We start from the raw sequence: 110,450 nt of genomic DNA, 5'->3' as shown, positions 1-110,450 counted from the left end.
GGAAGAAGTCCAGCAGGCTCGTCGTCACGATCGCGGTGCGCACCGCGCGACCGACCGCGACACCCACGCCCGCCGGGCCGCCGCTGGCCCGGTAGCCGTAGTAGCAGTGGGTCAGGATGATCACCACGGCGAACACGAGCACCTTGCCGAACGACCAGAGCACGTCGACCGGTGGTAGGAACAGGTTGAAGTAGTGGTCGTAGGTGCCCGCGGACTGCCCGTAGAACTCGACCGTGATCAACCTCGCCGCCAGGTACGAGGTCAGCAGGCCGATCACGTACAGCGGGATGATCGCGATGAACCCGGCGATGATCCGCGTGGTCACCAGGAACGGCAGGCTGGGGATGCCCATGACCTCCAGCGCGTCGATCTCCTCGGAGATCCGCATCGCGCCCAGCTGCGCGGTGAAGCCGGAGCCGACGGTCGCGCTCAGCGCCAGGCCCGCGACCAGCGGCGCGATCTCGCGGGTGTTGAAGTACGCGGACACGAAGCCCGCGAACGCCGACGTGCCGATCTGGTTCAGCGCGGTGAAGCCCTGGAGGCCGACGACCGTGCCGGTGAACACCGACAGGCCGACCATCACGCCGATCGTGCCGCCGATGACGGCCAGCGCGCCCGACCCGAAGCTCACCTCGGCCAGCAGCCGCAGCGTCTCGCGCAGGTAGCGGGTCAGCGTGCGCGGCGTCCAGCACAGCGCGCGGATGTAGAACCACAGCTGGTCGCCGAACGTGTCCAGCACGCTCAACGGCGCGTTCGCGGCCTTGCGGAACCGGTCGTTCATCGCGGCCATCTCAGCTCCCCTTCGCCGGGACGACCTGGAGGTAGATCGTGGTGAGCACGAAGTTCACGAAGAACAGCAGCAGGAACGTGATGACGACGGCCTGGTTGACCGCGTCGCCGACGCCCTTCGGCCCGCCCGCCGGGTTCAGCCCGCGGTAGGCGGCCACGATGCCCGCGATGAACCCGAAGATCAGCGCCTTGATCTCGGAGATCCACAGGTCGGGCAGTTGCGCCAGGGCGCTGAAGCTGGCCAGGTAGGCGCCGGGCGTGCCGTCCTGGAGGATCACGTTGAAGAAGTAGCCGCCCATCACGCCGACCACGCTGACCATGCCGTTGAGCAGCACGGACACCAGCATCGCGGCCAGCACGCGCGGCACGACCAGGCGCTGGATCGGCGAGACGCCCAGCACCTCCATGGCGTCGATCTCCTCGCGGATCTTGCGCGAACCGAGGTCCGCGCAGATCGCCGAGCCGCCCGCGCCCGCGATGAGCAGCGCCGTCACGATCGGGCTGGCCTGCTGGATGATCGCCAGCACGCTCGCCGCGCCGGTGAACGACTGCGCGCCGATCTGCCGGGTCAGCGAGCCGATCTGCAACGCGATGACCGCGCCGAACGGGATCGACACCAGCGCCGTGGGCAGCACCGTCACGCTCACCACGAACCAGCACTGCTGGATGAACTCCCGCAGCTGGAACGGGCGGCGGAACGTGTTGCGCACGACGTCGATGCCGAGCGCGAACATGCGCCCGGTCTCGCGCAGCGCCCCCACGCCGGGGAACGTCGCCGGTGAGCTCACAGCACGCCCCCCTGCCGCGGCCGCGGACTGGGCGCGCTCGGGGTGGCGGTGATCGGGCCCGTGCGGTCGCCCGCGCCCGCCATCACCCGGTAGTGCCGGCGCTCGTCGGGCGTGAGGCTGTTGATGATGCTCTGCTGCGCCTGCGCCGGCAGCGTGTGCAGGATGCTCATCACGCGGTCCTTGCGCCGCCGCACCGCGCCGCGCGGCGGGAGGCCGGGCGTCGGTTCCAGCTGCGGCACGACACCGCGCACGTCCTCGTCCGGCGAGCCGTCCGAGTGGCCCGCGTCCCGGTGCGCCAGCTCGGCGGCCATCGTGGCCTGGTCCTTCTCCTCCGACATGCCGATCGGGCCGATGCGGCGGCCGTTGAGGAACTGCTCGACCACCGGCTCGTCGCTGGTCAGCAGCACCTCACGGGGGCCGAACATGACCAGCTCGCGGCGGAACAGCATGCCGAGGTTGTCCGGGACCGTGCGGGCCACCGTGATGTTGTGCGTGACGATCAGGATGGTCGCGTCGATCTGCGAGTTCAGGTCGATCAGCAACTGGCTGAGGTAGGCCGTGCGGACCGGGTCGAGGCCGGAGTCCGGCTCGTCGCACAGGATGATCTCGGGGTCCAGCACGAGCGCGCGGGCCAGGCCCGCCCGCTTGCGCATGCCGCCGGAGATCTCGCCGGGGAGCTTCTTCTCCGCGCCGACGAGGCCGACCATCTCCATCTTCTCCAGCACGATCCGCCGGACCTCGGCCTCGGTCTTGCGGGTGTGCTCGCGCAGCGGGAAGGCGACGTTGTCGAAGAGGTTCATCGAGCCGAACAGCGCGCCGTCCTGGAACAGCACGCCGAACAGCTTCCGGATCTCGTAGAGCTTGTGCTCGGAGCAGCGGACCAGGTCGACGCCGTTGATGACGATCCGGCCCTGCTCCGGTTTCAGCAGCCCCACCAGGGACTTCAGGAAGACCGACTTGCCCGTGCCCGACGGTCCGAGCATGACGCTGACCTCACCCGGCGGGAGGGTGAGCGTGACGTCCCGCCAGATGGTCTGCTTGCCGAAGGACTTGGTCAGGCCCTCGACGACCACCTCGACGCCCATCGCACCTCCAGGTCAGCGGCCGGCTTCGCCCGACGCCGGACAGGCCGGCGTCATACCGGTGCAACGAGGCCGCCGCGTCGTGGTTACTCACCAGTTGGGTTAACGCGGTTTCGGATGGGTAACGGTGTGAGCAGGCTCATCCCGCGCCCTCCGCCCGATGGTGGGGCACCCGGCCCGAGGTGGTCAAGATCACCGGCCCCGGACAGCACGAAGGCGGGCACCCGGTTCGGGTGCCCGCCTTCGCGAGGTGTGGAGCTAGATCACTTGAGCGAGATCTTGGCGCCGGCAGCCTCGAGCTTCTCCTTGGCGGCGTCGGCGACGTCCTTCGCCACGTTCTCCAGCAGCGGCTTCGGAGCGGACTCGACCAGCTCCTTGGCCTCCTTCAGGCCCAGGCCCGAGACGACCTCGCGGACGACCTTGATGACCTGGATCTTCTTGTCGCCGGCGCCCTCGAGGACGACGGTGAACTCGTCCTTCTCCTCCTCGGCGGGGGCGGCCGGGCCGGCGGGGCCGGCCTGCGCGACGGCGACCGGAGCGGCGGCGGTGACCTCGAAGGTGGTCTCGAACTCCTTCACGAAGGCCGAGAGCTCCAGGAGGGTCATCTCCTTGAACGCGTCGAGCAGCTCGTCGGTGCTGAGCTTCGCCATGATGGCGGTCCTTTCTCTTTCAACGCCCGAACTGCGGCCGGGACGCGGAGTTTCTGGGTGTGATCAGCTTTCGGCCGGAGCGTCGGCCTCGGCGGCGGCAGGCGCCTCCGCGGCCTTCTTCTCCTGCAGGGCAGCAGCCAGGCGAGCGACCTGGGAGGCGGGGGCCTGGAACAGACCCGCGGCCTTGGCCAGGTTGCCCTTCATCGCGCCCGCCAGCTTGGCGAGCAGCACCTCACGGGTCTCGAGGTCCGCGATGGCGGTGACCTCGTCGACCGAGAGGGGGCGGCCGTCCATGTAGCCGCCCTTGATGACCAGGGCCTTGTTGTCCTTCGCGAAGTCACGCAGGGCCTTGGCCGCGTCGACCGGCTCGCCTTCGACGAAGGCGATGGCGGTCGGGCCGACGAGCAGGGCCTCGAGCCCCTGCACGCCCGCGTCCTCGGCGGCACGCTTGACCAGCGTGTTCTTCGCAACGGTGTACGTGGTGCCCGCGCCGAGAGCGCGACGCAGCGTGGTGAGCTGCGCCATGGAGAGGCCGCGGTACTCGGTCACGACAGCGGCCGAGCTTCCACGGAACTTGTCCGTGAGCTCGGCGACGGCCGAAACCTTGCTGGGCTTCGCCATGATCGCCTCCTCTCTGGGCTGGTGACGCGCCGGTCGAGCCGAGAGGGCCGCGCAAAGCAAAAACGCCCCTGCGCAGCAGCACGGGGCGTCACGAGCGTGCGAACACGCTCAAGTCTTCCTCGTTCTCCTGCGCGGGCCGCCCGCTTCGCGGGACCTTCGTTCCCCGTCACGTGGACAGGGATGACCAGCGGTCTTTGGTGAACCGTCGCCCAGCCTACGGGACGTGTCCCCACCGCTCCAAATCGGCATGATGTGACGCGTGACCGAAGAGCCGCCGCGGAACCCCCCGCCACCGGACATCGACCCGGAACAGCTCCGGCAGTTCCAGGAGTTCCAACGGTTCCAGGAGTTCCAGCGCTTCCAGCAGGCCCAGGGCGCCACCCCGCCACCGGGCCTGCCCCCGGGCTCCGCCCCACCACCGGGCCTCCCACCGGGCTCGATCCCCCCACCGGGCCTGCCCCCGGGCTCCACCCCGCCTCCCGGCCTCCCACCCGGCTATCCCCCACCGGGCTACCTCCCACCCGCCACCCCACCCCGCAAACCGCTGTGGAAGGTCCTGCTGCACAGCAAGCTCTTCCGCCGCCTGGTGTACCTGGTCGTGGTCCTGCTGGTGCTGTCGTACTTCTACGAGCAGTACTTCGGCGGCGACGACCCGGGCGGCGTGGCGGTCGACAGCGGCGGCGTGGAGAACAACGTCATCGCGCCGCCCACCCCGTACGGCATCACGGGCACGGTCGGCCAGTTCTACAAGCACGTGGGCACCGGCGACGGCAACCAGGCGTGCCTGTACTTCAAGGACGACGGGCCGAAGAAGGCGTTCGCGGAAGCCTTCGGCGCGTCCGACTGCGCGGCCGCGGTGGCGAAGTTGAAGGGGCAGGTCACCGACGTGAGCACCTACCGGCAGCTCGGCTTCCCCACCACGATGGTCACCCCGCCGGCGTCCGGCTCGGTCGAGGTCAGCTCGTGCGCGCTGGTCGTGCGCAGCGGCCCGAAGCTGGGCAAGTTCGTGCTGACCAAGCAGACCAGCGGCGCGTGGGCGATCACCGGCTACGAGGCCGAGCCGTCCTGCCCCTGAACGGCGAAGCGCCCCTCGGCGGGAGGCCGAGGGGCGCTTCGGGGTGCTTCGGACGGGTCGTCGTCAGACGGTGGCCTCGTCGGAGAGCAGGTTGCGGGTGCGGTTCGGGTCGACCGGGATGCCGGGGCCCATCGTGGTCGAGACCGTGATCTTCTTCAGGTACCGACCCTTGGCCGCGGACGGCTTCGCGCGCAGGATCTCGTCCAGCGCGGCGGCGTAGTTCTCGACCAGCTTCTCCGGGTCGAACGACACCTTGCCGATCACGAGGTGCAGGTTGGCCTGCTTGTCGACGCGGAAGTTGATCTTACCGCCCTTGATGTCCGCGACGGCCTTGGTGACGTCGGGCGTCACAGTGCCGGTCTTCGGGTTCGGCATCAGGCCGCGCGGGCCGAGGATGCGGGCGATGCGACCGACCTTCGCCATCTGGTCGGGCGTGGCGATCGCGGCGTCGAACTCGAGCCAGCCGCCCTGGATGCGCTCGATCAGGTCCTCGGAGCCGACCGCGTCGGCGCCGGCGGCCTCGGCCTCGGCGGCCTTGTCACCGGTCGCGAAGACGATCACGCGGGCGGTCTTGCCCGTACCGTGCGGCAGGTTCACGGTGCCGCGGACCATCTGGTCGGCCTTGCGGGGGTCGACGCCGAGCCGGATGGCGACCTCGACGGTCGCGTCCAGCTTCACCTTGGAAGTCTCCTTGGCGAGCTTGGCTGCCTCCAGCGGCGAGTAGAGCCGCTCACGGTCAACCAGCTCAGCAGCGTTCTTGTACGCCTTGCTGCGCTTCATGCTTCTGTCCTTAAAGTGGATCAGTTGTGGTGACGAGCCAGCGCTCGGCTCTCCCACGACTACGAAAGAGAAAAGGTCAGCCTTCGACGGTGATGCCCATGGAGCGGGCGGTGCCGGCGATGATCTTCGCCGCCTGGTCCACGTCGTTGGCGTTGAGGTCGACCATCTTGGACTGCGCGATCTCGCGCACCTGGTCCATGGTCACCTTGGCGACCTTGAGGCGGTGCGGCTCGCCCGAGCCCTTCTCCACACCGGCGGCCTTGAGCAGCAGCTTCGCGGCCGGCGGGGTCTTGAGCTTGAAGTCGAACGAGCGGTCTTCGTACACGGAGATCTCGACCGGCACCACGGTGCCGCGCTGCGACTCGGTCGCGGCGTTGTACTGCTTGCAGAACTCCATGATGTTGACGCCGTGCTGGCCCAGCGCGGGACCCACGGGCGGCGCGGGGTTCGCGGCCCCGGCCTTGATCTGCAGCTTGATGATCGCTGCGAGCTTCTTCTTCTTGGGAGGCATCTCGGTTCCTTTATTGCGGTGTCCGCGCGCGGCCCTGCCAGCCGCAGCGTGGCTGCCGGCTCCCGCCCGTCAGGAGGGGAGCCGGAGTCTTGTTGTCCTGGTCAGATCTTGGAGACCTGGCTGAACGACAGCTCGACCGGGGTCTCGCGACCGAAGATCGACACCAGGACCTTCAGCTTCTGGCCGTCCGCGTTGACCTCGCTGATCGTCGCGGGCAGCGTGGCGAACGGGCCGTCCATGACGGTGACCGACTCGCCGACCTCGAAGTCCACCTCGACGGTCGACTTCGCGGGCGCGGCGGTGCTCTTCTTGCCGGCGGCGGGCTTCTGCTCGACCTGGGGCAGCAGGAACTTCAGCACCTCGTCGATGGTCAGCGGCGACGGCTTGGACGTCGCGCCGACGAAACCCGTCACACCCGGCGTGTTGCGCACCGCGCTCCACGACGCGTCGTTGAGCTCCATGCGGACCAGGATGTAGCCGGGCAGCACCTTGCGCTGCACCTGCTTGCGCTGGCCGTTCTTGATCTCGGTGACCTCCTCGGTCGGCACCTCGACCTGGAAGATGTAGTCCTCCATGTCGAGGGTCTGGATGCGCGTCTCGAGGTTCGTCTTGACCTTGTTCTCGTAACCGGCGTACGAGTGCACGACGTACCAGTCGCCGGGCGCGCGCCGCAGTGCTTCGCGCATCTCCTCGGCGGGGTCCGCGGGCTCGGCGTCGATGTCCACGACGGCGGCCTCGACGTCACCACCGGACTCGATGTCGCCACCGGACTCGACGTCACCGCCCGACTCGACGTCGTCGGACTCGCTCTCGGTGTCGTCGTCGTCCGACTCGACGTCGCCGCCGGACTCGGCCTCGACGGTGGCGGACTCCTCGGTGTCCTCCGACGCCTCCGCCTGCTCGACGTCCTCGACGCCACCGTCGAAGTCCTGCTCGTCGGTCAGGTCGTTCAGCTCCTGGGCGTCAACGCCGCCGTTCTCGGAGGTCACTGTGGGTCTCGCTTCCTCTCATGCATCACATGTCCGCCGCCACCCGGGGCGGCAGGTGATCGGCTCAGCCGAACACCCTGAACATGCCCCAGGCGAAGGCCGAATCCAGGCCGAACACCAACGCCACCATGAAGGCCACGAAGACCAACACGACTCCGGTGTAGGTGATCATCTGCTTGCGCGTCGGCCAGATGACCTTCCGCAGCTCGCTGACCACCTCGCGGACGTACCGGACGATCCGGGCGAAGAAACCGACCCGGGTCTTCTCCGCTTCCGCCCGCGAGCGCGTGGCGCGGCCCTTCTTGGCCTCCTCGGCGTCGGAGTCGGCCTCGGCCGCCTTCTTCGCCTCCACGGAGTCCTTGCGGCCCGCCGGACGCGCGGAACCACGGCGCTCGCGCCGCGCTGCGGCGGTAACCGGCCGGGACGCGCCCTCGCGCTCTTCCGGCTGGTCCTGCTCGCGGCCCTCGCTCATGCCGTCCTCCGCTCACCATCGCGCTTCGACGCAGGGGCGACAGGACTTGAACCTGCAACCTGCGGTTTTGGAGACCGCTGCTCTGCCAGTTGAGCTACACCCCTTTGGGACCCGAACGACTACCGGATCCCCTGGCTGGAGACGTCCCGCACCCTCCTCACGTGGCCCGTGAGGCAGCGACTGGACGTTCCAAGACCGGAAGCATACGGCACCAGGTGCCCCTCCTTCCAACTGGCCCGGTCAGAGGGGGTGCCGGCGGCTTACCCGGTTGTGCGATCTGCCACGATTGGCGGCATGGGCACGCCTGAGACGACCACCGGGACCAGTACCTCCGAGCACCCGCGGATCTCCAAGCGGATCGGCGACATCGCCGAGTCCGCCACCCTCGCGGTCGACGCGAAGGCGAAGGCGCTCAAGGCGGCGGGCCGACCGGTGATCGGCTTCGGCGCGGGCGAACCGGACTTCCCGACCCCTGACGCCATCGTAGCCGCAGCTCAGGCGGCGTGCGCGGACCCGAAGAACCACCGCTACACCCCCGCCGCCGGGCTGCCGGAGCTGCGGGAAGCCGTAGCCGCGAAGACCAAGCGCGACTCGGGCTACGAGGTCACCGCCGCGCAGGTGCTGATCACCAACGGCGGCAAGCAGGCCGTGTACCAGGCGTTCGCCACCGTGGTGGACCCGGGCGACGAGGTGCTGCTCCCCGCGCCGTACTGGACCACCTACCCCGAGGCGATCACGCTCGCGGGCGGCGTCCCGGTGCAGGTCACGGCGGACGAGTCGACCGACTACCTGGTGACGGTGGAGCAGCTGGAGGCGGCGCGCACCCCGAAGTCCAAGGTGCTGCTGCTGTGCTCGCCGTCCAACCCGACCGGCTCGGTCTACACCCGCGAGCAGATCACCGCGATCGGCGAGTGGGCGCTGGAGCACGGCCTGTGGGTCATCACGGACGAGATCTACGAGCACCTGGTGTACGACGGCGCCGAGTCGGTGTCGCTGCCGGTGGCCGTGCCCGCGATGGCGGACCGCACGATCGTGCTCAACGGCGTGGCCAAGACCTACGCGATGACCGGCTGGCGGGTCGGCTGGCTGATCGGCCCCACCGACGTGGTGAAGGCCGCCGCGAACCTCCAGTCGCACCTGACCTCGAACGTCGCCAACGTGTCGCAGCGGGCGGCGCTGGAGGCGGTGTCCGGGCCGCTGGACGCGGCGCACGAGATGCGCGAGGCGTTCGACCGCCGTCGGCGCACGATCGTCGACCTGCTGTCGGCGATCCCCGGCGTGCAGTGCCCGACCCCGAAGGGCGCGTTCTACGTGTACCCGTCGGTGAAGGCGTTGATCGGCAAGCGGCTGCGCGGCACGACGATCACCGACACGGTGCAGCTCGCGGCGCTGATCCTGGAGCACGCCGAGGTGGCCGTGGTGCCCGGTGAGGCGTTCGGCACGCCCGGCTACCTGCGGCTGTCGTACGCGCTCGGTGACGACGACCTGAAGACCGGCGTGACCCGCATGGCCGAGCTGCTCGCCGAGGTCGAGTAGCACACAGATTCGACGTCCCGACCGCGGAAGGCACCCCGATGGGGTGCCTTCCGTCGTAGTGAGACTCATTCGCATCACCCGGTGTAACTGTGATGTGTACCACCGGGCCGGAGTGGAGGAGTCATGGCGGACGCGCAGCGCAACGCCCCCGGCACCACGGGCCTCGTGCTCGGGGTGCTGGGCCTGGTGTTCGGCCTCATCCCGGCCGCCGGCCTGGTCGCTTGGCCCCTGGTCGTCGTCGGGCTGGTACTCGGTGTGCTCGGCGTGGTCAGGACCCGTCGCGGCGAGGGTGGCAACAAGGGCGTCGCCGTGGCCGCCGTGGCGCTGTCCGCGCTCGGGCTGGCCGTCTGCGTCGCGTGGGTGGCGCTGTTCGGCCGGGCCGCCTCCGACGCCGAGAACGCGCTGGAAGATCTGCGCGCGCAGACCGGCAGCAGCGCCGAGCTGGTCTACGAGGTGACCGGCGACGCGGCCGAGGCCACGATCAGCCACGCCACCTCCTCGTCCGTCGAGCACGAGATCGCCCGCCCGCCGTGGACCAAGGGGTTCACCGTCAAGGGCGGGTTCCGCGGCGGCACGCTGGACGTCACGGCCGGCCCGGGCGGCGGCACGATCACATGTCGGATCACGGTCGACGGCGTGGAGCACCGGACCGCGACCGCATCCGGTCCGCACGCGTTCGCGAGCTGCTCGGGCTAACCATGCGTAACCCCTTTGGGTGACTGGTGTAACCGTCGGTAGAACTACCCCGATGGTCCATTCAGTCCGACCACCCGGCACCCGAGGAGCCCAAGCCCATGACGGAGTCCGCCCCACCCGAGCGCCCGGCACGCAAGTGGCTCGTCATCACGGCCTCGGTGGCGCTCGTCGTGGGCGCGCTGGCGCTCGTGCTGTGGACCGCGGCGCCCGAACCGCCGGTGCGGATCGTCTACCAGGTCACCGGCACCGCGGCGCGGGCCACCGTCACCTACTCGACGTTCCACGGCGCTGAGACGCGCCAGGAGGAGCTGACGGGGCTCCCCTGGAGGCTGGAGATGGTGGCCACCGGCGAGCCCGAGCACGGCGTGCTGACCGTCACGATCGGGCCCGACGGCGGCGAGGTGGCGTGCGAGGTGCGGGTGGCCGAGGTCGAGCGGCGCTCGGCCACGGCCACCGGCGCGCGCACCAGCGCGTTGTGCGACTTCTAGGCGGGCGGTTCCCGGGCGAGGTCCTAGGCCGGCAGGCGGACCAGCGCCGACGCGCCGCCGAGCACGGACTTGCCCTCGAAGGTGGCCGTCAGGTTGACCTTGACCGTGCCGTCGTCCAGCACCTTGGTCACCTTCGCGGTGACCTCCACCAGCGCGCCCTTGTCGTCGTCGGGCACCGGCACGGGCCGGCCGAACCGCACGCCGTACTGCACGACGGCGCCGGGGTCGCCCGCCCACTCGGTGACGATCCGGGCGGCCATGCCCATGGTGAGCATCCCGTGCGCGATCACGCCGGGCAGACCGACCTCGCGGGCGAAGCGCTCGTTCCAGTGGATCGGGTTGAAGTCGCCCGACGCGCCCGCGTACCGGACCAGGTCGGCGCGCGTGATGCGCAGCGACAGCGGCGGCAGCTCGTCGCCGACGGAGACCTCCGAGATGCGGATCACGCGTCCTCCCCCCGCACCACGAGCGTGCACCGGCCGGTGGTGACGGGCTCGCCGTCCTCCGTGCTCAGCTCGGCCCTGATCGACAGCATGTCGTTGCCCATGCGCGCGGTGATGCCGTCCACGTGCAGCACGGTGGTGAGCCGGTCGCCCGCCACGACGGGGCGGTGGTGGACGAACGTCTGGTCGCCGTGCACCACGCGGCTGTAGTCCAGTCCCAGCTCGGGGTCGTCCACCAGCACGTCGTTCGCCTTCAGCGACACGATGATCGCGAACGTGGGCGGCGCGATGACGTCGCGGTACCCGGCCGCGCGGGCGGCTTCGGGATCCCGGTGCAGCGGGCTCGCCTCGCCGACGGCGTCGGCGAACTCGCGGATCTTCTCGCGGCCCACCTCGTAAGGCGGCGACGGCGGGTAGGAACGTCCGACGAACGACTGGTCGAGAGGCACCCGAGGAGGTTATACGCGGGGCAGGTCACACGCGACGAGGCCCGCCCCGGATCCCGGGACGGGCCTCGCACGTGCGGTCTGGCTACCGGCTCAGCGGGTTTCCTTGTGAGCGCGGTGGGTCTTGCAGTTCGGGCAGAACTTCTTGATCTCCAGGCGGTCCGGGTCGTTGCGCCGGTTCTTCCTGGTGATGTAGTTCCGGTGCTTGCACTCCTCGCACGCGAGGGTGATCTTCGGGCGTACGTCGGTTGCAGCCACGGTCCTTGCCTTCCTAGAGCTCGTGTGCCCCGACCCGACCGGGCGCCCAGTGCGGGCTTACCGCCTGGCGGGGATCCTGCTGAGTAGCGGTGGCCGGACTTGAACCGGCGACACAGCGATTATGAGCCGCTTGCTCTACCAACTGAGCTACACCGCTTTACACAACACGGCCGCGATGCTCGTGCACCGCGGCCAGTTGTTGAGCCCCTTTACGGAATCGAACCGTAGACCTTCTCCTTACCATGGAGACGCTCTGCCGACTGAGCTAAAGGGGCTTGCTCTTGCGGAGCCAAGAGAACTCTACAACAGGCGTGCCGCAGAAAGGAAATCGGGGGCCCCTCCTAGTGGACCAAGGTGAGCACCGTCTCATCGCGGGCACCCCTGACCTGCACGGTCCGCGCCCGCAGCCAAGCCTCGAAGCGGTCCTCCGACAGCGGCCGGGAGATCAGGTAGCCCTGCGCCACGTCGCAGCCCATGCCGACGAGCTGGTCGCGCGCGGCGTCGTCCTCCACGCCCTCGGCGACGACCGTGAGGCCCAGCGAGTGGCCCAGCTCCACGATCGAGCGGACCACCGCCATGTCGCCCAGGTCGGTGCCCATGCCGAGCACGAAGCTCTTGTCGATCTTCACCTCGTCCACCGGGAGCTGCCGCAGGTACGCCAGCGACGAGTAGCCGGTGCCGAAGTCGTCCACGGCCAGCACGACGCCCATCTGGTGCAGCCGCCGCAGCACGGGCAGCGCGCGTTCGGGGTCGGCCATCACGCCGGACTCGGTCAGCTCGAACGTCAGCAGCTCCGGCGGCACGTCGTGGCGCTTCAACGCCGCCGCCACGCGGTCCGGGAACTCCTCGTCGGCCAGCGTCCGCACGGACAGGTTCACCGCGATGGACATGCGCAGCCCGCGGTCGACCCACAGCCGCACCCGCGCCAGCGCGGTGTCCATGACGAAGTCCGTGAGCACGTCCACCAGCCCGGTGGCCTCGACCGCGGGCACGAACTCATCCGGGTCGACGCGGCCGAACTCGGGGTGCTTCCAGCGCACCAGCGCCTCCGCGCCGACCACCTGGCGGCTCGGCAGCGCGACCTTCGGCTGGTAGTGCACGGAGATCTGGCCGGTCTCCACCGCCGACCGGAACTGGGTCACCAGCTGGAAGCGGCGCAGGAAGATCTGGCCCATGCTCGGCGCGTACTGGCGCAGCGGCTCGTTGTCGCTGGTCGCCCGGACGGCCACGTCGGCGCGTTGCAGCAGCGCGTCCGGGTCCGGGTCCTCGATCTCGCAGTCGGCGGTGGTGGCCCAGCCGACGACCGCGCCCGCCTCGACGGTGAGCCGGTCGACCGGGTAGGGCACAGACAGCGCGGCACGCAGCCGTTCGGCGATCTCCTGGATCTGCTCGGCCTGCCGGTCCAGCAGCAGCGCGGCGAACGCGCCGCCCTCCAACCGGGCCAGCGGCACCTCGGGCCCGAGCTCGTCGCGCAGGCGGCGGCCGGCGGCGACCACCATCCGGTTGCCCCACGCCTGGCCGAGCGCGTCGGACACGGTGGACAGCACGGTGAGGTCGACGCGGACCACGACGGACGCGTCCGCCTCGCGCATCGGCTCGGTGGCGGCCTCGCGGAAGCCGGGCCGGTTGAGCAGGCCGGTCAACGGGTCGTGGTAGGCGTCGTGGCGCAGCCGGGCCAGCAGGCGCCGGTTGTCCACCGCGGTGGACAGGTGGCTGGCCAGCGTGCGCAGGAGCTGGATGTCGGCCTTGCCGAAGCCGCGCCACCGGCTGAGCCGGTCGTGCACCTCGACCGCGCCGAGCAGCTGGGTCGCCCCGCGCAGCGGCACGACCAGCGCTTCCTGCGCGTCCCGGCGGACCAGCGCCTCGGAGACCTCTTCGCCCGCGTCCACGATGCGGAAGTACCGCACCTGGGCGCCGGGCAGCTGGAGCATGGCGTCCTCGCGCAGCACCCGCGGGTCGTCGCGGCGCATGCCCGGCGGCAGCGGCTCGCCCGCGACCAGCGTGCGCATCGGGGTCTGCGGGTCGGTGCGCAGCCGCAGCACGACCCGGTTGGCGTTGAGCTGCTCGCGGATGCGCTCGGCGATGAGCTGCCAGTCGTCGTCCTCGCCGCAGCCGTCGTCCTCCTCCGGCGCGGCGCCGCGCGGCCCGGTGGCGTGGCGGCCGGAGCGGGCCACCCGCAGCGAGACCTCGCTGAGCGCCTCCAGGTCGCGCTGCTCGCGCAGCAGGCCGGAGTAGGCCAGGTAGATCGCGGTGATGCCGAGGAAGACCAGGCCGATCAGCAGGCCGCCCCACGGCGCCTTGTCGGCGATCTCGTAGCCGGCGAGGCCCGCGGAGGTGTTGAGCAGGGCGACCACGAGCGTCTGGAGCACCAGGCGCAGGCTCGGCGCGACCCGCATGCCCTTGCCCATGATCCGCAACGCGGTCAGGCCGAGCACGCTGGCCAGCAGCGGCACCGCGATCGTGCCGACGAACGCGCCCGCCCAGAACGGGCCCTCCGCGCCCAGGAACCGCTTGACCAGCTCGGCGACCGCGAAGGCCACCGAGATCTCCATGAACATCAGGCCCGCGTTGTAGACGGCGCGGTCGAGTACGCGGCGGCCGAGCAGCGTGCCGACGCCCGCGACCACGTGCGCGGCGAGCACGATCTCGAACGGCGCGACCAGCAGGCCGAGCACGAGCGGGATCTCGGTGAACGAGATGGTCCAGGCCACCCCGCTGCGCACGTCGACGTTGATGGCGAGCTGCTCGGCCAGCAGGAAGCCGATCACCAGCAGCGGGCCGGTCCACCACAGGTCGACGTCGGGCGGTGTGTCGGGCAGCCAGGAGCCGACGAGGAACGCGGACAGCGCGCCCGCGACGAGGAGCAGGACCGCGAACACGCTGAACGCGCGGTTCGTGGACCGGGTCGGCGCGCTGGGCGCCGTGGCCGACGCGTGGTCGGACATCCAGCCTCCTCGTCGGCCGTCGTCGCGGCGGGCCGGGTCGCGGCCTGCGGGCTCCGGGCGTGACTGAGGGGTCCCGAACACCGACCAGGACCCCTCCAAGGCTGCCAATGTACCCCGGTCGGGGGACGAAATGGCAGGTCGTGTAGCGGAATGCCACCAGAAGTAACAGCCCGGTTCACACGATCAGTCGACCTTGGATCACCGTCACGGCCTGCCCGGCGAGCCGCACCCGATCGCCGTCCAGAGTGGTCCGGACCAGCCCTCCGCGGGCCGACGCCTGCTCGGCCAGCAGGTTCGGCCGACTCAGCCGCGGCGACCACCAGGAGGCCAGCGTGCAGTGCGCGGAACCGGTTACGGAATCCTCCGGGACTCCGTAGGAGGGGTAGAAGCACCGGCTCACGACGTCCAGCCCCGGCCGGTCGCCGGGTGCGGTGACGATCACACCGCGGCCCGGCACCTCGGCCAGCGCGGCGAAGTCCGGGCGGAGGTCGCGGACCTCGTCCGCCGAGTCGGCTTCCACCAGCACGTCGGACACGGCCTGCGCGACGGCCTTCACCGTGACGCCCGGCAGGCCCGCGCGCAGCGGCGTGGTCACCTCGATCGGCTCCGCCGGGTCGGCCGGGAAGTCCATCTCCACCCAGCCGTTGTCGGCGGTGCAGGTGAGCACGCCACTGCGGGTGTCGAAGCTGCGGCCACCGCCCAGCACGTGCGCGGTGGCCAGGGTGGCGTGGCCGCACAGGTCCACCTCGACGACCGGCGTGAACCAGCGCAGCGGCAGCGGGTCCGGCCGGTCGACCCGCACGAACGCCGTCTCGGCGTGCTTCATCTCGGCGGCGACGGACTGCATCCACCCGTCGTCCACCGGCCCGTCCAGCAGCACCACGCCCGCCGGGTTGCCCGCGAACGCGCGGTCGGTGAACGCGTCGACCACGTAGAGCTCCACAGCGGCAATCTACGTCCGCAACCGGTTAGCTGGCAGGCGTGGACCCGTTGCTGCCCGACCTGGCCCCCGTCGACGACCCGTACTCGTTCTCCGAGCTGCCGGAGGACGACCTCAACGCCTCGTGGATCGCACTGCGCACGCACTCGCTGCACTGGCACCCCGGGGCGGACCTGGAGGACCTGCTGCGCCGGTGGCCGCTGACCGGCGAGGGCGACCCCGAGACGGCCGCGATGGTGACCGTGCCCAGCCGGGCCGTCGAGGCCGCGGACGTGCTGTCGCGGCACGGCTTCGCGCCGATGGTGGTGGTCGCGGCCCGGCTGCCCGGCCGCGGGCGCGCAGGCCGTTCGGCGGTGGCGATCCGGCCGCTGGCGCCGGAGGACGTGGACGTCGCCGTCGAGCTGCACCTGGAGACGATGCGGTTCGACAGCCGGTTCGGCATGGTCACCGCGCGGCCGTCCAGCGAGGCGCGGCTGCGCGAGCACGTCACGTCGCTGCTGGAGCGCCCCGAGCCGTGCGGGTGGCTGGCCGAGAGCGGCGGCGAGGCCGTCGGGTTCCTGTACTGCGACCTGCCGGGGCACTCGGACTGGATCGCCTCGCGGACGTCCGTGCGGCCGGTGGCCTACATCGGGCTGCTGGGCGTGCGGGCGGACTCGCGCGGCAAGGGCGTCGGCGCGGCGCTGGTCGACCACGCCCACTCGGTGCTGGACGGGGCGGGCGTCGGCGTGACGCTGCTGCACCACGCCCTGCCCAACCCCCTGTCTACGCCGTTCTGGTACTCCCACGGCTACCGGCCGCTGTGGACCACCTGGCAGCGGCGGCCCGCCCGCTAGACCTTCGCCAGCTCCCCGCGCTCCTGCCGCAGGCCGCCGCGGATCTCGTCCAGCACTTGGCGCGCCTGCGTGGCGGCCACGTGCTGCGCCGCGCCGCTGCCGATCGCGTCGCGCAGCGCCAGCCACACCGCGGCCTCGTCCTCGCGGACCGCGGTGAGCAGGTCGCGCTGCTCGGGGTAGGGGTGCAGGGCGATCCGGTCGGTGCAGGACTTCAACGTGGCCAGCGTCGCCCCGGGCACCTCACCGGTCAGCGCCACCCGGTCGAGCTTCGCGGGCAGGTCCACCGCCGCGAGCTCGGACAGCGACAGCGGACCGAAGTCGAGCACGGTGTTCAGGCCGTACTCCAGGTCGTCGGCGGCGTGGAGCAGTTCGCGCGAGTCGGCGCGCGGGGGCTCGGCTCGCCGCCCCGAGGACCGGACGACCAGGCCGAGGGCGACCCCGGTCGCGAGTGCGGCGAGGGCGATGAGGATTTCGCTCATGTGTTCCAGTCTCGACGCCCCCTCGGTCCCGCTCGGACCAACGGGCGACAACGGGTCGATCGGAGCGCCGGCCGGTCACGGGTAGTTCGGTTGGGCTGATCGGCTCAACCGGTCGGCGTGGCGACGTAGTCCGAACGGCGCAGGAGGGGACAGTGGGAGGCGGCCTCGTCCGCCTGAGTGAACTTGTCCGGCCGGGGTACTCGAAGTACAGGTCCAGACCTCCTACAAGGTGAGGGAAGCAGGCGGAAAGGATGGGCGAGGGGGTCGCCATGAACGTTGCGAGGGAGCTGTCCGGGCGGGCGAAAGCCATGCTCCGCGCCGTTGCCGCAGGTAGGGCTCAGCTGACCGGGGGACGCGAGCCGGACCTGTACGTGGACGGGTTGCCGTGCTGCGACCAGATGGTCACGCACGACCTGGTGCACGCGGGGCTGCTGCGGGCGCGGCGGGCGGTGGGTCTGGACGAACGCGCGGACGCCGAGCTGACGGAAGCGGGCCGAGCCGCCATCGCTTAACCCTCGAACAGGCGTTCGATATGGGTTATGCTGCACATGAGGCCGGCACGCAAGCGAGAGGAAGCGCTTGCGCGCCGGCCTCACCTACATCCGGTAACACCACCCCGACGCCGGACCCGACACCCGACTCGCCCCTCACGAACGGGGGTCCGGGGGCAGCGCCCTCCGGGCGGGGTCCGGGGGTCGCACCCCCGGAGGGCACAACGCAAAACCCCTGCTCGCGCTTTCCGCGAACAGGGGTCTGCGTTTCGTGTGGCGGGTAGAGGATTCGAACCTCTGTAGCTTTCGCGACGGATTTACAGTCCGCTCCCATTGGCCGCTCGGGCAACCCGCCCCGCCCCCGGTGGTGCCGGGTGCGGTGCAGACAATACATAAGCCCGTGGGGGGATGTGCAACCGGGTTCCCCGGTAGGCTTCCGGGCGGTTCCAGACCCACCTACGCGGAGGTACCGGGCACGTGGCAGACCCGTCGTTCGACGTGGTGAGCAAGGTCGACCGCCAGGAGGTCGACAACGCGCTCAACCAGGCCGCCAAGGAGCTGAGCACGCGGTTCGACTTCCGCGGCACGGGGACGCAGGTGTCCTGGGCGGGCGAGGAGGCGATCACGTTCCAGTCGGAGACCGAGGAGCGCTGCCGGGCCGCGATCGACGTCTTCCAGGAGAAGCTGGTCAAGCGCGGCATCTCGATGAAGGCGTTCGAGATCGGTGACCCGACCCTGTCGGGCAAGGTGTTCAAGGTGACCGGCAACGTGGTCCAGGGCATCTCCAGCGAGAAGGCCAAGGAGATCGCGAAGAAGGTCCGCGACGAGGGCCCCAAGGGCGTGCAGGCGCAGATCCAGGGCGACCAGCTGCGCATCTCGGGCAAGAAGAAGGACCACCTGCAGGACGTGATCGCCCTGCTCAAGAACTCCGACTTCGGCATCGCCCTCCAGTTCACCAACTACCGATGAAGGGCATCGTCCTCGCCGGGGGCAGCGGCACGCGGCTGCACCCGATCACGCAGGCGGTGTCGAAGCAGTTACTGCCGGTGTACGACAAGCCGATGGTGTACTACCCGCTGTCGGTGCTGATGCTGGCGGGCGTGCGGGAGATCCTGCTCATCTCCACGCCGGTGGACCTGCCGCTGTTCCGCCGCCTGCTCGGTGACGGCTCGCAGTTCGGCCTGGACATCTCCTACGCCGAGCAGGCTCACCCGAACGGGCTGGCCGAGGCGTTCGTCATCGGCGCGGACTTCATCGGCGACGACGACGTGTCGCTGGTCCTGGGCGACAACATCTTCTACGGGCAGGGCTTCTCCAAGGTCCTCCAGCACCAGGCCACGTCGCTGGACGGCTGCGTGCTGTTCGGCTACCCGGTGAAGGACCCGGAGCGGTACGGCGTCGGCGAGGTCGACGCGGGCGGCAGGCTGGTCTCCATCGAGGAGAAGCCGGCGCGGCCGAAGTCGAACAAGGCCATCACCGGCCTGTACTTCTACGACAACGAGGTCGTGTCGATCGCCAAGGGCCTCGAGCCGTCGCCGCGCGGCGAGCTGGAGATCACCGACGTCAACCTGACCTACCTGCGCCAGGGTCGGGCGCAGCTGGTGGACCTGGGCCGCGGTTTCGCGTGGTTGGACACCGGCACGCACGACTCGATGCTGGAGGCGGGCCAGTTCGTGCAGGTGCTGGAGCACCGGCAGGGCGTGCGCATCGCGTGCCTGGAGGAGATCGCGCTGCGGATGGGGTTCATCAGCCCCGACGAGTGCTACGCGCTGGGCGAGAAGCTGGCGAAGTCCGGCTACGGCCAGTACGTGATGAACGTCGCACGGGAAGTCCGCTAGGGCGTCCGGCGGGCCAGCTCCTCGAGCCGCCGCACGCGGTCGGCGATCGGCGGGTGGGTGGAGAACAGCCTGGCCAGGTTCTCCCCCGCCCGGAACGGGCTGGCGATCATCAGGTGCGACTGGGCGACCACGGCCGGTTCGGGCGCCAGCGGCGCGGCCCGCGTGCCGAGGTCGATCCTGCGCAGCGCCGAGGCCAGCGCCAGCGGGTCACCGGTCAGCTCCGCGCCCGACTCGTCCGCCTGGTACTCGCGGGACCGGCTGACGGCCAGCTGCACGATCGCGGCCGCGACGGGCCCGAGCACGGCGATGAGCAGCAGCGCGAACGGGTTGGGCCGGTCCTCGTCGCCCTCACCGCCGCCGAAGACGCTCGCGAAGATCGCGAGGTTCGCCAGTGCGCTGACCGCGCTGGCCAGCGCCCCGGCCACGCACGAGATGAGGATGTCGCGGTTGTAGACGTGCGACAGCTCGTGCCCGAGGACGGCGCGCAGCTCCCGCTCGTCGAGCAGGTCGAGGATGCCGGTCGTGCAGCAGACGGCCGCGTTGCGCGGGTTGCGGCCGGTGGCGAAGGCGTTCGGCGCGATGGTGGGGCTCAGGTACAGGCGCGGCATGGGCTGGCGCGCGGTCATGGCCAGCTCGCGGACGATCCGGTACAGCGCGGGCTGCTCCACCTCGGACACCGGCCGGGCGCGCATGGCGCGCAGCGCGAGCTTGTCGGAGTTGAAGTAGGCGTAGGCGTTCACGGCGAGCGCCAGCAGCAGGCCGACCAGCAGGGCGGTGCGCCCGAACAGCGAGCTGATCGCCACGATCAGCCCGCTCATGGCAGCGAGCAGCAACGCGGTCTTCAACGCGTTGAAGTGCTTGTGCACGCTTCGCCTCCGGGTGTGCCTACGTCCCCTCCCTCAACGCGCCCGGTCGGCGCGTGGTTCCGGTACCGGGGCGTGCCGGGCGTGTGGCGGTGGTCTCCGGGGCCGGTTCGGCGCCCGCGTCCAGCGGCGGTGGCGGCGGCACGTGCGTGACCCAGGTGGCCAGCACGTCGCGTTCGTGGACGAGTTCGGCGACCGCGCCCTCGCCGTCCGGGCCGCCCGTGCCGGGGTAGGAGAAGTCCGGCGCCCAGTGCAGGGCGTCGAACGGGCACGCCTCGACGCAGATGCCGCAGTACAGGCACTGGCCGTAGTCGATGGCGAACCGGTCGAGCACGTTGCGCGCACGGGGCCGGGCCGAGCCGGGCTGCTGCTCGACCTCGGTGTGCGAGTCGATGTGGATGCACCAGTCGGGGCACTCGCGGGCGCAGATCATGCACACCGTGCAGTTGGCCTCCAGCAGCGCGATGACGCCGCGGGTGCGCGGGGGCAGGTCAGTCACGGATGTCCTCCTCGGAGCGCTCGTAGCGCGGTCCCCACGACGGGTCGGGGACGCCGGGCGGCGCGGTGCGCCTGCGGCTGGGCGCGGACGTGCCGTCCTCGCCCGGTTCGAGCCGGCCGGGCCACGGGCGCACGACCCGGGACGCCAGCACGAAGTCCTTGCGCAGCGGGTGGCCGCTGAAGCTGTCGGGCAGCAGCAGGTGCGCCGGTTCGCCGTCGGCGAGGGTGATGCCGAACATCTCCGCCGCTTCGCGCTCGTGCCACGCCGCGCCCGCCCACAGCCCGGCCACGCTGGGCAGGGCGTCGTCCGGTCCGAGCTCGGTGCGCAGCAGCAGGCCGTCCTTGGTGACCGGGTCGAGCACGTGCAGCAGCACGGCGTGCCGCTGCCCGGCCGCGCCGGGACGGCCCGCGTCCTCGACGCCGAGCCAGTCGAACTGCGCGCAGCCCAGCTCCTCGCGGGCGTGGCGGGCGGCGTCGAGCCACGCGTGCAGCGGCACGTGCGCGGTCGTCTGGCCGAACGCCGTCGTGACCCGGGCGTCGGGGACGCGGTCGGGGATGCGGGAGGCCGGTGCCTGCGACGCGGCGCTCACGACACCATCCGGTGCAGCGCGGCGAGGCCGTCGAGCAGGGCCTCGGGGCGGGGCGGGCAGCCCGGCACGGCGACGTGCACCGGCAGCGCCTGGTCGATGCCCTTGGTGACGCTGTAGGAGTCCCAGTACGGGCCGCCGGTGTTGCTGCACGCGCCGACCGAGATCACGTAACGGGGTTCCGGCATCTCCTGGTAGGTCGCGATCACCGCGGGCAACATGGCGTCGGTGACCGTGCCGGAGACGACGAGCACGTGTGCCTCGCCCGCCGCGTGCACCGGGTCGACCCCCAGGGCTTCGAGCTGGTCCGGGCGGTGGCCCTCCAGCGCGGCCATCACCTCGACGCCGCAGCAGGCCAGGCCGAGGTCGAGCACGGTGACCCGGTACGTCGTGCCCCAGTCCAAGGTGGAAACCGTCACGCGGGTGAGGTTAATACGTGGGGGCCCGTCGGGCTGCTGCCCGGCGGGCCCCCAACCCCCCAATACCCCCCTGATTGCTCCCACGTGAACAAGCACCTGGTTGCGGCAGAAGTCTCTTACGGATCGCGTATACCTGTCCAGGGAAATCCATCAAGATCTTCGGATAATTTCAGCACGAACTGTGGTCAAGTTCAGTACAACTAATCGGTAGAACATCACGCCCCGACCCGAGAGGCCCTGCATGTCCACCTCGGCCCAACTGCTCCTGCCCGCCGGCAACCAGCTCAGCAGGCTCCTGCACACCTCGCCGCTGCTGCTGGACACCACGTTGGACCAGCTCAGGACGCTGATCACGGTGTACGAGACGCGGTCGGCGCTGCGCGCGGCGCGGGTCCTCGGCCGGGAGCAGTCCAGCGTGCAGAAGCAGATCGACACGCTCAACCGCAACTTCAAGTCGTTGTGCGGCGAGCCGCTGGTCGTCAAGCAGGGCCGAGGAAAAGACGTGCTGATCACACCGACCGGCGAGGCGTTGGTTGAATTGGCACGGACCACGTTGAGCGAGTGGCTGGATTCGATTCACGAGTGCCGGCGCAAGCTCGGCACCACCGTCACCGTCGGCACGACGCGGTTCATGCTCGACTCGCTGGCCAAGGCGTGGCACCACGTGGCGGACGACTTCCGCCGCCGCGACGTGGAGCTGAAGGTCGTGCACATCCGCACGAAGGACATCTGGAAGAGCCTGGAGTCCAAGGAGGTCGACATCGTGTGCGGCAGCGTGGTCACGCACGCGGGCCGCAACAGCGGCGTCGAGGACTTCGACGTGATCGAGTGGCGGCGCGGCGGGTTGGCGCTGCTCACGAACCTGCCGGAGAGCAAGCTGGGCACGAGCGTCGGCACCGGGGAGTTGCCGAAGCTGCCGCTGGTGGTGCCCGGCGAGGGGTTGATCGCGGAGTTCCTGCGCGGCTGGTTCGGCCTGGACTACCGGAACGAGCTGGACATCGCGGCCGAGATCGACGAGATCCAGTACGGCATGTCGTTGCTGCGGTCCGGGCTCGTCGAGGGCTGCATGATCGTCACGTCGGGCCTGGGCGTGGTGGCGGCGAACAACGAGCTGCGCGAGGGGTCGGGCCTGCGGGTGGTCGAGCTGACCAACGACCGCAAGCCGCAGCTGGAGCGGCTGGTCGGGGTCTTCGCCCGCAAGGAGGAGCGGGCGAAGTTCCCGGCCGACCACCCGTTGAACCTGCTGTGGGCGGCGTTCCAGCGCGAGGTGTCGGACTAGCGGTCCCGGCCTAGCGCGCCGGGTCCGCCGGGCGTTCCTCGCGGCGCCGTTGGGCCTGGCGCACCAGCCACTCCAGTCCGGTCATCGGCTTGGGGACCTCAGGCTTCTGCCGTTCCACGGGCTCCTCCTGCTCCTGTTGCGGTTGGGGCGACGGACGCTGGGCGTCGAGGTCGTTCATGGCGCGCTCCCTACCTTGGTCGACAGCGAGTGCCGTCGATCGGAGCACCGACGGGGGTCCGTCCGCTAGGGCGATCAGCCCTATGGGTGACGACGGCGGCTCAGCGCCGACCGGTGGCGAAGGCGTCGCCGTAGCGCTCGGCGTAGCGGGTGGGCGTCTCGCCGAACATGGCGGCGAAGTCGCGGACGAAGTGCGGTTGGTCGGCGTAGCCGAGGTCCGCCGCCAGGGCCGCCCAGTCGATCTCACCGCCCGCCGCCATGCGCTCGGTCACCTCGTGCAGCCGGTACCGGCGGATCACCCACTTCGGGCCCACGCCGACGTGCTCGGCGAACAGGCGCTGGAGCCGCCGGACGCTGCCGCCCGCCTCGCGGGCCAGCACGTCGACCCGCGTGATCGAGGGGTCCTCGACGATCCGGTCGACGAGCTCCACCGCCTGCCGGGCCTTCGGGTCGGGCTCGGGCAGGTTGCGCCGGAGCATCGCCTCCACGCTGCCGAGGTCGGCGTGGGCGGGCAGGTGGTCGAAGACCGCGGCGGCGGGGACGGTCCGGTCGGTGAGCGACTGGACCGGCGCGCCGAGGAACGGCCGGAACGCGCCGGGGCGGAACGCGACGCCGAACACCCGGCCGGCGCCGTCGAGCTCCTTGGCCACGTGGCCGCTGGACACGCCGGTGACCAGCGCGTCGCCGCCCTGGAACGCCAGGTGGACGTTCGGGTACGGCACGATCAGCTGGCGGTAGGGCCGCTCGTAGCGCCACTCCACCACCCAGTACCGCGCCACGTGCCCGGCCAGGTCGGGCGACGGCCGGTGGAACTCGTGGCGCTGGTGCCGCCGCCACTCCAGTTCGCGCTCGTCCCTCGTCACGCGGCGAGCGTATGTCGCCTTTGTTCAATACACCCGCGAAGTCCCGTCCCTACAGTGCCCGCATGTCCCGTGAGCAATTGATCGACCATGCCGTGGCGACCGCGTTGGAGGTCCTCGGGAACGTCAAACCGGACCAGCTGGACGCGCCGACGCCGTGCACCGAATTCGACGTCCGCGCGCTCCTGAACCACCTGCTGTTCTGGGGTCCGTCGCTGAACGCGGCCGGGCGCAAGGAGTCCTCGGCGCTGCCCGCGGCCACCGAGGCGGAAGCGGACCTGACCGCGGGTGACTGGGAAGCGGATCTGACGGCCGTGCTGCGGGACCGGGTCGGCGCGTGGCGCGAGCCGTCGGCCTGGGAGGGCACGACGACGCTGGGCGGCCCGCAGGAGATGCCGGCCGCGATGATCGGCGCGATGGTGCTGGGTGAGACCGTCGTGCACACGTGGGACCTGGCGCGCGCGACCGGGCAGACGCCGTCGTGGGACGCGGAGCTGCTGGCATTCCTGCACGCCGACCTGCTCCAGACCGCGCAGATGGGGCGTGACATGGGCATCTACGGTCCGGAGGTGCCCGTGCCCGCGGACGCGCCCCTGATCGACCGGGTCGTCGGCCTCACCGGCCGCACGCCGTAGCGGCTCGCGCCGGCCGGACGATCCACGCCCGCTATCGGGAATGCCGATAGCGGGCGTTGTCGTGTCGTTCGTCGGCGCCGTGACGTGCGGCAGCACGGGTTGTTCGTCGGGGAAGGCGTCAGCGATCAGCTCAGCACCCATCCCACGTCAGGACGGCACGAGTGAGTGTTCCCGAGACCGCCCACCTGGATCCCGACACGCCCAACATCGCCCGCATCTACGACTACTACCTCGGCGGGGTGTTCAACCTTCCGGCCGACCGCGAGCGCGCGGACGTCATCAAGTCCGTGCTGCCGGGCATGGAGATGCTCGCCCGGTTCAACCGCGGCTTCCTGCGCCGCTCGGTGGCGTTCATGGTGGCGCGGGGGATCGACCAGTTCCTCGACCTGGGCTCCGGCCTGCCCACCGCGGGCAACACGCACGAGGTCGCCCAGGCGCTCGACCCGCGCGCCAAGGTCGTCTACGTGGACCACGAGCCGGTCGCCGTCGCGCTCGGCAGGCGCATCCTGCGCGACAGCCCGAACGCGGTGATGGTCGAGGCCGACGCCCGCCGGGTGGACGCGCTGTTCGCCCATCCCGCCGTGCGGGACGTGCTCGACCTGGACCGGCCGCTGGGGATCATGATGACCGGCGTGATGGTGTTCGTGGGCGACCACGAGGACCCGGTGGGGCTGATGAAGGCGTACCGGGACGTGTGCGCGCCGGGCAGCCACATCGCGCTGTCCCAGCTCACCGACGAGCGGGCGGACCCGGAGACCAAGCTCCAGGTCCACGCCATGGTCGAGGCTTACCAGGGCGTGATCGAACAGCTCCACGTCCGCGACCGGGCGGGTGTCGAGGCCCTGTTCGACGGGATGACCCTGGTTAAACCGGGCGTGACCCCGATGCCCGAGTGGCGGCCCCACCCGGACACCGACATCCCCACCGGCAGCCCCGCCCTCCACCTCGGCTACGCCGCCGTGGGCCGGGTGGACTGACCACCCCCGGCACGCGCCGGCCGGCCCTGCTCGGCACCGGCCGGCGCTCGGGGTGCTCTCAGTCGCGCAGTTCCATCGTGCAGCACTTCGGGCCGCCGCCGGACTTGCGCAGTTCCGAGATGTTCACGAAGACCGGGTCGAAGCCGCGGCGGGCGAGCTGGTCGGCCAGGGCGGTCGCCTCGACCGGCAGGACGACGTGGCGGCCGTCGCAGACGGCGTTCAGGCCCAGGCAGGCGGCGTCCTCCTCGGTCGCGATGACGGCGTCCGGGAACAGGCGGCGCAGCACGCGTTGGCTGCCCGGGGAGAAGGCGTCCGGGTAGTAGGCGATCAGGTCGTCGGCGAGGACGAACAGCGCCACGTCCAGGTGGTAGTAGCGGGGGTCCGTGAGCTGGAGCGAGATCACCGGGACGCCCAGGACCTCCTGCGCCTCGGAGTGGGCCAGCGGGTCCGTGCGGAAGCCCGTGCCGGCCAGCAGGTACCTGCCGGTCCAGGTGAAGTCGCCCTCGGCCTCGTTGGTGCGCTCGGGCATGACGACGTCGCGGTAGCCGTTGGCCAGGAACCAGCGGCGGAAGTGGTCGGCTTCGGCGGCGCGCTGGGGCGCCCGGAAGCGGGAGCCCAGGACCTGGCCGTCGATCACGGTGCCGGAGTTGGCCGAGAACACCATGTCCGGCAGGCCCGGCTGGGGGTCGATGGTCTCGACCCTGTGCCCCAGCCGCTCGTAGGTCTCCTTCAGGGCCGTCCACTGCTCCATCGCCAGCGACGTGCTGATCGGCTGCGTGGGGTCCATCCACGGGTTGATCGCGTACTCCACGGTGAAGTACGCGGGCGGGCACATCAGGTACCGACGGGTGGTCGGCACGCGCACCTGCGCGGCGGGCGTGGCGACGTCGAGCACGATCGGCTCGTCACCGGGGCCCGCGAAGGAAACCGAGGTCATGGATCGAAATGTAGATTGCCCTTCGACCCTCGAACAACGCCGCGATATTGCGTCTTCTAGGGCAGAATGTTGCGTGTGGACACGATCGACCAGCGAATCATTTCACGCCTGATGGCCAACGCCCGGTCCAGCTACGCCGACATCGGCAAGGAGGTGGGCCTGTCCGCGCCCGCGGTGAAGCGGCGGGTGGACAAGCTGCTGGACACGGGCGTGCTGCGCGGCTTCACGGCCGTCGTCGACCCCGAGCAGCTCGGCTGGGGCACGGAGGCGTTCGTCGAGGTGCACTGCCGCGGCAACGTCGCGCCGCACGACATCCAGCAGCGCCTGGAGACGATGCCCGAGGTGCGCGCCGCCTACACCGTCTCCGGCGCGGCGGACGCGATCGTGCACCTGCGCGCGGCCAACATCCACCACCTGGAGACCGCGCTGGAACGGCTGCGCGCCGTCGAGATCATCGACCGCACGGTCTCGACCGTCGTGCTGTCCCGCCTCCTGGACCGACCACCGGCCCCCTAGAGTCGCCCGCATGGCCGAAGTGCTCCTGCAACGCTCCGACCGCGTGGCGGTCATCACCGTGCACGACCCCGAACGCCGCAACGCGCTGACGCTCGACCTGTCCGACCAGCTCGTGGCCGCCGTCCGGACCTGCGAGGACGACACCGACGTCCACGCCGTCGTCGTCACGGGCGCGCCACCGGCGTTCTGCGCGGGCGCGGACCTCACGGCGCTGGGCGAAGCACGGGAGGAGGGCCTGCGGCGCATCTACGCCGGGTTCCTCGCGGTGGCCCGCTGCACGCTGCCCACCATCGCCGCGGTCGGCGGCGCGGCGGTCGGCGCGGGGCTCAACCTGGCGCTGGCCTGCGACGTTCGCCTGGTGAACGCGAACGCGAGGTTCGACGCGCGGTTCCTCCAGCTGGGCATCCACCCCGGCGGCGGGATGACGTGGATGCTCCAGCGGCTGGTCGGACCCCAGACGGCGACCGCCATGACGCTGTTCGGCCAGGTTTTGGGCGCGGACGCGGCGGTATCCCACGGGCTGGCCTGGTCACGCGTCGACGGCGGGCAGGACGAGCTCGTCGCCGCCGCGGTCGAGTTCGCGCGCCCTTCGGCCGAAGCTTCGCGCGAACTGGTGCGCACCACCAAGGCGTCCATGCGCACGACCGCGACCCTGGACGACCACGCCCAAGCGGTGGACACCGAGCTGGTGCCCCAGGTCGCCTCGATCGCGACCCCGGAGTTCCAGGCCAGGCTGGCGGAGATGAAGGCCAGGATCAGCGGTCGCCGGTGACCTGGACAGACCGCGCGGCTACCTGTAACTTTGAGTAACAGTTACCGGCCAGTACTACTCGATTCATGCCCAGTTGACGCCCCGCGCACCAGGTGGGACGAACCGTCCCGCAGAGTGGTACAGGAGAAACCGGCACCCAGTCGGGCACGACTACCCTCGCGGAGGGGCACGGGGGCAGCAGCCCCCAGGCGGTTGTGAGGAAAGGGATCGGCGTAGGACATGACTACCGACGTTGGTAACGGCGCCGCGCCAGGTGGCTCGCCTGAGCAGACCTCGCCTGGGCAGACCGGGCCCGGGAACACTGCTCCCGGGGGGAACGTGCCCGGGGGGAACGTGCCCGCGGGGAACGGCGCGGTCCGCAAGCTCGACCGCGTGGTGATCCGCTTCGCCGGCGACTCCGGCGACGGCATGCAGCTCACGGGTGACCGCTTCACCTCGGAAGCCGCCGCGTTCGGCAACGACCTCGCCACCCAGCCGAACTTCCCGGCCGAGATCCGGGCGCCACAGGGCACGCTCCCGGGCGTCTCCAGCTTCCAGCTGCACTTCGCCGACTACGACATCCTCACCCCCGGCGACCGCCCCGACGTGCTGGTGGCGATGAACCCGGCGGCGCTCAAGGCGAACATCGACGACCTGCCCAAGGGCGGGATCCTGATCGTCAACACCGACGAGTTCACCAAGCGCAACCTGGTCAAGGTCGGCTACGCGGCCGACCCCCTCGAGGACAACACGCTCACCGAGACCTACCAGGTGCACAAGGTCGCGATGGCCACGCTGACCATCGGCGCGCTGGAGAACACCGGCCTGGGCAAGAAGGACGCGGAACGGGCGAAGAACATGTTCGCCCTCGGCCTGCTGTCCTGGATGTACCACCGGCCCACCGAGGGCACGGAGCGGTTCCTGCGCGAGAAGTTCGCCAAGAAGCCCGACATCGCCGAGGCCAACGTGCTGGCGTTCCGGGCGGGCTGGAACTACGGCGAGACGACCGAGTCGTTCGCGGTCACCTACGAGGTCGCGCCCGCCAAGCTCAACCAGGGCACCTACCGCCAGATCACCGGCAACACCGCGCTCGCCTACGGCATCGTGGCGGCCGGTCAGCAGTCCGGGCTGCCCGTGGTGCTGGGCACGTACCCGATCACGCCGGCGTCGGACATCCTGCACGAGCTGTCCAAGCACAAGAACTTCGGCATCACCACGTTGCAGGCCGAGGACGAGATCGCGGGCATCGGCGCGGCGCTGGGCGCCTCCTACGGCGGCGCGCTGGGCGTGACGTCGACGTCCGGCCCCGGTGTGGCGCTGAAGTCCGAGACCATCGGCCTGGCCGTGATGACCGAGCTGCCGCTGATCGTCATCGACGTGCAGCGCGGCGGCCCGTCCACCGGCCTGCCGACCAAGACCGAGCAGGCCGACCTGCTCCAGGCGATGTTCGGCCGCAACGGCGAGTCGCCGGTCGCGATCGTCGCGCCGCAGTCGCCCGCGGACTGCTTCGACGCCGCGCTGGAGGCCGCGCGCATCGCGCTGGTCTACCGCACGCCGGTGCTGCTGCTGTCCGACGGGGCGATCGCCAACGGCTCCGAGCCGTGGCTGATCCCCGACCTGTCCGAGCTGCCCGACCTGGGCGTGGAGTTCGCCACCGAGCCGAACTCGCCCGACGGCGAGTCGTTCTGGCCGTACCTGCGCGACCCGGAGACGCTGGCGCGGCCGTGGGCGGTGCCCGGCACGGCGGGTCTCCAGCACCGCATCGGCGGCCTGGAGAAGGCCGACGGCTCCGGCAACATCTCCTACGACCCGGCCAACCACGACCACATGGTGCGGCTGCGGCAGCGCAAGATCGACGGCATCGAGGTGCCCGACGTCGAGGTCGACGACCCGTCCGGCGAGGCGCGCGTGCTGGTCGTGGGCTGGGGCTCGTCCTACGGCCCGATCGGCGCGGCGGCGCGCCGGGTGCGCAAGCTGGGCATGCCGGTGGCGCACGCGCACCTGCGGCACCTCAACCCGTTCCCCAAGAACCTGGGCGAGGTCCTCGCCCGGTACGACCGGGTCGTCGTGCCGGAGATGAACCTCGGCCAGCTGGCGCTGCTGCTACGCGCCAAGTACCTGGTCGACGCGATCAGCTACACGAAGGTGCAGGGCCTGCCGTTCAAGGCCGAGGAGCTTCAGGACGTGCTCGCCGACGTGATCAAGGGAGTGTCCGAATGACGGCGACGGAACTGGGCCTGCCGACCGTTGGGGGTCTGGTCGGCGTGCCCACGGCGGACGAGCCGCAGAAGGCCAAGGACTACAAGTCGGACCAGGAGGTCCGCTGGTGCCCCGGCTGCGGCGACTACGTGGTGCTCAACGCCGTGCAGTCGTTCCTGCCCACGCTGGGGCTCAAGCGCGAGAACATCGTGTTCGTGTCCGGGATCGGCTGCTCTTCGCGGTTCCCGTACTACATGAACACCTACGGCATGCACTCCATCCACGGGCGCGCGCCGGCCATCGCGACCGGCCTGGCCGTGGCCCGGCCCGACCTGTCGGTGTGGGTCGTCACCGGTGACGGCGACGCGCTGTCCATCGGCGGCAACCACCTGATCCACACGCTGCGCCGCAACGTCAACCTGAAGATCCTGCTGTTCAACAACCGGATCTACGGCCTGACCAAGGGCCAGTACTCGCCGACGTCGGAAGAGGGCAAGGTCACCAAGTCCACGCCGCTGGGCTCGCTGGACCACCCGTTCAACCCGGTGTCGCTGGCGCTGGGCGCGGAGGCCACGTTCGTCGGTCGCGCGGTCGACTCGGACCGGGCGGGGCTCACCGAGGTGCTGCGGCAGGCCGCCGAGCACCGCGGGTCGGCGCTGGTGGAGATCTACCAGAACTGCCCGATCTTCAACGACGGCGCGTTCGACGTGCTGAAGGACTCCGACGAGGCCGCGCGCCGGATCATCAACGTGGTCGACGGGCAGCCCATCACGTTCGGCAACGGCGAGTACTCCGTGGTGCGGGCGGGCTTCGGCCTGGCCGTGGCGAAGTCGGCGGACGTCTCGCCGGAGGACGTCGTGGTGCACGACGCGTCGGACCTGAACCTGGCGTTCGCGCTGTCGCGGCTGTCGACGCAGGACTTGCAGCACACCGTGACCGGTGTGTTCCGCAACGTCGCGCGGACGACGTACGACGACGCGGCGCGGGCGCAGGTGGAGCAGGCCAAGGCCGCGAAGCCCGCGGACCTGCGGGCGCTGCTGCACGGCAAGGACACGTGGACCGTGACCGGCTGAGACCCGTCGCGTGAGAGGGCCCCTGTTCCGCCTCCCGGAACAGGGGCCCTCTTCGTGCGGGCGATCGCTTCGCAGCGGCCCTGGCTCGTCGTGCCCGCGTTACGGGGCCTGGCGGAAGCCCGCCTTCTCCGCGTCCGCGGTGGTGCGGAACCAGACGTCGGCGCGGGTCTCGCGGAAGTTCGCCGACTCGTTGGTGAAGTAGCGGCGGCCGGTCAGGGTCGCCTTGACCTGGAACTCCGGCGCCGGGGCCAGGCCGTCGGACTTCGGCAGCACCGAGCCGGGACCGAACGGCGAGCGCGGGTTGAAGCCCTCCTGCTGGCCCTGGAAGCGGGTGCTGCCGGGCGCGGGCCTGCCGCCCGTGCTCGGGCTGAACCCGACCGGGCGCGGGCGCACCGGGCGCGGCGGCGGTGGCGTGACCGGCTTCGGCGACGAGAGCGGCGCGGGGGGCGGCGTGCGCGGGGCGCCCGCCGGGCGGGTCGGGCGCTGCGGCAGGCCGGTCGGGTTCATCGGCACCGGGTTGCCCGCCAGCAGCTCGGGCGAGAGCGTCGGCACGAACGGCTGGTCGTTGCCGGACGACGACGGCGACGGGGCTGGGCGGCGCTGTTCGAGCTCCGGCACCTGCTCGTCGTCCTCCAGCGGCTCGAACAGGCTGCGCGGCCGGGCCGGCTCGTCCTTCTTCGGCTCCGCCTTGGGCTCGGGCTGGCGCGCGGGCAGGGGCTGGTCGGCCGACTGCGGGACGAACGTCGGCTCGAACGCCGGGGGCTCGGGCCGCGGCTCGGGCTCCGGCGTCACGACCTCCGGCCTCACGGCCTCCGGCGTCACGGCTTCCGGCTCGGCCGGTTCGGGCTCCGCCTCGCGGGTGGGCTCCGCCTCCGGCTCGGCCGGTCGGGGGTCGGCCACGGCGCGGATGATGTCGGTCTGCGGCCCCTCGTCCTCACGGGACTCCGCGGGCCGGGGCTCCGCGGGCGGGCGCGCCTCGTCCTGGCGGCCGTCCTGCTGCCGCGCCAGGTCGTTCAGGAACGCCTCGTCGCTGGACGTGGGCGCGGTGGCCGGCTCGCTGCGGGCCGACTCGACCTCCACCGGCGCGAAGTGGCCGGTCAGGTCGTGCTCGGGCCACACCTGCGGCTCGGGCTCCTCGGTCCCCCGCTGCTCGCCGTCCACCTCGGCGATCGCCTGCGCCAGCGCGGTGGCCGGGATGAGCGCCGTCGTCTCGGTCGAGCCGGGCCTGCGCTCGGGCTCGTCCTCCTCCTCGTGGCCGGCGGTGTCCACGTCCTCGTCGTAGACCTCCTTGACCGGCTCCTCGCGCCACACCTCGCGCGGCTGGAAGACCTCGACCTCCGGCGGCGCGGTCGGCTCCTCCTGGCGCGGCGCGACCTCCGCGACCGGGCCGGACGGCACCGCGGGCATCAGGTGCGTGGTCGCCTCGGCGGGCAGCTCCGGCTCGTCCTCGGGCTGGTGGGGCCGCGGGCGGGGCCTGGGCTCCAGCGTCTCGCGGGTGTCCGCGCCCGGCGCGAGGCGGTCGAACAGGCTGCGCGGCGGCTCGGCGTCCAGCTCGGGGAAGTCGTGCTGCTCCTCGAAGTCCGACAGCGGCCGGTGCTCGTCGTCCAGCTCCTCCAGCAGCGAGTCGCGCTGGTCGAGCTTCATGTTCGACACGTCGTAGCGGACCGGCTCGGGCGCGGCCTCGAACCGGGGGCGTTCGGCGGCGACCTCGTACCGCGCGGGTTCGGGGGTCAGCACGTCGTCGGCCAGCGAGCGCGACGCCTCGACGTGCCAGTTGTCGAACTCGTCGACCGCGTCGGCCTTGGACGCGGCGGAGGACGCGGACGAGCCGGACGCGGGGCGCGGCGACGTGAGGAGGCGTTCCTCCAGGTCCTCCAGCTCCTTCTTGGCCGGACGCACCAGGACGAACCAGGTGAGGGCCACGCCTGCCACGAAGGACAGCAGGCTCCACAGCCACACCTGCCCGAAGAGCGAACTCACGGGAGACCCTCCCACTGCTGCTTGTCACACACCCCGACACGCTCCGCTCCCGAGCCTTCACCCGGTTGGGGAAGCGGTGCAAAACTACCCTGACCGCCGGGTCCGGCGCGTGGGGCCGGCCGGACCTGGGACCAGGGTTCGATAGTAGGCCACTCGGAGCAACTGACCAGCCAAAACGGTCGGCGTAGAGTAGTCCGTGTGCCGCCGCTGACCAATGCCTCCAGTGCTGCGACAGATGTCAACCGCACGAACCGGGGGATCGCTTTCGGCGTCGGCGCCTACTTCCTGTGGGGCCTGGTGCCCGCGTACTGGCCGTTGTTGCAGCCGGCCGGGTCGGTGGAGATCCTGGCGCACCGGATCGCGTGGTCGCTGGTCGTGATGGCCGTCATCACCGCGGTGCTGGGCCGGTGGTCGGGCATCCGCCGGCTGTCGGCGCGCGGGTGGGCGATGGTGGCCGCCGCGTCCGTGCTCATCGCGGTCAACTGGGGCGTCTACATCCACGCGGTGAACACCTCGCACGTCGTCGAAGCCGCGCTCGGCTACTTCATGAACCCGCTGGTCAGCGTGCTGCTCGGGGTGTTCGTGCTGCGGGAGCGGCTGCGGTGGCCGCAGTACGTGGCGCTGGGCATCGCGGTGGCGGCCGTCGTGGTGCTGGCGGTGGACTACGGCCGGCTGCCGTGGATCTCGCTGGCGCTCGCGTGCTCGTTCGGGGTGTACGGGCTGCTGAAGAAGACCGTGCCGCTGGACGCGACGGGCAGCCTGACCGCGGAGAGCATCGTGCTCGCGCCGATCGCGGTCGGGTACCTGATCTGGCTCGGACCTGCGGGGACGTTCCACTCGGGCGGGTGGGGGCACGCGCTGTGGCTCGCGTCGGCGGGCCTGGTGACCGCCGTTCCGCTGATCCTGTTCGGGGCGGGTGCCCGGCTCGTGCCGCTGGTGACCATGGGGATGTTGCAGTACCTGGCTCCCGTGCTGCAGTTCGCGTGGGGCGTGTTCGTGATGCACGAGCCGATGCCCGCGTCCCGCTGGTTCGGCTTCGCCCTGGTCTGGCTGGCCCTGCTCGTCTTCACCGCGGACACCATCCACGCCCGCCGCCGCCTCCCCCTCCCTGACCTGACCTGACCCGCGAGTCGAACACTCAGGTCCCGAGTGTCGAACGCTCAGGACCCTTGAGTTCCACGCTCAGGCCCCCTGAGTTCCACGCTCAGGACGTGCCGAATGTGGAACTCAGGGGACCTGAACGTTCGACTCGCGGGACCTGAACGTTCGACTCGCGGGACCTGAACGTTCGACTCGCGGGACCTGGAGGTTCGACTCGCGGGTCAGTGGGAGCGGGTGACGACGTAGTCGCTGACGGATTCGAGGGCGTCGCGGGCCGTGCCGGCCGGGAGGACGCGCAGGGTGGCGCGGGCGCGGGCGGAGTAGTCGTCCAGGGTCGCGCGGGCCCGGCGGAGGCCGGAGGAGGCGCGCAGCAGCGACAGGGCCTCGTCGACCTCGGCGTCGTCGGCGATCGGGCCCGACAGCAGCCTGGCCAGGCGCGAGTCCGGCTCGTCCTCCAGCGCGTACAGCATGGGCAGCGTCTTCACGCCCTCGCGCAGGTCCGTGCCCGGCGTCTTGCCCGACTCCTCAGACGGCGACGCGATGTCGATGACGTCGTCGGAGATCTGGAACGCGGCCCCGATGACCTCGCCGTACGAGCGCAGCGCCTCCACCTGCTCCGGCGTCACGTCGGAGAACATCGCCCCGAACCGGGCGGCGGTGGCGATCAGCGAACCGGTCTTCTCCGCGATCGTGGTCAGGTAGTGCGAGACCGGGTCCTCGCCGGGCCGCGGGCCCATCGTCTCCCGCATCTGGCCGGTCACCAGCTCGGAGAACGTCTCCGCGATGATCCGCGCCGCACCCGTGCCCAGGTCCGCGACCAGCGCGGACGCGTGCGCGAACAGGTAGTCGCCGGTCAGGATCGCGATGCTGTTGTCCCACTTCGCGTTGGCCGACTCCGCGCCGCGGCGCATGGTGGCCTCGTCCATCACGTCGTCGTGGTACAGCGTGGCCAGGTGGGTCAGCTCGACGACCGCCGCCGCCTTGATCACGCTCTCCCGGTCCCACGTGCCGCCGAACTGGGCGGACAGGATGGTGAACAGCGGGCGGATGCGCTTCCCGCCCGCGCTCACCAGGTGCAGGGACGTCTCCATCACCGGGTGGAACTCGCTCTGCACGACCTTGTGCAGGAGCTCTTCCACCTCGGCCAGCCCGTCCTGAACCACCTCCGCGAGCACGGGGTCCGCAAACCGGAACCCCGTCCCCGCCCGCTCGCTACTGGTCACGGCTACAGAGCCTACGTACCACTAGAAGATGAACGTTCCGGCACCCGCCCAATCGAGGGCAAACGACGGGAAGACGCCGAGCACGAGCGTGATCGCCGCACCCAGCGTGATGGCCACGGTGGTGAACGCGCCGGGCACGCTCACGGTCGGGCCGTCCGGCGCGGGCTCGCTGAAGTACATCAGCACGATCACCCGCAGGTAGAAGAACGCCGCCACGGCCGAAGCCACCAGGGCGATCACGACCAGCGGCACCATGTCGGCCTCCACGGCCGCCGCGAACACCACGAACTTGCCGACGAAACCGCTGGTCAGCGGCAGGCCGGCGAGCGCGAGCAGCAGGAACGTGAACACGCCCGCGACCACCGGGGACCGCTTGGCCAACCCGGCCCACTGGGACAGGTGGGTGGCCTCGCCGTCGCCGTTGCGGACCAGGCTGACGATGCCGAACGCGGCGATCGTGGTGAAGCCGTAGGCCATCAGGTAGAACATCGTGCCGGACAGGCCCTGGTCGTTCAGCGAGATCGCGCCGATGAGCAGGAAGCCCGCGTGCGCGACCGACGAGTACGCGATCATCCGCTTCACGTCGGTCTGGGTGAGGCCGAGGACCGCGCCGATCACCATGGACACGATCGCCACGCCCCACAGGACGCCGTTCCACTCCCAGCTCGACCGCTCGAACGCGCCGTAGAGCACGCGCAGGATGCCGCCGAACGCGGCGACCTTCGTGCACGCCGCCATGAACGCCGTCACCGGCGTGGGCGAGCCCTGGTAGACGTCCGGGGTCCAGGCGTGGAACGGGCCGACGGACGCCTTGAACAGCAGGCCGACGACCAGCAGGCCGAAGCCCGCGTACAGCAGCGTGTCGGACCGGTCGGTGGCCGTGGTGGCGGTGGCGATGTCGGACAGCTTCACCGAGCCCGCGAAGCCGTACAGCAGGGCCACGCCGTACAGGAAGAACGCCGACGCGAACGCGCCGAGCAGGAAGTACTTCACCGCGGCCTCCTGCGACAGCAGGCGGCGACGGCGGGCCAGGCCGCACATCAGGTACAGCGGCAGCGACAGCACTTCCAGCGCGATGAACATGGTGAGCAGGTCGTTCGCCGCGACGAAGACCATCATCCCGCCGAGCGCGAACAGCGTCAGCGGGAACACCTCGGTCTGCATGCCGAAGCGGCTCGCCTGTGCCCTGGTCTGCACGGCCGTGGCCCCGGAGCCCGGGTACAGCTGCGAGCCCTGGCCCGGCAGGATCGAGGCGTCGGCGACGAACGCGCCGCCCGGCTCGACCGACCGGTCGGCGATGAGCAGCACCGCGCCCAGGCCGAGCAGCAGCAGCGTGCCCCACAGGAAGATCACCGGCCGGTCGACCGCGATGGTGCCCGCGAAGGTCAGCTTGCCCTGGTCGGGCGTGGCCTCCGCGGACGCGTACAGGGCCAGCCCGGCGCCCGCGGCGGCGAGCGTGAGCAGGACCAGCACCACCTGCGCCGCCCACCGCTGGGCCTTGGGCAGGAACGCCTCGAAGAGCACGCTGAGGCAGGCCGCGCCGAGCACGATCAGCAACGGTGCGACGGCCCCGTAGTCGATCTCCGGGGCTTGCAGCCGTTCCACGTTCTGCGAGAGGAACGTCGTCACGTCACTTGCCTTCCTGCGCGACCGGGTCGGCCACCCCGACCTCGCTGAGCGTCGCCCCGACGGACGGGGTGATCACGTCCAACACCGGCTTCGGGTAGAAGCCGAGCACCAAGATCAGTGCCACCAGCGGCGCGAGCACGGCCAGTTCGCGCTTGTTCAGGTCCGGCACCGACGCGCGCTCCGGGTCGACCGCCGCGCCGGGCCCGCCGACCGCGTCGATCAGCGCCGTGCCGCGCACGGGGCCCTGGAACACGCGCTGGTACAGCCACAGGACGTACAGCGCGGCCAGCACCATGCCGACGGCGGCCAGCACCGTGTAGACCGGCTCGTTCGGGTAGGAGCCGATGAGCACCAGGAACTCGCTGACGAACGAGTTGGTGCCCGGCAGCGCCAGCGACGAGAGACCGGCCACGAAGAACAGCCCGCCCAGCACCGGGGTCAGCTTGGCCATGCCGCCGTAGTCCTCGATCAGGCGCGACCCGCCGCGGGCCATCACCATGCCGACGACCAGGAACAGCATGCCGGTCGAGATGCCGTGGTTGACCATGTAGAGCACCGCGCCGGTGCCGGCCTGCGAGCTGAACGCGAAGATGCCCAGCGCGATGAAGCCGAAGTGCGCGATCGAGGTGTAGGCCACGAACCGCTTCATGTCGGACTGGCCGACGGCGAGCAGCGAGCCGTACAGGATGCCGACGACGGCCAGGACGAGCACCAGCGGCGCGAGCTCCTTGCTGGCCGCCGGGAACAGCGGCAGGCAGTAGCGCAGGAACCCGAACGTGCCGATCTTGTCCAGGATGCCGACCAGCAGCACGCCCGCGCCGACCGGCGCCTCGGCACCGGCGTCGGGCAGCCACGTGTGCAGCGGCACCAGCGGCGCCTTGATCGCGAAGGCCACGAAGAAGCCGAGGAACAGCCAGATCTGCGTGGACAGCGGCAGGTCGCGGGTCACCGTGACCAGCGTCGCCCAGTCGAACGTGCCGTGGCCGATCTTGTCCGCGCTGACCACGTACAGGCCGATCACCGAGGCCAGCATGATCAGGCCGCCGAGCAGCGAGTACAGGAAGAACTTCATCGCCGCGTACTGCCGGTTCGGCCCGCCGAAGCGGCCGATCAGGAAGTACATCGGGACCAGCACGGCCTCGAAGAACACGTAGAACACGAACACGTCGGTGGCGGCGAAGACGCCGACCATGCCGGTCTGCATGGCCAGCAGCAGCGCGAAGAACCCGCCCGCGCTGCGACCCTCGGGCAGCTTGTCCGCCCACGAGCCGCCGATGACGACCGGCACCAGGAACGCGATCAGCGCGATCATCACCAACGCGATGCCGTCCACGCCGAACGACAGGTGCACGCCGAAGGCCGGGATCCACTCGGCCGAGCTGGTCAACTGCAACCGCTCGCCACCCGGGTCGAACGCCGTCCACGCCAGCACCGCCAGCACCAGCTCGGCCAGCGAGAACGCCAGCGCGACCGTCTTGGCCAACCGGTCGTTGCCCCGCAGGAACGCCACCACCAGGCTGCCGACGAGCGGCAGCAGGAGCAGCGCGATCAGCGTCCAGCTCACGAGAACCTCACCATCAGCAGCGCGCCCAGGACGAAGACCGCACCCAGGAGCATGGAGAGCGCGTACGAGCGCACGAACCCGGTCTGCAGCCTGCGCAGCCGGCCCGAGCTACCGCCGAGCAGCGCCGCCGACCCGTTCACCAGGCCGTCGACGCCCTTGTTGTCCACGAACACCAGCGCGCGGGTGAGCCAGGTGCCCGGCCGCGCGAACAGCGCCTCGTTGAGCGCGTTGCCGTACAGGTCGGCACGCGCGGCGCGGACCGGGAACGAGACCCGGGCCGGCCGTTCCACCGGCTGCTCCCCGCGCAGGAAGAGCAGGAAGCCGAGCGCGGCGCCGAGCGCCGACAGGGCCAGCACCAGGATGTTCACCACGCCGTGGTCCAGCACGCCGTGCTGCTCCTGCAGCTCGCCCAGCGACGGCGTGAGCCAGCCCGCCAGGTTGTGGCCGGAGGAGAAGAACCAGCCCGCGCCGACCGAGCCGACCGCCAGCACGATCATCGGCAGCGTCATGCTGACCGGCGACTCGTGCGGGTGGTACTCGCGGCCGTCCGCGGAGCGCAGCTCGGTGTAGCGGGGCTTGCCCAGGAACACCAGGACGAACAGGCGGGTCATGTAGAACGCGGTCAGGCCCGCGCCCAGGGCGGCCACGCCGCCGAAGACCCAGCCGCGCCACCCCTCCATGCTGAACGCCGCCGCGATGATGGCGTCCTTGGAGAAGTAGCCGGACAGGAACGGGAAGCCGATGAGGGCCAGGTAGCCGAGCGTCCAGGTGACGAAGGTGATCGGCATCTTCTTCATCAGCCCGCCCATGCGGCGGATGTTGCCCTCGTCGTTCATGCCGTGCATGACCGAGCCGGCGCCGAGGAACAGCCCGGCCTTGAAGAAGCCGTGCGTGAGCAGGTGCATGATGCCCAGCGCGTAGCCGATGGGACCGAGGCCGACGGCCAGGATCATGTAGCCGATCTGGCTGACCGTCGAGTAGGCCAGCACCTTCTTGAAGTCGTCGTACGCGCAGCCGATGATGCAGCCGATCAGCAGCGTGACGCCGCCGATGATCATCACGACCAGGCGGCCGTCGGCCGACAGGTTGTAGATCGGGTTGGAGCGGGCGATCAGGTAGACGCCCGCGGTGACCATCGTGGCCGCGTGGATCAGGGCGGACACCGGGGTGGGGCCCGCCATCGCGTCGGGCAACCACGCCTGGAGCGGGAACTGGCCGGACTTGCCGCACGCGCCGAGCAGCAGCAGCAACGTGATGGCCAGCACCTCGGCCGACGAGAACTCGCCGACGCGGGCGAACACCTCGGTGTACTGGGTGGTGCCCAGCTCCTTGAACATGATGAAGATGGCGATCGCCAGGCCCAGGTCGCCGACCCGGTTCATCAGGAACGCCTTCTTGGCGGCCGACGCCGCTTCCGGCTTGTACTGGTACCAGCCGATGAGCAGGTAGGACGCCAGGCCGACGCCCTCCCAGCCGAAGTACAGCGTGACGAAGCCGTTGCCGAGCACCAGCAGCAGCATCGCGGCGACGAAGAGGTTCAGGTAGGCGAAGAACTTCCGCCGCCCGGCCTCGTGCGCCATGTAGCCGATCGAGTAGATGTGGATCAGCGACCCGACGCCGGTGATCAGCAGCACGAACGTCAGCGACAGCGGGTCCAGGCGCAGGCCGAACTCCACGTCGAGCGCGCCGACCGGGATCCAGTCGAACAGGTGCACCTCGGTGGTGCGCGCGTCCGGCGCGAGCGCGACCGTGTCGAGGAACAGCGCGACCCCGTACGCGAACGCGGCGATCACGGTGGCGCAGCCCAGCAGGTGGCCCCACTTGTCGGTGCGCTTGCCACCCACCAGCAGCACGAGCGCGCCGAAGGCCGGCAGGGCGAGCAACAACCAGGCGAGACTGCCGATCCCGCTGGCGGCAACAACGCCCGAAGACCCGCTCGCGGGGTCGAGCATCAGCACAGTCGTCACCGTCGACCTCTCAGTACTTCAGCAGGTTGGAATCGTCGACCGAGGCCGAGCGACGCGTCTTGAAGATCGCCATGATGATCGTCAGACCGACCACGACCTCGGCCGCCGCGACGACCATCACGAAGAACGCCATCACCTGGCCGTCCAGCCCGCCGTTGATGCGGGCGAACGTGACCAGGCTGAGGTTCACCGCGTTGAGCATCAGCTCCACGCACATGAACACCACGATGGCGTTGCGCCGCACCAGCACGCCGACCGCGCCGAGGCTGAACAGCAGCGCGGACAGCAGCAGGTAGTACGTAGGGGTCACGACGACTCTCCCTTGAGCGCGTGCGCGTCGGGCTGGTGCCCGGTGCCGGACACCTCCGCGACGTCGTCCTCGAGAGTTTCCCTCGCGGTCGTCTCGATCAGCTCGGACAGCGACTCCGCCGCCACCGAGCCGTCCGGCAGCAGGGCGGGCGTGGCCACCGAGTTGGCGGTGGCGAACACGCCTGGGCCGGGCAGCGAGCCGGGGCGGTCGCCGCGGAAGCGCTCCTCGACGAGCTGGCGCTGGGTCTTCTTGGCGTCCTTGCCGGTGCGCGAGGTGAACGCGAGCACCATGGCGCCGACCGCCGCGGTGATCAGCAGCGCCGACGTCAGCTCGAACGGGAACAGGTAGTCGGTGAACAGCGCCTCGCCGATGTTGGCGACGTTGCCGCCGTTCTGCGTGTTCTGCGCGGCCAGCCCGACCGGTTCCACGTCGGTCAGCGCGCGGGCGACCGAGGAGACCACGATGCCCGCGAAGCCGACGCCGATGACCGCGGCGGCGAGCCGCTGCCCGCGCAGCACCTCGACCACCGAGTCCGAGCTGTCCCGGCCGACCAGCATCAGCACGAACAGGAACAGCATCATGATCGCGCCGGTGTAGACGATGATCTGCACGAAGCCGAGGAACGGCGCCTGCTGGACCATGTAGAGCACACCGAGGCTGAGCATGGTGAGCACCAGCCACAGCGCCGAGTGCACGGCGTTGCGGGCGAAGAGCATGCCCAGCGCGCCGGCCAGGGCCAGCGGTCCGAGGATCCAGAACGCGACCGCCTCACCGGTGGTGACGGTGTCGACCACGCGCTGGACCTCGTCGGGCTGCTGGAGCAGGAACGAGAGGCTCACTTGCCCGCCTCCTCGGGCCCGGTCTCCACCAGCGCGCCCGCGGGCACGCCCGCCTCGCGGGCCAGCTTCGGCCCGTTCACGTAGTAGTCCTGCTCGTTCTCGCCCAGCCGCATCGGGTGCGGCGGCTGCTCCATGCCGGACAGCAGGGGCGCGAGCAGGTCCTCCTTGGTGAAGATCAGCTTCTGGCGGTTGTCGTCGGCCAGCTCGTACTCGTTGGTCATGGTGAGCGAGCGGGTCGGGCACGCCTCGATGCACAGGCCGCAGCCGATGCACCGCAGGTAGTTGATCTGGTAGTCCTTGCCGTAGCGCTCACCCGGGGAGTAGCGCTCCTCCTCGGTGTTGTCGCCGCCCTCGACGAAGATCGCGTCCGCCGGGCACGCCCATGCGCACAGCTCGCAGCCGACGCACTTCTCCAGCCCGTCCGGGTGCCGGTTGAGCTGGTGGCGGCCGTGGAACCGCGGCGCGGTGACCTTCTTGACCTCGGGGTACTCCTCGGTGACGACCTTCTTGAACATCGTGCCGAAGGTGACGCCGAAGCCCTTGACGGGATCAAACACGCCCATCGCTGGCCTCCTTGTGTGAAGCTGCGGGTACCGCTGCCGGTTCCTGCGTCTGGTCGTCGGCGCCGGGCAGCTCGGCCACCCGCACCTGGCGGCGCGGCGGCGCCTTGGGGACCTTGAGGTCCAGCGGCGGCACCGGGAAGCCGCCGCCGGTGACCGGCACGGCGTCCGGGTCGTGCGCTTCCCGCTTGTCCGGCAGCAGGAACGCGATCACGAGCACCACCGCGAGGAACGCGCCGATCACGATCAGCGCCGTGCTGGTGTCCAGGCCGCCCTCGGTCTCCCACTCCTGGCGCAGGTAGCGCGCGAACGCCACCGCGACGAACCACACCAGCGCGATCGGGACCAGGAACTTCCAGCCCAGCCGCATGAACTGGTCGTAGCGCAGGCGGGGCAGCGTGCCGCGCAGCCAGATGAACAGGAACAGGAAGCCCAGCGTCTTGATCACGAACCACAGCAGGCCGAACCAGCCGCTGTTGAGCACGTGGTCGTCGCCGACGAACGGGAACCGCCAGCCGCCCAGGAACAGGGTGGTGGCCAGCGCCGAGACGGTCACCATGTTGACGTACTCGGCGAGGAAGAACAGCGCGAACTTCAGCGAGCTGTACTCGGTGTGGAAGCCGCCGACCAGCTCCGACTCGGCCTCGGGGAGGTCGAACGGAGCGCGGTTGGTCTCGCCGACCATCGAGCACACGTAGATGAGGAAGCTGACCGGCAGCAGGTAGAAGTACCAGCCGTTGCTCTGCGCGTCGACGATGTCCGAGGTGGACAGCGAGTGCGAGTGCATGACGACGGCGATGATCGACAGGCCCATCGCGATCTCGTAGGAGATCACCTGCGCGGCCGAGCGCAGCGCGCCCAGCAGCGGGTACGGCGAGCCGGACGCCCAGCCCGACAGCACGATGCCGTACACGCCGAGCGAGGAGCAGGCCAGCACGACCAGCACGCCGACCGGCAGGTCGACCAGCTGGAGCGCGGTGCGCTCGCCGAAGATCGAGACCTCACCGCCGATCGGGATCACCGAGAAGGCGACGAACGCGGGGATCGTGGAGATCACCGGCGCCAGGAAGAACACCCACTTGTCCGCCAGGACCGGGCGGATGTCCTCCTTGAACGCGAGCTTGAGGCCGTCGGCGAGCGACTGGAGCCACCCGCCGGGGCCGACCCGGTTCGGCCCGGGGCGCTGCTGCATCCGGGCCACCACCTTGCGCTCCCAGTTGATCATGAACAGGGTCATGACCACCAGGAACGCGAAGATGGCGACGACCTTGACGATGATCAGCCAGAGCGGATCGTCGGCCAGGAGTTCTGCCGTGCTCATGCCATGCCTCCAGCGGGCGACGTGATCGTCTCAGCGGAGCCCGTGACCAATGGGGAGACGGCCACCACGGAGCCGTGGCCGGCGACGAGGTTGCGCCGCACCGTGACCGCACCCGAGTTGCCGGGCAGCCACACGACGCCGTCGGGCAGGTCGGCCGCCTCGACCGGCAGCACCACCTCGCCCCGATCGGTGGAGACGGTGATCTCGCCACCGAGTTCGACACCCAGGTACGCGGCGGTGGCGGTGGACAGCTTGGCCACCACCGGGCGCGCGGTGCCCGCCAGGTTCGGCTCGTCGTCCTGCAACGAGCCGTTGTCCAACAGCCTGCGCCAGGTCGCCAGCACGGCCTGACCGGCCTTGGGCTGGGTCAGCAGCGGTGTCGGCACGGTGGGCGGGGCCGCCGTGACGGTCGCCGAACCCAGGCGCGCGAGGTCGGCCGCCGCGGCGGCCGGGGTCTGCGTGAACAGGTCCGCGTCCATCTCCACGGCCAGCGTGTCGAGCACCCGGCCGTCCGGCAGCGCGCCGGTGCCCTCCAGCGTGGTGACGAAGGGGCGCGGGCGGCCCTCCCAGTTCAGGTAGGTGCCCGCCTTCTCCACCGCGGGGGCGACCGGGAGCACCACGTCGGCGTGCGCGGTGACCGCGCTGTGCCGCAGCTCCAGGCTGACCACGAAACCGGCGAACTCCAGCGCCCGCTCGGCCAGCCCCGGGTCCGGCAGGTCGAACGGGTCGACACCGCCGACCACCAGCGCGTCCAGCCCACCGCTCGCGGCGGCGGTGAGGATGCCCGCGGTGTCGCGGCCCGCCTTCGCGGGCAGCGCGCCCGCCGCCAAGCCCCACGCCTGCTCGACCTCGGCCCGCGCCGCCTCGTCGCCGACCAGGCGACCGCCCGGCAGCAGCGTCGGCAGCAGACCGGCCTCCAGCGCGCCCCGCTCACCGGCGCGGCGCGGGATCCAGGCGACCTTGGCGCCGGTCCGCTCGGCCAGCGCGGCGACCGCGGAGAACAGGCCCGGCACCTCGGCGGCGCGCTCGCCGACCAGGATCACCGAACCCGGCTTCGCCAGCTCCTCGACCACGTCGGCGGCGTGCTCGGGCAGCGCGTTGATCGCCGACGGCTCGCCGCCGGGCACGCACGCGAGCAGCACGCCGTTCGTCTTCTCCACCGCGGGCGTCGTGTACTGGCCCAGGTGGTAGACCTTCGTCCGGTTCTTGCGGGCCGCCTTGCGCAGCCGCAGGAACACGATCGGCGACTCCTCCTCCGGCTCGAACGCGACCAGCAGCGCGGCGGGCGCGGACTCGATGCCCGCGTACGTGACGCCGCCGTTGTCCGGGTTCGTGCCGAGGACGGCGCTGGTCAGGAACTCCAGCTCCTCCGCCGAGTGGGCGCGGGCGCGGAAGTCGACGTCGTTGGTGCGCAACGCGATCCGGGCGAACTTCGAGTACGCGTAGGCGTCCTCGACGGTGAGCCGGCCACCGGCCAGCACGCCGACGCCCTTGCCGTCCCGCGCCTTCGCCAGGCCCTCGGCGGCGTACTGCAACGCCTCGGTCCACGACGACTCGCGCAGCTCGCCGCTCTCCTCGTCGCGCACCAGCGGGCGGCGGATGCGGTCGGCGGCGGTGGCGTAGGTGAACGCGAAGCGGCCCTTGTCGCAGGTCCACTCCTCGTTGACCTGCGCGTCGTCGCCCGCCAGCCGGCGCTGCACCTTGCCGCGCCGCCAGTCGGTGCGCGTGGCGCAGCCCGACGAGCAGTGCTCGCACACGCCGGGCGTGGACACCAGGTCGAACGGCCGGGCGCGGAACCGGTACGCGGCGCTGGTCAGCGCGCCCACCGGGCAGATCTGGATGGTGTTGCCGGAGAAGTACGACTGGAACGGCTTCTCCTGCGCCACGCCGATCTGCTGCTGCGCGCCGCGCTCCAGCAGCTCGATGAACGGGTCGCCCGCGATCTGCGCGGAGAACCGCGTGCAGCGCTGGCACAGCACGCACCGCTCGCGGTCCAGCAGCACCTGCGTGGAGATCGGGATCGGCTTCGGGAACGTCCGCTTGTGCTCGTGGAACCGCGAGTCCGCGCGGCCGTGCGCCAGCGCCTGGTTCTGCAACGGGCACTCGCCGCCCTTGTCGCAGATCGGGCAGTCCAGCGGGTGGTTGATGAGCAGGAGCTCCATCACGCCCTGCTGCGCCTTGTCCGCCACCGGCGAGGTCAGCTGGGTCTTGACCACCATGCCGTCGGCGACGGTCATGGTGCAGGAGGCTTGCGGCTTCGGCATCGGCCGGCCGCCCATCTCCACCTCGACCAGGCACTGCCGGCAGGCGCCCGCGGGCTCCAGCAGCGGGTGGTCGCAGAAGCGCGGCACGACGATGCCCAGCCGCTCCGCGGTGCGGATCAGCAGCTCGCCCTTGGGCGCGACGACCTCCAGGCCGTCGATGACGAGCTTCACGTGGCCCTCGGGGACCACCAGCTCGGCCTTCTGTTCAGGCGCGATCGTCATGCGCTAGCTCCCGCCAGGACGGTGCCGGTCTGGTTCTTGGCCGAGTTCTGGTCGCACAGGGCCAGGAACTCGTGCTTGAAGTACTTGATGCCGCTGGTGATGGGGCTGACCGCGCCGTCGCCGAGCGCGCAGAACGAGCGGCCCAGGATGTTGTCGCAAACGTCCAGCAACGTGTCGATGTCACTCGCCGTGCCCTCGCCGCGCACCATCCGCTGGAGGATCTGCACGAGCCAGTAGGTGCCCTCGCGGCACGGCGTGCACTTGCCGCACGACTCGTGCTTGTAGAACTCGGTCCACTTCATGACCGCCCACGGCACGGACACCGTCTCGTTGAAGATCTGCAACGCGGTCGTGCCCAGCATCGACCCGGCCTCGGCCGCGCCCTCGAAGTCCAGCGGCACGTCCAGGTGGTCGGCGGTGAACAGCGGGGTGGACGAGCCGCCCGGCGTCCAGAACTTCAGCGGGATGCCGTCCTTCATGCCGCCCGCCAGGTCCAGCAGCTCGCGCAGCGTGATGCCCATCGGGGCCTCGTACTGGCCGGGCCGCTCCACGTGGCCGGACAGCGAGAAGATCTTCGGCCCCGGCGAGCGCTCGCGGCCCATGGTGCGGAACCAGTCCGCGCCGCCGTTGACGATGTAGGGCACGCTGGCGATCGTCTCGACGTTGTTCACCACGGTCGGCGAGGCGTACAGGCCGGCGGTCGCCGGGAACGGCGGCTTGAGCCGGGGCTGGCCGCGCTTGCCCTCCAGCGAGTCCAGCAGCGCCGTCTCCTCGCCGCAGATGTAGGCGCCCGCGCCCGCGTGCACGACCACGTCGAGGTCGAAGCCCGAGCCGAGGATGTCCTTGCCCAGGTAGCCCGCCTCGTACGCCTCGCGCACGGCCGCGTGCAGCCGGCGGATGACGTGCAGCACCTCGCCGCGCACGTAGATCGCGGCGAAGTTCGCCCGGATCGCGTACGAGGTGATGATGATGCCCTCGATCAGCGAGTGCGGGTCCGCCATCATCAGCGGGATGTCCTTGCAGGTGCCCGGCTCGCCCTCGTCGGCGTTGATGACGAGGTAGTGCGGCTTGCCGTCGTTCTGCGGGATGAAGCCCCACTTCATGCCGGTGGGGAAGCCCGCGCCGCCGCGGCCGCGCAGCCCGGAGTCCTTGCACTGCTGGATCAGCTGGTCCGGGTGGACCTTGAGCGCCTTGCGCAGCGCCGTGTACCCCTCCAGCTGCTCGTAGGTCTTCAGCGTCCACGAGCGCGGTGACAGCCAGCGCTTGGTGAGGACGGGAGTCAGCGTGTCGACCATGTCAGCTCTCCCCTACCTACTTCTTCTCCGGCAGCGGCGGGAACTCCGCGTTGTCCGGCATGGCCGGCGCGGTCCAGCCGCGTTCCGCGGCGATCTTGGCCCCGCGCACCGTCTCCGGCGCGGCCGACGGGCCGTCCAGGTCCGCGTCCCGGCCCTCGAAGAACCCGGCCAGCTGCAACTCGGCCTGGCGGAAGTCGGTCAGCGGCGCGCCCCGCGTCGGGTGGGGCTTCTCCCCCGCCTGCAAGGACTTCACCAGCTCCAGCGCGCCGTCGGGCGTCTGGTTGTCGAAGTACTCGTAGTTCACCTGGAGCACCGGGCCGAGGTCGCAGGCCGCCAGGCACTCGGCGTGCTCCAGCGTGATCGAGCCCGGCGTGCCCGGCTCGCCCGCGGTCTCCTCGTGGCCGACGCCCAGGTGGTCCTTGAGCTTGGCGTAGATGGCGTCACCGCCGAGCGCGGCGCACAGCGTGTTCGTGCAGACGCTCACCAGGTGCTCGCCGCACGGGCGGCGCTTGTACATGGTGTAGAACGTCGCGACCGCGCTGACCTCGGCGTTGGTCAGGTCGAGCTGGTCGGCGCAGAACGTGATGCCCGCCTGGCTGACGTAGCCCTCGACCGACTGCACCAGGTGCAGCATCGGCAGCAGCGCCGACCGGGCCTGCGGGTAGCGCGCGATGATCGCCTGCGCCCGGTCCACGACCGACTGGTCGAACACGGCGGTGTCGGCGACGCCCTCGGTCACCAGCCGCTGCGTCTCGACGGGGTCGAGCGCCGAAGCCTCGTAGACCTCTTCGGAAGTGCTCATCGGTCACAACCACCCATCACCGGGTCGATAGAGGCCACCGACGCGATGACGTCGGCGACCATGCCGCCCTCGCACATCGCGGGCATCGACTGGAGGTTCACGAAACTGGGTTCGCGCACGTGCACGCGCATCGGCCGGGTGCCGCCGTCGGAGACGATGTGGTAGCCCAGCTCGCCGCGCGGCGACTCGATCGGCACGTACACCTGGCCCGGCGGCACCGCGAAGCCCTCGGTCACCAGCTTGAAGTGGTGGATCAGGGACTCCATCGACTGGCCCATGATCTTGCGGACGTGCTCGAGCGAGTTGCCCATGCCGTCCGCCCCGATGGTCAGCTGCGCGGGCCACGCGATCTTGGCGTCCTCGACCATGACGGGGCCGGGCGTGAGGTTGTCCACGGCCTGCCGCACGATCTTGAGCGACTGGTGGATCTCCTCCAGCCGCATCTGGTAGCGGGCGAAGGAGTCGGCGGCGTTCGACGTGGGCACGTCGAACTCGTAGTTCTCGTAGCCGCTGTAGGGCTCGACCTTGCGCAGGTCCCACGGCAGGCCCGCGGAGCGCAGGATCGGGCCGGTGATGCCGAGCGCGAGGCACGCGTCCACCGGCAGGTAGCCGACGCCCGCGAGGCGGTTGCGCCAGATCGGCTGGCCGGTGAGCAGCTTGTCGTAGTCGGGCAGCCGGGAGTCCATCACCTTGATGAAGTCCTTGATCCGCTGCTCCGCGCCCTCGGGCAGGTCCTGCGCCAGGCCGCCGGGCCGGATGAACGCGTGGTTCATCCGCAGGCCGGTCAGGAACTCCAGCAGGTGCAGGACCTCTTCGCGCTCGCGGAAGCCCGCGGTCATGCCGGTCAGCGCGCCCAGCTCCATGCCGCCGGTGGCCAGCGCCACCAGGTGCGAGCTGATCCGGTTGAGCTCCATGAGCAGCACGCGGATCGTCTGCGCCCGCTGCGGGACGGTGACGCCGAGCAGCTTCTCGACCGCCATGCAGTACGCGGCCTCGTTGTGCAGCGGGGCCAGGTAGTCCATCCGCGTCACGAACGTGACGCCCTGGGTCCAGTTGCGGTACTCGACGTTCTTCTCGATGCCGGTGTGCAGGTAGCCGATGACGCTGCGGGCCTGGGTGACCGTCTCGCCCTCCAGCTCCAGCACCAGGCGCAGCACGCCGTGCGTGGAGGGGTGCTGCGGGCCCAGGTTCATGACGATGCGCTCGTCACCCGCGGCCTCGGCCAGCACCTCGTCCCAGTCGCCGCCGGTCACCGTGTAGACGGTGCCCTCGGTCGTCTCGCGGGAGCCCGCGTACGCGTCGGGGTTCGCCGTGGTGCGGTTGGCGTCGTGGGAGTCGCTGTCGCGGCCCGGGTCGCTGGTGTCGGTGCCCGTGGTCACGTCGGAAATACGCTCGGTCATGAGTAGGACCGCCTCTGGTCTGGCGGGGGGATCTCCGCGCCCTTGTACTCCACCGGGATGCCGCCGAGCGGGTAGTCCTTGCGCTGCGGGTGGCCGTCCCAGTCGTCCGGCATGAGGATCCGGGTGAGCCCCGGGTGGCCGTCGTAGACGATGCCGAACATGTCCCAGGCTTCGCGCTCCTGCCAGTCCGCGGTCGGGTAGACCGAGACGATGCTGGGGATGTGCGCGTCGTCCACGTCGACCGCGACCTCCAGCCGGATGCGCCGGCGGTAGGTCATCGACGTCAGGTGGTAGACCGAGTGCAGCCGCTGCGGCGCGTCCACGCCGTAGTCCACACCGGACACCGAGCTGCACAGCTCGAAGCGCAGGGCCGGGTCGTCGCGCAGGATGCGCGCCACGTCGACGAGCTGCTCGCGCCGCAGGAAGAACGTGATCTCGCCGCGGTCCACGGTGATCTGCTGCACCGTGTCGGCGGGCAGGCCGCGCTCCCGGATCGCGCCCAGCAGCTCGTCGGCGACCTCGTCGAACCAGCCGCCGTAGGGCCGCTCGGACGGCGCGGCGACGTGGGCGGGCAGCCGCAGGCCGCCGAAGCCGGAGGTGTCACCGGTGCCGGAGATGCCGAACATGCCCTGCCGGGCCTTGCCCGCCACCACGCCGCCGTGCGCGAGGTGCTCCTCGTGCTGGGCCTCGTTCATGCCGGCCGAGCTGAGCGCCTCGTCGTTGCCCGGGGTGCCGGCGCCGGGGGTCTTGGCGACCTCGCCCTTGGCGTTGTTGTCGCCCGCGCTGGTCTCATTTGGCATTGCCGCTCACTTCTTCGCAAAGCGCTGGGAGGACGGGATCAGGTCCGTGGTGCGGCCCGACTCGGCCAGCGCCGCGGCCCTGGTCGCACCCAGCGGCTCGTCCATGATCTTCGCGTGGATCTTGAGGATCGCGTCGATCAGCATCTCCGGCCGCGGCGGGCAGCCCGGCAGGTACATGTCGACCGGCACGACGTGGTCCACGCCCTGCACGACCGCGTAGTTGTTGAACATGCCGCCGCTGGAGGCGCACACGCCCATGGCGAGCACCCAGCGGGGCTCGGGCATCTGGTCGTAGATCTGCCGCAGCACCGGCGCCATCTTGTTGGTCACCCGGCCCGCGACGATCATCAGGTCGGCCTGGCGCGGCGAGGCGCGGAAGACCTCCATGCCGAACCGCGCGAGGTCGTAGCGCGGACCGCCGGTGGTCATCATCTCGATCGCGCAGCACGCCAGGCCGAACGTGGCGGGCCACAGCGAGGACTTGCGGGTCCAGTTGACCAGCTTCTCCACGCTGGCGAGCAGGATGCCGTTCGGGAGCTTCTCTTCGAGACCCACTTCGATCTTCCCCCTCAGTTCCAGTCGAGGCCGCCGCGACGCCACACGTAGGCGTACGCGAAGCCGACCGTCGCGACGAACAGTGCGATCTCCACCAGGCCGAACAGGCCGAGCCGGTCCGCGGAGACCGCGAATGGGTAGAGGAACACCATTTCGATGTCGAACAGGATGAACAGCATCGCCGTGAGGTAGTAGGCGACCGGCATGCGGCCACCGCCCACCACGGGTTGCGGCGACGGCTCGATGCCGCACTCGTAGGCGTCGAGCTTCGCGCGGTTGTAGCGACGGGGGCCGATGTACGGCGCGGCCGTCACCGAGAACAGCGCGAAGGCCCCGGCGAGGACGAACATCAATACGAGGGGGAGGTAAGGGTCCAGCACTCTCCGTCGTCCTTTCCTCGCGTCGCGGTGGTGGTGCACCGCCGACCGTTGCGCACCCTAAAGGGTGTTCTTGCGGCCTCCGGAGGTTAGGCGGGCCTAACAATCCGCAGGTCGCTTGTGAAACACTTCACAAGCCATCTCAGCCGGTTGTGAAGTGATTCACAAGACCTGAGGGCCAGTGTAGAACGTCACACACAGGCGTGACGAGCACCCCTGCCATAGGTCCTGACCTGCACTTTCACGGTGCAGATCAACAGTTGGTCCACCCAGCAGTGAACGGGACCACACGGGAAAACGAAACAGCGCCGTCCCGGAGGACGGCGCTGCAACGGTTAGCGGAGGGCGGTTAGGCCGTTGGGGCGAGTTTCGTGGCGGCCGTGATGATGCGGTCGAACGAGTCGCCGTCCTTGGGGTCGTAAAGACCCGCGAGGAGCTTCAGGACCAGCTTCATCAGCGTCTTGCGGGGCAGGCCGTACTTGGTCGCCGTGCGCATGACGGTGGGGTTGCCGATCAGCTTGCTGAAGACGTTGCCGAGCCGGTAGTAGCTGCCCAGGGCCTGCTCGATGCGCACCGGGTAGCCGTGCAGCGCGCGCTCGCGGCTCGCGCCCTGGCGGGCCAGCGCCTGCACCACCGTCTCGGCCGCGATCCGGGCCGACTCCATCGCGTACCCGATGCCCTCGCCGTTGAACGGGTTCACCATGCCGCCCGCGTCACCGACGAGCAGCAGGCCGTCGCGGTAGTGGGGCTTGCGGTTCAGGCCCATCGGCAGGGCCGCGCCGCCGATCTTGCCGGTGGCGTTCTCCTCGCGGAAGCCCCACTCCTCGGGGGTGCCGTCCAGCCAGCTCTTGAGCAGCGCGCGGTAGTCCGTGGTGCCGTATGCCTTGGAGGTGCTGAGGATGCCGAGGCCGACGTTCACCGTGCCGTCGCCCATGCCGAAGATCCAGCCGTAGCCGGGCAGCAGGACGTCGTTGGCGCGGTCCCACAGCTCCAGGTGCGACTCCAGGTAGTCGTCCTTGGTGCGCGGGCTGGCGTAGTAGCGGCGGACCGCGACGCCCATCGGCTTGGCGTCGTCCTTCTGGATGCCGACGCTGAGGGCGAGGCGGGCGCTGACGCCGTCGCAGGCCAGCACGATCGGGGCGCGGTAGGTGACCGGGGTCTTGTCCGGCCCCTGCTTGGCCTCCACGCCGACCACGCGGCCGTTCTCCACGACCGCGCCGGTGACGGTGGTCTGCTGGTGCATCCGCGCGCCCGCCGCGACGGCGGTGTTCGCCAGCATCTCGTCGAAGTCCTGCCTCGGGCGCACCAGGCCGTAGGGCGGGAACGTGGCCAGCTCGGGCCAGTCCAGCTCGAGCGTGACGCCGCCGCCGACCACGCGCAGGCCGCGGTTGTGCAGCCAGCCCGCTTCCTCGCGGGTGTCGATGCCGAGGTCGATGAGCTGCTTGACCCCGCGCGGGGTCAGGCCGTCACCGCACACCTTCTCGCGGGGGAAGGTGCTCTTCTCCAGCAGCACCACGTCCAGGCCCGCGCGTGCCAGGTAGGTGGCCGCGGTGGAGCCGGCCGGCCCCGCCCCGACCACGATCACCTCGGCGTCCTCGCCTGCCTTGCGGCGGCTGGGAGTCGTCATCCCCGCTCCTTGTGCCCGTGTTCACAAAGTCCGGGTCGAGTCTACTTGCGGGTTGCTGAGGGCTCCCGCTACTGGGGCTTGGTGCCCCGGTGCAGCGCGACCATCCCGCCGGTGAGGTTCATCCAGGCGACGTCCTCCCAGCCGGCGCGGGCCACGATCTCGCCCAGCGCGCGCTGGTCCGGCCAGGTGCGCATCGACTCGGCGAGGTAGGAGTACGCCTCCGGGTTGGACGACACGAACCGGGCGATCAGCGGCAGGATCCGCAGCAGGTAGCGCATGTAGACGAAGCGGAACGGGCGGAAGGTGGGCGTGGAGACCTCGCACACCACGAGCCGTCCGCCCGGCTTGACCACGCGGGCCATCTCGCGCAGGGCAGCCTCGGTGTCGTTGAAGTTGCGCAGGCCGAAGGACACCGTGACGGCGTCGAACGAGTTGTCGGCGAACGGCAGGCGCAGGGCGTCGGCGGCGACCTTGGGCACCGGCCGGTGCGCGCCGCCGAGCAGCATGCCGAGCGAGAAGTCGGCCGCCACGCACCACGCGCCGGAGGCCGCGTACTCCACGGTGGACACCGCCGTGCCGGCGGCGAGGTCGAGCACCTTCTCGCCGGGCTTGGCGTCCAGCACCCGCCTGCTCCACTCGCGCCAGCGCCGGTCGAACCCGAGCGTCATGACCGAGTTCGTCCGGTCGTAGCCCCGGGCCACGCCGTCGAACATCTCGGCGACCTCGCGGGGGTTCTTGTCCAGACCTGCACGCGCCATGCCGGAAGCCTAGGTGACGCCCCCACCCCCGGCATTCCCTCCCACCCCTCGTGAGTCGAACGCTGAGGACCCGCGTGTCGAACGCTCAGGTCCCGAGAGTCGAACGCTCACGCCTCGTGAGTCGAACGCTCAGGACCGGTGAGTTCAACGCTCGGGTCCGGCCCTGGGGTACCTGAACGGTGAACTCGGGGGTCCTGAGCGTTCGACTCACGGGACCTGGAGGTTCGACACGCGAGACCTGGAGGTTCGACTCACGGGGTGGCGCGGAGGGCGGTCAGCATGCCGGTGACGGCGGCTTGCCAGGGGTACTGCTCGGCGCGGGCCCGGGCGGCGGAGCGGCGGGTCGGTTCCGGGCGGTCCAGCAGGGCGGTCACGGCCCCCGCGAACGCCGGCGCGTGGTCGGGCACGGCGGCGCCGCAGCCGGGCTCGACGATCTCGCGGAGCGCGGAAGAGGCGGAGACGACGACGGGCGTGCCGGAGGCCAGCGCCTCCAAGGCCGCCAGGCCGAACGTCTCGTGCGGGCCCGGGGCCAGCGAGACGTCGGCGGTGGCCAGCAGGTCGGCGACATCCGTGCGCCGGTCGACGAAGCCGAGGAACGTCACCGGCAGCCCGGCGGCACGCCGTTCCAGCGCCTCGCGGCGCGGCCCGTCACCGGCGATCACCAGCCGCACGTCGTGCCCGGCCGCGTGCAGCTCCGCCGCCGTGTCGACGCTGCGCTCCACGTGCTTCTCCGGCGACAACCGCCCGCAGTGCACGAGCAGCGCGTCCGCGCCCCGCGCCAGCTCCGCCCGCAACGACCGGTCGTGCCGGGTCGGCGTGAACGTGCGCAGGTCCACCCCCAGCGGCACGCGGGCGACGTTGCGCGCCCCGATGCGCTCGAACTCCTCCAGCGCGAACTCCGTCGTGCACACCACCGTGTCGTAGGACGCCGCCATCCGCGCGTTCGCCCGGTCCGCGACCCGCCGGGCCAGCGGCACGGGCAGCAGGAACTGCTCCAGCAGCCGGTCCAGCCGCTCGTGCGAGATCACCACGCTCGGCACGCCCCGCGCCGCCGCCCACCGCCCCATCCCGCGCAACGTCAGCCGGTCCGACACCTCCAGCCGGTCCGGCGCCAGGTGGTCCAGCAACGCCCGCACGCGCCACGGGTCCACCGCCCGGTACCCGCCCGTGCCGGGGATGCGCGGCGCGGGCAGCGTCACCCGCCGCACGCCCGGCGACAGCTCCTCGTCGGCGTGCGCGGGCCCCGGCACGACGAGCGTGACCTGGTGCCCGTTCGCCGCGTAACCGCCGCCGAGGTGGTGCAACGCGGTGCGCAGCCCACCGGAGCGCGGCCCGTAGAAGTTGGCCAGCTGCACGATCCTCATGCGGCGCGCCGCTCCGGCACGTCCAGCACGGCCGCGTAGTGGCCGAGCAGCTCGTCGCACACCGCCGACCACGTCCGCCCGCGCACCCGGAGCCGCGCCGCCCGCCCGAACCGCCGGCGGCGCACCGGGTCGCCCAGCTCCACCACGGCCCGCCTGAGCTGCGCGTCGTCGGAGAACAGGTACCCGGTGCCCGGTCGCACCAGGTCGCGCGGCCCGCCCGCGTCCGGCGCGACGACCGGCACCCCGCTGGCCAACGCCTCCTGCACGGCCTGGCAGAACGTCTCGTGCGGGCCCGTGTGCACGAACACGTCCAGGCTCGCGTAGGCCGTCGCCAGGTCCGTGCCGCTCTTGAACCCGAGGAACGCCGCACCGGGCAGGTCCCGCCGCAACCGCGCCTCCTCCGGCCCCTCCCCGACCACGACCAGCCGCACGCCGGGCAGGTCCGCGAGCGCGGCGAGCCGGTCCACCCGCTTCTCCGGCGACAACCGGCCGACGTACCCGACCAGCAGCTCACCGGCCGGCGCGAGCGCGGCGCGCAGCGCGTCGTCCCGCCGGGACGGGTGGAACAGCTCCGCGTCCACACCACGTCCCCACCGGTGCACGCGCGGCACGCCGTGCTCCCGCAGCACGTCCACCGCCCAGGTGGACGGCGCGAGCGTGCGGTCGGCCTGGGCGTGCAGCCGGCGCGTCCACCGCCAGGCGGCGCGGGCGGTGAGTCCGAGGCCGTAGTGACCGGCGAACCCGGCGACGTCGGTCTGGTAGACCGCGACCGTCGGCACGCCCAGCCTGCGCGCCGCGGACAGCCCCCGCGCGCCCATCACGAACGGGCTGGCCAGGTGCACGACGTCCGGCTCGAAATCGGCCAGCGCGGTCAGCACCCGGCGCGTGGGCACGCCGACCGGCAGCGAGCTGATCCCGGGCAGGTCCACCGACGGCACGCGCACGACCGGCGTGCCGAGGTGGTCGTCCGCACCCGCCCCCGGCGCCACGACCAACGCCCGGTGACCGTGCGCCCTGAGGTGGTCCAGGACCCGCAAGACGGAGTTGGTGACCCCGTTGACCCGGGGCAGGAAGCTCTCGGTGACGATCGCGACGCGCACGCCGTGAACCATGGGGTGCCGAGGACACGGCGGCGTGACCCCTCGGCGAACACCCGCCGAACTCTCCGCGTCCGGGTTGACGTTGGCCCCGGGTTCACCTGGAGTACGCGGCGCGGTCACTCCGTGCGGTGACACTAGGTCGGCATGACCGTCTTGTCGTCCCGGCCCGCGCAGCCCGTCGATCCCGGCCTGGTGTCGATCGCGCTGGAGATAGCGGGCCGACTCGCCAACGACGCGTCCGACGTGATCATGGCGACCGCGGGGCGCGGCGCGCGGCCCGACGACGAGGCGTCGCCGTTCGACTGGGTGACCGACACCGATCGGACGCTGGAGCGGCACACGCGGCGGGTGCTGACCGCCGAGTTCCCGCACATCCCGGTGTTCTGCGAGGACACCGACCCGGACGTGGCCGGCGACGCGGAGTTCCGCTGGGTCGTGGACCCGGTGGACGGGACCGCGAACTACGTCGCCGGCGTGCCGTGGTGCGCGTACAGCCTGGCGCTGGTCGACCGGTGGGGTCCGGTGGTGGGCGTGGTCGCCGACCCGTACCGGGCGCAGATCTACGCCGCGGCGCGGGGGCGGGGCATGCGGGCGAACGGCACGCCGGTGCGGCTGGGCGGCCAGGCCGTCAGCTCGATCGTGTGCACGGAGATGACGCGGACGGGCCCGTGGCCGGGCATGGGCGGGTTCATCTCCCGGGCCGCGGTGGCGGGCACGGGCGTGCGCGTGCTGGGCTCGAAGGCGCTGGCCGTCGCCCAGGTCGCCCTGGGCCACGCCGCGGCCGCCGTCCTGGACAGCTACCACGAGTGGGACGTGGCCGGCGCGGTCGCCCTGGCCGTCGAATCGGGCGCCGCCGTCCTGGACCGGCGGGGCGAGGACGACCCCCTGCCGGTGGACGGCCTGCTCGTGGCCGTGCCGGAGGTGGCGGAGGAAGTCCTGGGCTGGTGGCAGGCGTCGACGTCCCGTTAGACCGTTTGGCGGATCGATGTGTTCCGGGTATAGTTGGTCACGCCAGGCCCAGTAGGGCCTGGAAGTGAACCCGGTTCACCCGCCGGACGACGGGTTGCCGGGTTTCGCGCTGTCTAGGACCGGTCGAGGTCGACCACCTCGTCGAGCAGGGCCGAGGCGCGTCGCCGCCACTCGCCGCCTGCGCCATAGCACCACGCCAACGCGTCGCTCACCCAGAGCAGTGCGTCCTCGGCGGGCCGGAAGTGCTCGTAGCCCAACTCGCCACCGGCTTTGCGCACAGCTCTGGCGAGCGTCCTGCGATCTCGGACGTCCTGGTGCTGACAGCTCTCCAGCACCAGCCGCGACACACCCAGGTCGACCATCTTCGGCACGACCGCGCTCAGACACACCTCGCGCGCGATGACATCGTGGTTGTCCCGGCAGTGCCACACACGCCGCGAAGACCCAGGTCGGCGATCCGCGCCAAGAGGTCGCGACGGCGGCGGTCACCCTCGTCGTTGAAGTGGATCCGACGCTGCCCCGGCTTGGCCAGCCGACGCACGGCTGCTCGCGCTTCATTGCACTCGCGTGCCTGGACCACGACCACAGCGACCAGGTAGGTCGGGCCTCGGCGGGATTCGTCGAGGAACGCGTGCCACATGGCGAGATGATCGCAAAGGGCCAACCGGTTGATCCATTTGGTCTAACCATTGCCCAGGTGCGGCAACTGCTGTTCCAGGACTTCCAGGTCCGTGCGGACCGCGTCCAGGGAGGACTGGTTCAGCAGGCGGAGGGCGGCGCGGCCCACCTCGTCCTCGAACGACGTGAAGTCGCGGACGGCCGCGTTCAGGCGGTCGGTGACCGGGTGCTGGTGGTTGGCGTCCAGGGCGCGGCCCAGGTCGGCGATGCGGCGGACGTCCGCGAGTTCGGCGGCGAAGCGGCCGGCGATGCGCTCCAGCCACTCGCGGGCCGGTGACGGGGGCACGGTGGCCACGGCGGCGTGCACCCGGCGCACGGCCAGCTCGCAGCGGCCCACCATCGCCGACCAGCGGTCGTTCACCGGAGGTGGGGGCGGGGGTGGGAACATCGGCGGCGGTGGGGGCAGGACCATGGCGAGGCGGCGACGGCGCACCGCGCCGACCACCGCGCCGACGATGGTGCCGGGGACGCCGCCGAAGACCACGCCGACGATGCCGGACGCGATGACGCTCGCCAGCACGGGCGCCTCGGTGCCGTCGTCCGGGGACGCGGGCAGCGCGATGCCGAACATGATCAGGACCGTCATCAGCGCCGTGCCGATGATCAGTCCCCACAGCGCCGAACGTCCCATGCGCCCAATGTGCCAGATCAGGCGTCGTAATCCACGGTAATGGCCGGGGTCACCGCCACCGACTGGCACGTCAGCACGAAACCGGCCTCCACCTCGCGCGGCTCCAGCGCGTAGTTCCGCCGCATCTCCACCTCACCGGACACGACCAGCGCGCGGCAGGTCCCGCACACGCCGCCCTTGCACGCGAACGGCAGGTCGGCGCGCACCCGCTGGGCCGCGTCCAGGATCGGCACGTCGGCCGGCAGCGGCACCTCCGTGCTGCGGCCGTCCAGGATCACGGTGGCGACGCCGGCGGCGACCGAAGCGGTCTCGGCGCGGCGCGGCGGTGGCGGCGGTTCGTCCACGTAGAACAGCTCGTGGTGCACGGACGACGCGGGCACGCCGAGGGAGCCCAGCACGTCCTGCGCGTCGCGCACCATCCCGTAGGGCCCGCACAGCCACCACTGGTCCACGTCCGCCCACGGCACCACGGTCGAGAACAGCGCCCGCAGCTTCGCCGCGTCCAGCCGCCCGGTGAACAGCTCGACGTCGCGCGGCTCCCGCGACAGCACGTGCACGAGCTGGAACCGCGCCGGGTACCGGTCCTTCAGGTCCGCCAGCTCCTCGGCGAACATCACCGTGTCCGCGCGCCGGTTGCCGTACAGCATGGTGACCCGCGCACCGCCCGCCAGCGCCGACGCGGCGATGGACAGCGCGGGCGTGATGCCCGACCCGGCGACGACCAGGCCGTGGTGCGACCCGCCGGACGGGGTGAAGGTGCCCTGCGGCGGCAGCACCTCCAGCACGTCGCCGCGCTGCAGCCGGTCCACCAGCAGGGTGGAGAACAGCCCGCCGTCGACCCGCCGCACCCCGATCCGCAGCGGACCGCCGGCGGGCGCGCAGATCGAGTACGACCGCCGCTCGTCGCCGTTGCGCAGGGTCAGGTGCTGCCCCGGCGCGAACGCGAACTCGGCGGCCAGAGCCGGAGGCACCTCGAACGTCACCGCGACCGCGTCCGAGCACAGCCGCTCGACCGAGGCGACGGTCAGCTTGTGGAACACCGGCCGCGCCATCAGATCTCCTTCACGTGCTCGAACGGCTCGGCGCAGTCCGCGCACCGGCGCAGCGCCTTGCACGCCGTCGACCCGAACCGCGACACCTCCGACGTGCGCGACGACCCGCAGCGCGGGCACGGCACCCGCCGCGACGGCGGCGCCAGGTTCAGCGGCACGGGCCCGACCGCGCGCGGCCCGAGCCGGGACGGCGGCGCGATGCCCGCCTCCCGCAGCTTGCGCAGCCCGTCCTCGCTGATCCAGTCCGTGGTCCACGCGGGCGACAGCGACAGCCGCACGTCCACCTCCGCGTAGCCGGCCGCGTGCAGCGAGCGCCGCAGGTCGGCGGCCATCTCGTCCAGCGCCGGGCAGCCCGAGTAGGTGGGCGTGATGGTCACCGACACCCGCCCGTCGGACTCGGTCACGTCGCGCAGCACGCCGAGGTCGGCCAGCGTCAGCACCGGCAGCTCCGGGTCCCGGACCTGAGCGGCGACGTCGAGTGCGGTGCTCACCACTTCGCTCCCGGCAGCGAGCGGTGCAGGTGCTGCATCTCGGCCAGCAGGTAGCCGAACGCCTCGGTGTGCACGCCGTCCCGCCCGGCCAGCCCGTTGACCCGCGCCGCGGGGACGTCCGCCGGCCGGGTCAGCCCCGCCGCCGACAGCACCGCGTCCAGCACACCGTCCACTTCGGACTTGAGCTCGGCCGGGTCGACCGCGACGCCCGCCAGCCGCAGCTCCACGGCGTGCGGGGTGAACAGCTCGGCCAGGAACGGCCACACCCGCTCCACCCCGGCCTGCGCGCGCCGGTGCGACTCCTCGGTGCCGTCACCGAGCCGCACGACCCACTGGGCCGCGTGGTCGCGGTGGTAGGCCAGCTCCTTGACGGCCTTCGCCGCGACGGCCGCCAGCACCGGGTCGGCGCTGCCGCGCAACCGCGAGCACTGCGCGAGCTTCCACGACGAGAACACCAGCAGCCGGGCCATGGTGGTGCCGAAGTCGCCGCCCGCGAACGGGCCGCACTCGATCTCCACCAGGTGCACGTTGCGGAAGTCGCGCTCGTCGCGCAGGTACGCCAGCGCGTCCTCGTCCCGGCCCGCGCCCTCGACCTCGCCGGCGCGGGTGAGCAGCATGCGGGCCTGGCCGAGCAGGTCGAGCGCGATGTTGGCCAGCGCGACGTCCTCCTCCAGCTCCGGCGCGCGGGAGCACCACTCGGCCAGCCGCTGCGACAGGACCAGCGCGTCGTCGCCGAGCATCAGGCAGTACGCGGTCAGGTCGGCGCGGTCGACGTCGGGCACCTCGCGGTCCACCCCGGCCAGCGCCTCGGAGAACCCGGTGCCGAACGCCCAGTGCGCGTCCTCGTGCCCGTCGATCAGGGCTTCGTAGGCGTTGTCGAAGCTCATAGGTGCGGCACGTCCTCGGGGATCTCGTAGAACGTCGGGTGCCGGTAGACCTTGTCCCCGCTCGGCTCGAAGAACGGGTCCTTCTCGTCCGGCGACGACGCGGTGATCGCCGCCGCGGGCACCACCCAGATCGACACGCCCTCGTTGCGCCGGGTGTAGACGTCGCGCGCGTTGCGGACGGCCATCTCGGCGTCCGGCGCGTGCAGCGACCCGACGTGCACGTGGTTCAGCCCGCGCTTGCCGCGCACGAACACTTCCCACAGCGGCCACGACGAACTCATGCCACACCTTCCTGAACCGCGTGCTTGGCGGCGTGCGCCGCGGCGGCGGCTCGCACCCACTCGCCGTCCTCGTGCGCCTTGCGCCGGTGCGCGACGCGCTGCGCGTTCGCCGGCCCGTTGCCGCCGACGACCTGCCAGAACTCGTCCCAGTCCGGCTGGCCGAAGTCGTGGTGCCCGCGCTCGGCGTTCCACCTCAGCTCGGGGTCGGGCAGCGTCACGCCGAGCTTCTCCGCCTGCGGCACGGTCATGTCCACGAACTTCTGCCGCAGCTCGTCGTTGGTGTTGCGCTTGATGCGCCACTTCATCGACTGCTCGGTGTTGGACGACTCGGCGTCGGGCGGGCCGAACATCATCAGCGACGGCCACCACCAGCGGTTCACCGACTCCTGCACCATCGCGCGCTGGGCGTCGGTGCCGGACATCATCGTCATCAGCAGCTCGTAGCCCTGCCGCTGGTGGAAGGACTCCTCCTTGCAGATGCGGATCATGGCCCGCGCGTACGGCCCGTAGGACGTGCGGCACAGCGGCACCTGGTTGCAGATCGCGGCGCCGTCCACGAGCCAGCCGATCACGCCCACGTCGGCGTAGGACAGCGTCGGGTAGTTGAAGATCGACGAGTACTTCTGCCGGCCGGAGATGAGCTTCCCGGTCAGCTCGCCCCGGTCCGCGCCCAGCGTCTCGGTCGCGGCGTAGAGGTAGAGCCCGTGCCCGGCCTCGTCCTGGACCTTGGCCAGCAGGATCGCCTTGCGGCGCAACGACGGCGCACGGCTGATCCAGTTCCCCTCGGGCTGCATGCCGATGATCTCGGAGTGCGCGTGCTGCGCGATCTGGCGGATCAGCGTCTTCCGGTAGCCGTCGGGCATCCAGTCACGCGGCTCGACACGCTGCTCGGCCGCGACGGTGCGCTCGAACTGTGCCTCCAGGTCCATGCACCCGATGTTACACCTGGAGGCCGATTTTGGGCAGGACTGTCACAACCGGCTGGGCTCGGCCTTCCCGGGCACGCCTTTCCTGAGCGCGCCCCCTCTGGGCAACCACCAGATCAACGGCCCCAGCACCGCCCACACCGCGAGCAGGAACGTGCCGATCGGCAGCAGCGCCAGCACCGCCGTCCGCCCGGCGACCCGGGCCACCTCGGGGTCGGACGTGTCGTACTCGATGCGCACGAGCTGGCCGGGCTCCAAACCCTCCGGGTACAACAGGCCCTGCGACGGGCTGTGCACCGCGCCGTCCGGGGTGGCGAAGCGCACCACGGTCCGCTGGAACGAGACCGACACCACCTCGGCGGTCGCCTTGCCCAGCCGCTGCTCGATCATCAGGTCGTCGCGCCAGCACGCCGCGAGCAGGATCACCCCGATCAGCGTCACCACCGCGCCCAGCACCGCCAACGCCCGGCTGACCAGGCGCCGAGCCTTGGGGCGGGCACCTGTCCGCACTGCGTCGTCCACCACAACTGAGGAGTCTAGGGCGGCCTCCGCGCCGGATCTCAGCGATGAGTCCATACCCTCGACGCCGTGACCTCAGCTCCTGCCTCGCGGACCCGACAACGGCTGCGCGTGCACACCAGGCGCGCCGCGGGCGACAACCTGCTGGGCGGGCTGCCCGCGCCGACCGGTGCGCTGAGCTGGGTGCGCGACGGAACGGGCCTGGTCGGCTGGGGTGAGGCGGCCCGGTTCGAGGTCTCGGGGCCGGACCGGTTCGCCGCCGCCGACCGCTGGTGGCGCGAGTTCACCGACGACCTCGACGTGGACGACGAGCTCGGCGTGCCCGGCACGGGACCGGTCGCGTTCGTCAGCATGGCGTTCTCCGACCGGCCCGGCCACTCGGTGCTCGTGGTGCCGGAGGTCGTCATGGGCCGCCGCAACGGGCACGGCTGGCTGACCACCATCGGCGACAGCGGCACGCGGCGGGTCGAGCCGGTGCGCAAGCCGTCGGAGGTGCGCTACAGCGACGGGCAGGTGTCCGTCACCGGATACCGGGAGGCCGTGCGCGCGGCGGTGGAGCGGATGCGCGCGGGCGAGCTGGACAAGGTGGTGCTGGCGCACGACCTGGTGGCGGTCGCCGACATCGGCATCGACCACCGGTTCGTGCTGGAGGGCCTGGCCCGCCGGTACCCCGAGTGCTGGGTCTACGCCGTGGACGGCCTGATCGGCGCCACGCCCGAGCTGCTGCTGCGCCGCAGCGGGTCCGTGGTCGACTCACGGGTGCTCGCCGGCACGACGTGGCCGCACGACGGCATGTCGGACGACGAGCTGGCCGCCGCGCTGATGTCGTCGGGCAAGAACCGCGACGAGCACGAGTACGCGGTGGCGTCGCTGGTGCAGACGCTGCGGCCGTTCTGCGACACGATGTCGGTGGAGGGACCGTCGGTGCTGCGGCTGCCGAACGTGTCGCACCTGTCCAGCGACGTCATCGGCACGCTCAGCGGCACGCCGTCGCTGCTCGCGCTGGGCGAGGCGCTGCACCCCACGGCGGCCGTCGGCGGCACGCCCCGCGCGGACGCCATCGCCGTGATCGAGGAGCTGGAGGGCATGGACCGCGGCCGCTACTCCGGCCCGGTCGGCTGGATCGACGGCAACGGCGACGGCGAGCTGGGCATCGCGTTGCGCTGCGCGCAGGTCGACGGCCGCACGGCGCGCCTGTTCGCGGGCTGCGGCCTGGTCGCCGAGTCCGACCCGGACTCCGAGGTCCACGAGGCGCACGCCAAGATGCTGCCCTTTCGGGAAGCGCTCGAAGGCATGTGACACACGTCACCGGGATGCCTGAGGGCTCCGCGGCCAACCGGTACGTGACCACAGCACTGGACAAACCCCCCCGACCTGCGCGGGCCGGACGTCACGGGCGTGGTCACGACGGGCAGCGGGAAGGATTCCGCTGCGGGCACGTCCCCCGACGCGCCGGTGAACGTCGAACTGCTGTCCGCGCGGGAGTACCTGACGAAGGCGGCCGACGCGATCACCGCCGTCGACCAGCCGTTGGCACCCGGCCAGTACCGCTTCGTCGCGGTGCACGGGTGGTACTCGCACAGCGTGGTGACGGCGACGCCCGTCGGACAACCGGAGCAGCCCGGCGGCTACACGTACCTGGTCGAGTCGCGCTCCGGGACGTGGATCCCCCAGGACGTGACCCAGGAGTGGGTGACCCAGCGCATGTCGCCGGGGGGCGTGAAGTGGCTCGGCGGCACGGTGCCGCAGTCCGAGGCTCCGGCTCCGCAGCCCGACGCGTCCGGCGAACGCCGCGGCAGGTGCGGGAACTTCTTCCCCGAGGCCCAGCCGAAGAAGGTCTGCGGCGACCTGGAGGACTGGGACGATCCCGAGTTCTACACCCGGCTGCCCCGTGACCCGCAGGCGCTGCTCCAGTGGCTGCGGGAGTCCACGACCCAGCGCGACGGCGGGCCGGCCTCGGTGTTCCACTGGGCCGTGCAGCTGCTGGGCACCGGCCTGGTCCCCGCCGACCTTCGCGCCTCGCTCTACCGGGCGCTGGCGCTGCTCGACGGCGTCACGGTCGCCGACGGCGCGGCCAACCTCGACGGCCGCGTCGGCGTCGCGGTCACCATCGAGGACGTGCACGCGCGGCGCGAGCTGATCGTGGACCCGGCCACCGGCGACTTCATCGGCGAGCGCACCGTCGCCGGACCGCAGCCGCACGAGTCCTACCTCGCGCCGGGCACCGTCACCGGCTACAGCGCGATCACCACGAAGGTCGTCGACGGGCTCGGCCAGACCGGCTGACACGCGAAGGGCCGCCCCCCGGATGTCGGAGGGCGGCCCTTCGGCGTGCGCTCAGTGCTGGTGACCCGCGAGCAGCTCGTGCGTCTCCTGGATCTTCTTGAACGCCTTCGGCTCGGTCACGGTCGCGGCGCGGGCCGCGAACCCGGCCGCACCCGGCGCCGCGGCCGGCTTCCCCGGCGTGAACAGCCAGGTCCGGAACAGCTCGTCGAGCTGCTTGCCGGACAGCCGCTCGGCGAACGCGATGAACTCGTCCGTCGTCGCGTTGCCGTTGCGCTTGGCCGTCGGCCACTCCCGGAGCAGCTCGAAGAACGCCTCGTCGCCGATCTCGGCGCGCAACGCGTGCACGGTCAGCGCGCCGCGGTCGTACACGGCGCCGTGGAACTGGTTGGCCGCGCCCGGGTCACCGGGCAGCACCTGCCAGAACGGGTCGTCGGCCGGGTAGGAGGCGTAGACGAAGTCCGAGTTCTCCTGGACCGTGCCCTCGCCGACGTGCTCCGACCACAGCCACTCGGCGTAGCTGGCGAAGCCCTCGTTCAGCCAGATGTCCTCCCAGCCCCGCACCGACACCGAGTCGCCGAACCACTGGTGCGCGACCTCGTGCGCCACGACGTAGGTGTTCGAGCCGCGGCGGAAGAAGCCGGCGTCGTAGGTCGAGCGGGTCTGGTTCTCCAGCGCGAAGCCGATGCCCGGCGTCGCCACGCCGCCCTGCGCCTCGAACGGGTAGGGCCCGAAGTGCGACTCCAGGAACTCCGTCACCTCGGGCGTGCGCTCGATGCTGGCCACGGCCGCGCCGTAGTCCGCGCCGAGCCGCTCGGAGTAGGCGTTGAGCACCGGTTGGCCGTTCGGCGCGGTCGACTGGCGGACCTCGAACTGGCCGATCGCCAGGAACGCCAGGTAGGTGGCCATGGGCTCCAGGTTGCGGTAGCGCCACCGGGTCCAGCCGTTGATCTGCTGGGTCGTGCCGCCGAACGTGCCGTTGGAGATCACCTCGACGCCGGTGGGCACGGCCACCGAGACGTCGAACTTCGCCTTGTCGGCCGGGTGGTTGTTGCTCGGGAACCACCACGGCGCGATGTCGGGCTGGTCGATGGCCAGCGCGCCGTCCGGGGTCCGCTTCCACGACGTGTAGCCGTCCACGGCGTGCGTCGAGGGCACGTCGGAGTACGTGACGACGACCGTCACGTTCGAGCCCTCGCGCAGCGTGCCGCGCGGGTCGACCACGAGCTCGCCGGCGGACTGCGAGAACGCGGCCACCTTGTTGTTGACCCGGACCGAGCTGACCTTGAGCAGGAAGTCGAGGTTGAACCGGCTCAAATCCTGAGTGGTTTTGGCCAGGATCGTCGTGGTGCCGGAAAGCGTGTCGGTACCCGGCTGGTAGTTGAGCCTGATGTCGTAATGGGAAACGTCGTACCCGCCGTTGCCCGCATTCGGGTAGTAGGGGTCGCCGATGCCCGGTGCTCCCGGTTGCGCCGCCGTCGCCGTGCCGGCGAGCAGGAGCAGGGACGCCGCGGTGGCGGTACCGAGGGTCAGCTTCGCTCTCAGGGACATGCGGCGAAGCTAGTCGCGGCCCACCCCCCGCTGTACCCCCGTCGGTAGGATTTCGACTATTGGAACGCGGTTGACACCGCGGCCTTCAGCCGGGCGTGCAGATCGCGCAATTCGTGGCGTTCCGCCCGGATTTCCACCACTCGGATTCCGCTCGGCCGGTCGAGCGCGCGTCTCAACTCGTCCGGTGTGCGCGCCTCGGTGTGCGGCACGTGGTGCGCCGCGCACAACGACTCCAGGTCCACGCCGTGCGGCGTGCCGAACACGCGCTCGAAGGTCCGCTCGTGCTCCTTCGCGCCCTGCTCCAGCAACGCGAAGATGCCGCCGCCGTCGTCGTTGAGCACCACGACGGTCAGGTCCGGCCGCGGCTCGCCGGGGCCGATGAGCAGGCCGTTGGCGTCGTGCAGGAACGTCAGGTCGCCGATCAGGGCGTAGGTCGGGCCGCGGGTCAGCGCGATGCCCGCGGCGGTGGAGACGCTGCCGTCGATGCCCGCCACGCCCCGGTTGGCGAAGGTGCGCACGTCGCGGCGCGGCTCGGCGACCAGGTCGACGTCGCGGACCGGGTTGGACGAGCCGAGGAACAGGTTCGCGCCCGGCGGCAGCGCGGCGACCAGGTCGCGGGCCACGTGCAGGCCGGTCGGCCACGACTCGTGCGCCAGCAGGTCGTCCACCACGTCGGCGACCGCCTTGTCCGCGTGCTGCCAGGCGGTGAGCCAGTCGTCGTCCACGTCGTGCTCGCCCAGCACCAGGTCGGTGGACGTGTGCGTAGCGGTGAACTGCGCGTCCGGCCAGTCCAGGTCGTCGGACAGCACGTGCACGACCGGGGTCCGCGCGAGGAGCCTGGACACGCCCCGCGACAGGGTGGCGCGGCCGACCACGACCACGGCCTGCGGCCGCAGGTGGTCGGGCAGCTCGCCCGCGTTGAGCAGCAGCGCGCCGTGCCGCAGGCCGTGCCCGGTCGGTTCGGCGATCACCGGCCAGCCGGCGCGTTCGGCCAGGTCGGACAGGTCCTGCTCGGTGTCGCCGACGATCACCAGGGTGCGCGGGCCGAGGTGGTCGGCGGCGCTCGTGGCGGTGGTCGTGCGGTGGGCCGTGCGGGTCCACGGCATGTCGAACGGGCGGCCGTCCAGGCTCTCCGGCCAGTCGTCGCCGCCCTCGGGCACCAGGGGCTCGCGGAACGGGACGTTGACGTGCACCGGGCCCCGCTCGCGCGCGGTGGCCACCGCGCGGCACACCAGGGACCGCCACAGGCCGTTCTGGTTGTCCCGGCGCTCGGCGATGGGGAACTGGAGCGTGTCCGTGCCGAAGATGCGCTGCTGGTCCACGGTCTGGCTGGCGCCCGTGCGGTACAGCTCGACCGGGCGGTCCGCGGTGAGCGCGATGACCGGCACGTTCGAGTGCCCGGCCTCCAGGATCGCGGGGTGCAGGTTCGCCACCGCGGTGCCGGACGTGCAGGTGACGGCGGTCACCTCGCCGCTGCCCTTGGCCAGGCCCAGGGCGAGGAAGCCCGCGGTGCGCTCGTCGACGCGGACGTGCAGGGTGAGGCGTCCGGCCGCGGCTGCCTCGTGCAGGGCGAACGACAGCGGGGCGTTGCGCGATCCGGGGCTCAGCACGACGTGCCGGACGTCGTTGCGGATCAGCTCGTCGACGAGCACCCTGGCCTGCGCGGTGGACGGGTTCACCCCGACATTGTCGCTCAGCCCGCGACCAGGTGATTCCACGCGCTGAGCCGGACCGCGCCGCCTCTCAGCCGCCGTGCGGGCATATTGTCCGTGCCGTGGCAGATCAGGACGTATCCGAGCTGTTCGACCCCGCCCGCTGGAAGCAGGTCGAGGGGTTCGACTTCACCGACATCACCTACCACCGCGCGGTCGACCAGGGCACGGTGCGCATCGCGTTCAACCGGCCCGAGGTGCGCAACGCGTTCCGGCCGCACACCGTGGACGAGCTGTACCGCGCGCTGGACCACGCCCGGATGAGCTCGGACGTCGGCTGCGTGCTGCTCACCGGCAACGGCCCGTCCCCGCGCGACGGCGGCTGGGCGTTCTGCTCGGGCGGCGACCAGCGCATCCGCGGCCGCAGCGGCTACCAGTACGCGTCGGGCGAGACGGCGGAGACGATCGACCCGGCGCGGGCGGGCCGCCTGCACATCCTGGAGTGCCAGCGCCTGATCCGGTTCATGCCGAAGGTCGTCATCGCGGTCGTCCCGGGCTGGGCCGCGGGCGGCGGGCACAGCCTGCACGTGGTGTGCGACCTCACGCTGGCCAGCGCCGAGCACGCCCGGTTCAAGCAGACCGACGCCGACGTCGGCAGCTTCGACGGCGGCTACGGCTCGGCGTACCTGGCCCGCCAGGTCGGCCAGAAGTTCGCCCGCGAGATCTTCTTCCTCGGCCGCGCCTACTCCGCGGAGGACATGCACAGGATGGGCGCCGTGAACGCGGTCGTGCCGCACGCCGAACTGGAGTCCACGGCGCTGGAGTGGGCCAAGGAGATCAACGGCAAGTCGCCGACGGCGCAGCGGATGCTGAAGTACGCGTTCAACCTGATCGACGACGGCCTGGTCGGGCAGCAGATCTTCGCGGGCGAGACCACGCGCCTGGCGTACATGACCGACGAGGCGGTGGAAGGCCGGGACGCCTTCCTGGAGAAGCGCCCGCCGGACTGGTCCGACTACCCCTACCACTACTGATGACCGGCCACGAGCAGGTGCGCGACGCCTTGGCCGGCCGGGGCCTGGTGGTGGCGCACGGCGGCGACGTGCCGCCGTTGCGCGGCTGGGAGACCGGGGCGGTGCTCGCGGTCACCACGTCCGGTTCCACCGGCGAGCCGAAGACCGTGCTGCTCGGCGCGGACGCGCTCACCGCGTCCGCCGAGCTGACCCACGCCCGCCTCGGCGGGCCCGGCACGTGGCTGCTGGCCCTGCCGACCACGCACATCGCGGGCATCCAGGTGCTGGTGCGGTCGGTCGTGGCGGGCACCGAGCCGGGTGTGATGGACCTGACCCCGGGCTTCCGCGCCGCGGACTTCGCCGTCGCGGCCCGGCCGGTGCTGGCCTCGCCCGGTCGGCACTACACGGCCCTCGTGCCCACGCAGCTGGCCCGGCTGGTCGCCGCCGACGGGCCGGGGCTGGCCGCGGTGCGGCAGTTCGACGCGGTGCTGATCGGCGGCGCGGCCACCCCGCCGAGCCTGCTGGAGCGGTCCCGGCAGCTCGGGGTCCGGGTGGTGACCACGTACGGCATGAGCGAGACGTCCGGCGGCTGCGTCTACGACGGGCTGCCGCTCGACGGCGTGCGGGTGCGGCTGACCGGTGGCCGGATCGAGATCGGCGGCCCGGTGCTGGCGCTGGGCTACCAGGGCGGCGAGCCGTTCGGCGAGTGGTTCCGCACCGGTGACCTCGGGCGCGTCCGGGCCGACGGCACGGTGGAGGTGCTGGGCCGGGCCGACGACGTGATCATCAGCGGCGGGGAGAACGTCGCGCCCACCGCGGTCGAACGCGTGCTCGCGGCCCAGCCGGGCGTGCGGGAGGCGTGCGTGGTGGGGCTGGCCGACCCGGAGTGGGGTCAAGTGGTGGCCGCGGCCGTGGTGCCGGAGGATCCGGGTGACCCGCCCGACGCGGACGGGCTGTGCGCGGCGGTCGGCGAGGTGGTGGGCCGGTTCGCCATGCCGAAGCGGGTCGTGTTCGTGGCGGAACTGCCCCTGCGCGGGCCGGGCAAGGTGGATCGGAGGGCGGTCGCTAGCTCGTTTGGGTGAGTTTCTGTCTTATTAGCAAGATTGTTGGTTGACAGCTAACCACGCCAGGCGATTGGCTCGGCTGCGCCGGGACGCGCGGCCCTGCCGCGGTCACCACCGCACCGCGCCGTCCGGACGAGGAGTGCTGCGATGACCAGGCGCTACCTGATACCGCTCGCCCTCGCCACCGTCCTGACCGCCGGGCTCGCGGTGCCCGCCGCGGCCGCGGGCGAGGTCGAGTGGCGAGCCGACCTGTCCACCGTGGACGCCGACGACAACGGCGTCACGACGCACGACGGCACGGTGCGGCTCGACCGCGCCGCGCCCACCCCCGCCAGCGCGCGGGCGGCCATCCGCACCGGTTTCCTGCAACTGGCGCCCCGCACGTTCGACGCGCCGGTCAACGCCGTCGCCGCGAGCGTGGCGAGCGACGTGCCCGCCGGCGCGGAGGTCGCCGTCGACGTGCGCGGCGCGGTGGGCGACGAGCAGTGGACCGAGTGGGTCGAGGCGCGGCCCGACACGCCCGCCGTGCTGCCCACGTCGGTCACGACCGTGCAGGTCCGGCTGGCGCTGACGGCCGAGAAGGCGTCGCCCTCGGTGAGCCGGCTCGACCTGCGGGCGTTCACCACGACCACGGCCGCGGGCGTCGTCGCGGAGGCCGCGGGCCTGTCCTACCGGATCTTCGCCACCCGCGAGGGCCTGGTCGGCGGCACCACCGCGAACGGGCACGTGATCGTCAGCCGCGACCACTTCGTCGCCCTGCCGTCGCGGCGCGGCCTGTCCGCCAAGGGCACCGGCACCTACAGCGTGCGGGTGTGCGCGGGGAACGGCCGGTGCGAGTGGGCGCCGGTGTGGGACGTCGGCCCGTGGAACACCAAGGACGACTACTGGAACCCGTCGTCCACCCGGGAGATGTGGAAGGACCTGCCGCAGGGCAAGCCCGAGGCGCAGGCCGCCTACCAGGACGGCTACAACGGCGGCAAGGACCAGTTCGGTCGCGCCGTGGCCAACCCGGCGGGCATCGACCTGGCCGACGGCACGTTCTGGGACGGCCTGAAGCTGACCGACAACTCGTGGGTCACCGTCACCTACCAGTGGACCGGCTCGGGCCCGGCCGGGTTCATCCGCACCGCGGGCGACCCGCTCAACGTGCGCAGCGGCGCGACGTCCACCGCCACCCAGGTCGGCCTGGCCGCGAACTACGCGCAGGTGCGGGTCGAGTGCCAGGTCACCGGCCAGTCCGTGACGGGCTCGCAGGGCACCTCGAACATCTGGTACCGGATCGCGACGGGCAAGTACGTCGCGCGGGCGTACGTCTCCGGCGTGTCGGGCGCCACCGCCTGCTGATCACCCGCTGATCACGCCACACCCGGGAGCGGGTCCCCGTTCACCATGTCGGAGGATGTCCGGCATGGCCACAGTCGCCCAGTGGGTATCGGGGACCCGCCCCCGCACGCTGCCGAACTCCATCGCCCCGGTGCTGGTCGGCGCGGGCGCCGCGCACCACATCGACGGCTTCGACCTCACCCGGGCGTTGCTGGCGCTGGTCGTGTCGGTGGCGTTGCAGGTGGGCGTGAACTACGCCAACGACTACTCCGACGGCATCCGGGGCACCGACGCGAACCGCGTCGGCCCGTTCCGCCTGGTCGGGTCGGGTGCGGCCAACCCGAAGGCGGTGCGCGCGGCGGCGTTCGCCGCGCTGGGGGTGGCCGCGCTGGCCGGCCTGGCGCTGGTGGTCCTGACCGGCCGGTACTGGATGGTGGCGTTCGGCGCGGTGTGCATCGCGGCGGCGTGGTTCTACACCGGTGGCCGCAAGCCGTACGGGTACTCGGGCCTGGGCGAGCTGGCCGTGTTCCTGTTCTTCGGCCCGGCGGCGGTGCTGGGCACGCTGTACGTGATGACCGGCGAGGTCACCGGCATCGGCATCGGCGGCGCGGTGGCGATGGGCGCGTTCTCCACCGGCGTGATGATCGCGAACAGCCTGCGCGACATCCCGACCGACATCCAGGCGGGCAAGCGGACCCTGGCGTCCACGCTGGGCGACCGCGACTCGCGCCGGCTGTACCTGGCGCTGGTGTCGATCCCGTTCCTGATCACGCTGGCGATCGGCCTGCGCGTGCCGCTGGCCCTGATCGGCTTCCTGGCGCTGCCGCTCGCGATCCTGGGCGCGCGGCGCGTGCTGGGCGGCAGCAAGGGCCGCGACCTGATCCCGGTGCTGCGCGACACCGGCCTGGCGATGCTGGTGTGGGGCATCGCCGTGCCCGTCGCGCTCGTGCTGGGCTGACCCGGTCCGTTCGCGGCCGGTACCGGACAGTCGGGGACGGACGGCCGCCGGAAGCGCTAGAACGGTCGTGTGGGTGGGCTGAGGCGGTTCGGAACGCTGTGCGCGTGCGTGGTCGTGCTGGTCCTGTGCTGGTCGGTGGCGTTCGCGACGCTCGCCGGGTGGATGCTGCTCGACGCGGGTGAAGCCCTGCCGGCCTCCCTCGGCATCCCGGTCGTGGTGGTGCTGCTGTTCATCGGGGTCCTCCTGGGCATGGCGTCCGAGGAGGACCCGGGGCAGACCTCCGGGTCCGGTCCGATCGGCAAGGCGCTCGTGGTGCTCTTCGTCGCCGGGTGCGGTGCGCTGGTGGTCGCGAGCGGCGTGCTCAACTTCTCCGGCGCGCAGATCTACCACGCGCACTTCGGTGCGCGGACCGAAGCCGTCCTCTCGTCCGTCGTGGAGTTCAACGGCGAGTCCGGCGGCGTGGTGAAGCGGTGGTACTACGTCGCCGACCGCGCCACCGGCGACGACCTCGGGCCGCTGGCGATCCCCCCGCCGGACGGGACGGAGAAGGGCGACCCGATCGCGGTCCTCACGGACCCCGCCGGCCGGGTCCGCCCCGTGCCGGCCGACAGCGCGGGGTGGACGACCGTGCCGACGACCATCCTGCTCGGCTGCGCCGGCGTGGTCGTCCTGGGTGCTCTCGGCGTGCTCGGAACGGGGCTCGGGGTGGCGGCTACCAGGCGTCCTCGGTGAACGAGATCGGCTCGTCGTCGTCTCGCGGCTTCGGCTTGGGCGGTTCGACGCGGGGCTCCTCGCCCCGGCACAGGGCGGCCAGGGCCTCGCGGTCCGCTTCCAGGGCCGCCTTCACGCCCCGGTCGTCGGCCGCCTCGCCCACGAGCACCTGCCGCCAGCTCAGGTAGCCGCCCGCGATCCGCCGCTGCAACGCCTGCAGCTCCGGCGACGCCGCGTTCGACTTCGCGTACTGCATCACCCGCCGCACGTCCTCGGCGGAGGGCTCGCGCTGCGGGTACCGCAGCTTCGCCGCCTCGCGCATCGCCCGGTCGGCGTCGGCGACCGACCTGGCCAGCACGTCCTCCGCCGTGAGCACCTCCGCCGTCCGCCACGCGCTCACCGCACACCCCTTCCCACGCGCCGATCCCCGCTGCGACGCACGGCACGCGCCCCGCGTTCCCATGAAAGCAGGATTCAACGGCCCCAAGTACCGGTCGCGCGGAACCGCTCCAGCGCGGCCAGGTGCGGCTCCAGGTCCATGCCCTGCCCGGCCACCCACTCGTCGTCGTAGTAGGTGTGCGCGTAGCGCTCGCCGCCGTCGCACAGCAACGTCACCACGCTGCCGCGCAACCGGGACGCCCGCATCTCGGCGATCAGCTGGAACGCGCCCCACAGGTTCGTGCCGGTCGACCCGCCGACCCGGCGTCCCAGCACGTGCTCGACGTGCCGGATCGTCGCCACCGACGCCGCGTCCGGCACCTTGATCATCCGGTCGATCACGTCGCCGATGAACGACGGCTCCACCCGCGGCCGGCCGATGCCCTCGATGCGCGAGCCCCGCGTCCCGGTCAACGTCGCGTCGCGGTCGCACCACGCGTCGAAGAACACCGAGTGCTCCGGGTCCACCACGGCCAGCCGGGTCCGCAGCTTGCGGTAGTGGATGTAGCGGCCGATGGTGGCGCTCGTGCCGCCCGTGCCCGCGCCCACCACGACCCACTCCGGCTCGGGCGCGGCCTCCAGCGCCATCTGCTGGAACACCGACTCGGCGATGTTGTTGTTCCCGCGCCAGTCGGTCGCCCGCTCGGCGTGGGTGAACTGGTCCATGAAGTGCCCGCCGAGCTCCGCCGCGAGCCGCCGGGACTCGTCGTAGATCGCGCCCGGCTCGTCCACGAAGTGGCACCTCCCACCCTGGCGCTCGATCAGCGCCACCTTCTCCTTGCTGGTGGAACGGGGCATCACCGCGATGAACGGCAACCCGAGCAGCCGCGCGAAGTACGCCTCCGACACGGCCGTCGAGCCGGACGACGCCTCGATCACGGGCGTGCCGCCGACGACCCAGCCGTTGCAGATCGCGTACAGGAACAGCGAGCGCGCGAGCCGGTGCTTGAGCGAGCCGGTGGGGTGGGTCGACTCGTCCTTCAGGTACAGGTCGATGCCCCACTCCGGTGGGAGGGGGAAGTGCAGCAGGTGCGTGTCGGCGCTGCGGTTGGCGTCCGCCTCGATGATGCGGACGGCCTCGCACACCCATTCCCTGGTCCGGGAGCTGCATCGGTCTACCGAAGAGGTCACGCCGGCACGATAACTTCTGCGACGTGAACCCACTTCGGATCGGCTCCCTGCGAGGCAGTCTGCTGGCCGGTGCGGTCGGCGACGCGCTCGGCGGTTCGATCGAGTTCGACCGCATCGACCGCATCCGGGGCCGGTTCGGGCCCGCGGGCCTCACCGACTACGCGCCCGCCTACGGCAGGCTCGGCGCGATCACCGACGACACCCAGATGACGCTGTTCACGCTGGAGGGCCTGCTGCTGGCCCGCGAGCGCGGCAGCGACCCGGTGCACGAGGTGCGGGTGGCGTACGCGCGGTGGCTGCGCACGCAGGGCGGCCCGGAGGTCCGACCGGACGGGTGGCTGCTGGACGTGCCCGAGCTGCACGAGCGGCGCGCACCCGGCAACACGTGCCTGACGGCGCTGCGCTCGGGCGGGCTGGGCACGGTGGACTCCCCGATCAACGACTCCAAGGGCTGCGGCGCGGTGATGCGCGCGGCGCCGGTGGCGCTGTGGTCCGACGACGTGCGCGAGGTGTTCGAGCTGGCCGCCGCGACCGGCGCGCTGACCCACGGCCACCCCAGCGGCTACCTGTCCGCGGGCGTGCTGGCGGTGCTGGTCCAGCAGGTGCTGGCGGGCGTGGCGCTGCCGGCCGCGATCGAGGTGGCCCGCGCCGAGCTGATCCGGTGGGACGGTCACGAGGAGCAGCTGGCCCTGCTCGACCTGGCCGTGGAGCTGGGCGCGGGCGGCGTGCGGCCGACGCCCGAGGTGATCGAGACGACGCTGGGCGGCGGGTGGGTGGGCGAGGAGGCGCTGGCCATCGCGGTGCTGACCGCGCTGGCCGCGCGCGACCTGGCCGACGGGCTGCTGCTCGCGGTCAACCACTCGGGCGACAGCGATTCGACCGGCGCGCTGTGCGGGAACCTGCTCGGCGCGCGGGACGGCGTGGGCGCCATCCCGGAGCGCTGGCTGGAGGCGCTGGAGCTGCGGGACGTGGTGGAACGCCTGGTCGACGAGGCGGAGGCCGCCTTCGCGCGGTGAGCGGGAGCGGACCGGGTCGACCAGGTCAGGACGACCGGCGCACGAACTGGCCCTGCGGCTGCGCGAGAGCACGGGCCTCGGCGCGGTGCTGGCCGTGATGCTGCCGGCCAACCTCGGCGGGGCGATCCTGCTGGTGGTCTAGCGGTCAGGCGGTGTCGCCGCGCAACTGGGCGCGCAGCTTCTCGCGCTCGGCGCGGCGCACGGCCTGCTTCTCCTCCAGGCCCTGCGCGACCCGCGTGCGCAGCCCGCTGAACACGAACAGCGACAGCGGCAGCGCCACGACCACGCCCACGGCGAGGGCGACCAGCAGCGGCACGTTCACGAGCACGAGCAGCGCGGTGACCGCGGCGACCATGCCCAGGCGCGCGCCGATGTAGAGCGTCACATCACGTCCCAGGTGCACGGTTACCCAGGTTACGCGTCGCCCGGAGGTCCGGCCGCCGCGGTGTTCGGACGGCCCTCGAACCGGGTGGACAGCACGACCGTGGTGCGCGTGCGCGCGACGCCCTGGATGCGGCGCAGCCTGCCCAGCGAGCGCTCCAGGTCGTCCACCGTGGCGACCCGGACCTTGACGATGAACGACTCGTCACCCGCCACCCGGTAGCAGGACTCCACCTCGACCAGCTCCGCCAGGGCGAGGGCCAGCTCGTCGTCGTCCGCGGTGTCGGTGGGGTGGATGCTGACCAGGGCGGTCACGCCGAGGCCGACGGCGCTCGGGTCCACGACCGCGTGGTAGCCGACGATGACCCCGGTGGCCTCGAGCTTGCCGACCCGCTCGTGCACGGCGGAGGCCGACAGGCCCACCTTGCGGCCCAGGTCGGCGTAGGTGGCCCGACCGTTCTCCCGCAGGGCGGCGATGATCTGGCGATCAAGAGCGTCCACCGGGCACAGGGTAGGCCCACCGGCGCGCCGGGGTGACACGGCGGTGATGTCCGAACCGCGTGCTTCGTCCCTTACTACCTCTTTACCATCACCCAAGCGTTCGAGTACCCGATGGGTGAGGTGCCACGATGCGTCCGGTACGTCTGTTCACCATCGGGGAGGATGCCGTGACCGTGACGCAGGGACACCAGGGGGAGCGCCTGCTGACACCGGGTGAGGTCGCGAACCTGTTCCGGGTCGACCCGAAGACGGTCACCCGCTGGGCCACCGCGGGCCGGATCGGCTCGATCCGCACGCCCGGCGGCCACCGGAGGTTCCGCGAGTCCGAGGTCCAGCTGCTGTTGTCCCAGTTGACCACGGAGGCCACCGAGCCCGTTCGGCACTGACGACGCGCGCCTCCAGGACACGGGTAATCTCGTGGCAAAGGAGGTGGCGACCATGCTCTACCTGCTCGCGGTGATCGGTGCGCTCACCATCGCCGTGCTGCTGTGGCGTGCGTTCGGACCGGACCGGGTCGATACCGCCCCCAGCCGTCGTTTCGTGGCACCGGACGACGATCCCGACTTCCTGCGCAAGCTCGGTGAGCAGCGCAAGAAGAAGGCGGACGACGAGGAGTGAGCCGAACGAAGGGGCCTCGCGTCGAGGCCCCTCGTCCTGTGCGGCGGTCCGGTCGGCTCGCGGACTAGTTGTTCGGGAAGTCGTCGGCCACGGTCGCGGCCAGCTCCAGCAGCGCCAGCCGGGTGTCCGGGGCGAGCTTGTCCAGCTCGATCTCCGCGCCCTCCTCCAGGTGCGCGTCGAACGGGATGCGCACCACCGCGCGGCACCGCTGGGCGAAGTGCGCGGCCAGCTTGTCCAGGTCGACCTTGCCCGAGCCCGGCCGCACCGAGTTGATCACCGCGACGGACTTCGCGACCAGGTCGCGGTAGCCGTGGGCGTCCAGCCAGTCCAGCGTCGCCGCCGAGGTCTGCGCCCCGTCCACCGAGCCGGACGAGACCAGCACCAGCGAGTCGGCCTGGTCGAGCACGCCCTTCATGGCCGAGTGCATCAAACCGGTGCCGCAGTCGGTGAGCACGATGTTGTAGAACAGCTCCAGCAGCGAGATCGTGCGCAGGTAGTCCTGGTCGCTGAACGCCTCGGACACGGCCGGGTCCTGCTCGGACGCCAGCACCTCCAGCCGGCTGGGCGACTGCGAGGTGTACGCGCGCACGTCGCTGTACCGGGTGATCTTCGAGGCGTCGCGGAGCAGGTGCCGCACGGTCGCCGTGGTCTCCCTGGGCACCTTCAGCGCCAGCGTGCCGCGGTCGGGGTTGGCGTCCACCGCGATGACCCGGTCGCCGCGCAGCGAGGAGAACGTCGAGCCGAGCGTGGTCGTCGTCGTGGTCTTGCCGACACCGCCCTTGAGGCTCAGCATCGCGATCTTGTAGCACCCGCGCAGCGGCTGGTTGATCCGGGCGATCAGCTCGCGCCGGCGGATGTCCGCGGGGCTCTCGCCGAGGTTGATCAGACCGCCGGTGACCGAGTGCAGCGTCTTGCGCCAGCCGGACTGCGGCGGGCGCTTCGCGCGCTTGATCAGCTGCTGCGAGGTGACGTCGCCCGCGTTGGCGCGCTGCGGCGGCTGCGGCTGCGGCTGCGGCTGGACGCTCTGCGGGAAGTTGTTGGGGAACCCGCCCTGGTACTGGTGCGGCCCGGACTGCGCCGGGCCGGGGTACGGGCCGGACTGGCCACCGGACACCTGGTACGCGCCCGACTGCCCGCCCGACACCTGGTAGGCACCGGACTGCCCGCCGGAGACCTGGTAAGCGCCCGACTGGCCACCGGACACCTGGTAAGCACCGGACTGGCCACCGGGGGCCGGGTAGGGCCCGGACTGCTGACCGGACACGGGGTACGGGCCCGACTGCTGGCCCGCGCCCTGGTACGGGTCGGGCTGCTGACCGGGGACCTGGTACGGACCGGACTGCTGACCCGGCACCGGGTACGGCCCCGACTGCGCCGGGAAACCGCCCGACGGCGGGCCGGTCACCGGACCGGACTGCGCCGGGTCCAGGTACACGGTCTGGGGGTCGACGTAGTGGGCTCCCGATCCCGGCTCGACCTGGTAGCCGCCCGACTGGTTCGGGTTGGGCTGCTGCTGCCCCTCCGCTCCGGTCGGCTGCTGCCACGACGGCTCAGGATTCTCGTAGCGACCGGTCACCGCTGGGGTCCTCCCTGAGCAAAGCGGATCGAGACCTCCCCGACCCCACGCGTCCGACGGTAGTCGGCGACGAGTGGTTCCACGACATTGGGTGCGCGCTCCCCACCAGGCGTCCGAACAGACCCCGGACACCGCGTGGCACAAGGTCTACGCCGATCAGCCGACGCCCGCGTACGAGTGCAACCCAGTCGTTACGAGGTTGATGAAGAACAGGTTGAACACGGTCAGCGCGAAGCCGAGCGAGTTGATCCACGCGGCGGGACGGCCGCGCCAGCCCGCCGTCGCCCGCGCGTGCAGGTACGCCGCGAACACGACCCACGAGACGAACGCCACCGTCTCCTTCGGGTCCCAGCCCCAGAACCGGCCCCACGCCGCCTCGGCCCAGATCGCGCCGCAGATGATGCCGATGGTGAACAGCGGGAACGCGAACACCGTGCTGCGGTAGGCGAGCCGGTCCAGCAGCTCGGCGTCGGGCAGCCGGGTGAACCGCGCGCGGCCCGAGGTCTTGAGCAGGTACAGCACGCTGGCCACGCCGGGCACCAGCAGCACGCCGCTGGACACCGAGATCACCGAGACGTGCACCACGAGCCAGTACGACTGCAACGCGGGCTGCACGGGCGCGGCGTCGGCGTAGAGCACCGTGCCGCCGAGGAACATCAGGATCACGATCGGCACGAGCACGAAGCCGCCGAGCCTGCGGACGTCGAACGTGCGCGAGAGCACCAGCCACGTCACGACCGCGGCCAGCGTGAGCAGCGAGCCGTACTCGTACATGTTGCCCCACGGCGCGCGTTCGGTCGCGAAACCGCGCAGCACCAGCGAAGCGGTCTGGAGCAGCGCGCCGAGGACGGTGAGCGCCACGCCCATGCGGCCCAGGCGTTCGGCGCGGGACCGCTCCGGCTTGGCGACCAGGCCCGGGGTCCACGTGCCGTCGGCCTGCGTGCCGCCCGCCGCGACCGCCCCGGCCAGTTCCCGGGACTTCGCGGGCCGGGCGAACGCGGCCTCGCACAGGTACAGCACGGCGGCGAAGAAGTAGATCGCCACGGCCGCGCCGTACGTCCAGTCGCTGTAGGTCGCCAAGGTCGTGTTGACCGGCATCAGCCCTCCTCCTTGTGAGCGAGCAGGTCGCGGGAGGGGACCAGGTCACGGGCGAGCACCGTGAACTCCTCGCCGTACCCCGCCTGATCAGTGCGCGCGAGGCCGCCGACCTCGACCACGGTACGCCCGTCCCCGCCCGGGGTCGCCCGCACCCACACGCGGCGGCGCTTGATGCTGAGCGAGACGCCCAGGCCCAGGATGACCAGCACCGAGAACACCAGCACCCACACCTGCGTGGGGTCGTGCGAGACCTGCAACGACACCCAGTCGCGGACGCCGTCGAAGCGGATCACGGTGCCGTCGTCCAGGGTCAGCTGCTCGCCCTGCTTGAGGTTCTGCCGGGCGACCTTGGTCAGCTTGCCGTCCTGCACCATCTTCTGGTCGATGGAGAAGATGGACTGGCCGCGCCCGGAGTCGGTGCCGAGGTCGCCGCGGTAGACGTCGACCGCCACCGCCGGGTCGTTCGCGGCGGGGAACGCGGAGTCCAGCAGCTCGCCGCGGAAGGCGGCGGTCGGCGCGAGCAGACCGGTGATCGCGAGCTGGCTCTTGCGGCGCTGCTCGGCGTCGGGCACGTTCGGCGGGTCGAACTTGGTCGCGCCCTCCGAGGCCAGCGTGACCAGGTTGACCGGGCGCCACTGGGTCGCGCCGGTGCGGGTCTCGCCGTTGGGGAAGGTGACCGTGAACACCGGCGTGTAGCCGTGGCCGAGGAGGTAGAGCCGGTCGCCCGCGGTGCGCAGCGGGCTGTTGACCTCCAGCGGGTACGGCCGCCAGGTGCCGGTCTCCAGGTCCGCGCCGGACTGGTACTGGATGGACGCGCGGAAGCTCTCGGCTTGGCCGTTGTGCAGGAACGTGGCGTCGAAGTCGTCGACCCGCACGCAGAACTGGTTGAGCTGCGTGCCGTCGACGCGCAGGCCGGGGCGGAACGTGTCGTAGTTGTAGACGCCCGAGTTGCAGAACTGGCCGCCGTCGGCCTGCACGATGACCTGGCCCTCGTAGCCGAACATCTTGCCCAGCGCGAACGCGATCAGCAGGCCCAGCAGGGAGAAGTGGAACACCAGGTTGCCGGTCTCGCGCAGGAACCCGCGCTCGGCGCTGATCGTGCGGGCGCCGTCCGGCTCGTCGCGGGTGACCGTGCGCCAGCCCTTGAGCGTGCGCTCGGCGTGCTCGATCACGGCCTGCGGCGTCTCTGCGGTGTCGGCGGACGCGTGGTGCGGCATCCGGGCCAGGTTGCGCGGCGTGAGCACCGGCTTGGCCCGCATCTGCTTGAAGTACTCCCAGGTGCGCGGGAGCAGGCAGCCCACCAGGGACACGAACAGCAGCACGTAGATCGCGGAGAACCAGACGCTCGCGTAGACGTCGAAGAACTGGAGCTCGTCCAGGAACCGGCCCCACCAGCCCTTGTCGGCGATGTACTCGTCGACCTTGAGGGCGTTGAGCGAGCGCTGGGGCAGCAGCGCGCCCGGCATCGCGCCGAGGGCGAGCAGGAACAGCAGGGTCAACGCGGTGCGCATGGCCGTGAGGCCGCGCCACGTGTTGCGCAGGAAGGCAAGGAGGGCGGCCACTACAACGGCAGTTTCAGGTCGTTGATCACGGCGTCGCGCAGCCAGCCGACGAAGTCGCCCCACAGGCCGGTGACCAGGGCCACGCCGACGGCCATCAGCAGCACGCCGCCGAACACCTGCACCTGGCGGACGTGCGAGCGCAGCCAGCCGGTCGTGCGGACCGCCCAGCGCGCGCCGAGCGCGATGAGGATGAACGGCAGGCCGAGGCCGAGGCAGTAGGCGAGCACCAGCACGCCGCCGCGCAGGGTGATCGAGCCGACCTCCGTGCTGCGGGTCAGCGCCAGCACGCCCATCAGGGTCGGGCCGACGCACGGCGTCCAGCCGAGCGCGAAGACGCCGCCCAGCAACGGCGCGCCGAACAGGCCGGCGCGCGGGGTGCGGTGCAGGCGGACGTCGCGCTGGAGGGCGGGCACCAGGCCGATGAACACCAGGCCCATGACGATGGTGATGACGCCGCCGATGCGCTGGAGCAGCTCGCCCTGGAACCAGAACAGGTCGGTCAGGCCGAGCACCACGAACGAGGTCAGGGCGAACACGACCGTGAAGCCGAGCACGAACAGCAGGGCGGCGCCGGCGACGCGCCAGCGACCGGTCTTCGCGGTCTCGCCCTCGCTGACGGCCGGCGCCTCGGCGCCCACCAGCCCCGCGAGGTACGCGAGGTAGCCGGGCACGAGGGGGACCACGCACGGTGAGGCGAACGAGATCGCCCCGGCCAGCATCGCCACGCCGGTCGCGAGCAGGATCGGGCCGGAGGTGGCCAGATCGGTCGGGTTCACGGGTTCAGCGTAGGTAGGCACTCTTGACGCCGTGCACCGGCATCCCTTATGGGCGACCCAGATCACAAGCCAGCAGTGGCTTTGGGGCGTCGCCGCCGACCTTCGCACTGCACCTTTACCCGTCTCAGTGAACGTTTAAACGCGACCATCAACCCTTGTGGGTGAGTGCGCAACTCCATAGCGTGACCGCATGCGTGCTCACCGGCTCACCCTGCCCGTGCTGGCCGTCGCCTTCGCCGTCGTCGCCGCTCCCCTGCCCGGCGGCGCCGCGGAGCCCGACGACCCCGGCGTGGAGTGGGTGGAGGTCTTCTCCCCCGACGGCACGATCTCGCGGACGCCCGTGCCGGTCGCGGTCGAGGCCCAGGCCGCGCCGGAGGCGGTGGCCGCCGACGTGGTGGCCATCCAGGAGACCGGCGCGCCCGACCAGCGGTTCGACCTGGTGTTCGTCGGCGACGGCTACACCTCCGCCGAGCTGGGCGTCTTCCACGAGCACGTGGTGGAGAAGTGGGCCGAGCTGTCCGCCGTGGAGCCGTTCCGGTCCTACCGGCAGTACTTCAACGTCTGGCAGGTCAACGTCGTGTCCGCCGAGTCCGGCGTGGACCACGACCCGACCCTGGGCACGGACCGCGACACGGCCCTCGACATGGGTTTCTGGTGCCAGGGTCGGGACACCCAGACCGAGCGCCTGCTGTGCGTGAACCAGACCAAGGCCACCCAGTTCGGCGCGCTCGCGCCGCAGGCCGACCAGGTCATCGCGCTCGGCAACACGGCCAAGTACGGCGGCGCGGGCGGTGGCGTGGCGACCGCCGCGGGCGCGAACGACCAGGCCGGGCAGATCGCCGTGCACGAGCTGGGCCACTCGATCGGCAAGCTCGCCGACGAGTACGACTACCCCTACGACCGGTTCAGCGGCACCGAGCCGGCCGAGGTCAACGTGACCGCGGACCCGACCGGCGCGAAGTGGGCGGTCCACCTGGGCCAGGCGTCACCGGACGGCGGCGTGGTCGGCGCGTTCGAGGGCGCGCGGTACTACCGGTTCGGCCTGTACCGGCCCACCGACAACTCGATCATGCGCACGCTCGGCCGCGAGTTCAACCTCGTCGGCCGGGACGCGATGGTCGAGGCGTTCAAGGCCAAGGTGCCGGAACTGCGCTGACCGCTACTCCGCGGCCAGCTCCGTCACCAGCGGGACCAGGTCGGAGGCGATCACGCCGCCGAGGAACGCCGCCGCCACCCGGTGCTGCTTGTCCAGCACGAACGTGGACGGCACGGTGTTCGGCGGCAGCCCGCGGAACGACAGCATCGCCCGACCGGACTCGTCGTAGATCGACGGGTAGCTCAGCTGCCGGTTGGTCATGAAGTCGCGCGGCGACTCGGTCGAGTTCTCCTTGACGTCCACGCCCAGCACCTGCACGCCCAGCGGCCCGGTCTCGTCCTGCACCTTCTGCAGCTCGGGGGCCTCGGTGCGGCACGGCGGGCACCACGCGCCCCAGATGTTGACCACGACGACCTTGCCCGCGTAGTCCTCCAGCGAGATCGTCCTGCCGTCCTCCATCAGGCTCGGGCCGGTCAGGCCCTTGATGCCCTTGCGCTCGTCGCCCTCGTAGCGCAGCTTCGTCTCGCCGTTGGGCGCGACGAGCTGGAACTCCGAGCCGGCCACCACCGCGTCGTCGCCGGTCGTGCAGCCGGTGACGAGCAGCAGCGCCGCGGTGAGGGCCGCCAGTGCAGGTCGTGCCCTCATGCCCCGGTCACCCTCGGGTTCGTCGCGCCGGCCGGCTCGGTGTAGACGACCCGCACCAGCTGCTCGCCGTCGAACACCAGGCTGGTCAACGACGCCAGCGAGCACTCCCGGCGGCGCGGGTCGTGCCACATCCGCTTGCCCTCCAGGAACCGCCGCAGCGTCCAGATCGGCAGCTGGTGCGACACGCACACCGCCTCGTGGCCCTCGGCCGCCGACCGGGCCCGCTGCACCGCGCCGAGCATCCGGTGCGCGATCTCCAGGTACGGCTCGCCCCACGACGGCCGGAACGGGTTGACCAGCTTGGGCCAGTGCCGGGGCGAGCGCAGCGCGCCGTCGCCGACGGCCACCTTCAGGCCCTCGAACTTGTTGTCCGCCTCGATCAGCCGCGCGTCGGTGGCCAGTTCCAGCCGGTGCGAGTCGGCGATCGGCGACGCGGTCTGCTGCGCGCGGTCCAGCGGGGACGCCACGACGTGCGCGATGTCGTGGTCGGCCAGGTGCTCGGCCACGGTCAGCGCCTGCTTCTGGCCGCGTTCGGACAGCTTGAAGCCGGGCAGGCGGCCGTAGAGGACGCCGGTCGGGTTGTGCACCTCGCCGTGCCGCAGCAGGTGGACGACTGTTCGGCTCACTTCGTGGCCTCCGCGGCGGCGCGGGCGGCGTGCGGCAGGGCGTCGGCGATGACCTGGAAGTCGTCGTCGGTCATGGCGGCGTTGACGAACCACGCCTCGAACGCGCTCGGCGGCGCGTACACGCCCCGGTCGAGCAGGGCGTGGAAGAACGGCGGGAAGCGCCACGTCTCCGCGGCCTGCGCCCCCGCGTAGTCGGTGACCTCGGCGTCGGTGAAGAACACGCTGACCAGGTTGCCGGCGAACTGCACGCGGTGCGCGACGCCCGCTTCGGTCAGCGCGGTGGTGAACAGCGCGCCCAGGCGCGTGGCGTTGGCGTCCAGGGTGCGGTAGACGTCGTCCGTGGCGGCGCGGAGCGTGGCCAGGCCGGCCGCCACGGCCACGGGGTTCCCGGACAGCGTGCCCGCCTGGTAGACGGGGCCGGACGGGGCGAGCTTCGACATCACGTCCGACCGGCCGCCGAACGCCGCCGCGGGCAGTCCGCCGGACATGACCTTGCCGAACGTGTAGAGGTCGCCCTCGACGTTCTCCAGGCCGTACCAGCCGGCGCGCGAGACGCGGAAGCCGGTCATCACCTCGTCCATGATCAGCAGCGCGCCGTTGTCCCGGCACAGCTGCTTGAGCTCGGCGTTGTGCTTCGGCGCGATCGCGCCCATGTTGCCCGCCGCGGCCTCGGTGATCACGCAGGCGATCTCGTCCGGGTGCTCGGCGAAGGCCAGCTCGACGGCCTCGACGTCGTTGTAGGGCAGCACGAGGGTGTCGGCGGCCTGCGCGCCGGTGACGCCGGGCGAGGTGGGCAGGCCGAGGGTGGCGACCCCGGAGCCCGCCTGGGCGAGCAGCGCGTCCACGTGGCCGTGGTAGCAGCCGGCGAACTTGACGACCTTGCGGCGGCCGGTGAAGCCGCGGGCCAGCCGGATCGCGCTCATGGTGGCCTCGGTGCCGGAGTTGACCAGGCGGACCTGGTGCACCGGGGCGACCCGGTCGATGATCTCCTCGGCCAGCTCGATCTCGCCCTCGGTGGGCGTGCCGAACGACAGGCCGTGCACGGCGGCCTCGCGGACGGCGTGGACCACGTCCGGGTGGGCGTGCCCGAGGATCATCGGGCCCCACGACGACACCAGGTCGACGTAGCGGTTGCCGTCGGCGTCCCACAGGTGCGGGCCCTCGCCGCGCACCATGAACCGGGGCGTGCCGCCGACCGAGTGGAAAGCCCGCACCGGGGAGTTCACGCCACCGGGGATCACCGCCGCCGCGCGCTCGAACAGTGCCTGGGATCGCGTCGCTGTCACGCCGTCCAGTCTCACACGCCGGGTTCTTCGACCTGCTCCCGACCACGGGTGCGCACGGCGAGCACGGTCTGGCGCAGCGCGTCGAGCAGCAGCACGCCCGCGACGGTGACGACGGCCACGGACGCGCCGATCCAGTTGCCCTTGAACCGGGTCGACTCCAGCGGCGGGTGGTCGGGCACGGGGTAGCTGTAGTGCACGACACCCCGGTTCCAGCACCACACGGCCAGCGGCACGAGCAGCGCGACGAGCACCACCTCGCCGATCGCGACGAGCGCGCGTCTCGGCTGGTGCAGCGTCGGCGCGCCCGGCCCGGGCTCGGGTTCCGGCACGGTCTCGGTCTCGGCGGTGGCCGCAGTCACGCCGGTCAGCTTCTCACGCCGGGACGGCTCGTCACGCACGTGTGCTCAACAGCTTCCCGATCTCGGCGCGCAGCGCGTCGGCGTCGCGGGCCCAGCCCATCACCACCGTGCCGTCGGCCAGGCGCAGCGGCACCGCTTCCGTGCCGCGGGGCAGCGACCAGCCGCCGCCGAGCACCTTCGCGCCGGCGCGCGGCTCGACGCCTTCGACGGCCTCCACGTCGCGCAGCCGCAGCTCTTCGCGGCCCTGGTGCAGGGCGGCGGGGGTGAGGCGGACCCGGTAGAGGCGTCGGCGGGCCTGCACCCACAGCGCGGTGGGCAGGAGCAGCACCACGCCGACGAGGAGCCACAGCAGCGGGCGGGTCGGGCCGGTCAGCGCCTCCACCCCGCACCCGAGCGCGGCGAACACCGGGCCCCACAGCAGCGGCCACCAGGACGTGCCGGGTTCGGCGTAGAGGGTCGGCTGGTCCACCGGTCAGGTCCCCGAGAAGTAGGTCCGGGTGCCGGGCAGGAAGCTCGCCACCGAGGCGGCGGCGGGCAGCACCAGCCGCAGCACGATCACCACCCAGGCGACGGGTTCCGCGTCGCCGTCACGGGCGGCGATGATCGCGGCGGCGAGCACGAGCACGCCGATGACCAGCGAGCCGCCGCACAGGCCCAACCGGGCGTGGTAGCTGCCGTTGAGCAGCAGGACCGCGCCCCAGACGCACGCGATGGCCAGGCAGGTGCTGGTGAACAGGGCCATGATCGGGCCGAAGCCGGCGATCGCGCCGTCCTCGGCGAGGCTGCGCACGAGCGAGCCGACCGGCCAGGACAGGGCGGTGAGGAGCCACAGCACGAAGGAGACGACGACGGCCGCGGGGCGGACCCGCGCGGTGGTGTGCTGGTCGACGGCGCGCATCTGCCCGGGGTACGGGGACTGGTAGTGGGGTTGGGGACCGGCCTGCGGGTACTCGACGGGGCGCATCGGCTGCCCGTACGGGTCGAACGGCGGCTGGGTCATCTCGTCACCGCTCTGGTGTAGGCGTTCGACGCGGGCAGGTACATCGCCACGAACCCGAGCGCGCACACGCCCAGGAACACCCAAGCCCAAACCACGCCCCAGACCCAGTGCACGTACGGCACGCCACCGGAGGCGAACACCAGCATCCAGACGAGCCCGAACGCCCCGGCGGGCAGGGCGAGCACGGTGAGCGTGACGCGGGCCCAGTTGCGGCCCGAGCGGAGCTTGCCGGCGGCGACCACGAACGGCGCGGACAGCACCACCAGGGGCAGCATGAACAGGATCGGCGTGAACCGCGCGCTCAGCTCCGCCTCACCCCGGGTCATCGGGTCGGCGTCGGTCGCCGAGTCGCGCACGAGCTCGTCGGTCAGCACGTCGATCCCGGTGTAGAACAGGGCGGGCAGGGCGATCACCGCGAGGACGGCGCCCGCGATCCAGCACCAGGACGCGACGGTCGTCGTGACCGGGCGGCGCGGCGTGAAGTCGGCCGGGTGCACCGGCGGCATCGGCGCCGGCAGCCGGTAGCCGGGCGGCAGGGGCGCGTCCGCCTGCCCCGGCAGGTCTACCCGGTGGAAGGGCGACGCGAACGGATCCGGTTCGGGCATGGGTTCTCCGCGGGGTTCAGTGCTGCTTCACCCACTGTGCCGTACCGGGGAGCCAGGTGAACGCCAAACCGACGGCGATCAGCAGGAGCGTCACCAGGTTGGCGGCGCTCGCGCCGGGCAGCACGATCCACAGCACGTGCAGCACGGCGACCCCGGTGAGCACGCCCCGCGCCCACCGCCTGCCCCGCCGCAGCAGCCACCCGAACAGGCCGTAGCCGATCGCGAAGGCCACCGCGACCACGGCGAGCTGCCCGAGCAGCCCGGTGACCGCGGCCGGGTCGTCCCCGGCGCGGGTGGCCGCCTGTTCGAGCTCCGCGCGGCGCAGCCACAGCACGGCGTTCTCCAGCAGCAGGAACGCGCCGAGGGCGAACCAGACGGCGACCGCGCCGCGCACCACCGGGGGTGGGGCGGGCGGCGCGGGCGCGGTGTGCGGCTGCTCGGTCATCCGACCCGTTTGGCCGAGTCGAAGTAGGTCTTCGACGCGGGCAGGTACATCGTCACCACGGCGGCGGCCACGACCAGCACGATCACCAGGCCGACCAGCGAGAACCCGAACATGTGGTACAGGAGCACGGCCGCGCCGATCACGGTCAGCGTGATCCGCGCCCAGTTGCGGCCCGCGCGCATCTTGAACGCGAAGAACGCCATCAGGGCGGCCAGCACGACGCCGATGATCACGAGGAACACGAGGACGGCGGTGACCGCCGACTCCAGCTGCTCGGTCGTGACGCCCGGCGTCGGCGGCGCCTTGCGCGCCTCTTCGATCGCCAGGTCGCGCTGGGTCAGCACCAGCAGGGACGACACGACGAGCAGGACCGCGCCGGCCAGCCAGAGGAAGAACGACAGGCGGACTTCCTTGGGTTCCGGCCCGGCGGGCTGCCCGTGGCCGCCGTGCCCGGCCAGCTCCGACTCGCTCAACGGCGGCGGCGCGTACGACTGCTGCGCCGGCGCGTACGGCTGCTGCGGGGGCAGGTTGTCAGGGTCCTGTGGGGTCGTCACGGTTCAGCACGCTAGGGCGGCCGAGGGGTGCTGTCCACCGCGACGAGCGGCGGACAGCACATCCGTTACCTCGAGGTCAGCTGGCCTTGAAGTAGTGGTTCGAGTCGGACTTGAACATGAAGACGATCGCACCGACGATCGCCACGAGCGACGCCAGCACCAGCAGGGCCGACAGCACCCCGAGGAAGCCGAGCGAGAACAGGATCCCGAAGGCCAGCAGGCTGAGCAGGTTGCCGATGACGGCCAGGCCGCCCAGGACGGTCAGCAGGATGCGGGCCCAGTTGGCGCCCTTGCGCATCTGCATCACGACCACGATCCACACCACGACGAGGACGAGGCTGAAGATCGTCGAGCCGTAGCTCGGCTCGGCCGCCGCGCCGGACACGCCGAGCGCCGCCGCGGTCTCCCGGGCCAGGTCGCCCGCGATGACCAGGCCGATCAGGTTGCTGAGGATGCTGATACCAGCCGCGACCAGCCACAACAAGTAAGCGGTGTCGACGGACTTCGGACGGGCGGGCTGCCGCAGCTCGCTCTCGTTCAAGGGCGGGGCGGGCGGCGGGTAGCCGGGCTGCTGCGGCTGGCCCTGGTTGCGGGGGTCATGGGGATTGGTCATGCGACGGACCGTAGGAGGGGTGGCGCGATCCGTCGACCGGTAATCACAACCCGTTAGCTACGGGTGGTGGCCGGTGATTGACCGAACGCTGTGATCGGAAGTGTCGGGAAACTGATGTCTGGTACATCAGCGCCACGGCGGTCGCGTCGATCAGCATCGTGACCACGCCGAACGCCAGGTCGACGGGGCTGACGGCCAGGCCGAACGCGGCCGTGACGCCGGAGACGGCGGCGACCAGGCGCAGCACGCCCAGGAAGATCCCGGCGCCGGCGACGACCGTGAGCACGATCCGGGCCCAGTTGCGCCCGCCGGCCATCCGGTTCGCCAGCAGCGTGTAGACCAGCACCATGCCGACGCCGATCAGCAGGCCGAACACGATCCCGCCGGTCGCGGCGGCGTCCAGCTCGTCCTGGCTCAGGTTCGGCTGCTGGGCGCGCAGCTCGCGGATCAGCATCTCCCGGTCGGCCAGCTGCACGACGAACCGGACCAGGCCCACGGCCGCGCTGAGGATGAACAGCCACCGGGCGAGGTCGACGAGCTTGGGCGGGGTGGGCCGGGGCGGTCTGGCGGGAGTGGGCCGGGCGGGCGACGGCGTGGTCATGCCCGGTCCAGCCAGCCGGCGGCCTCGACGGCCCAGTAGGTGAGCACCATGTCCGCGCCGGCCCGGCGGATCGACGTGAGCATCTCCAGCACGGTCCGCTCGCGGTCGATCCAGCCGTTGCGGGCGGCGGCCTCGACCATCGCGTACTCGCCGGAGATCTGGTACGCGGCCACGGGCACGTCGGAGACCTCGGCGACGGCCTTGACCACGTCGAGGTAGGGCAGCGCGGGCTTGACCATGACCATGTCGGCGCCCTCGGCGAGGTCGAGCGCGACCTCGCGGACCGCTTCGCGGGCGTTGGCCGGGTCCTGCTGGTAGGTCTTGCGGTCGCCCTGGAGCTGGGACTCGACGGCGTCGCGGAACGGGCCGTAGAGGGCGGACGCGTACTTGGCGCTGTAGGCGAGGACGGCGGTGTCGGTGTGGCCGGCCTCGTCCAGGGCGTTGCGGATGAACCCGATCTGGCCGTCCATCATGCCGCTGGGGCCGACCACGTGGGCGCCGGCCTCGGCCTGGGCGACGGCCATCTCGCCGTAGACCTCGAGGGTGGCGTCGTTGTCGACGGTCCCGTCGGGGGTGAGCACGCCGCAGTGGCCGTGGTCGGTGAACTCGTCCAGGCAGCAGTCCGACATCAGCACGGTCGCGTCGCCGAGCTCTTGGCGCAGGTCGCGCAGGGCGGCGTTGAGGATGCCGTCCGGGTCGGTCGCGCCGGACCCGACCGCGTCCCGCTCGGCGGGCACGCCGAACAGCATGATCCCGCCGACCCCGGCCTGGACCGCTTCGACGGCGGCTTTGCGCAGCGACTCGCGGGTGTGCTGGAAGACGCCCGGCATGCTCTGGATCTCGGCCGGCGCGGAGGCGCCTTCCTTGACGAACATGGGCAGGATCAGCTGGCGCGGGCGCACGGTGGTTTCGCTGACCAGGCGGCGCATGGCCGGCGTGGTGCGCAGGCGGCGGGGGCGGTGGGCTGGGAACACTGCGGCACTTCCCTGGTGAGAGGTCTTTTTGTCGGTGCCCTGTGGTTCGGTATGCGCAAGGGGTGCTGCGAGTCGGGGTACCTCTGGTGGAGCACGCTCAGGCCCGGCTCGATGTGACATGGGGCCCTCACGAGCACCCAGGCAGGCCGTGGCCGGCAGGCCCGGCGGGGACGAGCGTCCCGCCGGGCCTGCCGGTTCCGGTCAGGACCTGCGGAGGCGCTTGGTCTTGCGCGGTGGGGGCAGGGCGCCTTCCGCGCGCAGGCGGGCGGCGTGCTGGGCCAGGGCGTCGACCAGGGCCGGGACGTTGGCGTCCTCGGGCTGGACGTCGACGCGGAGGCCGAACTCGCGGGCCGTTTCGGCGGTCTGCGGGCCGATGCACGCCACCAGGGTGCGGGCGTGCGGCTTGCCCGCGATGCCCACCAGGTTGCGGACCGTGGAGGACGAGGTGAAGCAGACGGCGTCGAAGCCGCCCGACTTGATCATCTCGCGGGTGTCCGCGGGCGGCGGGGCGGCGCGGACGGTGCGGTAGGCGGTGACGTCGTCGATCTCCCAGCCGCGTTCCCGCAGGCCGGCCGCCAGGGTCTCGGTGGCGATGTCGGCGCGCGGGAGCAGGACGCGGTCCACCGGGTCCAGGATGTCGTCGTAGGGCGGGAAGTCCGCGAGGAGGCCCTCGGAGGACTGCTCGCCGGACGGCACGAGCTCCGGGATGATGCCGAAGCTGCGGACCTTGGCGGCGGTCGACTCGCCGACGCAGGCGATCTTCACGCCGGAGAACGCGCGGGCGTCCAGGCCGAACTCGCGGAACTTCTCCCAGACCGCGCGGACGGCGTTGGTCGAGGTGAAGACGACCCACTGGTAGCGGCCGTCCACCAGGCCCTTCACCGAGCGCTCCATCTGGGCGGGGCTGCGCGGCGGCTCGACGGAGATGGTCGGGACCTCGACCGGGATCGCGCCGTGGGAGTGCAGCCGGTCGCTCATCGCGCCGGCCTGCTCCTTGGTGCGCGGGACGAGGACGCGCCAGCCGTACAGGGCGCGGGACTCCCACCAGGACAGCTTGGTGCGGCCGGCGACGGCTTGGCCGACCGTGACGACCAGCGGGCCGCCCAGGTCGCCCGCGTCGGCGGCCAGCGAGGCCAGCGTGGTGTCGACGGTGCGCTGGCCGAAGCCGGTGCCGTCGCAGGTCACCGCGACCGGGGTCTGCGGTGCCACGCCGTGCTCCACCAGGGAGGACGCGGCCTCGGCCAGGTGGCCGCCGGTGGCGTGCAGGACGAGCGTGCCGGGGGCGGCGGCGAGGCCGGCCCAGTCGGTCACGCCGCGGACGTCGGCCTCGGTGTGGACGGCGCCCAGCGCGACGCCCGCGTAGGCGGGCACGGCGGTGCCGGCGGGGACGCCGGGCACCACGTCGAACGCGATCGTGGTCTTGGAGACGGCCTGCGCCTCCTTGACCACGGAGTCCAGGGTCAGCGGGTCGCCCGCCACCAGGCGGACCACGGCGTGGCCGTTCTTCGCCTCGGCGACCAGGTCCTTCGCGACGTCGGCGGGATCGCCCACGGCGGGTCGCACCTCGACGCCGTCGGGTACCAGCGCCACCACCTCGGCCGGGACGTCCGGGTCCGTGACCACGAGCTCCGCCTTGTGGAGCAGGTCGCGGGCCCGGACCGTGAGCAGCCCGGTGTCGCCCGGACCTGAGCCGACGAACGCGACTCGGCCGGGGGTCTTGCGTGCGCGGGTCATCAGGGCACTCCCCATCAACTACGCCCCGCCGGCGACGCGGTGGCGTGGCCGGAGAGGTCGAGCAACTCGGCGGCCAGCGCGCGGCCGAGTTCCTCTGCTGCGGTCAAGTCACCGGTGGCGGACGCACGGAGGAGGTCGCCGTCCTCCGTCGCCATGACCCCGCGCAGGGACAGGCGGAGAACCACGGTCCCCTCGTCGCTGAGGTCTTCCACCACATCGGCCAGTGCGCCGACCGGCGCGCTGCAGCCTGCTTCGAGCGCGGCCAGGAGGGCGCGCTCGGCAGCGACAGCGGCCCTGCTGGCCGAGTCGTCCAGAGTGGACTGGAGGAGGTGCTCGGTGTCGACGTCGTCGACCCGGCACTCCACTGCGAGGGCGCCCTGTGCGGGCGCGGGGAGCATCTGGATGGGCTCCAAGGTCTCGGTGATCTCGGCCGTGCGGCCGAGGCGGGCGATGCCGGCGCGGGCGAGCACGACGGCGTCCAGTTCGCCGTCGGCGACCTTGCGGATGCGGGAGTCGACGTTGCCGCGCAGGGCGACCACCTCGATGCCCAGTCCGAGGGCGTTGAGCTGCGCGGCGCGGCGGGGTGAGCCGGTGCCCACCTTCGCGCCGGTGGGCAGCTCGCCGAGGGTCAGGCCGTCACGGGCGACCAGCGCGTCGCGCGGGTCCTCGCGGGGCGGGACGGCGGCCAGCGACAGGCGCGGGTCGCGCGCCGTGGGCAGGTCCTTGTACGAGTGCACGGCGACGTCGATCTCGCCGTTCGCGAGCGCGTCGCGCAGCGCCGAGGTGAACACCCCGATGCCGATCTCGGCGATGGGTGCGGACGAGCGGTCACCGGGCGTGGAGATCGTGACGATCTCCACGGTCGCGCCCGCCTCGCGCAGCGCGTCGGCCACGTGGCCGGTCTGCGCGAGCGCGAGGGCGCTGCCGCGGGTGCCGATCCTCAGGGTGCGGTTCACCGCTTCTCACCTTTGGGTTGCGTCGAATGGGGGGTGCTGACGGCGGACGGCGCCTGCGGGTCGAGCCCGAACAGCTCGCGCAGCGCCTCGGCGTAACCGGCCCCACCGGGCGCCGCGGCCAGCTCCTTCACCCGCACGGTGGGGGTGTGCAGGAGCTTGTCCACCACCCGGCGCACGGTCTTGGCCAGCTCGTCGCGCACCGCGCCGTCCAGCTCGGGCAGCCGCGAGTCCAGGCGCAGCAGCTCGGCGTCCACGACCTCGGCGGCGCGCTTGCGCAGTGCCGTCACGGTGGGCGTGACCCCGGCCGAGCGCTGCCCGGCCAGGTAGGCGCGGACCTCCTCGGTCACGATCTCCGCCGCGCGCAGCGTGCCCTGCCCGGTCGGGGCGTCGGACAGCCTGCGCTGGAGGGTCTCCAGGTCGACCACGCGGACGCCGTCGAGCAGCGTCGCGGCCGGGTCGACGTCCTTGGGCAGGCCGAGGTCGCAGACGACCAGCGGCCGGTCCGGGGCGCGGTCGCCGATGTGCTCGGCGCCGACGACGGTGCCGACCGAGCCGGTGCAGGCGAACAGCACGTCCGCCTCGGCGACGGCTTCGGTCAACGTGTCGAGGCCGGTGGACGTGGCCCGCACGCCGTCCGCGCGCAGGGCCGAGGCCAGGCGCTCGCCGTTGGCGGCGGTGCGGTTGGCGATGACGACCCCGCCGATGCCGGCCCGGCGCAGGTGGGCGGCGGCCAGGCCGCCCATGGAGCCCGCGCCGACGATCAGGGCGTTGCGCCCTTCGAGGCCACCGAGCGCCTGCGCGGCGTCGGCGAGCGCCTCGGACACGACGGACGCGCCGGCGTGGTCGATGTCGGTCTCGGTGTGCACGCGCTTGCCGACCCGCAGCGCGTGCTGGACCAGCTCGTGCAGCGTGCGGCCGACCACGCCCTGCTCGTCGGCGGCGTTGTAGGCGGTGCGCAGCTGGCCCAGGATCTGGGCCTCGCCGACCACCATCGAGTCCAGGCCGCCCGCCACGGAGAACAGGTGCTCGACCGCGGCGGCGGAGTAGTGCACGTACAGGTGCTCGAACAGGTCGGCGGGCTCGGCGCCGGCCTGGCGTGCGAGCACCTCGACGACCTCGTTCATGCCGCCGTGGAACGTCTCGACGACCGCGTACACCTCGACCCGGTTGCAGGTCGACAGCAGCACGGCCTCGGACACGCTCGGCGCCTTCAGCAGCTGGTCGAGGACCTTGCCGCGGTCGGCGTCGGCGACCGCGACGCGCTCCAGCACGGGAACCGGGGTGGTCCGGTGGGACAGACCGACGACGAGCACGCTCATACCGCCGTCACCACCGACCGGCTCACTACCCGCACGATCACGGGCGAATCACCACCCCGTCCACACCGATGCCGTTGACCACGTCACCGGCGGCCTCGTCAGCCCGCCGCGCGACGTGGAACGACAGGATCTGCATCTCGACCGCCAGGTCGACCTTGCGCACTTCGACGTAGTCCGGCACTTGGAGCACGACGGGTGCGAAGTTCAGGATGCACTGGACTCCGGCGGATACCAAACGGTCGCAGACGGCCTGAGCTGCCTGCGGCGGCGTCGCGATGACGCCGATCGAGACCTCGCGCTCGGCGCAGACGGTCGTGATGTCGTCGATGTGGTTGACAGGTATGCCGCCTACCGGCACTCCCGTCAGGTCCGGGTCGATGTCGAACAGCGCGGCGACCGGGAAGCCCCGGCTGGGGAAGCCGCCGTAGTTGGCCAGCGCGTGACCAAGATTACCGATCCCGACGACCGCCACCGAGTGCTTGCGGGTGAGGCCGAGGATGCGCTCGATGTGGCTCACGAGCACCTCGACGTCGTAGCCGACGCCGCGCGTGCCGTACGAGCCGATGTAGGACAGGTCCTTGCGGAGCTTGGCCGAGTTGACGCCGGCCGCGCCCGCCAGCTCCTCGCTGGAGATGGTCGTCACGCCCTGCTCGACCATGCCCGAGAGGACGCGGAGGTAGACCGCGAGCCGCGCCACCGCCGCCTCGGGGATCGCGCGTGCCCGCTCCCGGACGTCGGCGGGCGCTTCGGTACCGGTCTCCCCTGGGCGGGTCACGACACCGTCACCCTCGCCCCGCTGAGCCGCCACGCTGGAACTCCTCGACATCCGTCGCACTGACCCGCCGGGTACCGCCACCAGCGGAGTGATGCACCCACCGTACCGCTTGTGAACGCTTGCACAAAGTTGGCGACCGGGCCCTGGACCCCGTGGGGTGAATTCCGGTTCGAACCCGTTCGGGTGACTCAGGCGACGGTGAAGAAGACGCTGTGCCAGCCGGTCGCGCCGTCCGGGACGGGCGCCACGCGGGCCTGCGGCTGGGTGACGCCGGCCTGGTCGGTGGCACGTGCCTCGATCGTGTGACCGCCCGGCGGCAGGTCCAGTTCGACCCGCCACATGCGCCACGTGGAACCGCTCACGTCGTCGGCGAGGGTCGCGGTCCGCCACGGGCCGTTGTCGACGCGGACCTCGACCCGGCCGATGCCGGTGGGCTGGGCCCACGCGACGCCGGTGGCGACGACCCGGCCGGTGACCGTCGACCCGCGCTCCGGCCGGTCGACCCGGGACATCACCTTGACCGGCGCCTCCCGCGCCCAGCCGCGGTCGAGCCAGTAGCCCCGCCGCGCGTCGAACGTGGTCACCTCCAGGTCGACCACCCACTTGGTCGCCGAGACGTAGCCGTAGAGGCCGGGCACGACCAGGCGGGCGGGGAAGCCGTGCTCCAGCGGCAGCGGCTCGCCGTTCATGCCCAGCGCGATGAGCGCGCCCCGGTCGGGGTCCAGCACGACGTCGAGCGGCGAGCCCGCCGTCCAGCCGTCGGCGCTGGTGGAGAACAGCTGGTCGGCCCCGGCGCGGACGCCCGCTTCGAGCAGGACGTCCCGCAGCGGCACGCCGACGAAGTTCGCGGTGGAGATGTACGGCCCGCCGACCTCGTTGGACACGCAGACCAGCGTGACCGTGCGTTCGACCAGGTCACGGCGGCGCAGGTCGTCGTAGCGGAGCACGAGCCCCCGGTCGACCATGCCGTGCACGCGCAGCACCCAGTCCTCGGCGCGGATCCGCGGCACGCTCAGCGCCGTGTCGATCCGGTAGAAGTCGGCGTTCGGCGTGATGAACGCGGGCGTGCCCTCGGCGGCGAAGTCGGCGTTCGGCGGCAGGGGCGGCGCGGGCGAGGCGGGCTTGAGCGCGCCGACGGCCCGCCGGGACGCCTCCACGTCGACCCGGGTGCCCGCGACCTGGCCGACCAGGGCGGCCAGGCCCGTCGCGCCCGAGGCGACGAGGAACGCCCGGCGGCCGTCGGCGTGCTCGCCGGGCTCGGTGGCCTTGGCGTGCAGCCACCGGAACACGGCGACGCCGGCGGCGAGAGCCGCGACGGGCGCGAGGACGCCCAGTTGACCCAGGTCGGGGCGGTGGAGCACGGCGGCCACGCCGAGCAGGCCGAGGACGACGGCCAGGACCGTGCCCGGCAGCGGCGTGCGGCGGGACAGCAGGCCGGCGGCGACGGCCGCGGCGAGCAGGACCACGGCCATGCCGAGCAGCAGCACGAGCTTGTCGTGGACGCCGAACGCGCGGATCGCGAAGTCCTTGAGCGGGCTGGGCGCGAAGTCGATCGCGGTGTTGCCCACCGCCAGGAACGGCGAGGCCGGCGGCCCGACCAGCCCGGCCACGAGGTGCCCGGCCGCCAGCGCGGCGGCCACGCCGAGGACGCCGACCAGGGCGGCGGTCACGCGGTTCATGCCGTCGATTCGACACCCCGGACCGCCCGGCCGGCCGATTCCGTAAGCGGCCGGTAATCGTCAGCCTGACATTCGCCGGCCCGAAATCGTCGGCCCGGCGACCGTCGGCACGGCGACCGTCAGCGCAGGGCCGCGCGCAGGCGGTCCTCCTCGACCGACCAGTACCCGTGCTCCTCGCCGTCGACGAGGATCACCGGCACCCGGTCGCCGTACTCGGCGCGCAGTTCGCGGTCCGAGTCGACGTCCCGGACGTCCCACGGCACGCCCAGCTCGCCGCAGATCCGCTCCAGGTCGGCCTTGGCCTGCTCGCAGGCGTGGCAGTCGACCCGGCTCATCAAGGTCACGTGGTGGCTCACGGCGTTCAGGCTAGGGGCAGGCGCAGCCGGGCCCGCGCGAGCTTGCCGGTCGGCGAGTGCGGCAGCGCGTCGGCGAACTCGACCACGGTCGGCACCTTGAACTTCGCCAGCCGTCCCGCGCAGTGGTCCTTCACCACGTCCTCGGTCAGCTCGGCGCCGGCCGCGGGCACCACGACGACCTTCACCGACTCGCCGGTCCGCTCGTCCGGCACGCCGACCGCCGCCGCCTCGGCCACGCCGTCCAGCTCGGCCAGCACCCGCTCGACCTCGTGCGGGTAGACGTTGAAGCCGTTGACGATGATCAGGTCGCCCGCCCGGTCCACCAGGTGCAGGTCGCCGTCGGCGTCGAGGTAGCCGACGTCACCGGTGCGGAACCAGCCCTCGGCGTCCGGGCCGTGCGCGCCGTCGGGCCAGTAGCCGCTGAACAGGTTGTCGCCCTTGGCCGCGACCAGGCCGGTGCCCGGCTCGTCCTCGTCCAGGTCCAGCGGGCGGCCGTCGGTGTCGACCAGCCGGATCAGCACGCCGGGCAGCGCGCGCCCGACCGAACCGGCCTTGGGCGCGCCGCCCGCCAGGGTGGTGGTCAGCACGGGCCCGGTCTCGGTCAGGCCGTAGCCCTCGTAGACGGGCAGGCCGACCGCGTCGCGCATGGCGTCGAGCAGCCCGGCGGCCAGCGGCGCGGCGCCGGAGGTGAACAGGCGGACCGTGGCGAGGTCGGCGCGGAGCCGGTCGACGGGCTGGGCCAGGATCGCCGCGTACATCGGCGGCACGCCGACCAGCGTGGTCACCCGGTGCTCGCGGATCGCGGTCAACGCCTGGTCCGGGTCGAACCGCTCCAGCAGCACGGCCGTCGCGCCCGCGCCCGCCACCTGGAGCAGGCCGGGGCCGAGGCCGTAGACGTGGAACAGCGGCAGCGCCAGCAGCACCCGGTCGCCCGCGGTCACCGGCGCGGGGCGCAGGGACGCGCACTGCTCGACGTTGGCCAGCAGCGCCCGGTGCGACAGCATCGCGCCGCGCGGCGAGCCCGACGTGCCGGAGGTGTAGCCGAGCACGGCCACGTCCTCGCCGGAGCCGATGGCGGTGAACTCCTCGCCCGGTTCCATCGTCGGCGCGGGCAGCACCTCGACGTCCGCGCCGCCGCCGTCGCCCACGAGCAGCTCCGCGCCGCTGTCGGCGACCAGGCGCTGCACCTCGCGCGTCGGCTGGCCGGGCCCGGCGGGCACCAGCACGCCGCCCGCGCGCAGCACGCCGAACACCGCGACGCAGAACTCGGGACCGGTCGGCAGCCGCACCACCACCCGGTCGCCCGGTTCCACGCCCGCTCGGACGAGCCGGTGCGCCTCGCCGTCCACGGCGGCGTCGAACTCGGCCCAGGTGTAGCTGTTCGCAGTCGTGACATCGACCAGGGCAGCGTGATTGGGTCCACGGTGCGCGGAGGCGCGAACCAGGTCGGCGATGTTGCTTGCGGAAGCGGTCAACGTGACCTCCTGGTGAACCACAGCGGACCTCAGCGCAGTCTGTCACGGGCGGGCGGCGTCACGCAGTGCCTCCACCCGCGTCGTGATGTCGACACCGGTTGCCGCTACCTACTACGGAGTAACAACACGTATGCTGCCGGCACGGCGACCCTGTGGAGGTGCCGCGAGCCGATGACCGCACGGGCACGCGAGAACTCCGTCCGAACCATCCGGACGCTCCGCTCGAGGTGGAGCGCGGGAGGGCAGTCCAGCACGATCGACAGCGTGGAGAGCAACGCGGCCGACGAGCCGTGGAACCTGGTCCGCGCCGCTCAGGGCGGCGACACGGACGCGTTCGGCGCGCTGTACGACCGGTACGTCGACGTGGTGTACCGGTACGTGCTCTTCCGGGTGGGCGACCGCACGCTGGCCGAGGACGTCACCAGCGAGACGTTCCTCCGCGCGCTGCGCAGCATCGGGTCCATCAGCTACCAGGGCCGCGACGTCGGCGCGTGGTTCGTCACGATCGCGCGGAACATCGTCTTCGACCACGTGAAGTCCAGCCGCTACCGGCTGGAGGTCACCACGGCCGAGCTGGCCGACAACCGCGAGGTCACCGACGGTCCCGAGCAGGAAGTGCTGACCGACGCGACCAACGCCGAGCTGCTCCGCTGCGTCGCCCAACTGGGTGACGACCAGCGCGAATGCATCACCCTGCGCTTCATCCAGGGGTTGTCCGTGGCCGAGACGGCCGCGAGGATGGGCCGCAACGAGGGCGCGATCAAGGCCCTTCAGCACCGAGCGGTGCGCCGGTTGGCCCAGCTGCTGCCCCCGTGGCTGCGGTGAGATCACCGTCGCACCACTCGTCACCCGCGTAACCCCGGGATGCCCCGGTTCGTTGTTCGGGGCAGGATCGCTCGAAACGGTGCGGGATGGTTGGCCAAGCGGGATGGTAGGCAGAGGGATCACGCCGCTATGGCGTCACAGGCAGCGCGAGCAGTTCGCCCGCGCGGTCGACGCGCATCCCGACCCCGTCGCGGCCGAGGCCGAGGAGCTCGCCGACGAGCTCGCGGTGGTGGCGCTGCTGCGGAAAGCCGCAGTCACCGCGGGGCCGGACGACGAGGCCAGGGCGCGGATGCGGGCCCGGGTGCTCGGCGCGGCCGAGCCGCCGCCCACCAAGCTCGACCAGCCCGTTCGCGAGCGCAGGACCGGGGCGCGCGGGCGATTAGCGGTCGCCCTCGCCGCGGCGCTGTGCCTGTTGTTCTCGCTGGCCGGGATGAGCCTGCTGCTCAGCCGGGACGCGCTGCCGGGTGACGCGCTGTACGGCGTCAAGCGCACCGCCGAGTCGGCTTCGCTCGGCCTCACCTTCGGCGAGGAGTCGAGGGGCAACAAGCGCCTGGAGTTCGCCGCCGCGCGCCTGTCCGAGATCGAGACGCTGGTCGACCGCTACCGCGACGACTCCGGCGGCGGCCCGCTCGGCGGCTACCTGACCGCGCTGACCGACTTCGACGCCGACGCCGCGGCCGGTTCCCGCGTGCTGACCGCGCTCGGCTCGAACTCGGATCAGCGCGCCCTCGAAGACCTGCGCGACTGGGCCACCGCGCAGGCGACCCGGCTGACCGACCTGCGCCCGTCGCTGCCCGTCCAGGCCGCCGACCGGGCGGGCACGTCGCTGGACCTGCTCACCCGGATCACCGACCGCGCGTCCGCGCTGCACGCGCGGGTCGACTGCGCGTCGGTGACGTCGGGGCAGGTCGACCAGGTCGGGCCGGTGCCCGCGCAGGACGAGTGCGCGCCGCCGCCCGTCGACCCGGGCACGTCGACCGGCGACGTGCCGTCCGCGACCGCGACGAGCACCCCCGTCGCGCCCACCACGGCCGGCAACGCGCCTGGTGCCACCACCACGCCGGGAGGTGGCGTGCCCAGCGCCCCGACGCCCTCGGCCCCGCCCGCGCCGACCACCACCACGCCCACCGGCCCGCTGCCGCCGCTGCCCACCCTGACCCTCCCGTCGCTGCCGCTGCCCGGCCTCGGCGGCTGATCGCTACCCTGTCCCCATCGGACCGCGGGAGGCGCTGACGTGGTGAAAAGGCGTGTGGTGGAGGGCTCGGCGGAACGGGAGCGGCGTGCCGCGCTGGCCGGCGAGGCTTCGGCCGAGGCCGCGCTCACGATCGGACCGTCCGGGAGCGCGCCCACCGACCTCACCGCCGCCGCGTTCTTCGACGTCGACAACACCATGATGATGGGCGCGTCGATCTTCCACTTCGCCCGCGGGCTGGCGGCGCGCAAGTACTTCAAGAACTCCGACCTGGCCGGCTTCGCCTGGCAGCAGCTCAAGTTCCGGGTCGGTGGCCGCGAGGACCCGCAGAGCGTCGCCGCGTCCCGCGAGCAGGCGCTGTCGTTCGTGGCCGGCCGGTCGGTCGCGGAACTCGTCTCGCTCGGCGAGGAGATCTACGACGAGCTGATGGCCGACCGGATCTGGGCGGGCACGCAGGCGCTGGCGCAGATGCACCTGGACGCGGGCCAGCGGGTGTGGCTGGTCACCGCGACGCCGGTCGAGCTGGCGCAGATCATCGCGCGGCGCCTCGGCCTGACCGGGGCGCTGGGCACGGTGTCGGAGAGCCGTAACGGCATCTACACCGGCCGGTTGGTGGGCGACCTGCTGCACGGCCGCGCGAAGGCCCACGCGGTCCGCGCGCTCGCCGCCAAGGAGGGCTTGGACCTGCGGCGTTGCACGGCGTACTCGGACTCGGTGAACGACGTGCCGATGCTGTCGGTGGTCGGCACGGCGGTCGCGGTGAACCCGGACTCGGGCCTGCGCGAGACGGCGCGCAAGCGGGGCTGGGAAATCCGCGACTTCCGCACCGGCCGCAAGGCGGCCAAGATCGGCGTGCCGTCGGTGCTGGGCGCGGGCGCCCTGGCGGGCTTGATCGCCGCCACCCTGGCCTACCGTCGCCGCATGCGCTGATCCGGTCGGGATCCTCGCCCATCGACCCTGGGAACATTTCGCTCGCCGTGGCTTGCGAGCTTGAGAAAATCAAAACATCAAAAGCGTCCTCGCCGGACGGGCAGATCAGCAGGATTACCCCACCTAACTCCGGGATCTCCTGTTCCGTTGTGGGTCGGGCTGTTGCAAGCAAGGGCCATCGCGGCCGACCGCGCCCGACCCGCCCGTACCCCGGTTGCGACTCGCGACCCCCGACCCCGTCCACTGGGCGTCTCTGCTGCATAAGTAGGGCTTCGTGTCATCCCGCCGACCTGGCGCAGCTCTACCGCACGTGTCAAGGAGGGCGAAGTCCACTGCGGGCTACGGCGTCCACTGATGTCGCCCCCTTGACACGTGTGGTGGCCCTTGTGGAGGTCGGTGGGATGACACGAAACCCGGACCCACGACCCAACCGGAACATTCTTCGAACCCTCAACCCAGAAAAACGTTCCGCCGCTGCGTGAGCAACCGGTACAGGGTCTGCTGAATGGTCTCCCGGACCTGGTCGGTCAGGTTGAACACCAGCATCGGGTCGTCCGACGCGTGCTCCCCGTACACGTCGGTCCGGATCGGCTCACCGAACTCGATGTACCACTTCGACGGCAACGGGATCGCGCCGAGCGGGCCCAGCAACGGGAAGAACGGCGTCACCGGGAAGTAGGGGAAGCCGAACAGCCTGGCCAGCGCCTTGATGTCGCCGATCTTCGGGTAGATCTCCTCGGCACCCACGATCGAGCACGGGATGATCGGCACGCCCGTGTTCAGCGCCGCCGAGACGAACCCGCCCCGCCCGAACCGCTGCAGCTTGTACCGGTCCTTGAACGGCTTGCCGATGCCCTTGAAGCCCTCCGGCCACACGCCGACCAGCTCGCCCGACCGCAGCAGGCGCTCCGCGTCCGGGTTGCACGCCAGCGTCTGCCCCGACTTGCGCGCCAACGCGCCCAGCACCGGCGTCCTGAACACCAGGTCCGCACCGAGCATGCGCAGGTGCCGGCGCTTCGGGTGGTCCGCGCGCACCGCGAAAGCGGTCATGGTCGCGTCCAACGGCAGCGTGCCCGAGTGGTTGGCGACGATCAGCGCGCCGCCCTCGCCCGGCACGTTGTGCATGCCGATCGTCTCCACCCGGAACCACTTCTCGTACAACGGCCGCAGCGGCGGCATCAGCACGTTGTCGGTGAGGTCCGGGTCGAAGCCGAACTCGTCCACCTCGTAGTCGCCCTGGATCCGCCGGCGCGCGAACGCCAACAGGTCAGCCAGTCGGTGCTCCCACCCCGCCTCCGCCTCCTCGGCCCCCTCCGGCTCGGGAACGTGCGACGGTTCGGGCACGGGAACCGGACCGGGCGGCCGGCCCGCCCCGCGCCGTCCTCGCGGAACCTCCCGGTCCGCACCGTGCAGCGGGATCACCCGTGCCTCTGCCACGCGTCCACCTCCTCGCCCGTCAGCCCGTCAGCGGAACCTGGCGGCCAGGTCGAGCACACCCCGCTCGACCGACGTCACCAGCTCCCGGTCGATGAGCGGACGCAGCGCGCGCCCGCTCACGTAGTCGTCGAACGCCTGCTGAGTGGTCCACCGGGGCGTGAACCCGAACTCCTCCTTCAGCAGGGTCGTGTCCACCACCCGGCCCCAGTTCAGGAACCTCATCTGGTCCGGGGAGAAGTCCACCAGCCGGGCGCCGCGGAAGAACCGGCCCATCGTCGGCACCGCCGCGCTCGGCACCGGCAGCGCGATCCGACCCGCGCGGCGGATGGCCTGCGACAGCATCAGCACGCCGTCGCCGCCCACGTTGTAGACGCCGGGCAGGTCGTGCAGCGTCGCCCGCTCCAGCACCGCCAGCGCGTCCTCGGAGTGCAGCAGCTGCACCCTGGCGTCGTAGCCCATCACGGTCGGCACGACGGGCAGGGCGAAGTACCTGGTCAGCACCGTGTCGATGCGCGGGCCGATGAAGTTGGTGAACCGCAGCGCGGTGACGTCCACGTCCGGCCGGCGGCGGGCGAACCCGCGCACGTAGCCCTCGACCTCGACGGCGTCCTTGGCGTACCCGCTCGACGGCAGGTCCTTCGGGCCCATGTCCTCGGTGAACACCGCCGGGTCGCGCGAGCTGGACCCGTAGACCGCGCTGGTGGACTTCACCACGAGCTTGCGCACGTGCGGCGACTTCTGGCACGCGGCCAGCAGCTGCATCGTGCCGATGACGTTCATCTCCTTCATCACGGTCCGCCCGGCCGGACCGGCCGGGTTCGCCGTCACCGACGCGTGCACGACCGTGTCGACGTGCGCGGTGGCGATGACCTTCGCGATGAGGGGGTTGCGGATGTCGGCGCGCACGAACTCGGCGCGGCCCATGCGGCGCAGCAGGTCGCGCGACGGCGGTTCGGTGTCCACGCCGAGCACGCGTTCGATGTCCGGGTTCGCCGCGAAGCGCGCGGCGAGGTGCCCGCCGAGGTAGCGGCTGCAACCGGTGACGAGAACGACCTTGGGCGCCATGCGACTCCCTGTGCGAGGGGTGCGACTCGACGATGCTATCCGGGAACCCGCAGCGCCATCGGTCGCGGAACCTCGTCTTGACGCAGGTCACGGAGCCTTTACCGGACAATCACCCGGATGGCGGGCGCGGTCCGTCCCAGGTCGGACGAAGACACCGCCAGCCCCGCGGCCACGAGGACCGGGGACTGGCGGTGCGAGAACCCCGCAGGGGCTACTTGCCGCGCTTCCTGCGCTGGACCCGCGTCTTGCGCAGCAACTTGCGGTGCTTCTTCTTCGACATGCGCTTGCGGCGCTTCTTGATGACCGAGCCCATGCGGGTTCCTTCACTACTAGACGTCGGGGTCTCCACGCGCTGGTGGAGACACCCGTCAAGTGGGCGCGCCGACACCAGGCACGAACGGCCTATGAGTTTACCCGCCTGCCCGGACGCACCCTCACCCGGCGTCGAAGTAGGCGTTCCGCAGGTACTCGTGGACCGCCTTCTCCGGCACTCTGAACGACTTGCCCACGCGCACCGCCGTCAGCTCACCGGAGTGGACCAGGCGGTACACCGTCATCTTCGACACGCGCATCATCAGCGCGACCTCGGCGACCGTCATGAATCTGACTTGACCGAGCGACTTCTCCTCCGCAGGCATGGATCACCGCGTCCTTCGACACGCGTCGTGCCGTCGGCTTCCCCACCGACGGTTCGACACGCACGTGCTCCTCTGAGAGTAACGGGACGGGTGGGGCTGGTGCGACGGCCAATGGCGGTATCAGTCCACCTCGTGGGCGCGTCCCAGTTCCACCGAACGGTCGCGTGCCGCCTCCAACGCCGCCAGCATGGCCGCGCGCACGCCGTGCCGCTCCAGCTCCCGGATGGCCATGATGGTGGTGCCCGCGGGCGACGTGACGGCCTCGCGCAGGATCGTCGGGTGCTGCCCGCCCTCGCTGAGCATGGTGGCCGCGCCGACCGCCGACTGGATGATCAGGCTGCTGGCCAGGTCGCGCGGGATGCCGAGCAGGATGCCCGCGTCGATCATGGCCTCGACCAGGTAGAAGAAGTAGGCGGGGCCGGAGCCGGACAGCGCGGTGACGGCGTCCTGCTGGTTCTCCGGCACGCGGGCCACCTTGCCGACCGTGGTCAGCAGCTCCTCGACCAGGTTCAGGTGCTCGTCGGTGGCGTACTTGCCCGCCGAGATGGCGCTCATCGCCTCGCCGACGAGCATCGGCGTGTTCGGCATGACCCGGACGACGGGCGTGTGGTCGGGCAGCCTGCGCTCGTACAGCGCCGTCGGCAGGCCCGCGCACAGCGACACCACCAGCGTGCCGGGCTTGAGCACCGGCGACAGCTCGTCCAGCAGCGGCTCGATGTCCTGCGGCTTGACCGCGACCACGAGCACGTCGGCCCGCTGGGCGGCGCCGGGCACGTCCAGGCCCTCCACCCCGTACCGCTCGGTGAGCGCGGCGGCCCGTTCCGGGTGCTTCTCGGTGAACAGCAGCTCGTCGGCCGCGCGCCCGCCCTGGAGCAACCCGGACAACAGCGCTTCACCGATCTTGCCTGCACCCAACACGGCGATCGTCGTCATGCGCCAAGCCTGCCACGGTGGCGCAACGGCAATACCGCAGGTCCCCGGGTCAGGTCGCCGGCGTCAGCGCCAGCTGCCGCGCCTGGCACACCAGCCGCCCGGCCGAGTCGACCACCACCGCGTCCTCGTCGAACCACTGCCCGTGCACCGCGCTGCACGACACCCGCACGCGCAGCCACCCCGGCGCCGGGTTCGCCCGCAGCAACGCCGTCAGCTGCACCGTGGGCGACCACCCGAACCGGCCCAGGTTGAACGTCACCGGCATCGAGATGTCCCCGACGACCAGCCCGAAGTACGGGTCCGGCCGCTCACCCAGCGGACGCGCCCACAGCCGCAGCACCAGCGGGTCGCCCACCCGCCCGGTCAGGAACCCCGCGCCCTCCTGGTCCAGCCGCACGTCGCACACCGCGCCGAGCTTGTAGACGCCACCCGCGCCCATGGACGCCAGGTCGATCGCGTTCGCGGGCGGCGCGGCGGCCATGTCGGGCAGGTCCACGTAGTCCGGCGCGGCCGTCGGCATCCGCCCGACCGTCACCACCGCCTCCACGCAGCTGCGCCCGCGCTGCTCCAGCGTCGACGTCACCACGGTCGCCGTCCGGCCCGCCTTGCGCACCTGGGTCCGCACCAGCACCGGCCCCACCTCGGGCGCGCGCAGGAACTGGGCGCTCACCGCCAGCGGCGCGAGGTCGTCGGCGCCCGGCACGGCCGCCCGCGCGCCGTCCACCGCCGCCCGCGCGACCACGGCCAGCAGGAACCCGCCGTGCGGCTTGGGCCCGACCGTCCACTCGGCGGGCAGGGACGCGGTGTAGGTGCCGTCGCCGAGGGGGCGGACGGCACTGGCTGCCGAGAACGACACAGGGCTCCTCACGAGCGGGTGACCAGCGAACGCAGGAAGAACGCGACGTTGGCCGGGCGTTCGGCGAGCCGGCGCATCAGGTACCCGTACCACTGGTCGCCGTACGGCACGTAGACGCGCACGACGTGACCTTCCGCCGCGAGGTGGCGCTGCTCGGCGGGCCGCACGCCGTGGAGCAGCTGGAACTCGAAGTCCTCGACGGACCTGCCGTACCAGCGGGCGCGTTCGCCGATGATCTCGATCAGGCGGGGGTCGTGGGTGGCGAACATCGGGTAACCGGAGCCGGCCAGCAGGACGTTGGCGCAGCGCACGTAGTTCAGGTCGACCTCGTGCGGGTCGGTGAAGGCGACCGACGGCGGTTCGGCGTACGCGCCCTTGCACAGCCGGACGCGCGTGTCGGCGAGGGCGCGCACGTCGTCCAGGGTGCGGCGCAGGTACGCCTGGAGCACCGCGCCCACCTCCGGCCAGTGGCGGCGCAGTTCGGCGAGCACGCGCAGGGTGGCGTCGGTGGTGGTGTGGTCCTCCATGTCGAGCGTGACCGTGGTGCCCGCCTGCTCGGCCGCCGCGCAGACGCGGGAGGCGTTGTCCAGGGCGAGCGTCTCGCCCAGGTGCAGGCCGACGGCGGAGAGCTTCACGCTGACCTCGGCGTCCGCGGCGAGGCCGACGGCGTGCAGCTGGTCGAGCAGCTCCAGGTACGCGCGCACGGTGCGTTCGGCGGTGTCGCGGTCGGTGGTGTCCTCGCCGAGGTGGTCGAGGGTGACGCGCAGGCCGTCGCCGATCAGCCGTCCCGCGGCGTCGACCGCGTCGGCGGTGGTCTCCCCGGCCACGAACCGGCGCACCACGTCACGGCTGACGGGTGCGGTCGCGACGACCCGGCGCACCGCGTCGTTGCCCGCGGCGGCGAGGATCAACGTGCGCACCGGGTTCACGATCAAGACCCTAGCCGCTGATCGGCGGGCGGGCGGCGGCGAGTTCGGCCGCCGTCGACCTGAGCGTTGAATTCAGGGGTCCTGGACGTGGGACTCGCGCGACGCGAACGTGGGACTCACGCGTTCGCGCAAGTCAGAGGTGGAGGCGGGCGAAGAGGAGCGATTCGGAGAGCAGTTCGGCGCGTTCGGCGGCGGTGCGGGCGCGGCGGGTGTTGACCTCCAGCACGACCTGGCCGGTGAAGCCCGTGCGGGTCAGGTGGGCCAGCAGCTCGCCGCACGGCTGGGTGCCGCGACCGGGCACCAGGTGCTCGTCCTTGGGCAGGCCGGAGCCGTCGGCCAGGTGCACGTGGGTCAGCCCGTCGCCCATGCGCTTGGCCAGCTCCATCGTGTCCTGGTGCGCGGCGGACGCGTGCGACAGGTCCAGCGTGTAGTTGCGGTGGCCCACGTCGGTCGGGTCGATCGACGGGCGGAACGCCGTGACCTGCACCGATCGCCCTCGCCCCAGGGGACGCCGCACCGGGAACATGTTCTCCACCGCGATGGCGACGCCGCTCTCGTCCTCCAGCGAGGAGACCAGGTCGGCGAACCCCTCGGCGTACCGCCGCTGCCACACGAACGGCGGGTGCAGCACGACCGTGCGCGCGCCCAGGTCGGACGCCGCCCGCACGCTGCGCCGCAGCCGCTCGGCCGGGTCCGGCGACCACACCCGCTGGCTGATCAGCAGGCACGGCGCGTGCACGGCCAGCACCGGCATGCCGTAGCGCTTGGAGAGCCGTTCGACGGCCCGCACGTCCTGGCTCACCGGGTCGGCCCACACCATGAGCTCGACGCCGTCGTAGCCCAGCTCCGCCGCCGCCTCGAACGCGGCGCCCGCGGGCTGCGGCCACACGGCCGCGGTGGACAGGCCGACCGGGATCAATTGTTCACCAGCAGCATCGCCGCGGGCGACACCGTCACGATCAGCCCGACCAGCACGGCCAGGACGGTGGTCTGCAGGTCGTCCGCGCGGCGGATCTTGCGCACCATCATGACCAGGCCGACGGTCACCGCCAGGGCCACCACCAGCGCCGCGGGCGCGGCCGTGCGCCACAGGAAGTTGAAGCCGAGCCACAGCGCCGCACCGCCGACCACGCCGGCCGCGAGCTGGCCGATCATGAGCAGCCACTCCTTGCCGGCGGAGCGGGCGGCGGGCCGGTCGTCGTCCTCGTCGTCGAGGTCGGCCAGGCCCGCGGGCTCGTCGTCGTCGAGGTCGCGGCGCTGGAAGTCGCGGCTCGGGTAGTCGTCGTCCTCCTCGTCGAGGTCGACGTACGGGTGGAACGCCGTGCTCTCCTGCTCCACCACCTCTTCGGGCTCGTCGTCGTCACCGAACCAGTCCTCGGGGGACTGGTCGGGCAGCGGGTCGGGCAGCCGCGGCGGCGCGGGCGGCACGATCAGCACCGACTCGGTCGGCAGCGACTCCAGCGGCACGTTCGGCGTCAGCTTGTCGGTGATGCGCGGCATCACCTCGGTCACCGGCTCGCGCACCGGCGGCTTGACCGCGGGCGGCGCGCCGGGCGGCACGGGCCGCACCAGGTTCGTCCGCGACGGCTCCGGCTTGACCGGCGGTTTCGGCAGGTTGGACCGCGACGGCTCGCCCTGGTAGTCGGCCACGATCGGCGGCACGACCCGGGTCTCCTCGGCCGGGTCCACCTCGGGTGCCCGTCTGCGCCCGCTCTCGGCCTTCTTCGGCGCCTCCAGCCGCGCCGACGGGGGCTCCGGCCGGGAGGCGGGCGGCTCCAGCCGGGAGATCGGCGGTTCCGGGCGCGCCACCGGCGGCTCCGGCCGCGACAGCGGGGGCGGCGGCGGCTGGTACGCGGTGCGCTCGGCCTCGACGGCGCGCTGGCGCTGCCGCTGGGGCAGCGGCGCGGGCGGCGGGGCGGCGGGCGGCGGTGGCGCGGGGGGCGGCGCGGCGGGCGGCGGCTCGGGCTCGTCCCGGATGGCGCGCAGCCGGCCGCTGTCGGAGTTGACGCGGTCGATGATGGCCTGCGGACCGGTCTCCGTGTTCTCCTCGGCCCGCCGCCGTCGCCGACGCGGCGTCACCTCGCCGGAGCCCCCGCCGTACTGGGCGAGCAACTCCGCGACGGTGCGCTGGGTCTGCTCCGACTCGCTCTCTCGACTCATCAACTCCACCGTGCCCCGTGGCGGCCAGTCCGTCCAGTGTCACCCGTCCGGCGGGTGCGGTCCGGCGGGGTGTCCAGGTCCGAACCGTTAGTGTGGTCCAGCCGACGCAGGATGACACCTTCCCGCAGGGCCCAGGGACAAATCTCCAACTCGTCCAGTGACAGGGCTCGCATCGTGGCCTCCGCCACGAGAGCACCCGCCACCAGCTGGTGAGCCCGGCTGGCGCTCACCCCTTCGAGCTCGGCCAGGTCGGCCGCGGACATCCGGGAGATGAACCCGATGAGCTGCCGCAGGCCCGAGTCGGTGAGCACGCGCCGCGCAC

General features: G+C 71.8%; 120 protein-coding genes and 4 tRNA genes (2 of these 124 only partly in view). 31 read left to right on the top strand and 93 right to left on the bottom strand.

Annotation, left to right across the window (positions count from 1 at the left end; translation table 11 throughout):
- The 5 genes from ACIQMJ_RS07915 to rplJ all read right to left on the bottom strand — a co-directional run.
- Positions 1-790, bottom strand: partial view of an MlaE family ABC transporter permease gene (locus ACIQMJ_RS07915; RefSeq protein WP_499760162.1) — the 5' portion only. 50 nt of this gene lie to the left of the window's left edge; the window shows 790 of its 840 coding nt (coding positions 1-790); it begins with the start codon at positions 788-790; the stop codon falls past the left edge of the window.
- A 1-nt stretch (position 791) separates the two neighbouring features.
- Complete coding sequence (locus ACIQMJ_RS07910) at positions 792-1,523, bottom strand: MlaE family ABC transporter permease (RefSeq protein WP_231648028.1); 732 nt, start codon at positions 1,521-1,523, stop codon at positions 792-794.
- Positions 1,524-1,573: 50 nt separating this feature from the next.
- Positions 1,574-2,662, bottom strand: a complete 1,089-nt coding sequence (locus ACIQMJ_RS07905; RefSeq protein ID WP_499760161.1) for an ABC transporter ATP-binding protein — start codon at positions 2,660-2,662, stop codon at positions 1,574-1,576.
- 260 nt (positions 2,663-2,922) lie between these two features.
- Positions 2,923-3,309 carry a 50S ribosomal protein L7/L12 gene (gene rplL / locus ACIQMJ_RS07900; protein ID WP_387486106.1) on the bottom strand — a complete coding sequence of 129 codons (387 nt, stop codon included), beginning with the start codon at positions 3,307-3,309 and terminating at the stop codon, positions 2,923-2,925.
- 63 nt (positions 3,310-3,372) lie between these two features.
- Positions 3,373-3,930 carry a 50S ribosomal protein L10 gene (rplJ, locus tag ACIQMJ_RS07895; RefSeq protein WP_387486103.1) on the bottom strand — a complete coding sequence of 186 codons (558 nt, stop codon included), beginning with the start codon at positions 3,928-3,930 and terminating at the stop codon, positions 3,373-3,375.
- Positions 3,931-4,189: 259 nt separating this feature from the next.
- Between rplJ and ACIQMJ_RS07890 the strand changes: the two genes are divergently transcribed.
- Positions 4,190-5,005 (top strand): hypothetical protein, encoded by an 816-nt coding sequence (locus ACIQMJ_RS07890; protein ID WP_499760160.1) that lies wholly within the window; start codon positions 4,190-4,192, stop codon positions 5,003-5,005.
- A gap of 63 nt (positions 5,006-5,068) precedes the next feature.
- Here ACIQMJ_RS07890 and rplA read toward each other — a convergent pair whose 3' ends face one another.
- The 5 genes from rplA to ACIQMJ_RS07865 all read right to left on the bottom strand — a co-directional run bounded on the left by rplA (position 5,069) and on the right by ACIQMJ_RS07865 (position 7,861).
- Positions 5,069-5,785 carry a 50S ribosomal protein L1 gene (rplA, locus tag ACIQMJ_RS07885; RefSeq protein ID WP_499760159.1) on the bottom strand — a complete coding sequence of 239 codons (717 nt, stop codon included), beginning with the start codon at positions 5,783-5,785 and terminating at the stop codon, positions 5,069-5,071.
- A 76-nt stretch (positions 5,786-5,861) separates the two neighbouring features.
- Entirely contained in the window at positions 5,862-6,296 is a 435-nt protein-coding gene (rplK, locus tag ACIQMJ_RS07880) for a 50S ribosomal protein L11 (protein WP_053715259.1), read from the bottom strand.
- A 101-nt stretch (positions 6,297-6,397) separates the two neighbouring features.
- Positions 6,398-7,285, bottom strand: coding sequence for a transcription termination/antitermination protein NusG (nusG, locus tag ACIQMJ_RS07875; RefSeq protein ID WP_499760158.1), 888 nt, complete (start codon positions 7,283-7,285; stop codon positions 6,398-6,400).
- A gap of 64 nt (positions 7,286-7,349) precedes the next feature.
- Positions 7,350-7,757, bottom strand: a complete 408-nt coding sequence (gene secE / locus ACIQMJ_RS07870) for a preprotein translocase subunit SecE (protein WP_499760157.1) — start codon at positions 7,755-7,757, stop codon at positions 7,350-7,352.
- A 31-nt stretch (positions 7,758-7,788) separates the two neighbouring features.
- Positions 7,789-7,861, bottom strand: a tRNA-Trp gene (locus ACIQMJ_RS07865).
- Between the two features lie 190 nt (positions 7,862-8,051).
- Between ACIQMJ_RS07865 and ACIQMJ_RS07860 the strand changes: the two genes are divergently transcribed.
- From ACIQMJ_RS07860 to ACIQMJ_RS07850, 3 genes are all read left to right on the top strand, one after another.
- Positions 8,052-9,293, top strand: coding sequence for a pyridoxal phosphate-dependent aminotransferase (locus ACIQMJ_RS07860; RefSeq protein ID WP_499760156.1), 1,242 nt, complete (start codon positions 8,052-8,054; stop codon positions 9,291-9,293).
- Positions 9,294-9,416: 123 nt separating this feature from the next.
- Complete coding sequence (locus ACIQMJ_RS07855) at positions 9,417-9,989, top strand: MmpS family transport accessory protein (RefSeq protein ID WP_499760155.1); 573 nt, start codon at positions 9,417-9,419, stop codon at positions 9,987-9,989.
- 98 nt (positions 9,990-10,087) lie between these two features.
- Positions 10,088-10,477, top strand: coding sequence for a hypothetical protein (locus ACIQMJ_RS07850; RefSeq protein ID WP_499760154.1), 390 nt, complete (start codon positions 10,088-10,090; stop codon positions 10,475-10,477).
- A 23-nt stretch (positions 10,478-10,500) separates the two neighbouring features.
- Here ACIQMJ_RS07850 and ACIQMJ_RS07845 read toward each other — a convergent pair whose 3' ends face one another.
- The 7 genes from ACIQMJ_RS07845 to ACIQMJ_RS07815 form a co-directional block, all read right to left on the bottom strand.
- On the bottom strand, positions 10,501-10,923 hold the full coding sequence (locus ACIQMJ_RS07845; RefSeq protein WP_499760153.1) for a MaoC family dehydratase: 423 nt from the start codon (positions 10,921-10,923) through the stop codon (positions 10,501-10,503).
- Positions 10,920-11,369, bottom strand: coding sequence for an FAS1-like dehydratase domain-containing protein (locus ACIQMJ_RS07840; RefSeq protein WP_499760152.1), 450 nt, complete (start codon positions 11,367-11,369; stop codon positions 10,920-10,922). The genes ACIQMJ_RS07845 and ACIQMJ_RS07840 overlap by 4 nt, the downstream gene beginning before the upstream one ends.
- A gap of 90 nt (positions 11,370-11,459) precedes the next feature.
- A complete protein-coding gene (rpmG, locus tag ACIQMJ_RS07835) occupies positions 11,460-11,624 on the bottom strand; it encodes a 50S ribosomal protein L33 (RefSeq protein WP_015105301.1) in 165 nt (54 codons plus the stop codon).
- 84 nt (positions 11,625-11,708) lie between these two features.
- Positions 11,709-11,781: transfer RNA gene (locus tag ACIQMJ_RS07830), tRNA-Met, on the bottom strand.
- A 45-nt stretch (positions 11,782-11,826) separates the two neighbouring features.
- A tRNA-Thr gene (locus ACIQMJ_RS07825) sits at positions 11,827-11,899 on the bottom strand.
- A gap of 66 nt (positions 11,900-11,965) precedes the next feature.
- Positions 11,966-14,569, bottom strand: coding sequence for a putative bifunctional diguanylate cyclase/phosphodiesterase (locus ACIQMJ_RS07820; RefSeq protein ID WP_499760151.1), 2,604 nt, complete (start codon positions 14,567-14,569; stop codon positions 11,966-11,968).
- A 175-nt stretch (positions 14,570-14,744) separates the two neighbouring features.
- Positions 14,745-15,512, bottom strand: coding sequence for a PhzF family phenazine biosynthesis protein (locus ACIQMJ_RS07815; protein ID WP_499760150.1), 768 nt, complete (start codon positions 15,510-15,512; stop codon positions 14,745-14,747).
- A 38-nt stretch (positions 15,513-15,550) separates the two neighbouring features.
- On the opposite strand from ACIQMJ_RS07815, the gene ACIQMJ_RS07810 reads away from it, so the two are divergent.
- Positions 15,551-16,342, top strand: a complete 792-nt coding sequence (locus tag ACIQMJ_RS07810) for a GNAT family N-acetyltransferase (RefSeq protein WP_499760149.1) — start codon at positions 15,551-15,553, stop codon at positions 16,340-16,342.
- On the opposite strand, the gene ACIQMJ_RS07805 is transcribed toward ACIQMJ_RS07810, so the two are convergent.
- On the bottom strand, positions 16,339-16,821 hold the full coding sequence (locus tag ACIQMJ_RS07805) for a hypothetical protein (protein ID WP_499760148.1): 483 nt from the start codon (positions 16,819-16,821) through the stop codon (positions 16,339-16,341). The two genes, ACIQMJ_RS07810 and ACIQMJ_RS07805, sit on opposite strands and share 4 nt — an antisense overlap.
- Before the next feature lie 269 nt (positions 16,822-17,090).
- On the opposite strand from ACIQMJ_RS07805, the gene ACIQMJ_RS07800 reads away from it, so the two are divergent.
- Positions 17,091-17,333, top strand: coding sequence for a hypothetical protein (locus ACIQMJ_RS07800; RefSeq protein WP_499760147.1), 243 nt, complete (start codon positions 17,091-17,093; stop codon positions 17,331-17,333).
- Between the two features lie 253 nt (positions 17,334-17,586).
- Here ACIQMJ_RS07800 and ACIQMJ_RS07795 read toward each other — a convergent pair.
- Positions 17,587-17,667 (bottom strand) — tRNA-Tyr (locus tag ACIQMJ_RS07795).
- Positions 17,668-17,789: 122 nt separating this feature from the next.
- Here ACIQMJ_RS07795 and ACIQMJ_RS07790 point away from each other — a divergent pair.
- Together ACIQMJ_RS07790 and rfbA are read left to right on the top strand one after the other, a co-directional pair.
- Complete coding sequence (locus ACIQMJ_RS07790) at positions 17,790-18,281, top strand: YajQ family cyclic di-GMP-binding protein (protein WP_499760146.1); 492 nt, start codon at positions 17,790-17,792, stop codon at positions 18,279-18,281.
- The gene (gene rfbA / locus ACIQMJ_RS07785; protein WP_499760145.1) at positions 18,278-19,150 is read left to right on the top strand and encodes a glucose-1-phosphate thymidylyltransferase RfbA; all 873 of its coding nucleotides are present in this window, start codon (positions 18,278-18,280) and stop codon (positions 19,148-19,150) included. Before ACIQMJ_RS07790 ends, rfbA begins: the two co-directional genes overlap by 4 nt.
- On the opposite strand, the gene htpX is transcribed toward rfbA, so the two are convergent.
- From htpX to ACIQMJ_RS07765, 4 genes are read right to left on the bottom strand one after another with little or no spacing between them, the layout of a single operon-like run.
- On the bottom strand, positions 19,147-20,016 hold the full coding sequence (htpX, locus tag ACIQMJ_RS07780; RefSeq protein ID WP_499760144.1) for a zinc metalloprotease HtpX: 870 nt from the start codon (positions 20,014-20,016) through the stop codon (positions 19,147-19,149). The two genes, rfbA and htpX, sit on opposite strands and share 4 nt — an antisense overlap.
- Before the next feature lie 19 nt (positions 20,017-20,035).
- Complete coding sequence (locus ACIQMJ_RS07775) at positions 20,036-20,512, bottom strand: 4Fe-4S binding protein (protein WP_499760143.1); 477 nt, start codon at positions 20,510-20,512, stop codon at positions 20,036-20,038.
- Positions 20,505-21,101: an NADH-quinone oxidoreductase subunit C gene (locus ACIQMJ_RS07770; RefSeq protein ID WP_499760142.1), complete on the bottom strand. Its 597-nt coding sequence runs from the start codon at positions 21,099-21,101 to the stop codon at positions 20,505-20,507. The genes ACIQMJ_RS07775 and ACIQMJ_RS07770 overlap by 8 nt, the downstream gene beginning before the upstream one ends.
- Positions 21,098-21,517 (bottom strand): NADH-quinone oxidoreductase subunit B, encoded by a 420-nt coding sequence (locus ACIQMJ_RS07765; RefSeq protein WP_499760141.1) that lies wholly within the window; start codon positions 21,515-21,517, stop codon positions 21,098-21,100. The genes ACIQMJ_RS07770 and ACIQMJ_RS07765 overlap by 4 nt, the downstream gene beginning before the upstream one ends.
- Before the next feature lie 241 nt (positions 21,518-21,758).
- Here ACIQMJ_RS07765 and ACIQMJ_RS07760 point away from each other — a divergent pair, with 241 nt between their 5' ends.
- Positions 21,759-22,796 carry a LysR family transcriptional regulator gene (locus ACIQMJ_RS07760; RefSeq protein ID WP_499760140.1) on the top strand — a complete coding sequence of 346 codons (1,038 nt, stop codon included), beginning with the start codon at positions 21,759-21,761 and terminating at the stop codon, positions 22,794-22,796.
- Between the two features lie 10 nt (positions 22,797-22,806).
- On the opposite strand, the gene ACIQMJ_RS07755 is transcribed toward ACIQMJ_RS07760, so the two are convergent.
- Entirely contained in the window at positions 22,807-22,974 is a 168-nt protein-coding gene (locus ACIQMJ_RS07755) for a hypothetical protein (RefSeq protein ID WP_170232149.1), read from the bottom strand.
- Positions 22,975-23,074: 100 nt separating this feature from the next.
- A complete protein-coding gene (locus ACIQMJ_RS07750) occupies positions 23,075-23,836 on the bottom strand; it encodes an AraC family transcriptional regulator (RefSeq protein WP_499760139.1) in 762 nt (253 codons plus the stop codon).
- A 62-nt stretch (positions 23,837-23,898) separates the two neighbouring features.
- Between ACIQMJ_RS07750 and ACIQMJ_RS07745 the strand changes: the two genes are divergently transcribed.
- Positions 23,899-24,468, top strand: coding sequence for a TIGR03086 family metal-binding protein (locus ACIQMJ_RS07745; RefSeq protein WP_499760138.1), 570 nt, complete (start codon positions 23,899-23,901; stop codon positions 24,466-24,468).
- 161 nt (positions 24,469-24,629) lie between these two features.
- On the top strand, positions 24,630-25,445 hold the full coding sequence (locus ACIQMJ_RS07740) for an SAM-dependent methyltransferase (protein ID WP_499760137.1): 816 nt from the start codon (positions 24,630-24,632) through the stop codon (positions 25,443-25,445).
- Between the two features lie 58 nt (positions 25,446-25,503).
- On the opposite strand, the gene ddaH is transcribed toward ACIQMJ_RS07740, so the two are convergent.
- On the bottom strand, positions 25,504-26,382 hold the full coding sequence (gene ddaH / locus ACIQMJ_RS07735; RefSeq protein WP_499760136.1) for a dimethylargininase: 879 nt from the start codon (positions 26,380-26,382) through the stop codon (positions 25,504-25,506).
- Positions 26,383-26,457: 75 nt separating this feature from the next.
- Here ddaH and ACIQMJ_RS07730 point away from each other — a divergent pair, with 75 nt between their 5' ends.
- The 4 genes from ACIQMJ_RS07730 to ACIQMJ_RS07715 all read left to right on the top strand — a co-directional run bounded on the left by ACIQMJ_RS07730 (position 26,458) and on the right by ACIQMJ_RS07715 (position 30,921).
- Complete coding sequence (locus ACIQMJ_RS07730; protein ID WP_387486039.1) at positions 26,458-26,898, top strand: Lrp/AsnC family transcriptional regulator; 441 nt, start codon at positions 26,458-26,460, stop codon at positions 26,896-26,898.
- Positions 26,899-26,908: 10 nt separating this feature from the next.
- Positions 26,909-27,670: an enoyl-CoA hydratase gene (locus ACIQMJ_RS07725; RefSeq protein ID WP_499760135.1), complete on the top strand. Its 762-nt coding sequence runs from the start codon at positions 26,909-26,911 to the stop codon at positions 27,668-27,670.
- A 333-nt stretch (positions 27,671-28,003) separates the two neighbouring features.
- A complete protein-coding gene (locus ACIQMJ_RS07720) occupies positions 28,004-29,869 on the top strand; it encodes a 2-oxoacid:acceptor oxidoreductase subunit alpha (protein ID WP_499760134.1) in 1,866 nt (621 codons plus the stop codon).
- A complete protein-coding gene (locus tag ACIQMJ_RS07715) occupies positions 29,866-30,921 on the top strand; it encodes a 2-oxoacid:ferredoxin oxidoreductase subunit beta (RefSeq protein ID WP_499760133.1) in 1,056 nt (351 codons plus the stop codon). Before ACIQMJ_RS07720 ends, ACIQMJ_RS07715 begins: the two co-directional genes overlap by 4 nt.
- A gap of 99 nt (positions 30,922-31,020) precedes the next feature.
- On the opposite strand, the gene ACIQMJ_RS07710 is transcribed toward ACIQMJ_RS07715, so the two are convergent.
- Positions 31,021-32,901, bottom strand: coding sequence for a sunset domain-containing protein (locus ACIQMJ_RS07710; protein WP_499760132.1), 1,881 nt, complete (start codon positions 32,899-32,901; stop codon positions 31,021-31,023).
- Positions 32,902-33,099: 198 nt separating this feature from the next.
- On the opposite strand from ACIQMJ_RS07710, the gene rarD reads away from it, so the two are divergent.
- Positions 33,100-34,023, top strand: a complete 924-nt coding sequence (rarD, locus tag ACIQMJ_RS07705; protein ID WP_499760131.1) for an EamA family transporter RarD — start codon at positions 33,100-33,102, stop codon at positions 34,021-34,023.
- A gap of 200 nt (positions 34,024-34,223) precedes the next feature.
- Here the strand turns inward: rarD and ACIQMJ_RS07700 are convergent, their stop codons facing one another.
- From ACIQMJ_RS07700 to ACIQMJ_RS07610, 19 genes are all read right to left on the bottom strand, one after another.
- A complete protein-coding gene (locus ACIQMJ_RS07700; protein ID WP_499760130.1) occupies positions 34,224-35,225 on the bottom strand; it encodes a polyprenyl synthetase family protein in 1,002 nt (333 codons plus the stop codon).
- A 21-nt stretch (positions 35,226-35,246) separates the two neighbouring features.
- On the bottom strand, positions 35,247-36,854 hold the full coding sequence (nuoN, locus tag ACIQMJ_RS07695) for an NADH-quinone oxidoreductase subunit NuoN (RefSeq protein WP_499760129.1): 1,608 nt from the start codon (positions 36,852-36,854) through the stop codon (positions 35,247-35,249).
- Between the two features lies 1 nt (position 36,855).
- Positions 36,856-38,418, bottom strand: a complete 1,563-nt coding sequence (locus ACIQMJ_RS07690; RefSeq protein WP_499760128.1) for an NADH-quinone oxidoreductase subunit M — start codon at positions 38,416-38,418, stop codon at positions 36,856-36,858.
- Positions 38,415-40,370, bottom strand: coding sequence for an NADH-quinone oxidoreductase subunit L (gene nuoL, locus ACIQMJ_RS07685; protein WP_499760269.1), 1,956 nt, complete (start codon positions 40,368-40,370; stop codon positions 38,415-38,417). Before nuoL ends, ACIQMJ_RS07690 begins: the two co-directional genes overlap by 4 nt.
- A gap of 25 nt (positions 40,371-40,395) precedes the next feature.
- Complete coding sequence (gene nuoK, locus ACIQMJ_RS07680) at positions 40,396-40,695, bottom strand: NADH-quinone oxidoreductase subunit NuoK (protein WP_053715303.1); 300 nt, start codon at positions 40,693-40,695, stop codon at positions 40,396-40,398.
- Positions 40,692-41,534: an NADH-quinone oxidoreductase subunit J gene (locus tag ACIQMJ_RS07675; protein ID WP_499760127.1), complete on the bottom strand. Its 843-nt coding sequence runs from the start codon at positions 41,532-41,534 to the stop codon at positions 40,692-40,694. The genes nuoK and ACIQMJ_RS07675 overlap by 4 nt, the downstream gene beginning before the upstream one ends.
- Entirely contained in the window at positions 41,531-42,097 is a 567-nt protein-coding gene (nuoI, locus tag ACIQMJ_RS07670; protein ID WP_499760126.1) for an NADH-quinone oxidoreductase subunit NuoI, read from the bottom strand. The genes ACIQMJ_RS07675 and nuoI overlap by 4 nt, the downstream gene beginning before the upstream one ends.
- Positions 42,084-43,415: an NADH-quinone oxidoreductase subunit NuoH gene (nuoH, locus tag ACIQMJ_RS07665; RefSeq protein WP_499760125.1), complete on the bottom strand. Its 1,332-nt coding sequence runs from the start codon at positions 43,413-43,415 to the stop codon at positions 42,084-42,086. Before nuoH ends, nuoI begins: the two co-directional genes overlap by 14 nt.
- Positions 43,412-45,901 (bottom strand): NADH-quinone oxidoreductase subunit G, encoded by a 2,490-nt coding sequence (locus ACIQMJ_RS07660; protein ID WP_499760124.1) that lies wholly within the window; start codon positions 45,899-45,901, stop codon positions 43,412-43,414. Before ACIQMJ_RS07660 ends, nuoH begins: the two co-directional genes overlap by 4 nt.
- On the bottom strand, positions 45,898-47,196 hold the full coding sequence (gene nuoF, locus ACIQMJ_RS07655) for an NADH-quinone oxidoreductase subunit NuoF (RefSeq protein ID WP_499760123.1): 1,299 nt from the start codon (positions 47,194-47,196) through the stop codon (positions 45,898-45,900). The genes ACIQMJ_RS07660 and nuoF overlap by 4 nt, the downstream gene beginning before the upstream one ends.
- Before the next feature lie 16 nt (positions 47,197-47,212).
- A complete protein-coding gene (nuoE, locus tag ACIQMJ_RS07650; protein WP_499760122.1) occupies positions 47,213-47,998 on the bottom strand; it encodes an NADH-quinone oxidoreductase subunit NuoE in 786 nt (261 codons plus the stop codon).
- Positions 47,995-49,398 carry an NADH-quinone oxidoreductase subunit D gene (locus ACIQMJ_RS07645; RefSeq protein WP_499760121.1) on the bottom strand — a complete coding sequence of 468 codons (1,404 nt, stop codon included), beginning with the start codon at positions 49,396-49,398 and terminating at the stop codon, positions 47,995-47,997. Before ACIQMJ_RS07645 ends, nuoE begins: the two co-directional genes overlap by 4 nt.
- A complete protein-coding gene (locus tag ACIQMJ_RS07640) occupies positions 49,395-50,198 on the bottom strand; it encodes an NADH-quinone oxidoreductase subunit C (RefSeq protein ID WP_499760120.1) in 804 nt (267 codons plus the stop codon). The genes ACIQMJ_RS07645 and ACIQMJ_RS07640 overlap by 4 nt, the downstream gene beginning before the upstream one ends.
- 6 nt (positions 50,199-50,204) lie before the next feature.
- Positions 50,205-50,753, bottom strand: coding sequence for a NuoB/complex I 20 kDa subunit family protein (locus ACIQMJ_RS07635; RefSeq protein ID WP_106616888.1), 549 nt, complete (start codon positions 50,751-50,753; stop codon positions 50,205-50,207).
- Positions 50,754-50,767: 14 nt separating this feature from the next.
- Entirely contained in the window at positions 50,768-51,133 is a 366-nt protein-coding gene (locus ACIQMJ_RS07630; RefSeq protein ID WP_053715312.1) for an NADH-quinone oxidoreductase subunit A, read from the bottom strand.
- Between the two features lie 346 nt (positions 51,134-51,479).
- Positions 51,480-52,757, bottom strand: a complete 1,278-nt coding sequence (locus ACIQMJ_RS07625; protein ID WP_499760119.1) for a geranylgeranyl reductase family protein — start codon at positions 52,755-52,757, stop codon at positions 51,480-51,482.
- 68 nt (positions 52,758-52,825) lie between these two features.
- The gene (locus tag ACIQMJ_RS07620; RefSeq protein WP_387485998.1) at positions 52,826-53,515 is read right to left on the bottom strand and encodes a demethylmenaquinone methyltransferase; all 690 of its coding nucleotides are present in this window, start codon (positions 53,513-53,515) and stop codon (positions 52,826-52,828) included.
- Positions 53,516-53,766: 251 nt separating this feature from the next.
- Positions 53,767-54,879: a glycosyltransferase family 4 protein gene (locus tag ACIQMJ_RS07615; RefSeq protein WP_499760118.1), complete on the bottom strand. Its 1,113-nt coding sequence runs from the start codon at positions 54,877-54,879 to the stop codon at positions 53,767-53,769.
- Positions 54,876-55,979: a glycosyltransferase family 4 protein gene (locus ACIQMJ_RS07610; RefSeq protein WP_499760117.1), complete on the bottom strand. Its 1,104-nt coding sequence runs from the start codon at positions 55,977-55,979 to the stop codon at positions 54,876-54,878. The genes ACIQMJ_RS07615 and ACIQMJ_RS07610 overlap by 4 nt, the downstream gene beginning before the upstream one ends.
- A 144-nt stretch (positions 55,980-56,123) precedes the next feature.
- Here ACIQMJ_RS07610 and ACIQMJ_RS07605 point away from each other — a divergent pair, with 144 nt between their 5' ends.
- Positions 56,124-56,948, top strand: a complete 825-nt coding sequence (locus tag ACIQMJ_RS07605; RefSeq protein ID WP_499760116.1) for an inositol monophosphatase family protein — start codon at positions 56,124-56,126, stop codon at positions 56,946-56,948.
- A 113-nt stretch (positions 56,949-57,061) separates the two neighbouring features.
- Here ACIQMJ_RS07605 and ACIQMJ_RS07600 read toward each other — a convergent pair whose 3' ends face one another.
- The 8 genes from ACIQMJ_RS07600 to ACIQMJ_RS07565 form a co-directional block, all read right to left on the bottom strand.
- The gene (locus tag ACIQMJ_RS07600) at positions 57,062-57,310 is read right to left on the bottom strand and encodes a hypothetical protein (RefSeq protein ID WP_499760115.1); all 249 of its coding nucleotides are present in this window, start codon (positions 57,308-57,310) and stop codon (positions 57,062-57,064) included.
- Positions 57,311-57,630: 320 nt separating this feature from the next.
- Positions 57,631-58,257 carry a hypothetical protein gene (locus ACIQMJ_RS07595; RefSeq protein ID WP_499760114.1) on the bottom strand — a complete coding sequence of 209 codons (627 nt, stop codon included), beginning with the start codon at positions 58,255-58,257 and terminating at the stop codon, positions 57,631-57,633.
- A 17-nt stretch (positions 58,258-58,274) separates the two neighbouring features.
- Complete coding sequence (gene paaE, locus ACIQMJ_RS07590) at positions 58,275-59,309, bottom strand: 1,2-phenylacetyl-CoA epoxidase subunit PaaE (RefSeq protein WP_499760113.1); 1,035 nt, start codon at positions 59,307-59,309, stop codon at positions 58,275-58,277.
- Positions 59,309-59,800: a 1,2-phenylacetyl-CoA epoxidase subunit PaaD gene (paaD, locus tag ACIQMJ_RS07585; protein ID WP_499760112.1), complete on the bottom strand. Its 492-nt coding sequence runs from the start codon at positions 59,798-59,800 to the stop codon at positions 59,309-59,311. The genes paaE and paaD overlap by 1 nt, the downstream gene beginning before the upstream one ends.
- Entirely contained in the window at positions 59,797-60,687 is an 891-nt protein-coding gene (paaC, locus tag ACIQMJ_RS07580; protein ID WP_499760111.1) for a 1,2-phenylacetyl-CoA epoxidase subunit PaaC, read from the bottom strand. Before paaC ends, paaD begins: the two co-directional genes overlap by 4 nt.
- Entirely contained in the window at positions 60,684-60,968 is a 285-nt protein-coding gene (gene paaB / locus ACIQMJ_RS07575) for a 1,2-phenylacetyl-CoA epoxidase subunit PaaB (RefSeq protein WP_106616896.1), read from the bottom strand. Before paaB ends, paaC begins: the two co-directional genes overlap by 4 nt.
- A complete protein-coding gene (gene paaA, locus ACIQMJ_RS07570) occupies positions 60,965-61,897 on the bottom strand; it encodes a 1,2-phenylacetyl-CoA epoxidase subunit PaaA (protein ID WP_499760110.1) in 933 nt (310 codons plus the stop codon). Before paaA ends, paaB begins: the two co-directional genes overlap by 4 nt.
- A 42-nt stretch (positions 61,898-61,939) precedes the next feature.
- Positions 61,940-62,419, bottom strand: a complete 480-nt coding sequence (locus ACIQMJ_RS07565) for a DUF3592 domain-containing protein (RefSeq protein ID WP_499760109.1) — start codon at positions 62,417-62,419, stop codon at positions 61,940-61,942.
- A gap of 63 nt (positions 62,420-62,482) precedes the next feature.
- Here ACIQMJ_RS07565 and ACIQMJ_RS07560 point away from each other — a divergent pair, with 63 nt between their 5' ends.
- Positions 62,483-63,712, top strand: coding sequence for an isochorismate synthase (locus ACIQMJ_RS07560; RefSeq protein WP_499760108.1), 1,230 nt, complete (start codon positions 62,483-62,485; stop codon positions 63,710-63,712).
- A 99-nt stretch (positions 63,713-63,811) separates the two neighbouring features.
- Positions 63,812-64,699, top strand: a complete 888-nt coding sequence (locus ACIQMJ_RS07555) for a CU044_5270 family protein (RefSeq protein ID WP_499760107.1) — start codon at positions 63,812-63,814, stop codon at positions 64,697-64,699.
- Positions 64,700-64,750: 51 nt separating this feature from the next.
- On the opposite strand, the gene ACIQMJ_RS07550 is transcribed toward ACIQMJ_RS07555, so the two are convergent.
- Complete coding sequence (locus ACIQMJ_RS07550; protein ID WP_499760106.1) at positions 64,751-66,247, bottom strand: M1 family metallopeptidase; 1,497 nt, start codon at positions 66,245-66,247, stop codon at positions 64,751-64,753.
- Between the two features lie 56 nt (positions 66,248-66,303).
- Entirely contained in the window at positions 66,304-67,926 is a 1,623-nt protein-coding gene (gene menD / locus ACIQMJ_RS07545; protein WP_499760105.1) for a 2-succinyl-5-enolpyruvyl-6-hydroxy-3-cyclohexene-1-carboxylic-acid synthase, read from the bottom strand.
- Positions 67,927-68,021: 95 nt separating this feature from the next.
- On the opposite strand from menD, the gene ACIQMJ_RS07540 reads away from it, so the two are divergent.
- From ACIQMJ_RS07540 to ACIQMJ_RS07520, 5 genes are all read left to right on the top strand, one after another.
- Entirely contained in the window at positions 68,022-68,933 is a 912-nt protein-coding gene (locus ACIQMJ_RS07540; protein WP_499760104.1) for a 1,4-dihydroxy-2-naphthoyl-CoA synthase, read from the top strand.
- The gene (gene menE, locus ACIQMJ_RS07535; protein WP_499760103.1) at positions 68,933-69,994 is read left to right on the top strand and encodes an o-succinylbenzoate--CoA ligase; all 1,062 of its coding nucleotides are present in this window, start codon (positions 68,933-68,935) and stop codon (positions 69,992-69,994) included. Before ACIQMJ_RS07540 ends, menE begins: the two co-directional genes overlap by 1 nt.
- 129 nt (positions 69,995-70,123) lie before the next feature.
- Complete coding sequence (locus ACIQMJ_RS07530; RefSeq protein ID WP_499760102.1) at positions 70,124-71,320, top strand: DUF8814 domain-containing protein; 1,197 nt, start codon at positions 70,124-70,126, stop codon at positions 71,318-71,320.
- A 64-nt stretch (positions 71,321-71,384) separates the two neighbouring features.
- Entirely contained in the window at positions 71,385-72,257 is an 873-nt protein-coding gene (locus ACIQMJ_RS07525; RefSeq protein ID WP_499760101.1) for a 1,4-dihydroxy-2-naphthoate polyprenyltransferase, read from the top strand.
- Positions 72,258-72,326: 69 nt separating this feature from the next.
- Positions 72,327-72,989, top strand: coding sequence for a hypothetical protein (locus tag ACIQMJ_RS07520; RefSeq protein WP_499760100.1), 663 nt, complete (start codon positions 72,327-72,329; stop codon positions 72,987-72,989).
- On the opposite strand, the gene ACIQMJ_RS07515 is transcribed toward ACIQMJ_RS07520, so the two are convergent.
- Both ACIQMJ_RS07515 and cds1 read right to left on the bottom strand, forming a co-directional pair.
- Entirely contained in the window at positions 72,970-73,368 is a 399-nt protein-coding gene (locus tag ACIQMJ_RS07515; protein ID WP_499760099.1) for a hypothetical protein, read from the bottom strand. The two genes, ACIQMJ_RS07520 and ACIQMJ_RS07515, sit on opposite strands and share 20 nt — an antisense overlap.
- Positions 73,369-73,442: 74 nt before the next feature.
- Positions 73,443-74,537 (bottom strand): L-cysteine desulfhydrase Cds1, encoded by a 1,095-nt coding sequence (gene cds1, locus ACIQMJ_RS07510; RefSeq protein WP_499760098.1) that lies wholly within the window; start codon positions 74,535-74,537, stop codon positions 73,443-73,445.
- 23 nt (positions 74,538-74,560) lie between these two features.
- Between cds1 and ACIQMJ_RS07505 the strand changes: the two genes are divergently transcribed.
- On the top strand, positions 74,561-75,553 hold the full coding sequence (locus ACIQMJ_RS07505; RefSeq protein ID WP_499760097.1) for an ADP-ribosylglycohydrolase family protein: 993 nt from the start codon (positions 74,561-74,563) through the stop codon (positions 75,551-75,553).
- 145 nt (positions 75,554-75,698) lie between these two features.
- Here the strand turns inward: ACIQMJ_RS07505 and ACIQMJ_RS07500 are convergent, their stop codons facing one another.
- Positions 75,699-75,956: a DUF4229 domain-containing protein gene (locus ACIQMJ_RS07500; protein WP_499760096.1), complete on the bottom strand. Its 258-nt coding sequence runs from the start codon at positions 75,954-75,956 to the stop codon at positions 75,699-75,701.
- An 11-nt stretch (positions 75,957-75,967) separates the two neighbouring features.
- Positions 75,968-76,435: an Lrp/AsnC family transcriptional regulator gene (locus tag ACIQMJ_RS07495; RefSeq protein ID WP_499760095.1), complete on the bottom strand. Its 468-nt coding sequence runs from the start codon at positions 76,433-76,435 to the stop codon at positions 75,968-75,970.
- A gap of 167 nt (positions 76,436-76,602) precedes the next feature.
- Here ACIQMJ_RS07495 and ACIQMJ_RS07490 point away from each other — a divergent pair, with 167 nt between their 5' ends.
- Both ACIQMJ_RS07490 and ACIQMJ_RS07485 read left to right on the top strand, forming a co-directional pair.
- Entirely contained in the window at positions 76,603-76,821 is a 219-nt protein-coding gene (locus tag ACIQMJ_RS07490) for a BldC family transcriptional regulator (protein WP_499760094.1), read from the top strand.
- Positions 76,822-76,873: 52 nt separating this feature from the next.
- Positions 76,874-77,053, top strand: coding sequence for a hypothetical protein (locus ACIQMJ_RS07485; RefSeq protein ID WP_141984098.1), 180 nt, complete (start codon positions 76,874-76,876; stop codon positions 77,051-77,053).
- A gap of 64 nt (positions 77,054-77,117) precedes the next feature.
- Here ACIQMJ_RS07485 and ACIQMJ_RS07480 read toward each other — a convergent pair whose 3' ends face one another.
- From ACIQMJ_RS07480 to ACIQMJ_RS07465, 4 genes are all read right to left on the bottom strand, one after another.
- Entirely contained in the window at positions 77,118-78,629 is a 1,512-nt protein-coding gene (locus ACIQMJ_RS07480) for a MinD/ParA family ATP-binding protein (RefSeq protein ID WP_499760093.1), read from the bottom strand.
- A gap of 156 nt (positions 78,630-78,785) precedes the next feature.
- Positions 78,786-79,727 carry a c-type cytochrome biogenesis protein CcsB gene (gene ccsB, locus ACIQMJ_RS07475; protein ID WP_499760092.1) on the bottom strand — a complete coding sequence of 314 codons (942 nt, stop codon included), beginning with the start codon at positions 79,725-79,727 and terminating at the stop codon, positions 78,786-78,788.
- Entirely contained in the window at positions 79,727-81,238 is a 1,512-nt protein-coding gene (gene resB, locus ACIQMJ_RS07470) for a cytochrome c biogenesis protein ResB (RefSeq protein ID WP_499760268.1), read from the bottom strand. The genes ccsB and resB overlap by 1 nt, the downstream gene beginning before the upstream one ends.
- A gap of 50 nt (positions 81,239-81,288) precedes the next feature.
- Entirely contained in the window at positions 81,289-82,008 is a 720-nt protein-coding gene (locus ACIQMJ_RS07465) for a cytochrome c biogenesis CcdA family protein (protein ID WP_499760267.1), read from the bottom strand.
- A 247-nt stretch (positions 82,009-82,255) separates the two neighbouring features.
- On the opposite strand from ACIQMJ_RS07465, the gene ACIQMJ_RS07460 reads away from it, so the two are divergent.
- Positions 82,256-83,221, top strand: coding sequence for a M64 family metallopeptidase (locus ACIQMJ_RS07460; RefSeq protein ID WP_499760091.1), 966 nt, complete (start codon positions 82,256-82,258; stop codon positions 83,219-83,221).
- A 3-nt stretch (positions 83,222-83,224) separates the two neighbouring features.
- On the opposite strand, the gene ACIQMJ_RS07455 is transcribed toward ACIQMJ_RS07460, so the two are convergent.
- From ACIQMJ_RS07455 to ACIQMJ_RS07365, 19 genes are all read right to left on the bottom strand, one after another.
- Positions 83,225-83,806, bottom strand: coding sequence for a TlpA disulfide reductase family protein (locus tag ACIQMJ_RS07455; protein WP_499760090.1), 582 nt, complete (start codon positions 83,804-83,806; stop codon positions 83,225-83,227).
- Entirely contained in the window at positions 83,803-84,432 is a 630-nt protein-coding gene (locus ACIQMJ_RS07450; protein ID WP_499760089.1) for a histidine phosphatase family protein, read from the bottom strand. The genes ACIQMJ_RS07455 and ACIQMJ_RS07450 overlap by 4 nt, the downstream gene beginning before the upstream one ends.
- Positions 84,429-85,718: a glutamate-1-semialdehyde 2,1-aminomutase gene (gene hemL / locus ACIQMJ_RS07445; RefSeq protein WP_499760088.1), complete on the bottom strand. Its 1,290-nt coding sequence runs from the start codon at positions 85,716-85,718 to the stop codon at positions 84,429-84,431. The genes ACIQMJ_RS07450 and hemL overlap by 4 nt, the downstream gene beginning before the upstream one ends.
- 11 nt (positions 85,719-85,729) lie before the next feature.
- Entirely contained in the window at positions 85,730-86,116 is a 387-nt protein-coding gene (locus ACIQMJ_RS07440; RefSeq protein WP_499760087.1) for a hypothetical protein, read from the bottom strand.
- A complete protein-coding gene (gene mce1N, locus ACIQMJ_RS07435) occupies positions 86,109-86,546 on the bottom strand; it encodes a transport-regulating membrane protein Mce1N (RefSeq protein WP_499760086.1) in 438 nt (145 codons plus the stop codon). The genes ACIQMJ_RS07440 and mce1N overlap by 8 nt, the downstream gene beginning before the upstream one ends.
- A gap of 3 nt (positions 86,547-86,549) precedes the next feature.
- Positions 86,550-87,077, bottom strand: coding sequence for a hypothetical protein (locus ACIQMJ_RS07430; protein ID WP_499760085.1), 528 nt, complete (start codon positions 87,075-87,077; stop codon positions 86,550-86,552).
- Positions 87,074-87,682, bottom strand: a complete 609-nt coding sequence (locus tag ACIQMJ_RS07425; protein ID WP_499760084.1) for a hypothetical protein — start codon at positions 87,680-87,682, stop codon at positions 87,074-87,076. The genes ACIQMJ_RS07430 and ACIQMJ_RS07425 overlap by 4 nt, the downstream gene beginning before the upstream one ends.
- A gap of 16 nt (positions 87,683-87,698) precedes the next feature.
- Complete coding sequence (locus ACIQMJ_RS07420) at positions 87,699-88,127, bottom strand: hypothetical protein (protein ID WP_499760083.1); 429 nt, start codon at positions 88,125-88,127, stop codon at positions 87,699-87,701.
- A complete protein-coding gene (locus tag ACIQMJ_RS07415) occupies positions 88,124-88,681 on the bottom strand; it encodes a type II secretion system protein (protein ID WP_499760082.1) in 558 nt (185 codons plus the stop codon). Before ACIQMJ_RS07415 ends, ACIQMJ_RS07420 begins: the two co-directional genes overlap by 4 nt.
- A gap of 76 nt (positions 88,682-88,757) precedes the next feature.
- On the bottom strand, positions 88,758-89,294 hold the full coding sequence (locus tag ACIQMJ_RS07410) for a hypothetical protein (RefSeq protein ID WP_499760081.1): 537 nt from the start codon (positions 89,292-89,294) through the stop codon (positions 88,758-88,760).
- 43 nt (positions 89,295-89,337) lie between these two features.
- The gene (locus ACIQMJ_RS07405) at positions 89,338-89,895 is read right to left on the bottom strand and encodes a hypothetical protein (protein ID WP_499760080.1); all 558 of its coding nucleotides are present in this window, start codon (positions 89,893-89,895) and stop codon (positions 89,338-89,340) included.
- Positions 89,892-90,869: a porphobilinogen synthase gene (hemB, locus tag ACIQMJ_RS07400; RefSeq protein ID WP_499760079.1), complete on the bottom strand. Its 978-nt coding sequence runs from the start codon at positions 90,867-90,869 to the stop codon at positions 89,892-89,894. The genes ACIQMJ_RS07405 and hemB overlap by 4 nt, the downstream gene beginning before the upstream one ends.
- 201 nt (positions 90,870-91,070) lie before the next feature.
- Positions 91,071-92,603, bottom strand: coding sequence for a bifunctional uroporphyrinogen-III C-methyltransferase/uroporphyrinogen-III synthase (locus ACIQMJ_RS07395; protein WP_499760078.1), 1,533 nt, complete (start codon positions 92,601-92,603; stop codon positions 91,071-91,073).
- 14 nt (positions 92,604-92,617) lie between these two features.
- Entirely contained in the window at positions 92,618-93,559 is a 942-nt protein-coding gene (gene hemC, locus ACIQMJ_RS07390; RefSeq protein WP_387485898.1) for a hydroxymethylbilane synthase, read from the bottom strand.
- A complete protein-coding gene (locus ACIQMJ_RS07385) occupies positions 93,556-94,878 on the bottom strand; it encodes a glutamyl-tRNA reductase (protein WP_499760077.1) in 1,323 nt (440 codons plus the stop codon). The genes hemC and ACIQMJ_RS07385 overlap by 4 nt, the downstream gene beginning before the upstream one ends.
- Positions 94,879-94,915: 37 nt before the next feature.
- Complete coding sequence (locus ACIQMJ_RS07380; RefSeq protein ID WP_141980186.1) at positions 94,916-95,686, bottom strand: redox-sensing transcriptional repressor Rex; 771 nt, start codon at positions 95,684-95,686, stop codon at positions 94,916-94,918.
- A 155-nt stretch (positions 95,687-95,841) separates the two neighbouring features.
- Complete coding sequence (locus ACIQMJ_RS07375; protein WP_499760076.1) at positions 95,842-97,332, bottom strand: molybdopterin-dependent oxidoreductase; 1,491 nt, start codon at positions 97,330-97,332, stop codon at positions 95,842-95,844.
- Between the two features lie 119 nt (positions 97,333-97,451).
- A complete protein-coding gene (locus tag ACIQMJ_RS07370; protein WP_499760075.1) occupies positions 97,452-97,688 on the bottom strand; it encodes a glutaredoxin family protein in 237 nt (78 codons plus the stop codon).
- A 5-nt stretch (positions 97,689-97,693) separates the two neighbouring features.
- Positions 97,694-99,163, bottom strand: coding sequence for an AMP-binding protein (locus tag ACIQMJ_RS07365; protein WP_499760074.1), 1,470 nt, complete (start codon positions 99,161-99,163; stop codon positions 97,694-97,696).
- 171 nt (positions 99,164-99,334) lie between these two features.
- Between ACIQMJ_RS07365 and ACIQMJ_RS07360 the strand changes: the two genes are divergently transcribed.
- The 3 genes from ACIQMJ_RS07360 to ACIQMJ_RS07350 all read left to right on the top strand — a co-directional run bounded on the left by ACIQMJ_RS07360 (position 99,335) and on the right by ACIQMJ_RS07350 (position 102,110).
- Positions 99,335-99,988 (top strand): sigma-70 family RNA polymerase sigma factor, encoded by a 654-nt coding sequence (locus ACIQMJ_RS07360; protein WP_233816785.1) that lies wholly within the window; start codon positions 99,335-99,337, stop codon positions 99,986-99,988.
- Positions 99,989-100,091: 103 nt separating this feature from the next.
- Positions 100,092-101,183: a DUF5667 domain-containing protein gene (locus tag ACIQMJ_RS07355; RefSeq protein ID WP_499760073.1), complete on the top strand. Its 1,092-nt coding sequence runs from the start codon at positions 100,092-100,094 to the stop codon at positions 101,181-101,183.
- A gap of 39 nt (positions 101,184-101,222) precedes the next feature.
- Complete coding sequence (locus ACIQMJ_RS07350; RefSeq protein ID WP_499760072.1) at positions 101,223-102,110, top strand: HAD family hydrolase; 888 nt, start codon at positions 101,223-101,225, stop codon at positions 102,108-102,110.
- 450 nt (positions 102,111-102,560) lie between these two features.
- Here ACIQMJ_RS07350 and ACIQMJ_RS07345 read toward each other — a convergent pair whose 3' ends face one another.
- From ACIQMJ_RS07345 to ACIQMJ_RS07300, 10 genes are all read right to left on the bottom strand, one after another.
- Complete coding sequence (locus ACIQMJ_RS07345) at positions 102,561-103,547, bottom strand: lysophospholipid acyltransferase family protein (protein WP_499760071.1); 987 nt, start codon at positions 103,545-103,547, stop codon at positions 102,561-102,563.
- Positions 103,548-103,574: 27 nt separating this feature from the next.
- Entirely contained in the window at positions 103,575-104,612 is a 1,038-nt protein-coding gene (locus ACIQMJ_RS07340) for an NAD-dependent epimerase/dehydratase family protein (protein ID WP_499760070.1), read from the bottom strand.
- 211 nt (positions 104,613-104,823) lie between these two features.
- Positions 104,824-104,925 carry a 30S ribosomal protein bS22 gene (locus ACIQMJ_RS07335; protein WP_015105422.1) on the bottom strand — a complete coding sequence of 34 codons (102 nt, stop codon included), beginning with the start codon at positions 104,923-104,925 and terminating at the stop codon, positions 104,824-104,826.
- A gap of 121 nt (positions 104,926-105,046) precedes the next feature.
- Complete coding sequence (locus ACIQMJ_RS07330; protein WP_053722699.1) at positions 105,047-105,250, bottom strand: helix-turn-helix domain-containing protein; 204 nt, start codon at positions 105,248-105,250, stop codon at positions 105,047-105,049.
- A gap of 120 nt (positions 105,251-105,370) precedes the next feature.
- On the bottom strand, positions 105,371-106,183 hold the full coding sequence (gene proC / locus ACIQMJ_RS07325) for a pyrroline-5-carboxylate reductase (protein WP_499760069.1): 813 nt from the start codon (positions 106,181-106,183) through the stop codon (positions 105,371-105,373).
- Positions 106,184-106,232: 49 nt separating this feature from the next.
- The gene (locus tag ACIQMJ_RS07320; protein ID WP_499760068.1) at positions 106,233-107,039 is read right to left on the bottom strand and encodes a thioesterase family protein; all 807 of its coding nucleotides are present in this window, start codon (positions 107,037-107,039) and stop codon (positions 106,233-106,235) included.
- An 8-nt stretch (positions 107,040-107,047) separates the two neighbouring features.
- Positions 107,048-107,968 (bottom strand): proline dehydrogenase family protein, encoded by a 921-nt coding sequence (locus ACIQMJ_RS07315; protein ID WP_499760067.1) that lies wholly within the window; start codon positions 107,966-107,968, stop codon positions 107,048-107,050.
- A gap of 133 nt (positions 107,969-108,101) precedes the next feature.
- Positions 108,102-108,887: a sugar phosphate isomerase/epimerase family protein gene (locus tag ACIQMJ_RS07310; protein WP_141980176.1), complete on the bottom strand. Its 786-nt coding sequence runs from the start codon at positions 108,885-108,887 to the stop codon at positions 108,102-108,104.
- Positions 108,884-110,128, bottom strand: coding sequence for an Rv0497 family membrane protein (locus ACIQMJ_RS07305; RefSeq protein WP_499760066.1), 1,245 nt, complete (start codon positions 110,126-110,128; stop codon positions 108,884-108,886). The genes ACIQMJ_RS07310 and ACIQMJ_RS07305 overlap by 4 nt, the downstream gene beginning before the upstream one ends.
- Positions 110,128-110,450 carry the 3' portion of a Ppx/GppA family phosphatase gene (locus ACIQMJ_RS07300; RefSeq protein ID WP_499760065.1) on the bottom strand. 688 nt of this gene lie beyond the right edge of the window, so only the last 323 of its 1,011 coding nucleotides appear in the window; its start codon lies off the right edge, out of view; the stop codon is at positions 110,128-110,130. Before ACIQMJ_RS07300 ends, ACIQMJ_RS07305 begins: the two co-directional genes overlap by 1 nt.

This window comes from Actinosynnema sp. NPDC091369 (assembly GCF_044757065.1).
Lineage (GTDB): Bacteria > Actinomycetota > Actinomycetes > Mycobacteriales > Pseudonocardiaceae > Actinosynnema.
Note: the sequence above shows the minus strand (reverse complement) of the source record. Positions and strands in the feature narration are given on the sequence as shown.

Excerpts from the sequence above, each read along its gene's own strand:
- ACIQMJ_RS07860 (WP_499760156.1), top strand. The coding sequence starts at position 8,052 with ATGGGCACGCCTGAGACGACCACCGGGACCAGTACCTCCGAGCACCCG.
- ACIQMJ_RS07405 (WP_499760080.1), bottom strand. The coding sequence starts at position 89,895 with ATGACCACGCCGTCGCCCGCCCGGCCCACTCCCGCCAGACCGCCCCGG.
- proC (WP_499760069.1), bottom strand. The coding sequence starts at position 106,183 with ATGACGACGATCGCCGTGTTGGGTGCAGGCAAGATCGGTGAAGCGCTG.
- paaA (WP_499760110.1), bottom strand. The coding sequence starts at position 61,897 with ATGGACCTGGAGGCACAGTTCGAGCGCACCGTCGCGGCCGAGCAGCGT.
- paaB (WP_106616896.1), bottom strand. The coding sequence starts at position 60,968 with ATGAGTTCGTCGTGGCCGCTGTGGGAAGTGTTCGTGCGCGGCAAGCGC.
- ACIQMJ_RS07460 (WP_499760091.1), top strand. The coding sequence starts at position 82,256 with ATGCGTGCTCACCGGCTCACCCTGCCCGTGCTGGCCGTCGCCTTCGCC.
- ACIQMJ_RS07485 (WP_141984098.1), top strand. The coding sequence starts at position 76,874 with ATGCTCTACCTGCTCGCGGTGATCGGTGCGCTCACCATCGCCGTGCTG.
- ACIQMJ_RS07375 (WP_499760076.1), bottom strand. The coding sequence starts at position 97,332 with ATGAACCGCGTGACCGCCGCCCTGGTCGGCGTCCTCGGCGTGGCCGCC.
- rplJ (WP_387486103.1), bottom strand. The coding sequence starts at position 3,930 with ATGGCGAAGCCCAGCAAGGTTTCGGCCGTCGCCGAGCTCACGGACAAG.
- ACIQMJ_RS07855 (WP_499760155.1), top strand. The coding sequence starts at position 9,417 with ATGGCGGACGCGCAGCGCAACGCCCCCGGCACCACGGGCCTCGTGCTC.
- ACIQMJ_RS07820 (WP_499760151.1), bottom strand. The coding sequence starts at position 14,569 with ATGTCCGACCACGCGTCGGCCACGGCGCCCAGCGCGCCGACCCGGTCC.
- ACIQMJ_RS07660 (WP_499760124.1), bottom strand. The coding sequence starts at position 45,901 with ATGACGATCGCGCCTGAACAGAAGGCCGAGCTGGTGGTCCCCGAGGGC.
- ACIQMJ_RS07430 (WP_499760085.1), bottom strand. The coding sequence starts at position 87,077 with ATGACCCAGCCGCCGTTCGACCCGTACGGGCAGCCGATGCGCCCCGTC.
- ACIQMJ_RS07640 (WP_499760120.1), bottom strand. The coding sequence starts at position 50,198 with ATGCCAAATGAGACCAGCGCGGGCGACAACAACGCCAAGGGCGAGGTC.
- rplL (WP_387486106.1), bottom strand. The coding sequence starts at position 3,309 with ATGGCGAAGCTCAGCACCGACGAGCTGCTCGACGCGTTCAAGGAGATG.
- ACIQMJ_RS07605 (WP_499760116.1), top strand. The coding sequence starts at position 56,124 with ATGACCGTCTTGTCGTCCCGGCCCGCGCAGCCCGTCGATCCCGGCCTG.
- ACIQMJ_RS07805 (WP_499760148.1), bottom strand. The coding sequence starts at position 16,821 with ATGAGCGAAATCCTCATCGCCCTCGCCGCACTCGCGACCGGGGTCGCC.
- ACIQMJ_RS07385 (WP_499760077.1), bottom strand. The coding sequence starts at position 94,878 with ATGAGCGTGCTCGTCGTCGGTCTGTCCCACCGGACCACCCCGGTTCCC.
- ACIQMJ_RS07755 (WP_170232149.1), bottom strand. The coding sequence starts at position 22,974 with ATGAACGACCTCGACGCCCAGCGTCCGTCGCCCCAACCGCAACAGGAG.
- ACIQMJ_RS07455 (WP_499760090.1), bottom strand. The coding sequence starts at position 83,806 with ATGAGGGCACGACCTGCACTGGCGGCCCTCACCGCGGCGCTGCTGCTC.
- ACIQMJ_RS07760 (WP_499760140.1), top strand. The coding sequence starts at position 21,759 with ATGTCCACCTCGGCCCAACTGCTCCTGCCCGCCGGCAACCAGCTCAGC.
- nuoF (WP_499760123.1), bottom strand. The coding sequence starts at position 47,196 with ATGGTCGACACGCTGACTCCCGTCCTCACCAAGCGCTGGCTGTCACCG.
- ACIQMJ_RS07800 (WP_499760147.1), top strand. The coding sequence starts at position 17,091 with ATGAACGTTGCGAGGGAGCTGTCCGGGCGGGCGAAAGCCATGCTCCGC.
- ccsB (WP_499760092.1), bottom strand. The coding sequence starts at position 79,727 with ATGCCGGTCAACACGACCTTGGCGACCTACAGCGACTGGACGTACGGC.
- ACIQMJ_RS07420 (WP_499760083.1), bottom strand. The coding sequence starts at position 88,127 with ATGACCGAGCAGCCGCACACCGCGCCCGCGCCGCCCGCCCCACCCCCG.
- ACIQMJ_RS07335 (WP_015105422.1), bottom strand. The coding sequence starts at position 104,925 with ATGGGCTCGGTCATCAAGAAGCGCCGCAAGCGCATGTCGAAGAAGAAG.
- ACIQMJ_RS07715 (WP_499760133.1), top strand. The coding sequence starts at position 29,866 with ATGACGGCGACGGAACTGGGCCTGCCGACCGTTGGGGGTCTGGTCGGC.
- ACIQMJ_RS07725 (WP_499760135.1), top strand. The coding sequence starts at position 26,909 with ATGGCCGAAGTGCTCCTGCAACGCTCCGACCGCGTGGCGGTCATCACC.
- rplK (WP_053715259.1), bottom strand. The coding sequence starts at position 6,296 with ATGCCTCCCAAGAAGAAGAAGCTCGCAGCGATCATCAAGCTGCAGATC.
- ACIQMJ_RS07850 (WP_499760154.1), top strand. The coding sequence starts at position 10,088 with ATGACGGAGTCCGCCCCACCCGAGCGCCCGGCACGCAAGTGGCTCGTC.
- nuoE (WP_499760122.1), bottom strand. The coding sequence starts at position 47,998 with ATGAGCACTTCCGAAGAGGTCTACGAGGCTTCGGCGCTCGACCCCGTC.
- ACIQMJ_RS07425 (WP_499760084.1), bottom strand. The coding sequence starts at position 87,682 with ATGCCCGAACCGGATCCGTTCGCGTCGCCCTTCCACCGGGTAGACCTG.
- ACIQMJ_RS07330 (WP_053722699.1), bottom strand. The coding sequence starts at position 105,250 with ATGCCTGCGGAGGAGAAGTCGCTCGGTCAAGTCAGATTCATGACGGTC.
- ACIQMJ_RS07595 (WP_499760114.1), bottom strand. The coding sequence starts at position 58,257 with ATGGGACGTTCGGCGCTGTGGGGACTGATCATCGGCACGGCGCTGATG.
- ACIQMJ_RS07525 (WP_499760101.1), top strand. The coding sequence starts at position 71,385 with ATGGCCACAGTCGCCCAGTGGGTATCGGGGACCCGCCCCCGCACGCTG.
- ACIQMJ_RS07600 (WP_499760115.1), bottom strand. The coding sequence starts at position 57,310 with ATGGTCGACCTGGGTGTGTCGCGGCTGGTGCTGGAGAGCTGTCAGCAC.
- ACIQMJ_RS07745 (WP_499760138.1), top strand. The coding sequence starts at position 23,899 with ATGTCCCGTGAGCAATTGATCGACCATGCCGTGGCGACCGCGTTGGAG.
- ACIQMJ_RS07305 (WP_499760066.1), bottom strand. The coding sequence starts at position 110,128 with ATGAGTCGAGAGAGCGAGTCGGAGCAGACCCAGCGCACCGTCGCGGAG.
- menE (WP_499760103.1), top strand. The coding sequence starts at position 68,933 with ATGACCGGCCACGAGCAGGTGCGCGACGCCTTGGCCGGCCGGGGCCTG.
- paaC (WP_499760111.1), bottom strand. The coding sequence starts at position 60,687 with ATGAGCTTCGACAACGCCTACGAAGCCCTGATCGACGGGCACGAGGAC.
- secE (WP_499760157.1), bottom strand. The coding sequence starts at position 7,757 with ATGAGCGAGGGCCGCGAGCAGGACCAGCCGGAAGAGCGCGAGGGCGCG.
- ACIQMJ_RS07550 (WP_499760106.1), bottom strand. The coding sequence starts at position 66,247 with ATGTCCCTGAGAGCGAAGCTGACCCTCGGTACCGCCACCGCGGCGTCC.
- rplA (WP_499760159.1), bottom strand. The coding sequence starts at position 5,785 with ATGAAGCGCAGCAAGGCGTACAAGAACGCTGCTGAGCTGGTTGACCGT.
- ACIQMJ_RS07905 (WP_499760161.1), bottom strand. The coding sequence starts at position 2,662 with ATGGGCGTCGAGGTGGTCGTCGAGGGCCTGACCAAGTCCTTCGGCAAG.
- ACIQMJ_RS07355 (WP_499760073.1), top strand. The coding sequence starts at position 100,092 with ATGGTAGGCAGAGGGATCACGCCGCTATGGCGTCACAGGCAGCGCGAG.
- ACIQMJ_RS07360 (WP_233816785.1), top strand. The coding sequence starts at position 99,335 with ATGACCGCACGGGCACGCGAGAACTCCGTCCGAACCATCCGGACGCTC.
- ACIQMJ_RS07615 (WP_499760118.1), bottom strand. The coding sequence starts at position 54,879 with ATGAGGATCGTGCAGCTGGCCAACTTCTACGGGCCGCGCTCCGGTGGG.
- nuoI (WP_499760126.1), bottom strand. The coding sequence starts at position 42,097 with ATGGGCGTGTTTGATCCCGTCAAGGGCTTCGGCGTCACCTTCGGCACG.
- ACIQMJ_RS07910 (WP_231648028.1), bottom strand. The coding sequence starts at position 1,523 with ATGTTCGCGCTCGGCATCGACGTCGTGCGCAACACGTTCCGCCGCCCG.
- nuoH (WP_499760125.1), bottom strand. The coding sequence starts at position 43,415 with ATGAGCACGGCAGAACTCCTGGCCGACGATCCGCTCTGGCTGATCATC.
- ACIQMJ_RS07465 (WP_499760267.1), bottom strand. The coding sequence starts at position 82,008 with ATGCTGGCCGGGGCGATCTCGTTCGCCTCACCGTGCGTGGTCCCCCTC.
- ddaH (WP_499760136.1), bottom strand. The coding sequence starts at position 26,382 with ATGACCTCGGTTTCCTTCGCGGGCCCCGGTGACGAGCCGATCGTGCTC.
- paaE (WP_499760113.1), bottom strand. The coding sequence starts at position 59,309 with ATGGCGCGGCCGGTGTTCCACAAGCTGACCGTCGCCTCGGTCGAGCGG.
- resB (WP_499760268.1), bottom strand. The coding sequence starts at position 81,238 with ATGCGCACCGCGTTGACCCTGCTGTTCCTGCTCGCCCTCGGCGCGATG.
- ACIQMJ_RS07395 (WP_499760078.1), bottom strand. The coding sequence starts at position 92,603 with ATGACCCGCGCACGCAAGACCCCCGGCCGAGTCGCGTTCGTCGGCTCA.
- ACIQMJ_RS07620 (WP_387485998.1), bottom strand. The coding sequence starts at position 53,515 with ATGGCGCGTGCAGGTCTGGACAAGAACCCCCGCGAGGTCGCCGAGATG.
- ACIQMJ_RS07340 (WP_499760070.1), bottom strand. The coding sequence starts at position 104,612 with ATGGCGCCCAAGGTCGTTCTCGTCACCGGTTGCAGCCGCTACCTCGGC.
- ACIQMJ_RS07410 (WP_499760081.1), bottom strand. The coding sequence starts at position 89,294 with ATGACCAATCCCCATGACCCCCGCAACCAGGGCCAGCCGCAGCAGCCC.
- ACIQMJ_RS07625 (WP_499760119.1), bottom strand. The coding sequence starts at position 52,757 with ATGACGACTCCCAGCCGCCGCAAGGCAGGCGAGGACGCCGAGGTGATC.
- rfbA (WP_499760145.1), top strand. The coding sequence starts at position 18,278 with ATGAAGGGCATCGTCCTCGCCGGGGGCAGCGGCACGCGGCTGCACCCG.
- ACIQMJ_RS07530 (WP_499760102.1), top strand. The coding sequence starts at position 70,124 with ATGACCAGGCGCTACCTGATACCGCTCGCCCTCGCCACCGTCCTGACC.
- nuoL (WP_499760269.1), bottom strand. The coding sequence starts at position 40,370 with ATGCTCGACCCCGCGAGCGGGTCTTCGGGCGTTGTTGCCGCCAGCGGG.
- ACIQMJ_RS07645 (WP_499760121.1), bottom strand. The coding sequence starts at position 49,398 with ATGACCGAGCGTATTTCCGACGTGACCACGGGCACCGACACCAGCGAC.